The sequence below is a fragment of the Mucilaginibacter celer genome (assembly GCF_003576455.2).
GTDB lineage: Bacteria > Bacteroidota > Bacteroidia > Sphingobacteriales > Sphingobacteriaceae > Mucilaginibacter > Mucilaginibacter celer.
Genome location: NZ_CP032869.1, coordinates 749,049 through 864,391, shown reverse-complemented (window position 1 = coordinate 864,391; position 115,343 = coordinate 749,049). Strand labels below are relative to the sequence as shown.

84 protein-coding genes (2 of these 84 cut by a window edge) are annotated in these 115,343 nt (G+C 45.2%); 29 read left to right on the top strand and 55 right to left on the bottom strand.

Annotated elements, in window-relative coordinates; genetic code table 11:
* The 11 genes from HYN43_RS03490 to HYN43_RS03435 form a co-directional block, all read right to left on the bottom strand.
* A protein-coding gene (locus HYN43_RS03490) for a SusC/RagA family TonB-linked outer membrane protein (protein ID WP_119408137.1) crosses the window boundary here: on the bottom strand, positions 1-1,332 show its 5' portion. It extends 1,797 nt beyond the left edge of the window; the window shows 1,332 of its 3,129 coding nt (coding positions 1-1,332); the start codon lies at positions 1,330-1,332; the stop codon falls past the left edge of the window.
* A gap of 33 nt (positions 1,333-1,365) precedes the next feature.
* The gene (locus tag HYN43_RS03485; protein WP_119408136.1) at positions 1,366-3,135 is read right to left on the bottom strand and encodes a RagB/SusD family nutrient uptake outer membrane protein; all 1,770 of its coding nucleotides are present in this window, start codon (positions 3,133-3,135) and stop codon (positions 1,366-1,368) included.
* 24 nt (positions 3,136-3,159) lie between these two features.
* Positions 3,160-6,228 (bottom strand): SusC/RagA family TonB-linked outer membrane protein, encoded by a 3,069-nt coding sequence (locus HYN43_RS03480; RefSeq protein WP_162996299.1) that lies wholly within the window; start codon positions 6,226-6,228, stop codon positions 3,160-3,162.
* A gap of 177 nt (positions 6,229-6,405) precedes the next feature.
* Positions 6,406-7,446, bottom strand: a complete 1,041-nt coding sequence (locus tag HYN43_RS03475) for a DUF4961 domain-containing protein (protein WP_119408134.1) — start codon at positions 7,444-7,446, stop codon at positions 6,406-6,408.
* Positions 7,447-7,471: 25 nt separating this feature from the next.
* Positions 7,472-7,912: a DUF5004 domain-containing protein gene (locus HYN43_RS03470; RefSeq protein WP_119408133.1), complete on the bottom strand. Its 441-nt coding sequence runs from the start codon at positions 7,910-7,912 to the stop codon at positions 7,472-7,474.
* A 27-nt stretch (positions 7,913-7,939) separates the two neighbouring features.
* Positions 7,940-9,730 (bottom strand): RagB/SusD family nutrient uptake outer membrane protein, encoded by a 1,791-nt coding sequence (locus HYN43_RS03465; protein WP_119408132.1) that lies wholly within the window; start codon positions 9,728-9,730, stop codon positions 7,940-7,942.
* Between the two features lie 310 nt (positions 9,731-10,040).
* Complete coding sequence (locus tag HYN43_RS03460; RefSeq protein WP_119408131.1) at positions 10,041-10,868, bottom strand: alpha/beta hydrolase; 828 nt, start codon at positions 10,866-10,868, stop codon at positions 10,041-10,043.
* A 23-nt stretch (positions 10,869-10,891) separates the two neighbouring features.
* Positions 10,892-12,277 carry an SGNH/GDSL hydrolase family protein gene (locus HYN43_RS03455; protein WP_119408130.1) on the bottom strand — a complete coding sequence of 462 codons (1,386 nt, stop codon included), beginning with the start codon at positions 12,275-12,277 and terminating at the stop codon, positions 10,892-10,894.
* A gap of 601 nt (positions 12,278-12,878) precedes the next feature.
* Positions 12,879-15,230, bottom strand: coding sequence for a GH92 family glycosyl hydrolase (locus tag HYN43_RS03445; RefSeq protein ID WP_119408129.1), 2,352 nt, complete (start codon positions 15,228-15,230; stop codon positions 12,879-12,881).
* A 287-nt stretch (positions 15,231-15,517) separates the two neighbouring features.
* A complete protein-coding gene (locus tag HYN43_RS03440) occupies positions 15,518-18,079 on the bottom strand; it encodes a glycoside hydrolase family 38 C-terminal domain-containing protein (RefSeq protein WP_119408128.1) in 2,562 nt (853 codons plus the stop codon).
* 4 nt (positions 18,080-18,083) lie between these two features.
* Complete coding sequence (locus tag HYN43_RS03435; protein ID WP_119408127.1) at positions 18,084-19,475, bottom strand: SGNH/GDSL hydrolase family protein; 1,392 nt, start codon at positions 19,473-19,475, stop codon at positions 18,084-18,086.
* Between the two features lie 205 nt (positions 19,476-19,680).
* On the opposite strand from HYN43_RS03435, the gene HYN43_RS03430 reads away from it, so the two are divergent.
* Positions 19,681-20,466, top strand: coding sequence for a polysaccharide deacetylase family protein (locus HYN43_RS03430; protein ID WP_245447144.1), 786 nt, complete (start codon positions 19,681-19,683; stop codon positions 20,464-20,466).
* Positions 20,467-20,566: 100 nt separating this feature from the next.
* On the opposite strand, the gene HYN43_RS03425 is transcribed toward HYN43_RS03430, so the two are convergent.
* Together HYN43_RS03425 and HYN43_RS03420 are read right to left on the bottom strand one after the other, a co-directional pair.
* The gene (locus HYN43_RS03425) at positions 20,567-21,157 is read right to left on the bottom strand and encodes a cysteine hydrolase family protein (RefSeq protein ID WP_119408125.1); all 591 of its coding nucleotides are present in this window, start codon (positions 21,155-21,157) and stop codon (positions 20,567-20,569) included.
* A 62-nt stretch (positions 21,158-21,219) separates the two neighbouring features.
* Positions 21,220-22,071, bottom strand: a complete 852-nt coding sequence (locus HYN43_RS03420; protein WP_119408124.1) for a helix-turn-helix transcriptional regulator — start codon at positions 22,069-22,071, stop codon at positions 21,220-21,222.
* A 248-nt stretch (positions 22,072-22,319) separates the two neighbouring features.
* Here HYN43_RS03420 and HYN43_RS03415 point away from each other — a divergent pair, with 248 nt between their 5' ends.
* Complete coding sequence (locus HYN43_RS03415; RefSeq protein ID WP_119408123.1) at positions 22,320-24,488, top strand: S46 family peptidase; 2,169 nt, start codon at positions 22,320-22,322, stop codon at positions 24,486-24,488.
* 119 nt (positions 24,489-24,607) lie between these two features.
* Here the strand turns inward: HYN43_RS03415 and HYN43_RS03410 are convergent, their stop codons facing one another.
* From HYN43_RS03410 to HYN43_RS03385, 6 genes are all read right to left on the bottom strand, one after another.
* On the bottom strand, positions 24,608-25,534 hold the full coding sequence (locus HYN43_RS03410) for a glycerophosphodiester phosphodiesterase family protein (protein ID WP_162996298.1): 927 nt from the start codon (positions 25,532-25,534) through the stop codon (positions 24,608-24,610).
* Between the two features lies 1 nt (position 25,535).
* Positions 25,536-26,810: a ComEC/Rec2 family competence protein gene (locus HYN43_RS03405; RefSeq protein WP_119408122.1), complete on the bottom strand. Its 1,275-nt coding sequence runs from the start codon at positions 26,808-26,810 to the stop codon at positions 25,536-25,538.
* 49 nt (positions 26,811-26,859) lie between these two features.
* The gene (locus HYN43_RS03400; protein ID WP_119408121.1) at positions 26,860-28,266 is read right to left on the bottom strand and encodes a RagB/SusD family nutrient uptake outer membrane protein; all 1,407 of its coding nucleotides are present in this window, start codon (positions 28,264-28,266) and stop codon (positions 26,860-26,862) included.
* 11 nt (positions 28,267-28,277) lie between these two features.
* Positions 28,278-31,679: a TonB-dependent receptor gene (locus HYN43_RS03395; RefSeq protein ID WP_162996297.1), complete on the bottom strand. Its 3,402-nt coding sequence runs from the start codon at positions 31,677-31,679 to the stop codon at positions 28,278-28,280.
* Positions 31,680-31,964: 285 nt separating this feature from the next.
* Positions 31,965-33,098: a FecR family protein gene (locus HYN43_RS03390; RefSeq protein WP_119408119.1), complete on the bottom strand. Its 1,134-nt coding sequence runs from the start codon at positions 33,096-33,098 to the stop codon at positions 31,965-31,967.
* Between the two features lie 74 nt (positions 33,099-33,172).
* Positions 33,173-33,769, bottom strand: coding sequence for an RNA polymerase sigma factor (locus tag HYN43_RS03385; protein ID WP_119408118.1), 597 nt, complete (start codon positions 33,767-33,769; stop codon positions 33,173-33,175).
* A 692-nt stretch (positions 33,770-34,461) separates the two neighbouring features.
* On the opposite strand from HYN43_RS03385, the gene HYN43_RS03380 reads away from it, so the two are divergent.
* A complete protein-coding gene (locus tag HYN43_RS03380; protein WP_119408117.1) occupies positions 34,462-35,097 on the top strand; it encodes a P-loop NTPase fold protein in 636 nt (211 codons plus the stop codon).
* A 726-nt stretch (positions 35,098-35,823) separates the two neighbouring features.
* Here the strand turns inward: HYN43_RS03380 and HYN43_RS03375 are convergent.
* From HYN43_RS03375 to HYN43_RS03340, 8 genes are all read right to left on the bottom strand, one after another.
* Positions 35,824-37,719: an FG-GAP-like repeat-containing protein gene (locus HYN43_RS03375; protein ID WP_119408116.1), complete on the bottom strand. Its 1,896-nt coding sequence runs from the start codon at positions 37,717-37,719 to the stop codon at positions 35,824-35,826.
* A 45-nt stretch (positions 37,720-37,764) separates the two neighbouring features.
* Positions 37,765-39,117, bottom strand: a complete 1,353-nt coding sequence (locus HYN43_RS03370) for an alkaline phosphatase family protein (protein WP_119408115.1) — start codon at positions 39,115-39,117, stop codon at positions 37,765-37,767.
* Positions 39,118-39,146: 29 nt separating this feature from the next.
* Complete coding sequence (locus HYN43_RS03365; RefSeq protein WP_119408114.1) at positions 39,147-40,178, bottom strand: metallophosphoesterase; 1,032 nt, start codon at positions 40,176-40,178, stop codon at positions 39,147-39,149.
* Positions 40,179-40,231: 53 nt separating this feature from the next.
* Positions 40,232-41,773, bottom strand: coding sequence for a RagB/SusD family nutrient uptake outer membrane protein (locus HYN43_RS03360; RefSeq protein WP_245447142.1), 1,542 nt, complete (start codon positions 41,771-41,773; stop codon positions 40,232-40,234).
* 17 nt (positions 41,774-41,790) lie between these two features.
* Positions 41,791-45,144 carry a SusC/RagA family TonB-linked outer membrane protein gene (locus tag HYN43_RS03355; RefSeq protein ID WP_245447140.1) on the bottom strand — a complete coding sequence of 1,118 codons (3,354 nt, stop codon included), beginning with the start codon at positions 45,142-45,144 and terminating at the stop codon, positions 41,791-41,793.
* Between the two features lie 106 nt (positions 45,145-45,250).
* A complete protein-coding gene (locus tag HYN43_RS03350; RefSeq protein WP_119408112.1) occupies positions 45,251-46,186 on the bottom strand; it encodes a FecR family protein in 936 nt (311 codons plus the stop codon).
* A gap of 71 nt (positions 46,187-46,257) precedes the next feature.
* Positions 46,258-46,851, bottom strand: a complete 594-nt coding sequence (locus HYN43_RS03345; RefSeq protein WP_119408111.1) for an RNA polymerase sigma factor — start codon at positions 46,849-46,851, stop codon at positions 46,258-46,260.
* 496 nt (positions 46,852-47,347) lie between these two features.
* The gene (locus HYN43_RS03340; RefSeq protein ID WP_119408110.1) at positions 47,348-47,527 is read right to left on the bottom strand and encodes a hypothetical protein; all 180 of its coding nucleotides are present in this window, start codon (positions 47,525-47,527) and stop codon (positions 47,348-47,350) included.
* A 524-nt stretch (positions 47,528-48,051) separates the two neighbouring features.
* Here HYN43_RS03340 and HYN43_RS03335 point away from each other — a divergent pair.
* The 3 genes from HYN43_RS03335 to HYN43_RS30855 are packed head-to-tail and all read left to right on the top strand — an operon-like array spanning position 48,052 to position 50,001.
* The gene (locus HYN43_RS03335; protein ID WP_162996296.1) at positions 48,052-49,056 is read left to right on the top strand and encodes a type IV toxin-antitoxin system AbiEi family antitoxin; all 1,005 of its coding nucleotides are present in this window, start codon (positions 48,052-48,054) and stop codon (positions 49,054-49,056) included.
* Positions 49,049-49,834, top strand: coding sequence for a nucleotidyl transferase AbiEii/AbiGii toxin family protein (locus tag HYN43_RS03330; protein ID WP_119408108.1), 786 nt, complete (start codon positions 49,049-49,051; stop codon positions 49,832-49,834). The genes HYN43_RS03335 and HYN43_RS03330 overlap by 8 nt, the downstream gene beginning before the upstream one ends.
* A 41-nt stretch (positions 49,835-49,875) precedes the next feature.
* Positions 49,876-50,001: a hypothetical protein gene (locus HYN43_RS30855; RefSeq protein WP_281024313.1), complete on the top strand. Its 126-nt coding sequence runs from the start codon at positions 49,876-49,878 to the stop codon at positions 49,999-50,001.
* Between the two features lie 127 nt (positions 50,002-50,128).
* Here the strand turns inward: HYN43_RS30855 and HYN43_RS03325 are convergent, their stop codons facing one another.
* From HYN43_RS03325 to HYN43_RS03275, 12 genes are read right to left on the bottom strand one after another with little or no spacing between them, the layout of a single operon-like run.
* Complete coding sequence (locus HYN43_RS03325; RefSeq protein WP_119408107.1) at positions 50,129-50,587, bottom strand: macro domain-containing protein; 459 nt, start codon at positions 50,585-50,587, stop codon at positions 50,129-50,131.
* Positions 50,588-50,590: 3 nt separating this feature from the next.
* The gene (locus tag HYN43_RS03320) at positions 50,591-50,782 is read right to left on the bottom strand and encodes a hypothetical protein (protein ID WP_119408106.1); all 192 of its coding nucleotides are present in this window, start codon (positions 50,780-50,782) and stop codon (positions 50,591-50,593) included.
* Positions 50,779-51,612: a PRTRC system ThiF family protein gene (locus HYN43_RS03315; protein WP_119408105.1), complete on the bottom strand. Its 834-nt coding sequence runs from the start codon at positions 51,610-51,612 to the stop codon at positions 50,779-50,781. The genes HYN43_RS03320 and HYN43_RS03315 overlap by 4 nt, the downstream gene beginning before the upstream one ends.
* Positions 51,609-52,358: a PRTRC system protein B gene (locus HYN43_RS03310; RefSeq protein ID WP_162996295.1), complete on the bottom strand. Its 750-nt coding sequence runs from the start codon at positions 52,356-52,358 to the stop codon at positions 51,609-51,611. Before HYN43_RS03310 ends, HYN43_RS03315 begins: the two co-directional genes overlap by 4 nt.
* Positions 52,333-53,334: a hypothetical protein gene (locus HYN43_RS03305; RefSeq protein WP_119408103.1), complete on the bottom strand. Its 1,002-nt coding sequence runs from the start codon at positions 53,332-53,334 to the stop codon at positions 52,333-52,335. The genes HYN43_RS03310 and HYN43_RS03305 overlap by 26 nt, the downstream gene beginning before the upstream one ends.
* On the bottom strand, positions 53,331-53,507 hold the full coding sequence (locus HYN43_RS30145) for a hypothetical protein (protein WP_162996294.1): 177 nt from the start codon (positions 53,505-53,507) through the stop codon (positions 53,331-53,333). Before HYN43_RS30145 ends, HYN43_RS03305 begins: the two co-directional genes overlap by 4 nt.
* Positions 53,508-53,509: 2 nt before the next feature.
* A complete protein-coding gene (locus HYN43_RS03300; RefSeq protein WP_119408102.1) occupies positions 53,510-53,725 on the bottom strand; it encodes a PRTRC system protein C in 216 nt (71 codons plus the stop codon).
* Positions 53,726-53,736: 11 nt separating this feature from the next.
* A complete protein-coding gene (locus tag HYN43_RS03295; RefSeq protein ID WP_119408101.1) occupies positions 53,737-54,327 on the bottom strand; it encodes a PRTRC system protein E in 591 nt (196 codons plus the stop codon).
* 4 nt (positions 54,328-54,331) lie between these two features.
* Positions 54,332-54,583 (bottom strand): molybdenum ABC transporter permease, encoded by a 252-nt coding sequence (locus HYN43_RS03290; protein ID WP_119408100.1) that lies wholly within the window; start codon positions 54,581-54,583, stop codon positions 54,332-54,334.
* 2 nt (positions 54,584-54,585) lie between these two features.
* A complete protein-coding gene (locus HYN43_RS03285; RefSeq protein ID WP_119408099.1) occupies positions 54,586-54,984 on the bottom strand; it encodes a hypothetical protein in 399 nt (132 codons plus the stop codon).
* A gap of 31 nt (positions 54,985-55,015) precedes the next feature.
* The gene (locus tag HYN43_RS03280; RefSeq protein ID WP_119408098.1) at positions 55,016-55,888 is read right to left on the bottom strand and encodes a hypothetical protein; all 873 of its coding nucleotides are present in this window, start codon (positions 55,886-55,888) and stop codon (positions 55,016-55,018) included.
* A 47-nt stretch (positions 55,889-55,935) separates the two neighbouring features.
* Positions 55,936-56,307 carry a single-stranded DNA-binding protein gene (locus HYN43_RS03275; protein ID WP_119408097.1) on the bottom strand — a complete coding sequence of 124 codons (372 nt, stop codon included), beginning with the start codon at positions 56,305-56,307 and terminating at the stop codon, positions 55,936-55,938.
* Between the two features lie 229 nt (positions 56,308-56,536).
* Between HYN43_RS03275 and HYN43_RS03265 the strand changes: the two genes are divergently transcribed.
* From HYN43_RS03265 to HYN43_RS03230, 8 genes are all read left to right on the top strand, one after another.
* Positions 56,537-56,818 carry a hypothetical protein gene (locus HYN43_RS03265; protein WP_119408095.1) on the top strand — a complete coding sequence of 94 codons (282 nt, stop codon included), beginning with the start codon at positions 56,537-56,539 and terminating at the stop codon, positions 56,816-56,818.
* A 225-nt stretch (positions 56,819-57,043) separates the two neighbouring features.
* Entirely contained in the window at positions 57,044-57,625 is a 582-nt protein-coding gene (locus HYN43_RS03260) for an RNA polymerase sigma factor (RefSeq protein WP_119408094.1), read from the top strand.
* 116 nt (positions 57,626-57,741) lie between these two features.
* Entirely contained in the window at positions 57,742-58,671 is a 930-nt protein-coding gene (locus HYN43_RS03255) for an ABC transporter ATP-binding protein (protein WP_119408093.1), read from the top strand.
* Between the two features lie 5 nt (positions 58,672-58,676).
* The gene (locus tag HYN43_RS03250; protein WP_119408092.1) at positions 58,677-60,971 is read left to right on the top strand and encodes a Gldg family protein; all 2,295 of its coding nucleotides are present in this window, start codon (positions 58,677-58,679) and stop codon (positions 60,969-60,971) included.
* Between the two features lie 74 nt (positions 60,972-61,045).
* A complete protein-coding gene (locus HYN43_RS03245) occupies positions 61,046-62,155 on the top strand; it encodes a FecR family protein (RefSeq protein WP_119408091.1) in 1,110 nt (369 codons plus the stop codon).
* 193 nt (positions 62,156-62,348) lie between these two features.
* A complete protein-coding gene (locus tag HYN43_RS03240; RefSeq protein WP_245447138.1) occupies positions 62,349-65,984 on the top strand; it encodes a SusC/RagA family TonB-linked outer membrane protein in 3,636 nt (1,211 codons plus the stop codon).
* An 11-nt stretch (positions 65,985-65,995) separates the two neighbouring features.
* Positions 65,996-67,390, top strand: a complete 1,395-nt coding sequence (locus HYN43_RS03235) for a RagB/SusD family nutrient uptake outer membrane protein (protein ID WP_119408089.1) — start codon at positions 65,996-65,998, stop codon at positions 67,388-67,390.
* 91 nt (positions 67,391-67,481) lie between these two features.
* Positions 67,482-70,277 carry a M16 family metallopeptidase gene (locus HYN43_RS03230; protein ID WP_119408088.1) on the top strand — a complete coding sequence of 932 codons (2,796 nt, stop codon included), beginning with the start codon at positions 67,482-67,484 and terminating at the stop codon, positions 70,275-70,277.
* A 383-nt stretch (positions 70,278-70,660) separates the two neighbouring features.
* On the opposite strand, the gene HYN43_RS03225 is transcribed toward HYN43_RS03230, so the two are convergent.
* A complete protein-coding gene (locus HYN43_RS03225) occupies positions 70,661-73,189 on the bottom strand; it encodes a DUF5686 and carboxypeptidase-like regulatory domain-containing protein (protein ID WP_205589857.1) in 2,529 nt (842 codons plus the stop codon).
* Positions 73,190-73,404: 215 nt separating this feature from the next.
* Positions 73,405-73,536 carry a hypothetical protein gene (locus HYN43_RS30850; RefSeq protein ID WP_281024312.1) on the bottom strand — a complete coding sequence of 44 codons (132 nt, stop codon included), beginning with the start codon at positions 73,534-73,536 and terminating at the stop codon, positions 73,405-73,407.
* A gap of 510 nt (positions 73,537-74,046) precedes the next feature.
* Between HYN43_RS30850 and HYN43_RS03215 the strand changes: the two genes are divergently transcribed.
* Positions 74,047-77,088, top strand: a complete 3,042-nt coding sequence (locus HYN43_RS03215; RefSeq protein WP_119408085.1) for a lantibiotic dehydratase — start codon at positions 74,047-74,049, stop codon at positions 77,086-77,088.
* A 4-nt stretch (positions 77,089-77,092) separates the two neighbouring features.
* Here the strand turns inward: HYN43_RS03215 and HYN43_RS03210 are convergent, their stop codons facing one another.
* Both HYN43_RS03210 and HYN43_RS03205 read right to left on the bottom strand, forming a co-directional pair.
* Entirely contained in the window at positions 77,093-77,830 is a 738-nt protein-coding gene (locus HYN43_RS03210) for a LytR/AlgR family response regulator transcription factor (protein WP_119408084.1), read from the bottom strand.
* Positions 77,827-78,876 carry a sensor histidine kinase gene (locus HYN43_RS03205; protein WP_119408083.1) on the bottom strand — a complete coding sequence of 350 codons (1,050 nt, stop codon included), beginning with the start codon at positions 78,874-78,876 and terminating at the stop codon, positions 77,827-77,829. Before HYN43_RS03205 ends, HYN43_RS03210 begins: the two co-directional genes overlap by 4 nt.
* A 118-nt stretch (positions 78,877-78,994) precedes the next feature.
* Here HYN43_RS03205 and HYN43_RS30140 point away from each other — a divergent pair, with 118 nt between their 5' ends.
* The 4 genes from HYN43_RS30140 to HYN43_RS30135 all read left to right on the top strand — a co-directional run bounded on the left by HYN43_RS30140 (position 78,995) and on the right by HYN43_RS30135 (position 81,964).
* A complete protein-coding gene (locus tag HYN43_RS30140; protein ID WP_162996293.1) occupies positions 78,995-79,165 on the top strand; it encodes a hypothetical protein in 171 nt (56 codons plus the stop codon).
* A 102-nt stretch (positions 79,166-79,267) separates the two neighbouring features.
* On the top strand, positions 79,268-80,431 hold the full coding sequence (locus tag HYN43_RS03200; RefSeq protein WP_119408082.1) for a hypothetical protein: 1,164 nt from the start codon (positions 79,268-79,270) through the stop codon (positions 80,429-80,431).
* A gap of 26 nt (positions 80,432-80,457) precedes the next feature.
* The gene (locus tag HYN43_RS03195) at positions 80,458-81,366 is read left to right on the top strand and encodes an RteC domain-containing protein (RefSeq protein WP_119408081.1); all 909 of its coding nucleotides are present in this window, start codon (positions 80,458-80,460) and stop codon (positions 81,364-81,366) included.
* A 454-nt stretch (positions 81,367-81,820) separates the two neighbouring features.
* Entirely contained in the window at positions 81,821-81,964 is a 144-nt protein-coding gene (locus HYN43_RS30135; protein WP_162996292.1) for a hypothetical protein, read from the top strand.
* A gap of 18 nt (positions 81,965-81,982) precedes the next feature.
* Here HYN43_RS30135 and HYN43_RS03185 read toward each other — a convergent pair whose 3' ends face one another.
* Complete coding sequence (locus tag HYN43_RS03185) at positions 81,983-82,579, bottom strand: GIN domain-containing protein (RefSeq protein WP_121540009.1); 597 nt, start codon at positions 82,577-82,579, stop codon at positions 81,983-81,985.
* 412 nt (positions 82,580-82,991) lie between these two features.
* Positions 82,992-85,565: a BamA/TamA family outer membrane protein gene (locus HYN43_RS03180; protein WP_162996291.1), complete on the bottom strand. Its 2,574-nt coding sequence runs from the start codon at positions 85,563-85,565 to the stop codon at positions 82,992-82,994.
* A 1,291-nt stretch (positions 85,566-86,856) separates the two neighbouring features.
* Between HYN43_RS03180 and HYN43_RS03175 the strand changes: the two genes are divergently transcribed.
* Complete coding sequence (locus HYN43_RS03175) at positions 86,857-87,591, top strand: hypothetical protein (protein WP_162996290.1); 735 nt, start codon at positions 86,857-86,859, stop codon at positions 87,589-87,591.
* 336 nt (positions 87,592-87,927) lie between these two features.
* On the opposite strand, the gene HYN43_RS03170 is transcribed toward HYN43_RS03175, so the two are convergent.
* From HYN43_RS03170 to HYN43_RS03145, 6 genes are all read right to left on the bottom strand, one after another.
* Positions 87,928-90,735 (bottom strand): M16 family metallopeptidase, encoded by a 2,808-nt coding sequence (locus HYN43_RS03170; protein ID WP_119408076.1) that lies wholly within the window; start codon positions 90,733-90,735, stop codon positions 87,928-87,930.
* A gap of 17 nt (positions 90,736-90,752) precedes the next feature.
* Complete coding sequence (locus tag HYN43_RS03165; RefSeq protein ID WP_162996289.1) at positions 90,753-91,265, bottom strand: DUF1735 domain-containing protein; 513 nt, start codon at positions 91,263-91,265, stop codon at positions 90,753-90,755.
* 16 nt (positions 91,266-91,281) lie between these two features.
* A complete protein-coding gene (locus HYN43_RS03160; protein ID WP_119408074.1) occupies positions 91,282-92,892 on the bottom strand; it encodes a SusD/RagB family nutrient-binding outer membrane lipoprotein in 1,611 nt (536 codons plus the stop codon).
* An 8-nt stretch (positions 92,893-92,900) separates the two neighbouring features.
* A complete protein-coding gene (locus HYN43_RS03155; protein WP_162996288.1) occupies positions 92,901-96,335 on the bottom strand; it encodes a SusC/RagA family TonB-linked outer membrane protein in 3,435 nt (1,144 codons plus the stop codon).
* A gap of 222 nt (positions 96,336-96,557) precedes the next feature.
* Complete coding sequence (locus HYN43_RS03150) at positions 96,558-97,706, bottom strand: FecR domain-containing protein (RefSeq protein WP_119408072.1); 1,149 nt, start codon at positions 97,704-97,706, stop codon at positions 96,558-96,560.
* 106 nt (positions 97,707-97,812) lie between these two features.
* Positions 97,813-98,412 (bottom strand): RNA polymerase sigma factor, encoded by a 600-nt coding sequence (locus HYN43_RS03145; protein WP_119408071.1) that lies wholly within the window; start codon positions 98,410-98,412, stop codon positions 97,813-97,815.
* Positions 98,413-99,050: 638 nt separating this feature from the next.
* On the opposite strand from HYN43_RS03145, the gene HYN43_RS03140 reads away from it, so the two are divergent.
* The 5 genes from HYN43_RS03140 to HYN43_RS03120 all read left to right on the top strand — a co-directional run bounded on the left by HYN43_RS03140 (position 99,051) and on the right by HYN43_RS03120 (position 106,269).
* A complete protein-coding gene (locus HYN43_RS03140) occupies positions 99,051-99,530 on the top strand; it encodes a hypothetical protein (protein ID WP_119408070.1) in 480 nt (159 codons plus the stop codon).
* A 204-nt stretch (positions 99,531-99,734) separates the two neighbouring features.
* Positions 99,735-100,346 (top strand): TetR/AcrR family transcriptional regulator, encoded by a 612-nt coding sequence (locus HYN43_RS03135; RefSeq protein WP_162996287.1) that lies wholly within the window; start codon positions 99,735-99,737, stop codon positions 100,344-100,346.
* Between the two features lie 216 nt (positions 100,347-100,562).
* Positions 100,563-102,977, top strand: coding sequence for a tetratricopeptide repeat-containing sensor histidine kinase (locus tag HYN43_RS03130; protein WP_162996286.1), 2,415 nt, complete (start codon positions 100,563-100,565; stop codon positions 102,975-102,977).
* Between the two features lie 928 nt (positions 102,978-103,905).
* On the top strand, positions 103,906-104,763 hold the full coding sequence (locus HYN43_RS03125; RefSeq protein ID WP_119409235.1) for an oxidoreductase: 858 nt from the start codon (positions 103,906-103,908) through the stop codon (positions 104,761-104,763).
* Between the two features lie 126 nt (positions 104,764-104,889).
* Positions 104,890-106,269, top strand: a complete 1,380-nt coding sequence (locus tag HYN43_RS03120; RefSeq protein WP_119408067.1) for an aldehyde dehydrogenase family protein — start codon at positions 104,890-104,892, stop codon at positions 106,267-106,269.
* A gap of 213 nt (positions 106,270-106,482) precedes the next feature.
* On the opposite strand, the gene HYN43_RS03115 is transcribed toward HYN43_RS03120, so the two are convergent.
* Positions 106,483-107,889, bottom strand: coding sequence for a peptidylprolyl isomerase (locus HYN43_RS03115; RefSeq protein WP_119408066.1), 1,407 nt, complete (start codon positions 107,887-107,889; stop codon positions 106,483-106,485).
* A 296-nt stretch (positions 107,890-108,185) separates the two neighbouring features.
* Here HYN43_RS03115 and HYN43_RS03110 point away from each other — a divergent pair, with 296 nt between their 5' ends.
* The gene (locus HYN43_RS03110) at positions 108,186-108,770 is read left to right on the top strand and encodes a DJ-1/PfpI family protein (protein WP_119408065.1); all 585 of its coding nucleotides are present in this window, start codon (positions 108,186-108,188) and stop codon (positions 108,768-108,770) included.
* Positions 108,771-108,862: 92 nt separating this feature from the next.
* On the opposite strand, the gene HYN43_RS03105 is transcribed toward HYN43_RS03110, so the two are convergent.
* Complete coding sequence (locus tag HYN43_RS03105) at positions 108,863-109,465, bottom strand: hypothetical protein (protein ID WP_119408064.1); 603 nt, start codon at positions 109,463-109,465, stop codon at positions 108,863-108,865.
* A gap of 207 nt (positions 109,466-109,672) precedes the next feature.
* Positions 109,673-111,967: a tetratricopeptide repeat-containing sensor histidine kinase gene (locus HYN43_RS03100; protein WP_119408063.1), complete on the bottom strand. Its 2,295-nt coding sequence runs from the start codon at positions 111,965-111,967 to the stop codon at positions 109,673-109,675.
* A 298-nt stretch (positions 111,968-112,265) separates the two neighbouring features.
* Between HYN43_RS03100 and HYN43_RS03095 the strand changes: the two genes are divergently transcribed.
* From HYN43_RS03095 to HYN43_RS03085, 3 genes are all read left to right on the top strand, one after another.
* Positions 112,266-112,895, top strand: a complete 630-nt coding sequence (locus tag HYN43_RS03095; RefSeq protein ID WP_119408062.1) for a TetR/AcrR family transcriptional regulator — start codon at positions 112,266-112,268, stop codon at positions 112,893-112,895.
* A 137-nt stretch (positions 112,896-113,032) separates the two neighbouring features.
* Positions 113,033-113,836 carry an alpha/beta fold hydrolase gene (locus HYN43_RS03090; RefSeq protein WP_119408061.1) on the top strand — a complete coding sequence of 268 codons (804 nt, stop codon included), beginning with the start codon at positions 113,033-113,035 and terminating at the stop codon, positions 113,834-113,836.
* A gap of 91 nt (positions 113,837-113,927) precedes the next feature.
* A complete protein-coding gene (locus HYN43_RS03085) occupies positions 113,928-114,515 on the top strand; it encodes a Crp/Fnr family transcriptional regulator (RefSeq protein WP_119408060.1) in 588 nt (195 codons plus the stop codon).
* 159 nt (positions 114,516-114,674) lie between these two features.
* Here the strand turns inward: HYN43_RS03085 and HYN43_RS03080 are convergent, their stop codons facing one another.
* Positions 114,675-115,343, bottom strand: partial view of a lectin gene (locus tag HYN43_RS03080; protein WP_121540007.1) — the final stretch only. 960 nt of this gene lie beyond the right edge of the window; 669 of the gene's 1,629 nt are visible here — the last part of the coding sequence; its start codon lies off the right edge, out of view — the gene reads right to left on this strand; its stop codon occupies positions 114,675-114,677.

Genomic DNA, 115,343 nt, shown 5'->3' with positions numbered 1-115,343 from the left:
ACCGGTGGCTATACGCGCGTTTAAGGTTGGCAAATGTGCGGTATTAAACCTGGAGTAAGCGTAAGCGTAGCTTCCATCAGGGTTAAGGAATGGTGCCGTAAATGGAGTCTGCTTGGTAAAATCATAAATCTCAGATAATGCACTTGCCGCGCTTTCGTTTGGCGAGTTCAGGTTTGAGAAACGGGTAGTGATATCCAAACGCATGCTCAGGGTTTTATTAGCCTTCAAATCGAGGTTTGAGCGGAAGTTATAGCGGTTAAAATTGTAGCCGTTATTAACCTGTCCGCGCGGATCAGGAAACTCGCGCAGCAAACCATTCTGAATAAGTGCACCGCCCGATACAAAGTATTTCAACTGGTCGGTACCGCCCGAAATATCGAGGTTGGTATTTACCTGGCTGGTGAATTTTGAAAATATTTTGTTATACCAATCTACATTGGGGTGCCCGTAAGGATCGTTTCCGTTTTTAAACAGGTCAAGATCCTGCTGGGTAAACTCCTGCGTTAAACCATCATTAGCCTGGGCCTTGTTAATTAACAATGCAGAGTTATAAGCATCCAAAAATTTAGGTGTACGGGTAGGTGATTGCAAACCGGTTTCGCTGCGCAGGTTTACCTGTGGCTTACCGGCTTTACCACGGCGGGTAGTTACCACCAATACGCCGTTGGCACCCTTTATACCGTAAATAGCTGTGGTTGAAGCATCTTTAAGGATAGAAATGGTTTCAATCTCGTTTACGTTAATCTGTTGTAACTGATCATAAGTATACTCAATATCATCAACAATAATAAGCGGTTTGTTACCATCACTGTTTAATGAGCTTTTACCGCGGATAAAAAAGTCGGACGCGTCTTTACCCGGTTGCCCTGATGATTGCTGCGAGAAGAAGCCCGGCAACTTACCGCTCAACGCGTTTTGCACGTTGGCCGTAGGCACGGTACGGATATCTGCCGCCGAAACTGTACTTACCGAACCGGTACTGGTAATACGGGATGTTTTGCCGTAACCAATTACCACAATCTCATCCAAACCCTGGCTGTTTGAGGCAAGCGTAACATCCATATCGGTTTTATTGCCTATATGTACCTCCTGTGTTTGATAGCCCACAAATTTCACAATCACTATATTGGATGAGCCTTTAAGCGCCAGCCTGAATCTGCCCTTGGTATCAGCAATAGCCCCGTTGCCGGCAACTCCTTTTTCGGTAATTGTAGCACCCGGCAAAACGCCGCCTGCATCACGTACCGTACCTGTTATAAGCCTGCCCTGCCCATAAACTAAAACCGGGAGCATGGTAATGATAACCAGGAGGAAAAGTATTATTTTTCTCATAACTGTTTGTTTAATTAGTTAAAGTATAGGTTATTACCAACCCGGATTTTGTTTCATATTGGGGTTTTTAGCCACTTCGTTGTAAGGAATTGGGTACAGGTACTGCTTTTTAACAAAGGCGGTGCTTAAAACCGTTATAGGATTAAAAGTTAAAGTAGAGCTTGTTTTTACGATAGAGATACCGGTGCGCGGCTGGTTCATTACGGCTTCGGCAATTTTCCAGCGGCGGATATCAAAAAAGCGGTGCTCTTCGAAGGCGAACTCTATGCGCCATTCGTTTTGGATAACGGCACGCATTTCGTCTTTGGTCATGTTAGGTTTTAAACCATAATTATTGCCCGCTCCCGGCTCAATGCCTGCCCTTGCCCGGATATCGTACAATTGCTTGTAAACATCGGCCTGCGGGCTGCTTTCTACCTCGTTGCGGGCCTCAGCAAAACTTAACAATATATCGGCATAGCGAAAGGCCACCCAATCGGTAGGGTGCTGCACCAGCGAGGTACCACTTTCAGACAGGCCCATAAATTTGTGCATATAATAACCTGTAACGGTTTGCTGGATATTGGAATTAGGCTTGCTTTGGCCGCCCTCAAAAGTTTGCACGATGCTGTTTAACCACATAGAACCGTTGTAAAAAATATTGGCTGTTAAGCGCGGATCACGTTTTGGGGTGGTGAAAGTAGCGTACGGGTCATTTGTGTTATAGCCCGAAGCCGGATCGCTAATTGGCAAACCATTAATCATCGGGTACGAGTCAACCAGTTCCTGCGTAGGGCTGGTATTACCCGTGCCGCCTACCGGGAACCCTACAGGGCCGTTGGCCGCTTCAACACTTGTGGTGATCGATCCGGGGCGGATCCAGATCAGCTCGCTGTTATTTTGGCTTAAAAATATATCACGGTAGTTGTTATCCAGTTTGTAAGTGTTCAGGTTCATCACATCCTGCGCGGCATTTGCAGCAGCAGTCCACCTGTCGGCCTGGAAATCGGTATAGCCCGAAAGCGGGTTTGATGCATCAATATTACCACCGTTAAATAACGGACTCGCAGCATAAAGTAGCGCACGGGCTTTTAAGGCCATAGCCGCGCCTTTGGTAGGCCGGTAATTATCGGCATCGGGCAGTTGCAGCGGGTAGGTTAACAGGCTATCCTTAATAGCATCGCACTCGCTCACAATATATTTAATACAATCGCCAAACGAACTGCGGGGTATGGCTACGTTATCATTAAGCGAAAAAACCTTATCGCCCAATAACGGTACACCGCCATAACGTTTCACCAATTCGAAATAAAAATAAGCTCTTAAAAACCTGGCCTCACTTTGCCATACATAACGCATAGGCACACCCGATGGCGACTGGCCTTTTACCGGCACAACGCCTATATTGGTAATAAAAGTGTTTGCCGCGCGGATACCTGCCCAGTACGATGACGGCGTACCGCTATTGCTTGGGATCCCGGTGGCATTTTGTTCTTCCCAAAAATTTTCGCCTGATGGAAAATTGAACGAGTTAACCGCGTTGGTTGCAATCTGCTTAACCTGTACAGTTCCTGATTTTGACGATACGGCATCGTCTGAAGCTGCATCCAGGTAATCGCCTCCTACACGGTTGTGGCCATTTTTTACGATGGCATAAATCTGGTACAGGTAACCATGGGCCGCGGCGCCTGCCGAATCGAGCGGGTTAAAAACAAAGTAACTGGTAACTTTATCAACCGGAAATGTTTCAGATTTACGGCATCCGCAAAAAAGCGCGGTACCGGCAATCGTCATCAATAACATTTTGTTTATCTGATTTTTCATTGTCTTCATCTTTAATAATCCCCCTTAAAGTTTTACACTAACACCGGCATTAAATACCCTTTGAATTGGATAATTAAATGGCATCACCTCCGGATCCATTCCTTTAAAGCCTGCAACGGTAGCCAGGTTTTCGCCGTTCACAAATACCCTTAAGCCCGATAGGCGAAGCCTGTGCGTAAGGTTGTAAGGCAGCGTATAACCTATCTCGGCATTTTTTACACGGAAGTAATCGCCCGATTTAAGCCAGAAGGTGGAGAAAGCCGAGTTATTGGTGAATGCTGTTTGAGCCAATCGGGGTAAGGTTGCCGTGTTAGCTGTTTCCGGTGTCCAGCGGCCGGTTGCGTTTTCGTAAACCTGGTTGGTTGTTGAGGCAAATAAACCATCAATACCAAAGTGATCAACCACTGGGTTTTGGCTGTTGATCTGCCTGTTTTTTACACCTTGCAAAATCACGGTAAAGCTTAAGCCCTTATAATTAAAGCCGAAGTTTAAACCGTAAAATATTAGCGGTTTGGTGCCGCCGATGGTTGATTGGTCGAACTGGTCTATCACGCCATCGCTGTTAAGGTCTTTATACTTGATATCGCCGGGTTGTGGTGTATAACCGGCAATGTGCGGAGCTGTAGCGGCATCCTGCGCGTTTTGGTAAAAGCCCAGGGCGGTGTAACCATAAAAAGTACCGTTTACGGGCAAACCTGTACGCCTGTTCCATGAGTAAGGTGTCGCCAGCTCGTCCATGTACAGTATTTTTGATTTTTGCAGGTTGATATTGCCGGTAACAAAGTAATTGAAATTGCTGATGTTGTTTTTGTATGTTAACGACAGCTCAGCACCCTGGTACAGATTTTTCCGGATGTTTTCGAGCGTGTATGGAATACCCAACAACGCGATGGTATTACCGCGGGTGCCCAACTGGTTAAAGTATTTATCGTGATAATAATCGGCAGTTAACATCACATGGTTATTAAACATGCTGATGTCGGCACCTACATCAATTTTATCGGCCCCCTCCCAGGTAATGTATGGGTTAGCCAAAGTGTTATCAAACCAGTAATAGTTGGTGGTATAGTTTGTACCTACCGGGAAAAACCTGCCCTGCGCCGCGGCATTGGTACCATAAGTTTGCAGGTATGAATAGTACAATTGCGCCTGCGAACCAATGTTACCATTACCTGTGCGGGCATAAGTACCACGCCATTTCCACGAGTTTATCCACGAGATATTATCTTTAATGAACCCTTCATTACCCATTTGCCAGCCAAGGCCTCCGGCATAAAAAGTGCCCCATTGGTGGCCGGGCATGTAGCGGTTATCGCCGCTGCGGGTTACCGCAGCCTCAATAAAGTATTTATTATCGTAGTTGTATGATGCTTTGGCAGCCAGGTTGGTCACTACCTCGGCAAGGTCGTAATTGGTAATCAACGATTTGGTATCGTACATCAGCGTGGCGCTTACGTTATGTTTGCCAAACTGCCTGTCGTAATTTAACGATGCCTGGCCGTATGATTGCCTTGAAGTATAAACGGTGGCAAAGCTGTTGTTTTGCGCTGTAGCACCTCCAAATACGCTGTAAGTGCTATCGGCATTAAAACTATAAACGGCGTTGCCCAGGCTGCGGTTAAGCGCGGTGATTGACTGGTACGATAAATTACCTTTCAGTTTAGCGGTTAACCCTTTGGTTATGCTGTTCAGGTTATAATTTAAATCGAGATTGGCCAAAATGTCGTTGGCATTGTTTTGGGTATAGCCCGAATATTGCGCGGCCGCCAGCAGGTTGTTTTTATAAACCGAGTTACCGCCAAATGATCCGTCAGGATTACGCGCCGGATAGGCAAAGTTGGGCGTATTGAACAGATCAGACAGGATATTGTTATAACTTGAACCAGGCTCGGTAGTAGTTTGGATACGGCCGAACAATTGCAGATCGATATTCAGGTTTTTGGTAACCTGTACACCAACATCCGAGTTGATGATATAACGGCTCAGGTTGGTATTGGTATTGTAAGGTACCTCATCGGCCGTTTTGAAAATACCGCCCTGGTTAAAGTAGCCTAACGAAACTGAATACCTGGCCACCGTAGTACCGCCGTTAATGTTCAGCTTGTAGGTGCTCATCGGTGCGTGATCATTCAAAATAGTTTCAAACCAGTTTACATCCGGGTGGCGGTATGGGTCGGTATGGTTTTTAAATGCCGCGAAATCGTCGCCACTATACAGGGCGATCTTGCCATCCGATAAAAGGTTTTCATTCAGCAAAAAAGCGTACTCATAAGCCGGTAATGGCTTAGGCAGGCCTAATGATTTCTGGATACCGGTTGCCGCCGTAAACGTGATACGTGGCTTGCCAACCTCACCCCGTTTGGTAGTAACCAACACAACCGGTTTTGAGCTGTTCATACCCAGCAAAATGGTTGATAAACCATCTTTTAGTACCGAAATGGATTCGATGCTTTCAGGATCGAGGGATGAAATTTCGCGCTGTACCCCATCTATTACGGTAATTGGCGATTGCCCCCTAACCGAGATGGCAAACTCCGAGTTATCTGAACTGGCATTATTGTTTGAGGTGGTGTTCACCAACGTTTGCCCGATAACCGAACCGGATGATAGTGGGGTTAAGTTAAAGGAGGTGAAACCACTGTACTGCTGGGTATATAAACCTGCCAGCTGCGCGGGCAGGGCATAAACATATAAAGATGCCGGAGTGGTGGTTAACTGATTGGTGTAAATGCTCGATATCGAACCTAAAACATTGTTTCTGTTTGCTGTACCGTACAGCACATCAATTTTTTGAGGGATTTTGAGGTACGAGTCTTCCAGTTTCACCACGAGTTCTTTACCGGCATTTACCGGCACTTCTTTTACCAGGTGGTTAGGATAGGTAAAAACAAGCAGCGAACCCGGTGCGGCATCCACTTCAAATTTACCGCCTGGTTCGGAGGTAAAGCCGCCGGTTTTGCCTTTAACCGTGATGGTTACACCCGGTAAAGGTTGGCTATATTCGTCGAGCACCACGCCGCTTACCCAGCCGGGATGGGCGGGCTTTTTTACCGCTGTGGTATCCTGGGCGGCGGCAGGGCTTACTTTAGCCATCAACGACAGCATCAAGATAATTCCCGCCAGATATTTCTTTGAGTAGCAATAAATCATAAAATCAGATTTAAGTTGTTAACAGAATAAACGTAATAAGGGCCCGGGCATCCGTTTTTCAATCAGCAAAAAACGAATACAAAAACCTGTATTTTAGATATTTATAATTCTATAACTATATTAAGTACACCTGAACTTAAAAGTGAACGGATCAGACGTTCCACCATAGCCAACCTTAATGGTACCTGCCTGGTTGGTGATGTAGTAGCTCATGCTTACAATGGTTTGCGATGCCGTAGCGCCAAAAAACTGGTGCGGCCAAAACGTAAGTTTATATAAGCCGGTTTTAGCCCCCGTTTGGGTTAGCTTAGTTTTTTCCGTTTGCTCGCAAACTGTTAAGGTTTTGCCATCGCTGGTGGTGGCTGTGGCGCATAAATAAACTGCCTGCGGGTTATCTAAGCCGGTATTGGTAATGGTATTGTTATAAGTAAGGGTAATAAAATCATTATCCAATGATTTTGGTGGGTCGATACTGGTTAACTGCGGGTTACAGAAATCGATAAAATCACCGGTGCCGCCTGTTACTGTAAAGCAATCGCCTTTGTACAGGTTATAGTAAACCGCATCAGGGCCCCATGGCGCGCCATCTGCCAGGCCCGGATCATCTTTTAAACCGTCAAGCGTTTGTGCAACTACATAAGCGGGTTTAAAGCTGGTGGCGTTACCATCGGCAGCAACCTTCAATTTGATAGCACAATTACCAACAAACTTATCGCCGTTTTGCCATTTAAGCGGCTGATCGGTTTGCATAATCACCCACTCCATATCATCAATAAGGTTGCCTGCAATTTGAAACTTGTTTTTAAGCGCGGCCACCCAGGTTAAACCGTTGGTGTTTGGCGCGATAGCGCTGGCCGGGGTAAAAACCATGTTGCCGTTTCCTTTACCGCTGGTATAGGTGGCGGTCATGTTATCTTTACCTTTCCAGCCTTTAGGTAGCAGTACGGCAATAATTACGTTGCCGCTGTAGGTATCGCTGCCAAAATAATTGGTAGAAACATCTACATCAACACCAATGTTAATGGTTTGGCCAACGGTAGCAGTGGCCGGACCGGTAACGCCTGTTATTTTAGTATGACAAAAGCTAAATACCAATGCCAGTAAAATAAGCGCGCACGAGCTCCACAAGTATTTTCCTTTAATATGTAAACGTGTTCTCATTTATATGCTTTTAAGTATTTATCAGTTATTCTTTCACTAAGGTGTAAGTGTAGGTATTGAGGCTGCAGCCGGGGCTAAACGTAAGGTTAAGCTGCCTTGCCCCTCCTACAATGGGGTAGTTGAATACAATGCCCACCGCCTGGCCGCCGGTTGGCGTAAATGCTATTTTAAATGGATAGTTCGGGTCGTCCAGTTTATAATTGCCATCCTGGTTCACTACAAATGGCAGCGGGTTAACCAGTGTGTAATTGCCCTGCGCATCAAACTTTACCCTGAACTGGCCAAAATCAACCAAGGTGGTTAAATCGGTACCGTTCCGGCTGGCTTTTAACACTTTCCAGTTACCCGAAATATCTTTAACTGATTCGTTTACAGGAAGCACCTTATCTACCTTGCACGATGTCCAGATTAACGCGATAAGCGTTAACAACAGGAAATGCTGTTTCTGTTTAAAAATTCTTTTCATATTATCCTGAATAAAAATGACTTGTGATTAATAGCCGGGGTTTTGTACCAACGTGGGAGATTTGCCAGTTTCGCTAAGCGGGAAAGGCCATAAGTACATTGCCGCCCTGAAATTGTGCTTGGTTACGTTAAACTTGGTGAAGGTAGCCGTGGTATTGGTACGCTTAACCTCCATACCCTGCGATTGGATATTTTCGGTATCGCCGGCAATTTTCCAGCGTCTTACGTCCCAAAAGCGGTGTTCTTCAAAAGCAAGTTCAATACGCCTTTCATTCTGGATGTATTTACGCATCTCTTCTTTGCTTAAACCGGCAGGCAAGGCCGATGGGCTTAGGCCCGCCCGCTGCCTGATCATGTTCATAGAGGTATATACCTCATTTGTGGGGCCGTCAAATTCGTTAGCAGCCTCGGCATAATTTAGCAGCACTTCGGCATAACGGATAAGCGGCAACACGCGCTGGCTATTTGATTGCAGCGTGGCGGCAATAGCGTTGGGATCGAGCATTTTATTGCGATAATAGCCCGTTGGGGTACCCTGGCGCACGGCATCCTGGCCCGTAACATTACCGTTGTAACTGCCGAGAAATATATTAACGGGAGCCCTGCCGTCAACAGTACCATTTCCTAAACGTACCAACAGAACCGTTTGATCATGAATGATGCTGTAATCTAAACGCGGATCGCGGTTAGCGTAGGGGTTATTGGGGTCGTAGCCCGATGTTGGGTCGGTTATCAGCTTGCCATTTTTCATGGGGAAGGCATCAACCAGTCCCTGGTAAGGGAAAGCGCCATTTGCCCCTGCCCTTGATGGCGGCAGGAAAAGATTTTCCAGATCGGAGTTACCTGGCCTCATAAATTCAAAAATATACTCGGAGTTTACGCGCTGCGGAAACAAACCCTGGAAACCCGCGCCCGGCGTAGAGGCATCAACGTTAGCCGGAGGAACGGTATTTAATGTATAAGCATTTAAGCTGATAACCGAAGCGGCGGCATCTTTAGCCAGCTTCCAGCGATTAGCATCGGCCGTTGGGTAACCCACCAGTGCCGGATCTGTTTTACCACCGGCATCGGCAATTAATGTAGTACCATTAAAAAGCGGACTGGCAGCGTACAACAGCACACGAGCTTTCAAGGCCAGACAAGCGCCCCGCGACGCGCGACCATAGTCGGCCCCGGTTTGTGTTACGGGCAATACAGCACCGGCTGCGTCCAACTCGGATGTGATGTAATTTACACAATCAGCGTATGTACTGCGTTTTACATTGATGGGCGTTTCGTAGGTCATGATGCTATCACCAACCATTGGCACACCACCATAATGCTTAAGCAATATGGCATAGTACCAGGCACGCAAAAAACGGGCTTCGGCAATCATTAAAGCTTTATTTGAGGCTTTGATTGGAGTTATGGGCAGGTTTTTCAGAAACTGGTTAACCGAACGGATATTGTTGTAGCAGGTTCTGTACGGTCCGTCATCAACAATACCAGCGTTTACTGTGCCGGTTGCGAACGCGGAGGCCGTTGTTGAAAAAGCGTGCGAAGGTTCGGCCTCGTCGGTAGCAGCTTCCAAACCTCCGCAAATAACGCCTTTACCCAGGGGATCATAAACAAAACGCGTGGGACTGGCGCTGTAATTGATGTTTGAGTAAATATTTGCCAGGAAACCTGCTGTACGGGCGCTATCCTTAAACACAGTTGCCTGTGTAAGGTCGGTTGTGGAAGTTGCACCAAGGAAACCTCCTTTTTTACAGGAAGCTATGCCCAGCATCAACAACCCGCATACCCAAAAAGAAACATTTTGAAAGTAAAGTTTTCTCATATTATAGGTTTAATTACAATAGCATTGCTTACACAGTAACTCAATTTTTAAAAAATCTTAAAATCGATTTAGCAAAAAGAGGATAATCAATCGCTGATTTACTTCGAAAAACTGTGTTTGTATTAATTGGTTTATAACAGATATTGAATCTGATTGCTAATTTAAATTATAAAAACGATTTAGCAAAATTTTTCTTTACTTTTTCAAAATTTATTTTTCTTGCATTAAATCAGCCCGAAAATTGAAAAAGTATTTAAGAACAGGGCTTTATATTACAAGCGAGGTAAGGAATAGTTAAAAACACTATCCCCTACTTTGCGTTAGTGAAGAACCGGCTAAAAAACAACATCTGGTAAACAATCGAATTACTCCAGTATTCCCAGTTATGCGAACCCGGACGGATAGTAAAATCGTGAGGAATTTTGCGCATCAGCAGCTGATCATGAAAAGCCACGTTAACCTGGAACGTGAAATCATCATACCCGCAATCAAACGTAATAGCCAATGAATTAGGCTTTAACAGGTAGATCATATTGATCACGCTGTTTTTTTCCCAGGTTTCGGGGTGTTCGTTGTATTTGCCCAGCACCTGCTCAATGCCAAAAGCATCCGCAAAGGGCCTGATATCTACCACCCCACTCATGCTGCCCACAGCGCCAAAAGTATCCTGGTGCTTAAAGCCGATATACATGGCACCATGGCCGCCCATGCTAAGGCCGGTAATGGCCCGCCCTGTTCTGTTGGCTATGGTTGAATAGTGTTTATCCATGTAACCAACCAGCTCAGTACCTACGTAGGTTTCGTACTGCCAATCCTTGTTCATAGGGCTATCATAGTACCAGCCTGCAAAATTGCCATCGGCGCAGGCTATGATCACGTGGTATTGATCGGCCAGTTTGGTGATAGCTGGCACTTTCAGGATCCAATCGCTGTAGTTACCGCTAAAACCGTGCAGCAGGTATAAAACCGGGTATTTTTTTGTGGCAGAATAGTCGGCAGGTTTGATAACCACCGCTTTAATATCCTTGCGCATTGCCGCACTGTGAGTGAGCACGGTATCAACAGTAGCCGCGTTAACCTTTACCGCGGCGGCAAAAAATACAATGGTTATAAAAAGTAATTTTTTAAAGATATTCATAGCTTAAACAAATTCAGACTGCGTTATTTGGCGGCGATAACAGTAATACGGTGATTTTTGGGCTTGTTGATGGCATAGATCTCATCTATCAGCACATCCATTTCTTTTTGCCAGGCATCGCGCAGGCTTTTATAGCGCGCACGGCTGTAGTTATCCTTGTTGCCGTTAACAAACGGATTTGTACGGGAATATTTTTTCACGCTATCCATAGCGGCGTTGTTATCCTTGTGCAACAGGCCTTTCTCTTTTAAAAAGTCGAACTGGATCCAGTTGTAGTTTCTGAAACGGCGTTCAATCTCCCAACGCTCCTCGTTTAATTCACGGATCTGAATAGCCTGCTGATATTGCGGCGTGGTAGTGATCTCAGCCATGTTAACCCCATCTGCCAGTTGCTTAGCCGACCAGCGACCCATCTGCTCGCCATCTATCAAAACATCATAATCGCTGCCTTTCAATCCTTTAACTGATAATATCTCCTGGTTAAACTCTTTGGTAAAAGGGATCACCTTCAAAGCATCCGACTGCGGTTTCCGGTTACCCCATGCACGTGGAATGGTATCCAAAGGATAAGGCAGTGAATTGGCTAAATAATTAAAACTCACCGAATCGGCATTGGCTACAACATTGCTAACGAGGCAGTTAACCGATTTAGATACGGTTTTGCTTTGCGCATTTACCCCTATCTCGGCAACCGGCTGATTATCCAATCCCTGCGTTTTAAGGAAAAGGTAAGCCATCACCAGGTGACCATCATTATCCGGATGGATCCTGTCGTTAGGGGTTAGGCTATAGGTTGAATCTTTAGCCTGTTCTCGCTGATTGATCGCTGTCATCGGGTGAAAGAAATCAACATAACCGTAGCCATTCTTTTTTGCGGCCTGCTCCTGGAAATCAATCAGGTTTGAAAAAAAGGCACGTTTGCCGGGATACAGATTTTTGTTGTTGAACTTTGACGCGTCATCGTAAGGTGAACCTAAGATGTAGATCTTACGAATATCAGCGTGTTGTTTCAGCTTTTCTTCAACCAAAGCATAGTATTTGTAGCTGTTTTCCAGCTTTTTGGCCATTACATCTTTGGCATCGGCACGATACCATTCAAAATAGCCGCTATCGTTCATGCCCCAGGTTAGGGTGAGCACGTTGGGCTTTTTTGAAAATACATCATCGTCAAACCTGTCGTAGATCTGGTTAATAGCGTCACCGCCTATCCCTACGTTGTAGCAGGTGATGCGGGTGTTGGGCAAATGCGTCATGTAATACAGCCAGATATAAGAGTGGTAGTGGCCACCATCGGTAATGCTGTTGCCTACAAAGGCTATCCTATCGCCGGCTTTAAAGGGGGCTATTTTTTGGGCGCTGGCGAATAGGGTTGCGCAAGCGGCCAGGAGTAGTAAGTATAATTTTTTCATTATTTTATAAATCGTTTTAGCAATTTGGGTTTATAATTATGTCTTTTCAGATGTTGTTTAAAATTATTTGTGTCGATCCTGCTATTCAAACTTCATTGCCGTTGATTTTAACCAACGGTTGATAGAACTCGATGATAGGGCTTTAGCCCAAGTACCGCTTGCTATGTCTTCGTAGTTCGCTTGCATCCGGCATTTAGGTTCACAACGGCTTTATGCAATACTATAATCATTGGCCGCTCATTTGCCGCGGAGGCTGTTACTTTTGGCTTGGCCCAAAAGTAACCAAAAACCCAAGACAGAAAAAAGCTTCAGCCCGCAAGGCCATACGCCCGGCCCGCTTTTCTGTCGGGCCACCGCGCGTTTTTACAGCCGCGTTTTTTTCACCCATAACGCTTCGTTTTACCCATCACCTCATTGCGAAGCACGAAGCAATCGCGAACTGTACGAAGCGGTCGCGCATAGCGGCTCGGCTTCCGTGCGATTGCTTCGTGCCTCGCAATGACGTGGTGGTGAATGGCATGGCGGATCTACATACCCTCTCGGCTTTCTTACGGTTACTTGGTTCCCCGCAATGACGGGTTCTGGTTTTTGTTATCCTCTCTTAAATCCCCCAGCCCTCATTCGGTTTATCGCCCATCGTAAGCTCCAGGCTCCCCCCGGCTGCTATATCCTTATAATCCAAATAACATTTATTGTAAGCCTTACCATTCAGCTTAGCGCTTTGGATATACATATTACTCGCCGAGTTATTAAAAGCAGTAATAGTAAACGTTTTGCCCTTAGCATATTTAGGATCAAGCCTCAAAACCACTTTATTAAATACCGGACTGGTAATTTCCTGCCTGGTATCGCCCGGGCAAACAGGGTGCAAACCACTGGCAGCCAATACATACCAGGCCGACATTTGCCCTACATCTTCATTACCTACCAAACCTTCAACCGAGTTATGGTAAGCGCGACGGCAAATCTCCCTTGTCCATTTTTGGGTGAGCCATGGCGCACCCAGTCGGTTGTATAAAAACGGTACGTGGTGAACCGGCTCGTTGGCGTGGTTATAGAAATCGTTCCACATCATATTATCGGGTGCCTTTTCGAAAAAATTGTTCAGATCGGCAATGGTTTTATCCTTCCCGCCCATCATTTTGGCCATTCCGGCTACATCCTGCGGAACAAACCAGCCTTGCTGATATGGGTTACTTTCAATAGTGCCATACCATTGTTTTGTTTTGGCCGAATCAGGCCAGGCTTTCCATTGACCGTTATCATCTTTGGGGCGGTACCAGCCTTTTTCGGGATCGAATACATTTTTGTACGCTTCGCCGCGTTGGTTATATTTTTTAAAATCGGCGGTTTTGCCTAAGTTTTTGGCCAGTTGGCCAACGCACCAGTCGGTATAGGCATACTCTAAAGTATAGGAAAGGCTCAAATCGCCGCCGGTAAAGCCTTTATCGCCATTACCAAATTTTTCTACCGAGCCAACCGAGAGGCGGTATGCCTCAGGCACATTAAAATTCCTGATCCCCTTTGCATAAGCATCGGCAATAACCGATACCGCGGGGTTACCGATCATGCAGCCACTGTAAGCATTTAAGAGCTCCCAGCGTTCCAGGTAATCCTTCTTCTTCTCATCGGCAAGTGTTACCAGCGAGTTCACCATATCATTCACCAAAGCCGGGTTGATAATGGTTTGCAAAGGCATCTGGCTACGGAAAACATCCCAGCCGCTAAAAATTGTACGTTTTTGGAATGATGTGGTTTGATGAACCTTGCCATCGCCCCCCATATAATGCCCGTCAACATCGCTCACGATGCGCGGATCGATCATGGTGTGGTATAATGCGGTATAGAAAACAGTTTTTTCTTCGGTAGTGCCGCCTTGAACACTTGCTTTGGCCAGCGCGTTGTTCCAAAGGGCTACTGCTTTTTGATGTACACCGTCGAAATTCCAGTCTTTGATCTCGGTGTTAAGGTTATTTTTCGCTCCCGCGATACTTACGAAAGAGATGCCTGTTTTAAGCAATACCTGCTCGTTGGCTTTGGTATTAAATTCGGTGTAGAAGCCTAAATGTTTACCCTGCTTTTCTTTAACGCCTTTCAATATGGTTGATTGAGCAACCCTTTCGAGGTATTTGTCGCTGGCTACTTCGTCCAGTTTACGTTTCCAGTCGTCGGGGATATCGGCTGTCCAAACGCCGAAATCTTTGAGTGGTTTGCTGAATTCGGCATAGAAGTAAACGGTATAATCGGCCTTGCCATCGCCATTGCCCCAGCCGCCGCCGTCGGGCGTGCATTTCATCCAGCCTTCTATGGTATTGGCATTAACGACTTTTACGTATTGCAAGGTTGACGTTCCACCTACCCTGCGGGCGAGGTCTATCTGGATGCGTGAATCTTTTTGCTGCGGGAAAGTAAAACGTAGCATACCGCTGTGCGGGGCAGCAGTCATTTCAGCTTTGATATTATAATCTGTAAGCAAAGCGCTGTAGTACCCTGCGGATGCTTTTTCCGTTTTCTTATCGTAATTGCTGCGATAACCTTTTACCGACCCGTCCATTTTACCGGCAATGGTGTAAAGCTTACCCGCGGTGGGTATCACCAAAAAGTTGCCCAGATCGCCGTACCAGCCAATACCGCTCATTTGTGTCATGGCGAAACCTTCTATACTGGTTTGCTCATGGCTGTAGCCCGACCCGTTATCGCCACCGGTAATGGTATTCGGGCTAACCTGCACCATGCCGTAAGGCGTTGTTGCGCCAGGAAACGTTTTGCCGAGGCCATGATAGGTGCCCGCGTCTTTAGTACTGGTACTGGCACCAATAAATGGGTTTACGTATGACGCCGGGCTTTGCGCTTTCAACAAGGTTGAACCAAGTGACAGTGCAGCAGTAAACAACACAGCTAAATATTTTTTGCCCGGCAAGGCCGCGGAAACGGTCCGTTTAGTATAGGTCATTATTTTGATCCTGAATATGTTATAGGATGTGGTTATTTGTAATTGGTTACTACGGCCTAAAGTAAATACATAAAATCGTTTTAGCAAATTATGTTTAATAAATTTTACAATTGAGGTTGGTAAGGGATTAAATTATCGTAATTGTCAATAAATCCTCATAAGACAATAAAATTAGTCATGCTGAACTTGTTTCAGCACCCCACACGCTAAGCAACCATGCTAAGCAAAGCGTTTACCTATCCTGTGGGATGCCGAAACAAGTTCGGCATGACGAGCGTCTTTTTTTGCTAAATTTTCTTTACATTAATCAACCTCACCGTTCGGAAGCCAAACCTCGGAATACTAATATTCAACAAATTACCTCCTGATTTTTGTTTAGCAAAATGCAACAACTGCTTAACCTTGCCATCTAACTCAACTAAATCAACTGCATCCGCGTTTAAGTTTAGCAAAGCCTTAACATCAGCAGTAGTACCCGCGTTAAAAAACCTCACCAGCATATCGTTCCCATCAAACTCCACCGAAGTAATCTCAACATTGTTATTATTTGTACTGATGAGTGATTTGACACCACCATCCGCAGGTTTTCCCGGATACGCTAACAAAGGTTCGCTCCACTCCGTAGCATCGGCCCAGATGCCCGCTTTATCCCACTTCCCGGCATGCGGAATCAGGGCGTAATGTACCTGTGTTGGCCCGTTAATAGTATAATTACGCCCCCATAAGCCCATACCGGAGTATTGGATATCCAACCCTAAAGGAAAATTCTGCCCATGGGCGTAACTGGTGGTATGATCGGTAAACAGCGCCATACCGTATTTATCATTATCGCCGGTAACATCTACCCAGGTATGGATAACATTGTTTTTAATGCTATCCCAGCGGGTATAAAAAGTATTATTCAAATGGCTCTCGGTAACATCAAAAGGGGCATTTTTATAAACTTTTTGATGTTTCAGGTTGAGCGGGAATAGCGCCAGCAGCTTATTCCTGTCATCATAAAAAGGTTTAGCAGGTAGTTCCCATTTGTAGGTGCCTGGTTTAATGCCCTCCCCTATTCCCGGGTTGCCTTGCCAATCAATATTCAGGTTGATATCAATGCGTGGCTCGCCTTCTTTAAGGCTGATAATCTGCGTATAAGCACTGCCGTTGATAGTGCCATGTAAAGCTACTTTTATAGCAAGCGGGCCTTTCTCCAAAAGTTCGACTTTAACCGGGTTATCTTTGCTCGATTTAAAGCCGCCATCGTTATAAAAGTTGCCACGCAACTCATTAAATGCAAGCTTATTGGTTTTATCCACAAACTCACGACTGTTTAAACTTTTGACGATCAGAGTTTTAATAACGCCTCCGTGTTGAGGGTCGATAACAACACGATAAAGGTCTGTTTCCAATTGATAGCTACCATCTGCAAGCGTTTTAATATCGGCGCCTTTTGTAGTAGTTCCGTTTACTTTTTTAAGCTGATAAACGGCGTATCCCATAGACGGAACAGTTGCCTTAAATTCAACAAAAGCATGATTATCACCGGCTGCGGGGCTTAATTGAGCGGATATTTGCTTGCCGGCGCTATCAAAAACACCGGTATTTTCAGTAGTAAAACCCGCTGGCAGATCAAACTTTACAATCCCTATACGGGCAATGCCCAATGTGTTATAAACAGTGATAAAATCATCTTTTTCTTTAAACAACGCCGTTGAAACTGTGCTGATACTGTCGCTTTTACCATTTGTAAACCCCGTCCAACCTATCACCTTGTCAGCCCAGGTATCGCCGGGCTTACCGTTATAAGGTACTATCCAACAATCGTGGTGTTGAGATAGTAAAAGCGTGCGCCAGGCAGCATCAAAATCGACCTGCGGGTAGCTACCGCCACCGTAAACCTTTGCCATAGCAGCCAGTTTCTGGCTTTGGATGATCTTGTTCTCGGCAGCCCTTACCCGTTGGGCCAGCTGTTGCGTAACCTGCGATCCCCAAACCAAACTCACCTGGATATCTTCCTGCGATACTTTCCAATCCGGCCGAACATCTTTGGCCGCTACATTGGCGAAATAGTTCCGCCAGGTAGTATATTTGCTGTGGATGCCATTCTTATCGCCTTTACCAATAAAGGGGCCGCCTTTCCATCCGGCATCCTGCAAGGTCATCCCGATGGGATGTTTAATGCCATCAGCATAAGAGGCTTTAATATAATTTGCGCCGTTATCCCAGGCTATGGTTTGCCAGGTTGATTTGTCTGAAAGCTTTTCAACGGCATACCTTGGCGAGGTAATAATCCCCGTACCATCAGGCCCTATCCAGTTAACCAGCCCTCCGCCATGCGCTCGGGTATAGCCTCCAAAGCAGGTATTGGGATTTTTGAGCGAGGCGTACTTAAAACCAAATGAAGTTAATATCTGTGGCAAAGCGTTTGTAAAACAAGGCTCTTCGGATGAATAAGATGTAAACGTAGCACCTGGAAAATGCGCCCTGATCTTTTTAATGCCGTAGCTAAACTGATGGATGATACTCTCGCCCGAAATATTGTAATTATAGCTCTGGGCATAGGCCGGGTTTACGTATTCGATACGTCCGTTAAGGCTTTGATCGGCAAAGAGGGCTTTAAAATCGGCGTAGGCTGTGGGATCAACTACCTGTGCCCTGTCCCAGGTTTCGGGTTCCAGTTCGATGTTGATCTTCCAGTCGGGGTTCTTTTTGAGCATATCGGCCATGAAACGGGTGTTCCAGTCAGGATAATGCCCCCAAACTCCGCCGTGATAACCATCAATATACCAGGCAGTTTGCGCTGATGAGCGGGCGGATATACACGTGATAAGCGCGGTGCTTATCAAAAAAGTTTTGAGTTTCATAAGGTTATGGGGCAGGTATTATTTCAATGAGGTGATTAACCGGTTTATTGATACGATAGATCTCGTTGGTAAGCAGATCGATCTCTTTTTGCCAGACATCGCGCACGCTTTTAAACCTCGCTTTTTGATAAGTAGGCACCGTTACAGCCACAAAAAAGTCCTTTTTGGCGTAGCGCTGCAATGAATCGATGGTATGCGGGCCATCATTAAACAACAATCCTTTGGGTTTTAGGATAGAGTAGTGCATCCAGTAATACTCCCTCAAGCGGCGTTCAATCGTCCAGCGTTCTTCATTGAGGTGCATAATGGCCAGGGCCTGCTGATATTGGGGGGTATTATTGATCAGGGCGAGGTTGATGCCTTTGTTATAGTCCTCAGCAGCCCATGCCCCCATCGACTGGCCATCTATTTTAAGCTGATATTGTTTCCCGTTTGCTAAACCTTTAACCTGCAAAAGCTCCTCGTTAAACTCATCGATAAACGGAATTACCTTTAAAGCCAACGATTGCGCCTTAGCAGGCTGACCGAAACCGCCGGGGATAGTATCTAACGGATAAGGCAATGAATTAGCCAGATAGTTGAACTTAATATGCTCAGTACCAATAACCGGAGTTATGATTGTGCAGTTTTCGGCCTTCTCTACTTTTTTACTGCCGATATTGATCACTACATCAGCTACCTTTTTACCGGCCAATCCCTGCGCTTTTAAAAACAGGTAGGCCATCACCATTTGGCCATCGTTGGTTGGGTGGATCCGGTCGCTTCCCTGCAAAGTAAAGGCTGAATCGGTTTGCTGTAGCCTGGCGTTAATGGCAACCATAGGGTGGTTAAAATCCAAAAACTCCCAGTGGTTACGCGCGGCTGTATTTTGCTGATCGGAAGCAATTTGAAGCATGGCTGCGTTTTTACCTATCAATGGCGTTATTTTAATCTTCGCTTTTTCATCATAGGGTGATGAGGCTATCATCACTTTCCTCACTTCGGGATGCTGTTTCAGCTTATCCTCTATCAGCCTGAAACTTTTTAACGATTCGGCAATTTTCGCAGCATAGGTAGAATCGGCTTTGGCACCTTTCAGGTTTTGATAACCGGTATCATTCATCCCGAAGGTTAGCGTAACCACAGTAGGCTGGTGCGCAAATACATCGCCATCCAAACGCTCCAGTATCTGCCCCGATACGTCGCCGCCTATCCCAGCATTGTAAACCGTAATACGCCTGTTGGGGAACCGGGTAATATAATATAACCAAATGTACGAGTGGTAATGGCCCCCATCTGTAATGCTGTTTCCGGTAAATACCACCCTATCGCCCTGCTTAAAGGGCTGAACGGTTTGCGCGCTGCAAGGCAAAATAAAGGCACATAGCAGCAAAAAGCTATAGTAGATTTTTCTCATTTATAATTGGCTAAGCGACGACTAATTAATTCGCTAAATTGATTTAGCGAATTAAAGCAATAAAATCGATTTAGCAAATTTTTTTATGTAAAATTTATCGCGATGTTATTTAACCGGGAAACAGCTAACAAAACATAAATAAAATGAATGGTTTATTTGCAAAAGCCGGGTTGCATTTTTACATTCGACCCAAGATTTTTTTGTTGTGTTTAAGCCACTTATCACCCTCATTTCCATTAGTCTGCTATCGTTTTTACATGCAGAGCCAATTGTTAACAGCAAGGCCGTTTTGGCCCGTAAGCAGGTCCCCGTTTTATGTTATCACCAAATTCGTAACTGGCGTGCAAGCGATAAACAGAAGGATAAAGACTATATTATACCACCCGCAACATTTAAAGCGCACCTGAAAATGCTGGCCGACAGCGGTTACCATACCATTTTGCCCGACGAGCTTTATAACTATCTAACCACCGGCGCTCCCCTACCCTCAAAGCCAGTCATGCTCACTTTTGATGACAGCGACGGCGACCAGTTTACCGTTGCCCGCCCCGAATTGAATAAATACGGCTTTAAGGGCGTTTATTTTATAGTAACCAACAACCTGGGCAAAAACAAATACTATATGGACCGCAAGCAGGTAAAACAACTGGCCGACGAAGGCCACATTATTGCCTGCCACACCCGCGACCATATGAGCTTCAATAAACTAAAAGGCGCCGATTGGGAAGCACAGATTAATGTACCCACGCAAAAACTGGAACAAATTACCGGCAAACCTGTAAAATACTTTGCCTACCCCTATGGCATCTGGAATACCGCAGGCCTGCCCGAGCTACACCAGCGCGGTTTTAAAGCGGCTTTCCAGTTAGATATGCCGAGGGATAACAAAGACCCGATCATGACCATAAGGCGCGTTATAGACTGCGGTTACTGGAGCAACCAAACCCTCGATTATTATATTAAACATGGCTTTGGTAAGCCGGTAAAGTAGGCATTGGGGCAAGTTATTATTTACCAGGGACGTTCATTTCATTACCGCAATAACTTCTGACACCGACAAATAGGCTTTAGTCAACCTACCGAATATCGAGCTAAAGAAAATCATCGTTTTGCTTAAAAGCCCTGATAACCTCATCGGTATTCACCACTTCGGCAAACTCATTATTGATTTGAGCCAACGCTGACAGATGAACGGCCTCCGCGCTATAATGCTCGCCTTTGATGCCTGTTTTTGAAAAAGCGGCTGTAGCATCGGCCACTACAAAAGTATGGTAGCCATAGTTGCCAGCCATCCGGGTTGTGGTTGATACGCAATGCTCGGTAGTGAGGCCTGCAATTACTACGGTATCGATACCCGCTTCATCAAGCCGTTGCTGCAAATCAGTACCGATAAAAGAACTGTTTACCGATTTTTTGATAACCGGCTCACCAGGTAAAGGTTTTACAACATCCTTTATAGCATTGCCGGGATTATTTTCATGCAACAAAGAATCGGGATTGACAGAGCAATGCTGGATGTGGAATAAAGGCAGTTTATTGGCCCGCCAGTAATCAAGTAGTTTACGGGCGTTTAGCTCGGCATCGGGATTGTTACGCTCGCTGCCCCAATAGTTAATGTTATCAAAACCCTGCTGTATATCAATCAGTATCAATGCAGGGTTGGTATTTTGGAGTGTTTTCATGCCCCAAAACTGCGGCTTTGTAACAGCCCCGTTTTTGCTGTGAAGCTTTATTTGTTTGTTTTTTATACCGATTCGAAACGGGTGCTTTTAGGCGAAGTGCCAAACCGCTGTTTATACACTTTAGAGAAGTGCGAGATATTCTCGAACCCGCTGCTATAGGCAACCGCGGCCACCGGATCGTTGGAGTGTTTTAACTGGTACTCGGCATATTCCAGTCGCCGGTTCAATTGCCATTTTACGGGCGTGGTATTGAACCTGTCGGTAAACTCTTTTTTAAACGCGCTTACGCTGCGGCCGGTAAGCCTGGCCATATCATCGATAGAAAGCTGGCGGTTAAAGTTTGTTTCCATAAAATAGGCCAGGTCTACCTTTTTCTGGCTCACCAGATCTTTTAAAAATGATACAAAGGTTTTTGATTTATCGTTTGATAAAATTTGCAGCAATACCTGGTGCGCAGCAAATTTTACAATACACCTCGAATAATCCTGCGGATGGGTAATGTGCTGCATAATCTTCGCTACATTGGCATCTATAAAAGTTGAAGTTTTAAAAGTAAAGGGCGGCAAACCGGCGCTCTGCCTTTCATGCCTGAACTCGGGTACATGGCTATCCAGAAAGTAGTCAACAAATTCGTTCTCCATAAATATCAGCAGGCTGCTATACTCATCCGATGGAAAAATCTGGTAATTCCCCCTCCTTCTAAACTGGATATCTCCTGCCTCAAGGTGCTGTGTGTAGCTCCCATGCCTTACGTCGATATGTCCTTTCAGTATTATCTCCAAACAATGGGCAGTTTGCAGGGTATCATCGCACCTGAAGGGGCGCTTTTTATCAATGATAATACCATACATATCCGAAAGGCGCAGGCGGATATGCACATGATGATCGAGCAGGTCTTTGGGAATTTGTATCATTGCTGCAATTAGTTACACACTAAGCTACATTTTATGCCGCTATTTGCACAACCAACCGGGTAATTGTAACAATGGGATGATAAAGGCATCAATAAGCCCCCGTGCGCAGCTGTTGTTAATTTGATTATTGCACCAGCAAACGATACCACTTTTGGGGTAGACAAACTTTGAGGTTAAAACTTCATATTTACTAACTATTATTAAAAATTAGCTTTAATTTGTGCAAACTTAAACAATATTACTTTTTTATGAACCGACCTAAAATCTTATCTGTCCTGCTGTTGCTTTCATTGTTTATAGGCAACATAGCACGGGCAGACGAAGGCATGTGGATTCCGATGCTGATTGGTAAAAATTACGACCAAATGAAGAAACAGGGCTTCCGCCTAACTCCCGAAGACTTGTATAACATCAACAAAGCCAGCATTAAAGATGCCATCGTTTCGCTGGGTGGCGGCTTTTGCACCGGCGAGGTTGTATCAGGCAAGGGCCTGCTGTTCACCAATCATCACTGTGGTTTTGAGTCTATCTCGGCTAATTCAACACCACAAAATAACATCCTCGATAATGGCTTTTATGCAAAAAGCTACACCGAAGAAAAGCCCATCGCAGGCCTGTATGTTGAATTTTTGGTGAGCATAACTGATGTTACTCCGCAGGTAATGGCTGCCCTTAAAGGCGCCAGCGATGCAGAACGGGGCGAAAAGCTCGAAAAAATAAACAAAAAGCTTATTGAGGCTGCCACTAAAGGTAACCGCTACCGTGGCGCCGTAAGTTCGTTTTTTAAAGGCAACCAGTATTTTTTGTATTTGTATGACAAATTTAGCGATGTACGTTTGGTTGGTGCGCCGCCACAATCAATAGGTAAATTTGGCGGTGATACTGATAACTGGGAATGGCCACGTCATACAGGTGATTTTTCAATTTTCAGGATTTACGCTGATAAAGACGGTAACCCGGCCCCTTACTCGGCCGGTAATGTACCTTACACGCCAAAAAAATTCCTGCCAATCTCATTAAAAGGTGTTAAAAACGGCGACTTTGCCATGGTATATGGCTACCCCGGCAGTACAGATCGCTACCTTACATCAAACGGCGTACGTTTGGCTGCTGAGCAAACCAACCCTATTATAGTGAAACTGCGCGACATCCGCCTGAAGGCCTGGAAGGAAGAAATGAATAAAAGCGTTGATACCAGGCTTAAACTTTCGTCCGAATACAATAAAGTATCCAACTATTGGAAATACTTTATAGGGCAAACCGAGCAGTTAAAAAATCTGAACATTTACGGCCAAAAACAACAGGAAGAAGCCGAATTTACCAAATGGGCTGCAGATAAACCGCAATATGCCAGCCTGATGAGCGATTACCAGAAACTGTACGCCGCCTATAAGCCCTATGCCATTCATAAAACCTATATAAATGAGGGTTTGCTGGCACCCAGCTTTGTAGATGAAGCGCTTAACAATTGCTACGGACAGTTAGCGCTTGAAGATAAGGAACATACTGCCAAAGAAAAAGACGAGATAAGAGAGGAATTGAAAAAGGATAATGACGACTATATCAAAACCTATAACCTTACGGCAAATAAAAAGATCTTCACCCAGATCATGACCTCTTGGTATATCGATATACCTGCCGATCAGCACCCTGCATTTATTGAGAATATAGTTACCCAGATAGCCCCCGGTAACCCCTCGCAGGCTTTTACAAGGTTTGCCGATTATTTGTGGGAAAAGAGTAACCTGATAGATACAACAAAACTTAAAGAGCTTTTAACCGATCGCACAGTCGAAAAGCTTCGTGGCGATGCATTGGTGCCTTTTGTGATCAATCTTAGTCCGGGTAGTTATAAAAAAGCTGTTTTTGGCACTAAGCTGAGTGATTTTGATACGCAGAAAGAAAAACTGGATCGCATTTACCTACAGGCCCTGCTTGAAAAAAATAAGGACAAGCTGATGTCGCCCGATGCTAACTCAACTATGCGTATCACTTACGGCAAAGTGCAGGATTACACCTCGAAAGACGGCAAACATTTTGACATTCAAACCGATATTGACGGCGCGATGAAAAAATACAAACCCGGCGATGATGAGTTCGACCTACCGGCATCATGGCTGGAAGCCTACAAGAAAAAGAACTTTGGCCAATATGCCGATCATGGTACTTTACCTATCGATTTTATCACTAATAATGATATTACAGGCGGCAACTCCGGCTCGCCGGTCATTAATGGCGATGGCGAACTAATCGGTTTAGCTTTCGACAGTAACTGGGAAGCCATGAGCGGCGAAATTGCCTTTAACAAGGACTATAAACGTACCATTTGCGTTGACGTGCGCTACGTGCTTTGGTGCATGGATATTTTAGGACATGCCGATAATTTGATCAGCGAGCTGGAGATCCATAAAAATTAATAGCACTTTTTCTCCCAGATTTAACTTCGACTAAAGGCAGCACTATCACGGCTGCCTTTTTTCGTTGTTCAATTCTCTCTATAAATATCACCGCAAACCATCAGCAATTTCGTGCCAAATTAATTTAACAAATGCAGACCGCGTTTGCGCAGATATTCTAATAATTCCCGTGGCCTATCTGTTTGTATGATTGTAGCTCCGTGTGCGATGATCCAATCCCAGCTATCTTTGGTATTCCCTAAATCAACGGCTGTATCATCATCGTGCCCGGCATTCAAACTCGCCCATAATGAGTTGATCCAGATGCGGGAGCCGTTGCGGTTGATGAATTGGTTGTTTTTAAGGATAGCTGAGGTATCTGTACCAAAATTCAATTCAAAAGCTACCGGTTTAATATGGCGCTGGTAATTTTCGATGGATTGTTTTGCGCCCGGTTTATCCAGATCAATTACGGCCATAAAGGTGATGCTATCAATAATTGTCGGATATTGCTTCCTTACTGTTTCATAACTCTCTGTTGTTTTAAAAATAGCCTGGTTTAAAGTACCGGTAGCTTTTAAAACCTGGTAAGCCTCACTATAGTATGGATAGCTTTTATCAAGATTTACCAAAATTTTGCCTTTTATCAATTCCATTACTTCCTGTAGGGTGGGTATGGTATTCACGGTAAGCCGGCCCAATCCATTTTTCAAGTGAAATTTCTTTAGCTCGGCCAGGGTGTAGTCGCCGGGGCTTCCCTTGCCGTCGGTTGTACGATTGATGGTTTGATCGTGCATAATAACCACTACGCCATCTTTGGTTTTATTTAGGTCGAGCTCAATGATATCTACCCCAATGGCTATGGCATATTTAAATGCCAGCAACGAGTTTTCGGGAGCATCGCGCCAGTCGCCGCGGTGGGCAGCCACCATAATGTGCTTATCAAACGGCTGGTGTAATTGTTTAATCAGGCTGTTGGCCTTTGTGGTTTGGGCGTAGCCTGTTGAGCAATACATTAAACCAAGCGAAGCAATAACTGCGAGGATTTTTACTTTTTTTAAGTACATATTATTTTTGTTGATGGGTTAAATAAGGACCAAATACTTGTTTTACTTTAATTACGGGGCTTTTATCATCCAATATAAAAACCGAATAATTTTTACCGCCTTTTGCTACCCGGATGAGCACATGTCCTTCAAAACTTTTAAAACCTTTGGCAATCCAAAAGCCGAGGTAGGTTTTGGTTTCGGGCTGCATGTAGGTGTCAAATACATCGATATTATCGCCTGATAGCGTTTTCTCCGTTAATCTAAAAGCTGCTTCCTGCCCCGGCTGATCTGAGCACCAGCTTTGTTCAACAGCAACTTTCGGAGCAAGGGTTTTCAGGAAAGCATCGTTGCCGGCATCCCGGTTACCATGATGGTTTAGCGTAAGGGCATCTACACGGCCAATTACCTTTGCCATAGGGGTTTCAACATCACGCCTGCCGGGGTAATTGATGCCTTCATAGCCTGTGTTATCGCCGCCTGCATAGTAACTAAAAGCGCCATAGCTTATTTTAATGGCATTACTGAGGGGATTTTCGTTAAACTTTCCTTTTTCTAACAATTGTCCGGTTGTAAAACAGGTGTTTGTCCCCTCTCCTTTTCCCGTCCAGACTTCAGCGTTTGATTTGATGTTCCGAACTTCAAAATCGGGGTATAATTCAGGGCGAATCAATAAATTTATCTGGCTTTTACTTCCCGGTTTTTGCGCTGCATACTTCATGCCGTCATGGGTTGATTGGTATTTTACAAAGGCCAGGTAGTTATTGAAAGTAGCGTTATTGCGATAGTAAGTTACCAGATCTACAGGATAGGTTCGCCCCCTATCCAGCATGTTTTTAATAGGAATAACATCGCCTACATCTGTAAGTCCGGATAATTGGTAAGCGCCGTTAGCAGCCTGCGGGCTGTTCTTTTCGATATTACCGTAATGGTCGCCATGGAAATGGGTAATCAAAGCATAATCAATAACAGGCTGCCTGTTTGCGGGCATCACCTGTTTAATATAAGCGACAATCCATTGCCCCGGCCGTAATGAGCTATCCGGTAACGCGGTCGGAACTTTCAACGGAGCGTTGGTGCTTTCAAATTCGCCGGCATTCATATCGCCTGCATCGATAAGCATCGTTGTACCATCCGGAAAAATCAGGAAACTTGAATTTCCGCGGCCGGTATTGATAAAATGGATATCCAATTGCCCTTCCTGCCAGGTCGGTAAATGCTCATTCACCGTTTTTTCCTGGGCATAGCTCCCAACAATCAAAAACACAGAAACAAGCGCTAAAACTAACTTCTTCATATAGTTTTTTGTAAAGCGGGTTACCGGTTACGATAACCCGCTGATAAAATTAATAGCCGGGGTTTTGTTTAATAGCCGGATCGGTATTGATTTGCGATTGAGGTACCGGCATCAGCAAATTATGCTGATCTATAGTGATCAGGATATTATTATCCTTAAACCATTTGTTCATTACACTAATAGCCGTACCGGTGCGCAACAGATCGAACCAACGGTGGCCTTCGCCAATCAGCTCAAGCCTGCGCTCTAAAGCTATAGCATCGCGAAGATCGGCCTGGCTTGAGGCAGCCGTGTTATCTAAACCTGCCCTGCTGCGGATAGTGTTCAGGTACGTTGCAGCCTGGGAGCTATTGCCCAACTCGTTTTCAACCTCGGCCAGCATCAGCAATACATCCGCGTAGCGCAAAACAACAAAATCGCTCGGGCCGTCGGTAATAACGGTGGTTGGCGCAGTTAACTTATTATCAAAGGGTGCGCCCGTTGGTGCCAGGGTTACATACACGCCCTTCCGGAGATCGCCCGCGGTATAAAGATTATACAGGCTTAAAGTTGGTAGGTTATGCCCCTTTGCGCCGGTTACCGTAGCCGAAGGGCTAAACTGCTGAAACATAATGCTCCCTTCCGAATTACCGTTGAGGCCCGATGTAAACTGAACCGCAAAAATGATCTCTTTATTATTTTCATTACTTACAGCGAAAACGTCCTGCGGTTTGGCCATTAATACATGCCTGCCCGAATTAACTACTGCCTGTAACTGTGTTTCGGCATTGGTATAATCCTTCAGGGTAAGATAAACCTTGCCCAACAAACTTTCGGCAGCGGTTTTAATAACCCTTCCGGGCTGTCCGGCGACATCGGGCAACAGCGGAATAGCGGCGGTAAGATCGGCTTTGATCTGATCATAAACCTTAGCCGCCGGTTGACGGCCAAGGCCAAAATACTGGTTAGGATCGGTAGTTTCGGTGGTTACCAGCGGCACATCGCCATATAACCTCACCATATTAAAGTACAATAAAGCCCTGATAAACAACATTTCGCCTTTGCGGGCCTGTTTTACAGCAGGATCGGTATAGGTGATCTTATCTATCCGGTTCAATACTACATTGGCCTTCTGGATGCCCTGATATGAATCGCGCCAGGTTGTTTCAACAATATCGTTGGGTGGTATGGTAGTGAACTGATCGAGCTGGCCATAATTGCCGCTATCGTTTGACGGCACCTGGTCGAAGGTATTATCCGAAGGGATCTCGGCAAAGGCAGGCAGGTACAATCCATACAAACCTGTTGATTGGAGGGTACCGTAAACCGAGGTAACGTATTCTTCGGTCTCGGCCTGGTTGGTGATAAACTTGCCCAGATCTTTGGATGAAAGCGGGTTTTGATAAAGCTCTTTTTTGCAGGATGATGCCGCTGCCGACAGCATTGCCGCAATGATAACGATGTATTTAGTTTTCATGTTTGTAACAATTAAAATGTAACGTTGGCACCAAAAATAAACGAGCGGGCAACCGGGTAGTTGGCATTTGATAAGCCATCGGTAAGCACATTGCCACTGGTAGCATCAGGGTTATAGCCCCTGAATTTTGTCCAGGTAAAGAGGTTATTAGCTGTACAATACACGCGGATATGGCTTATTTTAACTTTTGAAGTTAAAGCCTCGGGCAGGTTATAGGCCAGTTGCGCGTTGCGTAAGCGCAAATAATCTCCTTTGTAATAAAAAATACTTGCTGCACGGGTTAACCTCCTGGCCGATGACAGGTTACCAAGGTTGGGTTGCGCGTAAGTGCCGCCGGGATTATCAACCGGGTGGTACCGGTTTTCAAAATAATAAACGCTCGGCATCGAAAAGCCCTCGCCCGAGTCATCAAGCGTAGCTAAGCCGTTATCGTATATTTTGCGGCCGTATACACCGTTAAAAGCAACGTTAAATTCAAAGCTTTTGTAAGCGATATTGGCACCAAAGCCATAACTGAATTTGGGGCTGTAAGTTCCGTACGATACCTGGTCGCGGCTGTCAATTACGCCATCGTTATTGGTATCTGCCACTTTATAGTCGCCTGTTAAGGTACCTGCAAGGTGGGGGCTGCTGTTAATTTCGTCCTGCGTTTTATAAATGCCGGTTATATTATAGCCATACATGGCAGCAACCGGGCCGCCTACTTTGGTAATAAAGTTGCTTGCAGGCCCCTGTATTATTTGAGTTTGACCGGGTGCTAACGCCAGTACCTTATTTACGTTTGTAGCCAGGTTGGCATTAAAACCTATCCTGAATGGCCCCGCATTAAGGTTATTACCCGAAAGCTCGAACTCGAAACCATGATTTTCTACCTTGCCAATGTTCTGGATAGAGTTGGTAAAACCAGATTGCTCGGGGATAGGCACATTAAGCAGCAGGTTTTTGGTAGTGCTTTTATAATAATCGGCAACGAGGTTAAATTTTTGGAAAAACGCAAGATCGATACCGATATCTGTTGAGTTTTTGGTTTCCCAGGTAAGGTTATTATTGGCCGTAGTAGTTGCCGCAAAACCAGGACTAAGCGTGCTGCCAAAAACGTAGTTATAGTTATAATCATTAGCACCATTTGCAGATGCCGAACCGATAAGCGCTTTTGAACTGTAAGAGCCTATCTGGTTATTACCCGCCGATCCCCGGCTTGCCCGGATCTTGGCAAAAGTAAGCACCTTGTTTTCGGGGAAAAAAGATTCTTTACTTAGAATATACCCGGCTGTTACCGAAGGGAAATTGCCCCATTTATTGTTATCGCCAAAGCGCGACGAGCCATCCCTCCTGATGGTTGCAGATAATAGATACTTATCGGCATAAGCATATTGCAAACGGGCCAGGTACGAGATCTGTGTCCACTGGTAACGGGCGGATGTTACGCTGTATGCGCTGGCACCGCCTATATTGGTGATCTTATCATCAGGGATCCCGGAACCGGTAACAACTGTATTAGCCCCGTTTTCGGACTGGAAAGTATAGCCGGCCAAAATATCAAAATCGTGCCTGCCGATGCTTTTGGTATAATCAATGGTATTTTCGGTGATGTAATTGTAGATATGCCCGTTGGTTTCGATAGCCGAAGCCGGTTGCGGGGCCGCGGCGCGGTATCCGCCTACATCCGACGGACGGTAATAATCATAAAAATTACTCCTGATATCGGTACCCAAAACCGTTTTAAACTTCAAACCGGTTATCGGTTCAAAAACAAGGTAAGTATTGCCGAAGAGACGGGTATCGTTCAGGTTATTTTTGATTTTGGTAGCCAAAGCTATCGGACTTTCGCCCAAAGCGCCATCTTCGGGTGTGTTACCTTTAATTTCCTGGCTGATGGCAACCGAACCATCGGCATTATAGGCCGGGAAAAAAGGATAGCTGATAGTTACATCGCTCACCACATCGTTGGAGTTATTGGCATTATTGTTAAAATACTTCTCTTTGTTAAACGACGGGTTTACCGAAACGCCATAGGTAAACGCTTTGGATATTTTTGATTCTACTTTAATTGTTCCGCTGTAACGCTCCAGGCCGTTATTAATCACAATACCATCCTGTTTAAAATAGTTGGATGAGATGTAATAATTGGTTTTGCCCGATGAGCCCGAAACCGAAAGGTTATAGCTGCTCATGGGCGCTTTACTGTAAACTTCATCAAGCCAGTTGGTGTTGGTTAAGCCCTGCGTACCATCAAGATAAGGCTGCAGATAATTTAAACGCAATTCCCTTAGGGACGCTCCTTTCGAAACCCTGGTAGCGCGGTCATCATTAATACTCCTGGTATTAGGCGATTTAGAAACATAACCCCAATCCCTCGCTTCGGTAAAATAGGTGGCGGCCTGGTAGGCATTAACATATTTCAGGTTATCATGCCTTTCCTGGAAACCGGAATACACATCTAAACTAACTTTTACCTTATCGCCGTTGCCTTTTTTTGTGGAGATCAGGATAACTCCATTAGCCGCCCTCGAACCATAAATAGCTGCTGAGGCCGGATCTTTCAGGATATCGAGGGTTTCAATATCCTGCGGATTAATGGAGTTAAAGCTGCTGCCTTCAGATAGCGGAAAACCATCTACCACAATAAGCGGTGCGCGGCCTGCGGTTAAAGTACCAATCCCCCTGATCACAACCTGCGGATCAGTTCCCGGCTGGGCCGAGGCATCATTAATTACCACACCTGCCGCCTTGCCGGCAAGCTGCTGTGCAAAACTTGCGCCCGAATAGCGGTTCAGTTCAGCTCCTTTTACAGTGGTGATGGCATCAGTAATTTTTTCGCGCGATTGCTTGCCGTAGCCTATAACCACTACCTGGTTTAGCTGGCTTACATCGTCATCAAGTATAATTGTAAGCGTGGTGCGGCCGTTTAAAGCTATTTCCTGCCGTTTATAACCTACCGAGGTTACCTGCAATATGGCCTGCTCATCAACAATAATTTTAAAGGCGCCGTTACCATCTGTTACCGCTGTCGATTTTCCGTCTTTAACGGTTATGGTAACGCCGGGCAGTGCTGCGCCCTTGCTGTCTTTTACGGTGCCGGTTAGAGTTATGGGTTTCAAACTTTGGCTGCTGCCTGCATCTTTTCCGTTAATAACAATAATGTTGTCAACTATTTTGTAGGTTACGGGCTGATTTTTCAGCACTTTATCAAGCACCTCGGTTAATGGAGCGTTTTTTACATCGATGCTGACCTTGTTCAGCGAACTGAGCAATTCAAGCTTGTAAAAGAAATTGTAAGTGGTTTGTTTTTCGATGTTTTTAAAAACACTTTCCAGGCTAACCTGCTTTTGTGAGAGGCTGATGTTTTGACTATAGCCGGCTGCGCTGATCTGCAAACAGGCGGCAAGCATTAACAGGGTAATCAGTTTCATGCGAATGAGCATTGATTGCACCCGGGTCATCCCCGGATTATTTTTTACAGGTGTTGCACCTGCGGGCATTGTTTGCACCGACCGATTATGCACAGGCCGGCCGCAAAAAGTATAAAATTGCATACCTTTGTATTAGTTAGGGTTACTTGTTGATTTAGTTGGCAAATTATTTGAATAAGCCTGCCCTGATCTCTGCCGGATTGTGCTCGAACACGCTCCGGCTTTTTTATGGGCAAACTTTAAAAGGCTACGGCCTTGCCGTGTTCTTTTTCCGTTTGTGTGTATCTATTTAACTATAATTTTTCCCCCTTCAATTGTAAAATGCATTCCACTTAGCTCCAGTACCTTCAATACCTTCGAGGCATTAACGTTCCTGGAAATTTTACCATAGTAGTGCCCCGGCTCAATCTGCCCTTCATATTTTACTTCCACATCATACCAGCGCGAAATCTGGTTCATGATGGTTTTGATATCGGCCTTGTTAAACTGGAAATAGCCGTTTTTCCAGGCTATCACCTCGTCGGGATCAACGTCGTTGCTAACAATCAGCTTATTTCCATTGTCAAGCTGCGCCTGCTGTCCCGGTTTAAGTAAAACCATATTGCCGCCGGTTGTTACCTTTACGCTCCCTTCAAGCAGGGTAGTTTTTACAACATTTTCATCCGGGTAGGCGTTGATGTCAAAATGGGTTCCGAGTACGGTTACTTTTTGGTTGCCGCTTGTTACTATAAATGGTTTTTCTTTGTTCTTGGCTACTTCAAAGTAAACTTCGCCGGTAATTTCTACCTGCCTCTCGGTACCGTTAAAGGCTGTAGGAAAACGGATAGATGACGCGGTATTGAGCCATACTTTGGTACCATCGGGCAGTGCCACCTGGTACTGGCCTCCTTTAGGTGTGGTAACGGTATTATACATTACACCTGCCGGTTTGGCGGCTGTCAAATCATCGGCAGCAGGGCGATATTCTACTTTGCCTTCTTCTTTTTTATTGATATTGGTTATACCCTGGCGGGCAAGTAAACCTTTGTTACCACCTGTTAAACTCAGCGTTGAACCATTGGCCAGCGTAAGTATCGCTTTATTCCCTCCCGGCAGGAAATCATTTTTTACGATATTATTTTTTACCGGATTTTGCTGCTTAGGCTGCCGATAGAGATAAAGCCCTGCAGAAAGAAATACTAAAATGCTTGCCGCTGCGGCGTAGCTAAACCAGGACCTCTTTTTCCTGATCCGGGGCAGCTGAACCTGGTTATCTGAAGGTAAAGGTTCGGATAAAACATTCTCGTTATCCATAGTTTCGGCCAGGTATTTGTCAAGCTTCCCTTCACTAAGCAAATGCGCAAATATTTCTAACTCATCATCACTTACCCGCTTTTCGAGATACCTTTTTACCAGTTGCCTGTAATACGCTTCGTCCATTTATTCGTGGCTTTTAATACCATGACTTTAAAAGGCAAAAACAGGGTAGCAGGAAAATGTTCTTTTTTTGAAATTTAATGTTTGAAAACAACGGCGAGCAAAACACTAAGCGAAACACCAAGCTCGGTTTCAACTTTAGCGCTCAAAACCTTCATGGTAAATACCATATGGTTTTTGATGGCATTGCGTGAAACGCCCAACTGTTTGGCAGCTTCATCGTAAGTTTTACCCTGTTCGCGGCAAAGCGCAAAAACTTCCCTCGAACGCTCGGGCAGGGCAGCCAGCGCGTTCTCAACAAATAAAAGATATTCTTTAGTAAGGCGCTCCTCTTCTATGGTATTACGATATCCTGTAATGGTAGCCGAGATCTGGCTTATGGCAGTTTCTGTACGAAAGGCTAATTTCAGATGATCAAGCGCCAGGTTCCGCGCTATGGTAAACAGGTACGATTTAAATGATTGTACGTTACCAAGCTGCTCGCGCTTATTCCATATTTTAATAAAAACATCGTGGGTAGCATCTTCGCTTAACGTGTCGGCATGCAAATATTTTTGCATGAACCTGTTTATCGGAGCTGCATAGCGACTGTACAATTCATTATATGCAGCTTCATTTCCGCAAACAAGTAATTGCTGCAATTCAAAATCAGATAATGATTGTACAGAAGCCATTTTTCAACAATACTTATTGCTTTGGCAAAGTAAGGCTTGTATTGTTACCTTATTGTTAAGCAATTTATAATACTACTCTTGCATCGCTGTTTTGCTATCAAAACGTCTCCCAATTATAAGGGATTTCGGCCAAGCAGAAAGAATATAAGTTATTAACAACAACTATTTAAGTTCGGTTTTTTATCGGGCTATACTCCTTGATGTTTAAGGGTCATTTTCCGATACAGAAAGTATTTAGTAACTAATTATCAGCGAGTTAAGAGACTTTAGATACAAATCAGTCACAAATGTCTTACATTTTTTCGAGCCTCTGATTTTATACTTTCTCTCTATTGATGGTATTACAAAAATAAACACTTATTTCTTGGATTTATATTATTCTAACATTCAATGAAGCAGCGTAAGCCAGCAACCATTCCTCATTCCGTTTCCAGTATAGGATTGGAGATTTAACTTCAGTTGTTCAAATTTTCGGACGTGAGCTCATAGTTATAAGCCTTACGTTTATAGACAAAGGTCCACAGCACACGGTTTACTTTCCGGCATGCACCACTCCCCTATTATTCTGTCGGGATTATGGCAGTACAGTTAACACCAAAGCAAAACGTTCTAATAGTTCCTCCGGAGAAGGCAATTTGTGATAAGATACTTTAACGCCTTCCTACATCCGTTTTTGTGATAAGTCACGGATCTTGTCGTTCAACCAACCAGATGGCGCGCTTCCTTTTTTCCAGCAATCTAAACCCACTACCAAGGGCCCGAAAAAGCGGACTTCCTCCGCTGCAACCGGCCGCAAAGCGTTTCGTTTAGTGAGCGATACGCCCAACCGCAGCAATCGCGGCCTGAAATTCGATCATAGCCAGCTGGTAGCAGCCCTGGGCGAACTAATCAAAACCGAGACTGATCCGCTGAGCATCGGCCTGTTCGATAACTGCGGCTCCGGCAAAAGCACGATCATTGAGCAGTTGCGCGCCGACTTGGTCAAAGACAGTCTCCCAGTCATCATTTTCGACGTATGGAAACATGAGTATGACGCGATGCGCCGCACTTTTTTGAAAGGAATGGACGAGCATCTTTCCCAGGCCTTCTACGGCTGGCCTATTGTCCGCAACCCTAAGGCGATCGATGTTCGAGTCTACAGCGCCGTCAACGTTGGTTCGGAAAAGATCAAGATCAAATGGAGCGGCCTGCTGCTCAACCTGGGCGTGCTGCTGGTGCTCTCCCTCCTCATCCTCGGCCCTTTCTTCGAAGGCTTGGTACTGATCGATGCCCTTTTCCATCACCAAAATCTCGACCGGTTCCGGGAAACCAAATGGGGCCAGGCATGAGCGACGCGGCGGCAAAAAATGCACTCCGGCAAAAGGAGACAAGGCTCGCCTCAATAAATTTCATAAACAATAAGAATATATTGCGAGACAAACAGTCAAATTGAAATGCTGGAATACCTTACGGACCGGCTTTTTCACACCCCGCATGCATTGGAAAAGATAAAGGGATAAAGCTTCACGTTAATATCGATGATATAATGCACAAAATAAACAAGGCGGCTACTATCTTACTGATTACAATCAAGTTAACAAGCAGTTCTTTCAATTATACTTTCGGCAAAATTGGCGAAGAAATATATCCGAGCCTGCAAAAATTGAAAAGTCAAAATTGTTACTCCGGCTGCCCGATAATGGCGAGGGAACGAAATATACGTCGCCATAAACTAAAGCGTCTTTTGGACTAAAGCAGGTCAGCTTGACGGGCCGCCAACTACATACCCAACTAATAACAGAAACGACAACTCCTGTCGCTTACCGAATGGACATCGATGTTTAGGAAATGGTGCCATAATTGCATTTGGGTAGGCAGAAAACCGAATCATTTAGTCTCATCCGGACAGGGGTTTAGATGTTGGATAACGCGTACAACAGATCATAATTAAGTGAGATGCGGTATTCGTTCAGGTAACGCTTCGCATCCAGCAGCAACCGTTCGGAGTTTATATGAAAAAGGTAGCTGGAAATTACTCTCCAAACTACCTCATTTCTTTAGTATGTGATACAATTTCACTTCCCGAAATAATTTCTCAACTCACCGCTATTCTCAGCAAAATTCCACCTGATTTGATCTGCTTTGCCATCTCCGTTGATATCGGCGAAAAAGAAATCAGTATCACTACTTTGTGATGTTCCGCGAAGCGAGTAGATAGGACCATTGAATTTATTACCACTTTCCGAGTAATAGAATTTTAATTTACCAAGATAATTTCCGGGGTTCCAATATACCTTATCCGCACGGCCGTCCCCATTGACGTCGGCAAAATAGAACTGTGTATCTGCAGCGCCGCTGGAAGCACCTGAATCTGTAAACGTAGACGAGGCTGTAAACGTACCATCCCCATCCGAAAGGAATACAGCAGGTTTACCTGAATTAAGGGAGGTGTGCCACAAAATTTTATCGGCCCTGCCATCATCGTTTACATCAGCGTAGTAAAACGTAGTTCCCGCAGTTGTGCTGGCCCCCTCGGCTCCGGATACAACGGTTCCGTTAAAGCTGCCACCTGAGGTTGCGAGGTAAACGCGGGTATGACCGTTATCGAAGGTTGAGTTCCAGTAAATCTTATCTGCCTTACCATCGCCATTAACATCAGCAAAGCTATAAACGGTGGTAGTTCCGGCGCTGGTACCTTCCGGATTATCAACCACCGTCGAACTGAAGTTTCCTCCCGAGGTAGCCAGATAAACACGGGTATGACCCGAATTTAAAGTAGGGTCCCAACGGATCTCATCAGCTTTGCCATCACCATTGACATCGGCATAATAAAACCTCGTAGTTGATACTGTGGATGCAGCTGCCGAATGCGGGATACCGGATACTGCAAACGTGCCATCGCCGTTTGAAAGGAAGATCTGCGGGCGGCCGCTATCATACGTAGGGTTCCAGTATACTTTATCGGCCTTCCCGTCGCCGTTAATATCGGCAAAATAAAACCGGGTAGCCGCGTTGGCGCTTTTGCCATTGGCATCAGCATGGGCACCACCGAATATGGCAGGTAAAAATGTGGCGGTTACCGGCCAGTGATCTGAAGGCCAGTTGCCGCTATAGCTGGTAGTGATCACGTCCCAGGTGGTATAGGCCATGTTACGGTCGCTCATCATCCAGTCAATTTTACCGGTTCCGGTTGCTGTCCAGCCGTGAAAGGTTAAGTCGCCATCACTGTCGCCGAGGGCATCCACAACGTCAAGACCGCTTTTCAGGTTATTGATCTCATCAGTTCCCGGTTTGGCGTTAAAATCGCCGAAGATAATCTCAGGCAAATTTTCGGTATTGTATTGATTAACGGCGGCAACCAGGTTTTGCGAGTTTTGCATGCGTACCGGCTGCGAATCGTATTGCCAATGACTGTTGCTTAAAAAGTATCGCTGACCGGTAGTGTTGTCTAAAATTTTCGCCCACGTACCTGTATTTACATCGCCAAGCACGACGGTACCGCTGCTTTGCAGGGTAAACCTGTTGGTTTTATAAAAGATAACTTTCGGAGTGCCCTTACCTGCGGTTTCGTCATAATAAACGCCGTACCCCAATGTTGCCATTTGCGGGATAAACCAGGTTTCGAACGAATTATCTGAAAACTCCTGCAGGCCGAAGATATCCGGGTTATTGTCTACAATGATCTGTCGGATAAGCGGCTGCCTTTCGGTAATGGTTTGCGGATCCGCAGCATCGTTGTGTTTAATATTGAACGATAGCACCTTCAGTTTGGGCACATCGGCTAAAACCGCCATTGTTTTTACTTTAATGGTTGATGTTTTAGGCAGATCAGCAGCGGGCTGGGCGAGTTCCAGGTTCTTTTTACAACCTGCTAAGGAAATGGCTAACAAAGCAGCCGCGAACAGCTGATTTTTACGCGAATTTAGGGCAAGGCACAGCCTGCCTACGTTTTTGAGGCTTACGGTTTTCATGATGTTTAAATAGGATTTTGTTTGTTTTTTAGATGTTATTGAAGGTTATTTAGCTTTTAATAAACCGGGATATACCACACCATCAACACCCTCCATCTTCAATCCCAACAATTCCGCAACAAGCGGTGCGATATCTTCCTGGCCGATAAGCGGCAATACAGCACCTTGTTTAATACGCCTGCCAAAGGCCAGAAATCCGGTTTGGATCTCTTTAAAATCTGTTGGCATATAGCCGTGGGTGCCGCCTTTGGCCGCAGTTAATAATTCGCCTTTGGCTGTTGCGCCGAAGCAAATACCCTGGTATGCGGCCAAAGCTAAAAACGCGTTCGGATCACCCTGGGCGGCAGCTATTTCCTGTTTGTTAAGCACGTGGAATAGTTTTTTTATACCCTGCGGAAGATCGGCAAGGGCTTTGTTCACTTTCTCTAATGAGGCTTTATCCTTCGGATCGTGGAGGTGCAGGAATGCCGAGCCGCCGCTCTGCTGGAAGTAGGCTTTCCAGCTTTCCTTACCGGCATCATTATATAAGCCAATTTTGGCCAGCATTACATTAGGGTTAAACTGGGTATGGATATCAACAAAACCATGATCGCCGGTGATAATAAAAGTGGTGCTATCTTTTAAGCCAGCCATTTCAATGGCATCCATCATAGTTTTCACAGCAACGTCCACTCCAACCACAGCCGAGCGTACTTTATCCCCGTCGCGGCCCTGCTCGTGCTGGTAATGGTCTGTGAGCCCAATGTGGATAGCCAGGAAACCGGGTTTGTATTTGCGTAAAATGTAGGCCGCCATGCGGGCTTTGTTCTGGTCATTAGTGTAATCGTTCAATACTGCACCATATTCACCTAATTTGCCTATCGCGTTTTCCTGTACTTCGTCAAACAGTGTTTTAGGGTTCGATTCCTGGTAAAGAGCTTTAACCTCGTCTTTCTTTTCGCCTTTGTCTTTAGGCAGGATCACATACTCAGGCAGGTTATAATCAATTGGTGCACCAACGGTTACCGGCCAGCTTACACCTGCGGTAATAATACCTGCGGCTTTGGCGGCTGTCCACACGGTGGGTACTTTAATATCTTTATAGTACCAGAACCATTTTCCGGTTATGCCCAGTGGTTCAACTGGTGTGTTATAGTAAATACCATGCTTAGCAGGCAATACGCCGCTGATGATGGTGGTATGTGAAGGATAAGTAACCGTTGGAAAACTTCCCCTTACCCCTTCAGCATATGAACCCTTAGCCATAGCCTGGCGGATGTTCACCATCCCCCACGATGGATCAAGGTAAAATTCAGGGCGGAACCCATCTATACTGATCAAAACGACATGTTTGTCCTGCGCTTTGGCAGTTGTGGCAGCCAGTAAAAGCAATATGATGCCTTTCAAAATCTTCTTCATTGTTGTATTAAATAGATCGATGTATTGTATTAAAATAATTGTACGGTAAAGCGGCTGTCGGCATCGGTTTCCTCAAGTTTGGCATAAGGAGAAAGGGTGCGCACGCTCAACGTATTGTCCTCTACCGAAAATTTGTACAGGCGCATTAAGCCGTTGCCTCCATTCGGGCGGCTCTGGTAATCGCTCAAAAATGATTTGATGGTATGCCCGTTGTAGGTATCAACCCTATATCCCTCGCCATTATCACCTACGTGGCCGCAAAGCATCATGAAAATATTGGCGTTGCCTTTCAGGGCTTCGTAAATGGCTTTGCCCTCGGCATTGAATGGGGCAGGTTGTGAGTTGTTGCCGGTAACCGGGTTGAAATATAAGATGGAGTGGCTAATGATAATGGCCTTGCGCGACGAGTTTTCCTTCAGCACTTCATTTGCCCAACCATAAAGCTGAACCTGATCTTCATTATGCGAATCAAACTCCAAAAAAACGGCAATAAAATCCATACCTCCCGCACTAAACAGATCGTAATGACTATCGTTATTTCTACCGTAATGTCCTCCGTAATATGGCCTGCCTTCAAAATGCTTTACCCCAAAGAATTTGTTGTAATTGGTCGTTGTACCCCTTACCGCATATTGGGCAGGGTACTGATCATGGTTACCTACGCTAAGTCCATACGGAATGCTTACCGGGTTTTCCAAACCATACAGGGCTGTTTTGGCCAAGTACCATTCCGAGCGTTCGGTTATCGGGTTATCGCCGTGATCGGTAATGTCGCCCATATGGGCTACATAGGCTATATTTTCCTTCTGTTGATTTTGCTGGATCCAATCGATCTGGGCTTTGAACATATCAAAGGTTCCGCCCAATTGGGCCTGGGCCAGGTAGTACTGCGTATCGGGTAAAACAGCAATAGCGAAATCACCTTTTTTTACCATTGCTGGTCGACCTGGAGTATTTAAGACTGTTTCAGGCTCTTTTTGCTGGGCAAGCGTATTACTTACTGCAGCAAACTGCAAGGCAAATACACCTGCAAATGCAGATATTTTATATTTTGAAAGCATATTTATTCGGTTTAAAAAAGGCAGACGGACATCTGTCCATCTGCCTCGAAAAATTAATAACCAGGGTTTTGGGTCATCACACCCGGATTCAGGTCGATCTCGGTTTGCGGGATGGGGTAAAGCAACTTACTGGTGGTAACATTATAAGTATCGGGTGTAAGGTATGATACCTGTGTTTTCAGTGCCGCTCCAAAAGCATTCATTACGTCAACAGCCCTGCCTGTACGTACCAGATCGTGCCAGCGATGGTTTTCAAAAGCCAGTTCCACGCGGCTTTCGTGCAGGATGATATCCCTTAACTGTGCCTGATCAGCAGTGGTGACAGGATCCAACCCGGCACGTGCACGTACGGCGTTAAGCGGCGTTAATGGCGATTTACCTTGTTCGTTTTGCGCCTCGGCCAACAATAGTAAAGCACCCGAATAACGATAGATCGGAAAATTATCACTCGAACCGGTTATGGCTGCAATAGGCGTATGCACGTATTTTTTGATGTAAGGCACGCCAGTTTTACCCGCGGCCGGTGTATAACCTATGATACTTTTGTTGGCCGAGTAAGCGAACAGATCGCTGGCGTTGTAGGTACCTTCGGCAATACCGATAGATGCATCTAAACGTTTATCATTAGGCTCGTACGAATTGATGAGATCCTGCGTTGGGGTATTCCAGCCACCGGTCGAGCTGTTGTTGATGGCAATGCCGGTTATAACCGATGTATTGGTACTACGCGGCAAAAAGTGAAAGGTGAGCGGGTTTGGCGAAGTGCCTACCAAAGTCCCCTCTAAAAACTGGATATCAAAAACCGACTCCTTGCTGTTTTTATTAGTTGGCGTAAAAGCATCGGCATAGTTGGCATTCAATCCATAACCCATACCTGCCATGGTGTTAAGCAACGTTTCGGCATCAGCCCATTTCTTTTGGGTTACATAAACATCGGCCAGTAACATGGTTGCCGAGCCTTTGGTAGCCTCGCCGGTTTGCGGAAATTTGGCCGGGGAAGGTAACTCGCTGATGGCATCTTTAGCATCGGCGATAATCTGCGTATAGACCTGATCAGCTGTTGAACGTGGCAGAAATGCTTCATCCGCGCTGGTAACCTCTTTTAAAAACAAAGGCACTCCACCAAATAAACGCACCAGTTTAAAGTAATACAAAGCACGTAAAAACTTAGCTTGTCCATCTAATGGTTGTTTTACCGAAGCATCAAAAGTTGTTGTTTTCAATCGCTCAATAACAATATTGGTACGCGAAATTCCGGTATAACAATGCTGCCAAACCGCGTTAACGTACGAATTGGTTGAGGTATTGGTAAAATTAGGAATAGCCTCGCGGTACAGATAGGCTGTACCCCTATCACTTGGTTTTGGCTGATAAATAGTATTATCAGAGCGCATCTCTGAAGTGAAGTAGTCATTCACCAGCACATCGCGCAAAGGGGCGTAGGCAGCGATAACGGCTTGCTTAAACTGATCGGGAGTTTTATAAAAGGTAACGTCGGTATAGGAATCTTCCGGCGACAGGTCAATATAACTTTTTTTACAGGCGGTAGCACCAATCGCAATCAGGGCTAATAGTAAATATATTTTTTTCATCATATTATGATTAGTATCCATTATTTAAAACTTGCTGAAACACCAAATGAAACCGTACGTGGAATAGGATAAGCGTTTTCATCAACACCGATACCTAATGTAGGATCGAGACCGGCAAAGTTGATCTCCGGGTTCATGCCCGAGTACTTGGTCCAAACAAAGGCTTGCTGAATAGAGGTGTACACGCGGATGCTGCGGATCAGCGCTTGATCATTCATATTGAAACGGTAACCTAACGAGATATTTTTAGCGGTGAGGTACGAGCCGTTCTCGACCCATTGGCTGTTAACCGAACGACCAAGCGCTGTCGTACCCGTTTTGGTACGTGGATAAATGCCTGAGCCGGGATTTTCGGGCGATCGCCAACGATCGGCTGCCGCGGCCAGCATCACACGCGAGCCATCGAGGTTGGTTTGGTAGGCCCATTTGGCTGCGTTTAATATTTTACCACCTACCGAGAAGGCCATGTGGATATTCAGGTCCCAGTTTTTATAAACAAAATTATTGGTTAAGCCACCGGTGAATGACGGGGTGGGATCGCCGATGAACGTACGGTCGTTAACATCATCTATCACACCATCGCCGTTAATGTCTTTCATTTTAAGCGTGCCCACATCAGATGCACTGCCGTATTTGGCCGAGTTTGCCAGATCGTTAGCATCCTTGTATAATCCTAACCAAACGAAGCCGTAAAACTCGCCTAAGTGATGTCCTTCCTGCTGGCGGAAGTAATCAGAAGTTACGGTATTGTTACGGCGGATATAGCCCGGACTAACCAGGTCTTTAATGCGGTTACGATCGATGGAAATGTTTAGGTTGGTGCTCCATTTCAGTTTACCGTTAAGGTTTACAGTATTCAAGGTAAACTCATGGCCCCAAAGGTTAATCGCGCCAACGTTATCCAAAAGGCTGCCAAAGCCCGATGCTACCGGAATAGGACGGCTCATGATCAAGCCATCGGATGTTTTATGGTAATAATCGTAAGTAAAGTTGATTCGGTTGTTCAGGAGTGATATGTCAAAACCAAAATCCAGCTGCTTGTTACGCTCCCAACGCAGGTTTCTGTTAGCCAAACGGTTAATGGTTTGCCCTACTACAGATTGACCATTCAGTTCATAAAAATACTGACCTATGGTAGCCTGAGCCTCATAATTATTGGCAAAGAAGTTATTACCGGTAACACCATAGCTGGCACGCAACTTTAACAAGCTAAGCACACGGAAACGCTCCATAAACTTTTCATCACTAACAACCCAGCCTGCCGAAACCGATGGAAAGTTACCATAGCGTTCGTTGGTACCAAAACGTGACGACCCGTCACGACGGATAGCACCTTGCAGCAGGTAGCGGCCTTTGTAGTTATAGTTTACACGGGCAATGCTTGACAATAACGAATAAGCGCCATACCCGCCACCGCCATTTGATAAAATTGTTGCCGCGTTTACATATGGGATATCATCGCCCGGGAACCCTAAGCCCGTAACGCTGCCATTGGTACCGCTGTATTTTTGCGCCGAGTAGCCTGCCAATGCTTCGATATGATGATCGCCAAATGATTTGTTGTAAACCAGATTTGCCTCGGCGGTGTACGATCCGTTATCGGTAAAGCCGGCGGTGCCTGTAGTTTGACCAGCTGTTGAGGTTACTACACCCGACTGGAAATATTTGCGCGACTCGTTGCCTTTATCAATAGCGACATTGGTACGCACACTTAATCCCTTTAAAAACTCATAGTTTAAATAACCGTTGGCCAGGATACGGGTTGTTTTATAATCATCATTGGTTAAAGTAAACTGTGCTAACGGATTAATATAAGCCACCATGCCCGGCGAGTAAGTATCGCGGTTAAATGTACCATCGGCATTATAAGGTGATTTCAACGGGCTCGCCTCAAAAATGCGTTCGAACAAGCCACCAACACCATCGGTGCTTAAGCGGTTGTTATGATCTAAACGATAGCTTGGTGCCAGGTTGAAACCTATCTTTAATCTGCTATTAGCCGAAGTAAAATCCTGGTTAATGCGGGCCGAAAACAGCTGCGTGCCGGTATTGATCAATACACCATCCTGTTTCTGGTAACCCACCATAACGGTAGAGGTTGACCTTTCACGGGCAGTTTGCACAGTAATATCATAGTTTTGAATTGGCGCTGTGCGGGTTAATAGTTTATACCAATTAGTCCCTTCGCCGTATTGCTCCGGGTTTAAATATTCGGCCGGGGTGGCTGTGGTATAGTTTGTTTCGTATTTGCGGGCATCGGCAAATTTATCATTCATGTACTGGGCAAAACCGCGGGCATCCATCATTTTAGGCACAAGCCCATCGGGGATTTTTTGCACACCATAATTGGCGTTAAACTCAACTTTGGCGTCGCCCGGTTTGGCGTGGCGGGTGGTGATCAATATAACACCGTTAGCCGCGCGCGAACCATATAATGCGGTAGCCGAAGCATCTTTTAAAATGCTGAAGCTTTCAATTTCGGCAGGATTGATGTTGTTGATGCTGCCGGTTATCGGACTGCCATCAATGACAAAAAGAGGGTGGTTACTGGCATAAAACGATGCAGCCCCACGGATACGGAACTCCACACCACGCCCCGGCTGCCCGCTGCTTTGCGCTACCTGCACACCCGCTGCTTTACCCTGCAATTGCTGGGCGAATTGCATAACGGGCATATCCTGTAGTTTTGAGGCGCTCAACTCAGTAATTGAGCCGGTAATTTCTTTCGATCGTTGTTTACCGTAACTTACCGTTACCTCTTTAAGCTGATTACCACCAACCAAGGTAAAACTGATAGATGTGTTTTTATCGCCGGTAACTTTAACATCTTTAATGGTAGATTTTTGGTAGCCCAAAAATGTGGCTTCAACAGTATAAATACCTTCGGGCAGGCTTAGTGAAAAAGTACCATCGGCACCGGCAATAGCGCCGTAATTGGTGCCAACAACTTTAATGGTAGCACTTGGCAAAAGCCCGCCGCTCTCATCAGCAACGCGCCCGGATAGCTTACCGATGGCATATTTATAAAGGATAATGGTACCGGCCTGCTCTTTAAACCCAACACGGGTATCTTTAAAAAGCTGGGTTAATACATACCCCAGCGATTGGTTAACGTAACTGACATACGAAACCGGTTTGTCCCTGAGTTGCAGATAATCTTCATCATAAGCAAAAACAACATTGGTTTGCTGTTGTAATTGCCTGATAACAGTTGCCAGATTTTGTTTTTTAGCGCTAATGCTAACGCTGGTATTCAGCCCCTGGGCTTTGGTAACGGTTGCTTTAACAGTTACCAGCCCTATTGTAAGCGTAATGCAAATTAATAAAATGGTAATGCGCATAAATTGCCTCCATAACTGTGTACAGAAATTCATATTTTTATTGGCTTTGTAGTTTTTGAAACGATTGCTTAGCTCGGCAGGCGTGGGTGGCAGCCCATTGCCTGCCTTTTTTATATATTGTATAAAGTGTGTTGGTTGCTTAGTAAATAATTATCTGGTTGTCCTCCTTTCTGTAGTGCGTACTATGTATTTGATTTATCATGAGCAAGGTTTGATCTACAGGTAAATTTTGTTTTATGCGGATGGTGAAACGGTAGCCGCTAACTTTATCGTTGCCTGCTTCTAGCTGAATGCCTAACTGATTTTTAACTACAGTGGCCAGTTCGGCGAAGGTGGCTTGTTTCAGATCAACATAGCCGCTTTTCCAGCTTTGAATATCGTTGATATCAACAACATGAGTATCTGAAGTACCGGCTTTCCTGTCGAAGCTTAATTCCTGGCCTGGTGTTAGCAAAGCGAGAGTTTTGCTCCCCTGAGTAACCCCTACCTTACCGGTAGCAACTACAACTTTGATAGCCGGGAGATTTTTATAGGCGCTGATATTGAATGAAGTTCCCAATACCTGTACATTCACTTTCTGGGCATGTACAACAAAAGGCTGTTTTGCATGGTGCACCACTTCAAAAAAGGCCTCACCGTTATCCAGGTATATTTCACGGCGCTTTTTATCAAACCGCTGCGGGTAACGCACAATGGTTGAAGCGTTAACCCAAAGCACTGAACTATCCGCCAGTACCAGGCGTTTTATCTGGCCGGCATGGGTTTGCAATGTTGTGTAAACGAATTCTTGTTTTTTGCTTAGGCGGAGGTAACTTATCAACCCAATGGCCGATACCAATAAAACAGAAGCGGCTACGCGCAAATAAGGCAGCCAAAGTTTTTTAGGCTCAATAACCGGCGGCTGAATAACTGAGCCAATACGCGATAAAAGATTGTTTTTGATATTATCAGATAAATTGAACCGGTTTTGTTGCGGGTACGATTCGTACCAGGCTTCTACCAGGGCCCGCTCGGTTTCGTTGGCGGTACCTTCCTGGTACCTTTTTAGTAATTCCCTGAATTTATATTTATCCATTTTGTCGTTTTCAGCATTAAGTCGCTGTAAACGGCCGGAAGTACTTATAAATTAAGTTATGCTTATGTTAATTATTTGTGAAGTATCGCCAGAACGATGCTAAAGTAAGCGGCGTATTTTTCAGGATGTTTTTCTTTGATGGCGATTCGTAAACGACGTAGAACCTCCGAAATGTAGTTTTTTACGGTTTGCTCGGCCAGGCCCAGTTCGGTGGCTATATCCTTGATGCTATAGTTTTCGGTACGGAGATGGTAAATTTTTTGCAGCGTTTCCGTCATGTGGCTTACCTCATATTCGAGGGTTTTCTCCATCTCGTAATAATCGGTATGATCGGCGATCGCGCTTTCCAGGATGTTGATGCGCTGCAGTGCATCCTGAAGCCGGAGTTCGTTTGTTTTTTCAGACCGGAAGTGGCTCATCACACTAAACCTTACGGCGCTTAACAAATAAGCTTCGAGCTGGGTATGTATGGTTATCGTTTCACGACGCTGCCACAGGCTTATAAAGACTTCCTGAACGATATCCTGTGCTGCATCCTCATCATACAGGCGTGACATGGCCGCTTTAAAAAGCTTTTCCCAGTAACGGTTAAAAAGCTCGTTAAAAGCATCATGGTTATGCTGTTGAATACCTGAGAGTAAAAGCTCGTCCGAAAGTTTTTCCATAATCCCGATACAAACGTAATGATCCCATGTTAAGAAATCTTTAAGAATGCTTTCTGGCGATTGATCAAACGTTCGTCGTCACCAGCAACCTGGTATCACCGTAAGCTTTACTTGCTATTGATTTTCGGCAAGATCATCATTGATGGCCCGCAATGTTCACTCGTTGCAGTTTGCCGGGTTTTATTTAGCAACGGTTCTTTCTCTTACAGACACTGTAAAAATATGGTATTTCGAGGTTTATAGGATCAAAGAGTTGATACTCGTTTAAACAACGCCGATAGAAACTCAGCAGTAGTTATCGATTTTAATTTAGGAACTTTTTTCTCTTTATACCGTTTTCCCATTTATTATGAAGTGTTTTCATCCAATCCGGTTTAGGCCGTGATTTCACCAAGCCTTTATTTCGCATTAATTCAAATTGGAATGCTCGATTCAAGTGTTTTGCTATCATATGTAGCAGCTTAATCTGGTCGCGAAAAAGATGTTGATTACCTTGCTAGGTATTTTCATCATCCGCATGTCCAATATATATGGGATCAATATTAACTGATGAGCCTTTACGGTAAAAGTAAATAGATCCAATAGCGTCAAACGCAAATCTATTTTCCACTCCAGTGACCGATTCGAAATCATCATTAGTGATAAAGGTGTTTAGCGCCTGTTCTTGAATGATCATTTACACTGAGAGAATATTCAAGTTACCGTGAAGAGATAATTACGTGAAGAGATAACTAATGGTGTTAAACCGTCTTGCTAAGCATGACGGTTAATTTCAAATTCAAGGCTCAGATATCAAAGTATGCGGATATTTTCTACTTTATCCAATAGCTTCGGCAACTATCGAATAGTTAGATCATATACTTTCAGATACTTTGACCAATCTCCACCTGTATACTGTCGAGACCGTTTCACTCCGGCAGCACCGTCTTCTTCCTCAATTTATAGTCCTCCATCTCATTTTTTTGAATAGCCTGGAGTATTGTTTTTGTTTGCGGATCATTTTCAAAATCCATGAAGTAAAGTCGTCTTGTATATATTTATTCTTAATATCTATATAAAACCAAGCGCTTGTTCGATTTAAAAAATACGTTCATGATCCATGAACATTTAAGTAAAAAGAACATTTTCTATCCGATATTTGCGTTTAAACATTTTGTTCATTAAATTTGAACGTTCATGACTCATGAACATTCAAATTTAATGAACACCAAAGAACAGGAAATACTTGATCAGGCAACTGAAAAACTGGCGCTGCTGACAGGGGTAACGATTAAAACCCTGAGAGCGGGTGTCGCACAGCCGGACAAGGAATCTGATGCAGAGATAGAAATCTGCAGCGCCAAAAACAAGGTACATTTTGCCGTAGAGATTAAAAACGAGCTGCGAAATAAAAAACTCCTTCCTGTTCAGCGTCAAACGGGGGCAGCAAATCTTCTGGTTGCACAGTATATACCCAAGCCGCTCAAACAGGAATTGAAAAGCATCAACTATAACTATCTCGACGCTGCGGGAAACTGTTTCATACAGACCCCGGAATTATTTATATATATCAATGATCAGCAGGTAACCGAGACCCGGGTGCCGGCGGAGGGAAAATTATGGAAGACAGCGGGTTTGAAATTCCTGTTTGCGATATTGACGCAACCGGAACTCCTGAACTATCCCTACCGGCAAATCGCTGAAGAGGCTGATATTGCTTTGGGTAATGTGGGCGGTTTGCTGGGAGAGTTAAAAAAAGAAGGCTATGTACTGGATGGCGGTCAAAACAAGGGGCTTTTCATCGGGCACAAGGGAAGACTGATCAACCGTTGGGCAGAAGCATATCGGGCAACCCTGAGGCCGAAAATACTGGCCGGCAATTTCCGCTTTATTGACAAAGATCAGGTCCATCACTGGGATCAGCTCGACACGAACCAGTTCAAATGGGGCGGTGAAAATGCCGGTGCGCTGCTGACCAATTTTCTGCATCCTGAAAAGTTCACCATTTACACCAGGGAGCCGAAGACTGTACTGATGAAAAAATTGCGCCTGGTACCCGACCTTAATGGCAATATCGAGATCCTGGAACAATTCTGGAAAGATAAGGAGCCAGGCATTCACACACCTACCGTACCGGCCCTGTTGGCCTACGCGGAATTAATCACCAGCTTCGACAGCCGTAACCAGGAAACCGCGGAGCGCATCAAAATGGAATACATTGACTGAACTGATCTTATATCCCGGCATAACCGAAATGCTGAAAGAAATGGAACCGGTGTTTACCCTATTCGGAATAGATTACTACGTAGTAGGCGCAGTGGCCCGTGACATCCACCTCTCGGCTGATCCGGGCGCCGCAGCGATCCGCAAAACAAAAGATGTAGATCTCGCCATCCTGATCAATAATGAAGGGCAGTTCAACCAGCTCAAAGCCGCGTTGATCGCAACAGGAAATTTCAGCGCAGATGCCCAGGAAACCATCAAATTGTTTTACCGTCATTCCATCGAAGTAGATCTTTTACCTTTTGGGGCTATTGAAGAACCCAGCCGTCATGTAAAGCTCACAGATCCTTCCTTCGTCCTGAATATGCCCGGCTTCCTGGAAATCTACCCCTTCGTTGAGGTTATACAGGTTACGGATACGATGACCATCAAGGTTTGCACGATGGAGGGTATTATCCTGCTGAAGCTGATATCCAATAACGACAGACCGCAGAGAACAAAGGATATCACCGATATTGAACATATTATCCGTGTTTACTTCGACCTTTATTCCGGGCATATTTACGAGGAACACTTTGACATTATGGACAGGTATGAGACTGATCAGAGCGATTATTTGCAACTCGTTTGTTCGAGGGTTATCGGAAGAAAAATAAATCATCTGCTGGCGGGATCAGATGACCTGCGGGAAAGGATCAAGCAAATTATAAAAAACAGGCCAACGACCTGGTGGCAGGCCATGCTTGATGGGTTAAACGACGGAGCGGCACCGGCCAATTGAAATGATCACTGCAACCAGCCTTTTAATTATCAGCTGCAAAAATGACTATGACAGTTATCCGCAATGATCCTGTTAATCAGTATGCGCCAGATCAGCAGCATGAAACTATCCTGAAGGATCAACATCAGCAAGTTCCATTGATAAACCTGGAAGCAGTTAAAGCATAATGACCGGAGCATTCCTGAACCATGGAGCGCCCCGTATTTTCTCCCAAAATTAGTTCATTCGAAAATACGGGGCGAAACGGGGCGGGCGAATGCCCGCCCGCCGGACAATTTTAACTATTCGTATCGTTTAATTTATTTTAGGTTCATAAACCCAAATGTCAGTATCCAGTTCGCCCAGGTAGTGCCCGATCATTGGCCTGACGAGTTTCCAGTCCAACCCTCCGTTACCGCAGCCTAAAGCAGGCATGGCTAAACTTTGAACAGGGTTAGCCTGTAAATATTCCGCTAATGCGATCAAACCGCTTTCTATGTACTCGTAGGCAGATGGCAGTTTCCAATGCCGTTTGGTCGGCAGGTTGATAATGAGCCTTTCCCCTAACAGCAGGTTGCTGTCTTTGACGACCAGCACCTGTCCCGTTTGTAAGTTACCATTCAGGCAAGCCTGACGGTAAACCTCAAAATTATGCGGAAAGGCCAGTTTGAATTGCAGCGCGATGCCCTTGCCCATCACACCGACCGTGTTGACCGTATTAACCAATGCTTGCGCACTTGAGTCCAGTAAATTACCTATTGTGAACCGTAACATCGCTTATTTTTGCTGTCTGATTTCCGTCTCCAATAATACCAGTTTTTGGTAAAAGTCTTCCCAATATTTATATAAATACAATTGATGTTCCGTTGGGTCATTTACCCTGTAATGCCGGTAATCATCCGCCTGTAAGATGGCTAAAGGCAGATCGGTTACTTTAACCTCCCTCCCGTCCAGATCAATAATTTTCATGGTGTTTTTATTGAAGCCACTTTGATGGGCTGTGTCCTGAAATCTTTGAGGTTTAAAAAGAAACCCCGGTTAAACAGTATGCCCTCCCTGAATAACTGCCACAACAACGATGCGCCGACATTGGCCAAAGCGGAATTGATAAACAAATCCTGTTTGGTCAGCGCTTCGGCAAGCGAACAGCTTGGCGTGTTATCCCCCTGTTCGGAGAAATAAAGCAGTTCCCTGAATTCGACCGTAACCAAAGGCAGGCACTCTACGGGGGTATATAATTCCGATGCGGGTTGTTTTATTTTTTCTAAAGTTGAAAGTATAACCTGCCCGCTTGTCCGGCTGTTGCCAAAGTCCATCCAATATTGGACATGGTTACGGCCAGTATGATTTTTGGACAGGTATTTCAATACTTCTTCAATATCATACCGGGCCTGGACCGTATCCACGCAGGATATGGTGATCAGGGCGCTTGCCCGATTTCTGTCCTCTAACAACTGTTGATCGTAGCGCAGGGTTTCGGCTTTCCAGTTTGTGCCGAAAAAACGGTTGATGCGGTTGATCAGCGCAACGGATTTGTGCAGGCCGACTTCAGCGGTCGTAAACAATTGCCTGCCGAGATTGGCGGGTTCAACGGTATCATCATCAAATACCCTGACGAATAGCCCCGCATGACCCAAAGCGATCAGCGCATGGTTCATCCTTGCCAGTGCGGTCAAGACCTGACCTCCGGTACCTCCTGCCCCGATCAGGTTGACGGTAACCGGGTTATAAGGCTGTAATAATTCCTTTTGAACGATATGTACAGCGGGTTTGGGTGTCTTTTTACTCCGGGCTTTCATACGATGATTTGTTTAAGCGTGTAACCTGTTTTGATCAATTCCTCCTGCGGAAAATCCCTGCCTGTTCCCGCCAGTGTGCGCCACAGGTCAGTCGTATTTGTCCTGCTACTGTGGTTGCCGCTGATGGAATGGCTGAACTGGCTGTTAAAGAAATACTGCTCCCAAAGGCTCATAAAATCTTCGAGGCATTCGGTTTTGCTGATCGCGATATTCACCGTCCCCATACACACCTGTCCGCTGTTATAAATATTCAGGTAGGGAGCGTGTTGCAATGCGGTGTTTCCGGCGGGTCGCTGCTTCCCCTTTAGCGCATAAACGCTTAAATGTTCCGCATCGGCTTTCCATACCATGGCCGGTATTTTAAACTTACCGGACGGGATATTCAGGTCAGCTGTAAAGAATAACGTCACTTCCCGTGGCGGGGAATGCCAGACCGCATAACCATTGCCCTGCTGATTGACATACAAAACGTTCAGGGGCAGCAGTCCCCTGCTTTTCAGGTAACCACCTTTCAAGTCCTGTGAAGTTTGCAGCAATTCGGCCAATGCGCCCATTTCTTTAACAGATAAAGGATGTGCGTTAACGGGTTTGCCGTTCGTGCCGATGTCATAACTTTCCACATAGATTTGGGTTTGCGGTTCATTGCTTTGGAACCGGCTGATTTCTCCGGCTTCGTCGTGCCGGTAAATGAGCAGGGCTTTGAATGGTTCAAACCTGCTGTTAAACTGTTGGCTGATGTTCTTCATGGTCATAAGCATTTAATAAATCCCGCAAACGTTCGATCAGGTCAAACAGGCGGTTTTCAAAATCAAAATCGGTTCGTTCCGTTTCAGGCATTTGGTCGAAATAGTAAATGGCTGCCGGTTCATCCATCACGGGCGTTTCCTGAAAACTGCAATTGATCATTTCCATTAACTCATGCTCAAAACAATCGTCGTCACTCCAGTAAAAACCGGTGTATTCCTCCACCCTGATGCGTTCTTCTTCGTCGGGATAAACCAAATCCGGGTGGACACTGCCGGGTAATGAGCGTTTAGGGTATTGTTGGTATAGCTGTAAAAAACCGATGGCCAGTAATTCCCATTCCTTTTCATGGCTGTCCCTGTGGTGGTAACCGGTGACCACCTGTTCCATCTTTAAAAGCCAGTCCGGGTTTTTAATGACGGGCATGATGTGGCCACCTGCGCGCCTCAGTTCGTACAGGGTATCCTCCTGTCGCCTGCGCCATTCCTTATCTTCCTCATCATTCATACCCTCATCCTCCACCTCGCTGATCCATTGTTCCAGCGTCTCGTACTGGTAATCCATAAAGCTGCCGTTCTCCGCGTAGAACGGGATACCGACCACCTGATGCAGGTAAGCGAAAATGACGGTCACCAGTTCAGTGATGCGCCGCTGTTCGGCACATTGCGCCCATAGCCAATACGGCCTGACCGGGATATAAAACAGGCAATGGTTCAAACCGAGGGTTTTGACTACCGACAAAACGGCCTTTTTGCCTTTATCCTCCAGGATGATGCAATGGTGGTCGCTGTCTTTAGCACTCACCTGTTTTTCTACCTCCTGCCATGTCGCATAGATGTTTTGCGGAAACGGCAGCCCGGTAACGGGCAAAGGGATTTGATAGTAATTACAGAGATTGGCAAGGGAGCCAAAATACTCCCCTGCTATCCTTTCCCTGTTCCCGCTGAACGACCAGAACGGGCGGAAACGGTGGTTCAAAAAACCATTACTGTTAATCCGGCGGGTGCGCTCCTTAGCGGGTTGCGCCTTACTTCGTTTGCATCGGGCAGGCGGTCTAATCCCGCCGCCAGTCCCCCGAACAATTGCTGAATTTTCCATTGGTTTCCTTTCTGATCAATTTTCACGATCCTGTTTACTGCTTTATTTTTCATGGCTATCCTTTCGTTCCCATCGTGCTTTCAAAACGGTACTGCATTTCGTCGTCCTTAATGTCAGGGCCTATAATTTTGGCATTGGTCAGCACCGGGTAAGTACCCGCATAAAAATGCTGCACATCGGTAATGGTGAACGCTTCGTTCGGGTCGGTCAGCCGGATGTCCTGCCCGTTCTCTTTATGCAGGAACACCCGCTTTAAAATATTGACTTTCATGGCGTGTCTGATTAGTCGTTGAATGATGCGGTTAATTTATCATAGGCCTCTTTGCCTGCCTGCAGGTTTTTGCGTTTGGCTTCGATGGCTTCGGCCTTGTCGGGATAGTCGGCCACATCGGGCAGGTTGGCGAGGGCTTCGGCGTATTTGGTATGCTGTGCCAGTTCTTTCACCTTTTCCATCGTTTCATCGTACAGCCTTTTCTTTTCCGCTTTGGCCTGTTTATCATCTTCGGGAGGGGTGAACAAATCATTTTCGTCGTCTTTGTCGTCCTCTTCCTGTTCGGCCGGATTGGCCTTTGCGGTTTTATCCTTGTCGGGTTTGGCGTTCTTTTTCGCTTTTTCCAGTTCTTTTTGATAGGACTCGATATTCGTGATCAGTCCCGCCGTTTGTTTGACAGGCTTCGCCAGTTCCTCAAAAAAACGCTCGTCCAGTTCTTCCGCTGTCGCTTTGAAGATCATGGGTGGCAAACCGTTCACCGCCTTTTCCTTTTTGAGTACCACCGATACGGTTTGCACCCCTGTTTCATCCTGATGGATATTGAGCAGGTAGTTGCCGTTAAAGCCCAAACCTGCGATCTGCTGAAAAAAATTCGTTTTCATAAGCTTAAAATTTAATGGATTGAATACCTGCGAGGGCGAGTAAAAACAAGCCTGCCCACAGGAAAAGCGTAGCAATAAAATAAATAACCCGTTCAATGGTCATGATAAAAATAAACCTGCTGTAGGTGGAGAACTGTTGCAGTCCCCCGATTCCCCGGCGGTTAAACCTGCGCCTGCCGATCTGGTAGCGGATGGTAAACCCAACGGCAAGCAACAGCAAGCCGATGGGAATGATATTATTATGGTACGTTCTCATTATTATCTTTCTAAAATTTCGTTACCGTACTTTTGAATATTTGCCGCTTTGGTTTCGGCGATAAATGGCAATACGAATATTTTTATATATTCTTCGGTGGGCGTGCCTTTCTCCCTTTCCCGCCTTAACAGTTCATAGTCATCGGCGTTGATCTCGAACCACCGCAGGGGGCTTGTCCACGGATGGGCGAAGATTTCGGATCGGTAACGTTCATCCCAATCCCGTGCATCGGCGACTTTCATCGCTACCACATCCCGGTCATTAAACAGTTCCCGGATGGCTGCTTTTACCATTTCGGGCGTATGTTCAGCGGTCGGGTACAGCACGAAACCTGCACCGTCACTGCTTACTATTTCATCGGTATATTCTATACCGTTGCGTGTTTTTTCGTAGCGTCTCATTTGAATTGAATTTTGATGTTAAGGGATGGCGTTACCACCCCTGTTTTTTGGTGAATGACCGGATTTCTTTGAGGCTGATCTTATGGCAACCGACCTGTATAAATTTTGCGTTGATGGCCTTGACCTCGTAACTGTCCATCAGGCGCAGATTGCAATCGGTACAACCGCCTGCGGCAAGGGTGTCCAATACCACGGTATAGAATTGCCTGCCGATGGCTTCCGGCACTTCTACCCGTTGGCTCGTTTCGATACGCTTGGTATGGGTATTGAACCGCAGGTAATCGTAGCCGTCTGCGGTGATCAGGTAATTGGTTTCAAAGTTGCGCCAGCGTTTCAGGTTGATCTTTTGGATACGCAGGGCCTCGATCCTTTTCCTTTTTAGCTGCGCATCCTTTAATTCGGTTTCCTGACGAACCATTTCCCGGTACTGTTCACTGTCCCCGATCGTACCGGCCTGCCTTAAGGCCACAGGTATCTCAATGGCAAAAAAGGCAGCGTACGATTCGGCGGCAGCGTAAACCCGTCCGATCTCCAAAACCAGTTTTTCAGGTTTACGGGCATGCTCTAACCTGCCTGCGATCAGTTTGATTTGGTTATACCATTCTTCAAACATCATTTCCGCATCAAATTCCGGATCGGGCACGCCGATCTGCTGCATATGGCGGGATGCCTGTCTGACCAGTGTAGTATGTGCAGAGGTCGATTTACTGTAGGTCTTTTGGGTGACCAGTACCGCGCGGCCGCCCCGGCTGTTATGCACGTGTCTGGCAATCAAAAAGTGATAGCCGTAGGAATAAATATTTTCCCCTTCAAAAAACAGGTTACTTGCCTGCCCGCTTTCCCCTATACCGTTCGCCCAACGGTGGGCGACTGTTGCGATATCCTTTACTCTTTCCCTTTTCATTACGCTTGTGGTTAAATCCGGTTAATACTTGTCGGTTGCCGATGCTGTTAATTGAACTGTTTGCCCGGTTTCGGCCCTTGTTTTTGATCGCCTGTAGGTTTATCGTCCTGCCTGCCCGATCTCGTCAGCATATTGATCTGCTCGGTGCGAAACCTTAAGCCGGCCATCGGTTCGCCGTCACGGCTTACCCAGGGTTCAGCGGTCATAAAGCCCGATAACTGCACCAGCATACCTTTGGTCAGGTAAGGAGCGATACCCTCACCTCTCCAGTAAGTGCAATCGATAAAGGCGGTTTCCTGCTTTTGCTCCCCCTGCGATCTGTAATTGCGGTTCACGGCCACCCTGAACCCGGTTACTTTTTTGTCAGCGTTTACTGCTCTCACGGTAGCGTCTGCTACCAATCTTCCTGTGATTTCCATTTCGTTTAAAATTTTAAATAGTTAAAAAATCTGTTCTATCAAGTCCATTTCGGCAAAACCCTCATTTGGCCTTTGATAGAGGCAGAATACTTGCGCGGGGGGCGAGCGGAACAAGGCTGTCGCAAAAAATACGACCCGGAGCGCAGCGCAGGTGTGGAGATTTTTTATAGCGGCACTTGCCTGGCCTTGGCCGCTGAAGAGGTGTAAATTCGCCTCCAGCAAAGGCTAAATGAAACAGCATATCAAAGCTGGGAGCAGTCCGGGAAAGGGCATGGAAAAGAAACGTGGAGGTGTTCCGGCAAGGATTTTAACCGGGCGAAAGAACGGCTGCCCATCCGGCTACCGTTGCCGGACGAGGCACCCGGAGGGCCTGGTGGTAATTTCGCCCGGATCATTCGCAGGAGCGGGGGCCGCATTTGAAAGATCTCAAGTTCAGGGCAGGAATGAAAAACGAGCGCAGCTTTACCCGGCGGAAGCAAAGGAGCCCGGTGAACCAGTGAGGCAGGAATGATGCGCTGAACGCGGGCCTGAGGTTCAGGTTTTTGCAGCGCAAATGCCTGAACATTTAAACAAACCGCTCAGGGATTGCAGTAAGAGGTATCGTAACATTTAGCAAAGACAACAAGGAGGACTCTTTTTATCCGGTTCAAATACCTCCTTTAAGAAAAGGAACGATTGCTATCGATTCTGTCGTTGCATTTTTTAATAATTTCTTAACTTGGACACACTAATTAAGATGGCGGATTATAGTGCTTATTCAGATGCTGAATTGACCGGCTTTTTAAAGTCAGGCGACCGCTCTGCTTTTGCCGAAATTTATAACCGCTATAAATTCATCCTTCATAACCATGCCTGGAATAAAACCAGGAACACAGCCGAAGCGCAGGATGCCTTGCAGGAAGTTTTCAGCACACTATGGGCTAAACGCGAAACAATAAATATCGGCACTAACCTTTCCGGCTATTTATATAGCGCCGTACGTAACCATATCCTTAATAACATTGCGCATAAAGAGGTGCAATCCAAATACGTATCTTCTATCCAACAGTTTTCAAATAATAACTCCACGCTAACAGACCACCGCGTTCGCGAAAATTTGTTTAAAGCCCTGATAGAAAAAGAGATCGCGGCCCTCCCGCCAAGAATGAGGGAAGTATTTGAGCTGAGCCGTAAACAGCATTTAAGCCATAAACAAATTGCCGAAATTATGGGAACCAGTGAACAGACCGTAAAAAAGCAGATGACCAATGTGCTAAAGGTATTGCGTGGTAAACTGGGGCTGTTAACCTATCTTTATATGCTCATATGGCTTAGATAAACCTTTATCCATATTTATTGCACCTGCCAATACCTCTAAGGTATATCTCCTCTTGTCTTACCTGCAATGCCCCAACCTATGGTAAAGTAACCGCAGGCTATGGGGTAATTACATCAGTGAATAAAAATATTGTACGGGTAGAACACCTTTCGCACAGGTATAGTGAAAGCTGGGCGATCAGGGACATTAATTTTGAGATAGACCAACAAGGGGTACTTGGCCTGCTCGGTTCGAACGGGGCGGGCAAATCAACGACTATGAACATTCTTTGCGGGGTGCTTAACCAAACCGAAGGAAATGTTTTTATAGATGGTATCAACTTGCGCGATGCTCCCGAACAGGCAAAAAGGCTGCTGGGATTCCTGCCGCAGAATGCCCCCTTGCACCTCGACCTTACTGTAAACGAATACCTTACTTATTGCGCCTATTTGCGTGATATTGAAAAAAAGCAGGTAAAAGCGGCAGTTGAAGCTGCAAAAGCCAGATGTGGCATAGCCCATTTCAGCCACAGGCTTATCGCCAATTTATCGGGCGGCTACAGGCAACGTGTAGGCATTGCGCAGGCCATTATTCACAACCCTAAACTGGTTGTACTTGATGAACCAACCAACGGCCTGGACCCTATCCAGATATTGGAGGTACGCAAACTGATCAAAGAAATAGCCGAAGAACGGGCAGTTATATTCTCTACCCATATTCTTTCGGAAGTGCAGGCCACCTGTAACGATATCCGGATGATAGAAGGCGGAAAAATGGTTTTTGCCGATACCATGGATGCATTTAACAATTACATCATGCCCAACTCGCTGCTGGTGTTTTTGGATAATCCGCCGCCTTTAGCACAACTGAAGGCTATTCCCGGTGTAACAAGTGCGGAATTATTGAACGACCATAGCATAAGGCTTAGGTTTGAAGCATCAGACACCATATCAAAAAAAATTGTCGAATTAAGTGTACACAACGGCTGGCAGCTTACCGAGATCCTCCTCGAAAAAAGTTCGCTCGATGAAATATTTGCACAACTATCCAACCGTCCCTTAAAATAATATCCATGTTAAAAATTATAAAGATCGCCAAACTGGAGATCAGCACCCTATTTTATTCGCCGGTGGCCTGGCTTGTGCTTGTTATTTTTATGGTACAAACCGGCATGGGCTTTTTCGGTATGTTGCAGGGTTTGCAGGAAGCGCTGATGATGGGTTCGCACATGGATAACCTTACCTTTGCGGCCTTTCCAGGCGTAAGCGGCCTTTTTGCTAAAGTTACAGAAACGCTTTATTTATATATCCCATTATTAAGCATGGGGCTTATCAGCCGGGAAACCAGTAGCGGCTCAATCAAATTATTATTATCGTCGCCGGTGCGCATCAGGGAGATAGTTTTGGGTAAATACCTCGCTATAGTTACCTATGGTTTTCTGCTCATCCTGGTGCTTACGGCATACTCGGTGGTAGGAGTCATCGCCATTAAACATGCCGATGTCACGCTCATCCTATCAGGCCTTACAGGGCTTTTCCTGTTAACCTGTACATATGCCGCCATTGGCCTGTTCATGTCCAGCCTTACCAGCTACCAGGTTGTAGCAGCTATTAGTACGCTTGCTGTTTTCACCCTGCTTCATTTTGTAGGCGGTGTTGGTCAGAGTGTTAATTTTTTGAGGGACCTTACCTACTTCCTCTCTATCTCCGGCCGGGCTGACGACATGCTGAAAGGATTGATCACCACCAGGGATGTGGCTTATTTTATCATCATTATAGCACTGTTCATTTCATTTTGTATACTCAGGCTACGTGCCGGCAGGGAATCAAAACCATGGGCTGTGCAGGCTTTAAGATACGTTATGCTATCGGTATTAGCCTTGCTTTTAGGTTACCTCAGTTCGAGGCCTTCGTTTACCGGCTATCTGGATATGACAGCGACCAAAGCCCGCACTTTAACTCCCAATAGCCGCGAGATATCAGAAAAGATAAAAGGTCTTTTAGCCATAACAACCTATGTAAACCTGCTTGACCAGGACGTGTATTCGGGCTTGCCCGCGGCGCGTAACAGCGATCTGGAAATGTTTGCGGCATACCGCCGGTTCATTCCCGGTTTAACCATGAAGTATGTTTACTATTATGATGCAACCGACCTACAGAATAACCCAAACATGATCTATCAGGGCGATATCAGAGGTCTCAATATAAAACAGGTAGCAGAAAAAGTAGCAGACAATATGGAGGTTGATATTGACGATTTTATGCCGCCCGATCAAATCCGGAAACTCATAGATCTTAGCCCCGAAAACAACTCCTTTGTACGTGTGCTTGAATATCAGGGCAAAACCAGCAAACTGCGTTTATATAACGAGATGAAGCGCTTCCCGGAAGAAGCGGAGATCAGTGCTGCTATAAAACGGCTTGTAGTTCCTGCCCCTAAAATTGCCTTTGTAACCGGGAACAACGAAAGGAGCATTGACAAAACCGGCGACAGGAATTATCAAACATTCAGTAGCGACAGAACCGCGCGTCAGTCACTCATTAACCAGGGGTTCGACGTGGAAAATATAGATATCAACCAGCGGGAGATCCCCGGCGATATTTCAGTATTGGTACTCGCCGATCCTGCTCTTTCATTTAACAACACAGGATTAGATAGAATAAAGAACTACATTAACCGTGGCGGCAACATGCTCATTACCGGCGAACCCGGTAGACAGCGGATCATTAACCCGGTGTTAAACCTGCTTGGTGTGAAACTGCTTGATGGCATGCTGGTATCACCAAGCAAAAACGAAACCCCGGATATGGTATATGCCCTGTTTGCAGCCACGTCGGGAAAAATAGCCCCTATTTTTACTGAGCTACAGCAAAGCAGAAGTTTTGTTGCTATGCAGGGAGCGGCAGCCATCGCTTTTGAACCACAAACTCAATTTGCTGTTGATACATTGCTGGAAAGTTCGCCTTACGGTTGGAATAAAACTGAAAAAATAGATATTACCGCTCCCGATATTCAATTTGATGGCAGCGCAGGCGATAAAAAGGGTGTTTTTCCGGTTGCAGCTGCGTTATCCAGAAACATTAATGGGCACAATCAAAAAATCATTGTAACAAGCGATGCCGATTTTATAAGTAACCTCGCTATTAAAACGCCTAAAGGATATAATTTAAAATTCGGCCAATCGCTGTTTAAATGGTTTAGCAATGGAGAGTTTCCGGTTGATGTAAGAAGGATTGCTACAACAGATGATAGTTTGCAGGTAAAACGGAAGCAGTTATCCACTTTTAAGCTGGTTATTATGGTTATTGTACCCGGCTTAACTGTAGTTTTAGGGGCATTACTGTTAATTAGCCGAAAAAGAAAATAAATTTGATAACCCGATACCTCTTGCACGGCTATCAAATTGTCTTACAGTATTAAAGGAGCATTCAATAGCTTAAAATGAACGAAAACGAAGTAAAGGAACTGCTAAACAGATACAGATCAGGAATTGCTACCGATGAGGACAAGGCATTACTGGAAAGCTGGTACCTGAATTTCGAAGAGGCCGGTGCTGAAGGGTTGAGCATGGAAGAACGGCTGCGGGCTGTTGATGCTGCCTGGCAGTTTTTAGACAAGGAGAATACCCTAGTAAGCAAAATCAAAACATGGCAACGTGTGGCAGCAGCGGCTTCTGTTCTGGTGTTCCTTTCTATTGGGACCTATTTCCTCATCAACAATAAAGCCACATCCATAGTAGATACAGCTCATTTGGCAAATACCAAATTTGATATAGCACCGGGCAACAACAAAGCTTCACTTACTATGGCAAATGGCCGGGTACTTAACCTCAGCAAAAGCCAATCAGGAGTTGTGATCAGCGCCGCTAAAATTGCATATAATGACGGCAGCAAGGTTGATACTGCCGAAAACCATAACACAACCGCCGCCGAGCAGCTTACATTAGCTACCCCGAAAGGCGGAACTTATCAGCTTTTATTGCCCGACGGCACCAAAGTTTGGCTCAACGCCGCTTCATCTATTACTTTCCCTTCAACTTTTGCCGGGCTAAGCCAGCGCAGGGTTGAGCTTAAAGGCGAAGCTTATTTTGAGGTTGCTAAAAACAAAGCCCTCCCCTTCCGGGTGTCGTCGCCGGGGCAGGTGGTTGAAGTATTGGGTACTCACTTCGATATCAATACTTATGCAGACGAACCTGCTGCCAAAACCACCTTGCTTGAAGGTAGTATCAACCTTAACAACACCATCCTTAAACCAGGCCAACAGGCCAAGGTTACTGCTAATGGAATAAGCGTAACCAATGCAGATATAGACGAAACCATGGGCTGGAAAAATAACTATATCGTTTTTGAAGATGAAAAAATAGAATCGGTAATGCGCAAAATAGCGCGCTGGTATAATGTGGAGGTAGTTTACGAGGGCGAGAAACCTACTGATGATTTTGGAGGCCGGTTAAGCCGGGCAGCCTATGTATCGCAAGTGTTAAAGAAACTGGAGTTAACCAATAAAGTGCACTTTAAAGTAGCGGGAAGGAGGATTATCGTAACAAAATAACTAAGCTACTCTTGGTGATCCTGAATTAAACAAAAATGCCAGAAGTGCTTGCAACACAACTGGCTGATGTCTGGATCGCGTCAATAAAACTTCGAATCGTATTAACTTCTTAAAACAGACTAAACAAATGTATAAAAATTATACAAGCAAATTTGGTGTGCCTTATCGGCGCGTCCGCAAACTCTTGCTTATTATGCGATTAACCACCATAATTATTCTGATAACCTTTATGCAGGTAAGCGCCAGCAGCTTTGCCCAGCAAATAACGTTATCGGCAAAAAAAGCAAGCTTGAAGGAAATTTTCCAAAAAATACAGCAGCAAAGCAGTTACGATTTTGTTTACACATCCCAGTTGCTGAAAGACGCAAAAACAGTCAGCATTGATGTTAAGGGCATCGAATTAAAAACTGTTTTAGAACAGATCTTTAAAGATCAGCCACTAACATATACTATTGATGAGCATACCATCGTCATCAAGCAAAAAGAGGCTTCGTTTTTGGATAACCTTAAAACCTTCCTCACCTCCATTAATATTACCGGCATAGTTAGCAATGAAAAAGGCGAACCTCTCCCCGGCGCTTCGGTGCGGATTGAAGGAACGCAAAAAACTGCCATTGCAGATGCCAACGGACGGTATTTTCTTCAAAACGTACCTAACGAAGGCAACCTGATCACTTCCTATATCGGCTACCAGACGGATACGCTCGGTATCAGGGGCTTTACGGAGATCAATATAAAATTGAAACCCCAGTCGCAGGTAATGCGTGCGGTTAATATCGTTTCAACAGGTTATCAGGATTTGCCAAAAGAACGGGCGACAGGTTCATTTGAATTGATAACAAAACAACAGCTGGCCCACCGTACTGATCCAAATCTGATCCGCAGGCTGGAAGGTATAACCACCAGTCTTGATTTCAGGAATGACCTGCGCCCCGTAAATTCCAGTAACCCTAATGCAAAAAGATCGCCTTTGGCTTTGCTTACCATTCGTGGTAAGAACACTTTAAATGATGCCGTAAGTGCCGACCTGAACGGAAATACCAGCGGGCAGGTTTTGGTGGTAATTGACGGGATAGCAAGCCCCTACTCTATCGATAAAGTAAATCCTAACGATGTGGAAAGCGTAACCGTATTGAAAGATGCAGCGGCCGCCTCCATATGGGGATCAAGGGCTGCGAATGGCGTAATTGTTATTAAAACCAAAAGGGGCGCATATAACCGTCCTACCCAGATCTCTTTTAACAGCAATATAAACATCACCAAAAAGGTAGATCTGTTTTATAACAAAACCATGAGCACATCTGATTTTATTGATGCGCAAATGACACAGTTTACTCAAACTAACAGGGTATTGCCAGATATCAGCATATCCGATCTGTACGGGCAGGAACCTGTTTCGCCGGTTGCTGAGATCATGGACGCCTGGAAAAATAAAAACACGCTAGCCGAGGCGCAGGCAAAACAACAGATAGACGCTTTGCGGGGTAATGATATCAGGCGTGATTATACCAAGTATTTCCTGCGGAACGCGGTGACCCAAAGCTATTCATTAGCTGTAGATGGCGGATCGACCCTCGTAAATTACCGTTTATCCGGTGGGTACGATAAAGGGATCAATAATACCCGTGCATCAGGATCTGATCGTATTGTTATTGCATCCAACTTTTCGGCCAGGCCGGTGAAGAACCTGGAATTACAAGCCAATATCAGCTACAACGTACAGCATACCAATGATCAGGCCCCCGAAAACGCCATAACAGGAGCAACAAATTCGGTTTTTCAGCCTTATACCCGCCTCACAGACAATAACGGCAACCCGGCGCTTGTTATTAAAACCTATCGCCCGGGCCTGGTTGATTTGTTGGCCAGTACTTATGGTGATAAAATTGAGAGTTTGCAATACCGCCCCCTGGATGATATTAACGAAGGCTATAACAAGGTAAAATCGCAAAATATCAACTTAAATTTCCAGGCCAACTATAAGCTGATTGACGGGCTTTCGGCACAACTTGCCTACAACTATAACTCGGGCCGGAATGATGATAATACCCTGTACAGGCAGAACTCCTTTTTTATGCGGAACCTGTATGATTATCATACTACTTCGCCTTATTCGTTTGATGAGCAAACCGGCGAATCAGTTCCTGCTTTTGTGCACCACCTGCCGCTGGGTGGGCAGTACACCACCAACCTGGTTAAAACCAGTAACCAAACGTTACGCGGCCAGTTAAACTATGATAAAACCTGGCACGAAAAACACCAGCTATCGGCTATTGCCGGCATAGATGCCGCCCAAAACTACAGCATTACCAAAGTGGATGGTTATTATGGGTATAACGAAACCACGCTGCAAAGCGCCAATAACATTAACTATCATGATTTGTTGCCAATTTTATTTGCCTCGGATTTTAGCGGTTATGCCAGCGAGTACATCCCCAAAATAACAACCGGGTTCGTTGATACCAAGGTGCGTACCTACAGTTATTATGCTAATGCGGCTTATACCTACAACCGAAAATATACATTATCTACCAGTTTCCGTCGCGATCTCTCGAGCGAATTTGGGCAGGGTACCAACAATAGCGGTACTCCTTTTTATTCTTTCGGCGGCAGCTGGACCATTAATGAAGAGAAGTTTTATCATTGGGCGTTATTCCCGATGTTACGCCTTAGGGCAACATTCGGTTACAATGGTAACGTAAACCCGGCCGTACTTGCCAGGCCGCTTATCAATTACTCTACTTTTAACGGAACCAATAACCTGCCATACGCCTACACCGATCCGAGTTCGGGGGTATCTAACAGTCTGTTGCGCCCGGAAAAGACAGGTATTTTTAACGTTGGATTGGATTTCGCAGCAAAAGGCAACCGCGTTTCGGGAAGCGTGGAATACTATAATAAAAAAACAAAAGACCTGCTGGCCAACGGCGCGCTCGACCCAAGCACAGGTTATACCAACACCACATTCAACACCGGTGACCTGAAAGGTTATGGCGTGGATATCACTATCAACTCGGTAAACGTAAAAGCCGGCGATTTTAGATGGACAAGCAATTTGCTATTCAGCTACAACAAAGTAAAGGTAACCAAACTATATGGCACAGCCGCCAGTTTAGCTGGCCAGGTGGTATCAAACAGCACGGGGTCCTACAATGAGGGCTTTGACCTCTCGAGGGTGTTTGGCTATAAATGGGCCGGCCTTGATCCGCAAACCGGCGACCCGAGGGGCTATGTAAACGATGTGGCTACCGCCATTTCCAATACATCGGCTGGTACGGCAGCTTATAATGCTATTCAAAATGCTCCTTTATCAAGCCTGCATTACTTTGGTTCGGCGGTACCTGTTTATTACGGCTCATTCCGCAATACGTTTAGCTATGGGGCGTTTTCGGCATCGGCTAATATCCTTTATAAATTAGGTTATTATTTCAGAAGGGCAACATCGCAAATTGTAAAGTATAGCTCATTATACAGCCCAACGCCAACCTTGCAGGGTATCGAATACGCAAACAGGTGGCAAAAACCCGGCGATGAAGCCCATACCAATGTACCATCGGCTGTATTCTCATCAACCAATCAAAACCGTGATTTCTTTTACCAATATTCAGAAATCAATGTTTTAAAAGGTGATCATATCAGGTTACAGGAAATCAATTTATCATACGCGGTGCGCACTCCCAAATCATGGTTTATTAAAAACCCACGGGTGTATGCCAATGTAACCAACCTGGGTATCATCTGGCGATCCAACAAGCTGGGGATTGATCCGGATGTGTTTGATTATCCTATTCCCAAAACGTACAGTCTTGGATTATCTGCAAACTTTTAATTTGAATCATCATGAAATTATTTAAATATATATTGGTACTGATGATATTGAGCATGGTATCCTCATCCTGCCAAAAATATGTAGACATCAAAAAAAGCAGTTTACAATCATTTGTAACAACAGCTAACGATTGCCAGCTTTTACTGGATAACTATACCCTGTTTAACACCGGATACCCTTATGATGGGGAAGCATCATCAGATGATTATTACCTTACTGATGATATCTACAACAATCAGGATTTTATCAGTGTAGAAGATCTTGGTGTTTATACCTGGCTGCCTGTTTCCATCCGTGCAAATTCAGATCAATGGGTTGGGCCATACAATAAGGTTTACCATGCCAATCTGATCATTGAAGCATTGGATAAATTAGCAGGCAAGGAAAGCCAACCGGTGATTGACAACCTGAGAGGATCGGCCTTGTTTATGCGCGCTTATGCTTTTTGGAATGTTGCCCAGCTTTATGCTAAACCTTACGGAGCAACTTCATCCTCTGATCCCGGTATCCCCATCCATTTGGTATCGGATGTTAACGATATACCGGGCCGCGGAACGGTGAAAGAAACTTACGATCGTATGATCAAGGATCTGACCGAGGCTGTCGGGTTGTTAAATGCCACATCTACCATATCGTCACGTCCTAATAAAGCGGCAGCTTATGCCATGCTGGCAAGGGTTTATCTATCTATGGAAGATTATCCCAATGCGCTTACTAACGCCAGTGCAGCATTAGCATTGAATAATAAGCTACTGGATTTTAACACGCTCGATCCCGAAAATCCAGCACCCTTCAGAAGGTTTACTAATCCGGAGGTCATTTTTCACTCTATACTGGCTAATAATGATTTCCTGGCAGGCGGATCGGAAAATTTCACCACGGCCAAGATAAAAGCAAGCTTTGTAGAAAGCTACAACAGTAACGATTTGCGGAGAACGTTTTTCTTTCAGCCCAACACAGATGGCAGTTATCGTTTTGGCGGTAATTACGAACCAACAACAGGCTCCAACCTGTTTAATGGCTTAACTACCGATGAACTCTATATTACCCGTGCCGAATGTTACGCCCGCGCCGGCAATACTGCGGCTGCCCTTACCGATCTGAATACTTTATTAAAATCAAGATGGGTAAGCGGCACATATGTAAACGTAACGGCTACTGTTGCCGATGATGCTTTATCCAAGATCATAACCGAACGACGCAAGGAACTCGTTATGCGTGCCCAGCGATGGACAGACCTACGCAGGTTGAATAAAGACAGTCGCTTTGCAACAAGTCAGTCAAGGGAAATAATCACCGGTACTTCAACCCAAACATTTACTTTACCAGCCAACGATCCGCGTTATACCCTACTGATACCACAAGAGGTTATTACCGGATCAAAACTACCTCAAAACCAACGCTAATACCCCTGTTACTATTCATCGCTATGCACAACCGGCTTATCCGGTTGTGCCCGCGATGTTATTTCATTTCTACACAACAGTGTTCAAAACCATGAGCAAAAAAACAACCTTGATAGCACTTTGTACGCTAATGTGCTTAGCCGGCTACGCCCAGATAAAACCGTTACCATTTGATTCGCAGGTACGCACGGGGAAACTTAAAAACGGTTTTACTTACTATATCCGCCACAATATCGAGCCTAAAAACCGCGTAACCCTTTACCTGGTTAACAAGGTGGGATCGGTACTTGAAAATGACGATCAGCGTGGGCTGGCGCATTTTATGGAGCATATGACCTTTAACGGCTCTAAACACTTCCCCAAAAACACGCTCATGAATTACCTGCAAAACGCGGGAGTCCGTTTTGGGGCAGATATTAATGCTTACACCGGGTACGACGAAACGGTGTATCAACTCCCCATCCCTACAGATCAGCCAGGTTCGGTAGAGAAAGGATTACAAATTATCAGGGACTGGGCGCAGGATGCAACGCTCGACCCAAAAGAGATTGACAAAGAGCGGGGTGTGGTACTGGAAGAAAAAAGATTAGGCAAAGGTGCCGCCGAAAGGTTGCAACGCCAATATTACCCCATGATCATGAACCACTCGCGTTACGCCGATCGTAGCCCTATCGGAACTGATGAGGTATTGACTAATTTTAAACCCGAAACGATTAAAAGTTTTTATCATGATTGGTACCGGCCGGATCTTCAGGCTTTGGTGGTAGTTGGCGATGTTGATATAAACGCTATCGAAACAAGTATCAAGGCCCGTTTTGCAGATCTAAAAAACCCGCCCAATGAAAAAAAGCGAACCGCTTATAGTATTCCGCTTACAGGAAAAAGCCAATTTATAGCATTAACTGATAAGGAATACACCGCAACGGTTGCGGAGGTAATGATCAAGCATCCGGCAATACCACTACGTACCGCTGCCGATTACAGATCAGTCATCATCCGCAATTTGTTTAATGGTATGATGGGTGAGCGTTTTGCCGAGCTGATGCAACAGGCCGATGCGCCTTTTATTCAAGGTAATGCCGCCGTTAAAAACTTTATGAGTAATGTAAGCACATACAGCACTACAGTTGTAGCCAAACCCGGCGAACTGGAAAAAGGCTTTAAGGCACTCTGGCGGGAAACCGAACGGATCAAAAAATTTGGCTTTAATCAAACAGAGCTTAACAGGGCAAAAGCTAATTATTTAGCGCAGATAACATCCGCTGTAAAAGAAAAAAGCAAAACCAGTTCTGACGCTTATGTACAGGAATATGTTGATCATTTCTTAAAAGGCACAGCCTCGCCGGGGATCGATTATGAGTATCAACTGGTTAAAACATATTTACCAGCCATCAGCCTTACCGATATCGATCTGTTATCTAAAACATACATCGGCGATAACAACCGCGATATTATTTTATTGGCTCCGGATAAAGAGAAAGAAAATTTACCCGATGAGAAAACTTTTATAGGCTGGATGAAATCGGTTAATATTGAACAACTTCAACCTTATACCGATCATACCAGTTCATTACCTTTATTGACCCAGGAACCGATAGCGGGTAAGATCATCTCGGAGGAAAAGAACACAGCTTTAGGTTTAACCACCCTGAAACTGAGCAACGGCGTAACTGTAATTTTAAAGCCAACCGATTTTAAGAATGATGAGATCCTGTTTAGGGGAAATGCTCCCGGTGGCACTTCTTTATACAGCGATCAGGATTCGCCTTCGGCAGCAAACGCTGCGGGGATCATCGGGGCATCCGGTGCCGGTAATTATAATGCAGCTGCGCTGGATAAGTTTTTGGCAGGTAAACAACTCGATGCCAAACCATACATTGGCGAGCGTTACCAGGGAATTGAGGGCGGTGCATCCCCCACCGATCTGGCAACGGCATTACAGCTTACCTATGCGTATTTAACAGAACCCCGAAAAGATACGTCAGTATTCCAGGCCATTATCGGCCGAACAAAAGCCAGGTTAGCTAACCGGTCAAATGACCCTAACAGCGCATTTGCCGATACGGTAACGAGTGTTTTAGGTAATCATAACATCAGGCGGACAGGACCATCTATAGAAAAGCTTAAACGGATCAGTTTAAACAGATCGTTTGACATTTACCGGGACCGCTTTGCAGATGCCTCGCAAATGACATTCATTTTTACAGGCTCCTTTAATGCTGATACTATAAAACCGTTAATTGAAAAGTATTTAGGCTCCTTACCCAATATGGGCAGGAAAGAAAAAGCCAAAGACCTTGGCATCCATATTCCCGATGGCCGCATCACCAAAACAGTTTACAAAGGCACCGAACCCAAAGCCACAGTAACGTTAGTATACTCTGGTTTGTTTGATGATAGCCCGGCAAACCGGATCAAATTCGATGCCATACAGGAGTGCCTTAACATTCGACTGATAGAAAGGTTACGGGAGGATGAAAGTGGTGTTTACAGTCCATCGGTATCTATCAATACTACCAAATTCCCTGAATCGCGGTTTAGTTTGATCATCCGTTTTGGTTGTGCGCCTCAAAATGCCGACAAACTGGTTGCATCGGCTATGGATGAGGTGAATAAGTTAAAAACAGAGGGTCCGCTGAATACCAATATCAACAAATGGAAAGCAGAGTATAGCAGGCAAAAGGAATTACAGCTAAAAGAAAATGGCTGGTGGCTCGATTATCTAAGCAATCAACTTCAAAACCAGGATGCGCTCGATCAGTTTAAAACTGACGGAAAATTAAGCGGAGAATTAAGCCAGCAAGCGCTAAAAACATTTGCGAAAAAATATCTGCCGGATAATAATTTTATCCGTTTGCAATTGCTGCCTGAAAATCTCCGCCCGTAATTGAACAGCTTAAGAAACTCAATTGTTCTTTATCGTTATAACCTTTATTAGATCAGTTTATTAATCAGAAACGCCTCTTTGAGTTGGGGGCGTTTTCTCATTAGTTTCAAACATACAATTGCAGCTCTTTCTTATGAACATTCACTAAAACATTCAATCGTCTTACAGTTTTTGTTATTAAATTCACGGCCCTTGCCTTGAACATAACGGCTAACTTAGCAACAGTTAATTATCAAAAGTTTAAGACGGTAGCACAGTCAATGAATATTGGAATAAATGGGTTAACGGGTGGCCAGTGAATTTTATAATACAAAGTCTCTCAATTTATGCCTTCGCGTGCTATAAACTAAACTCTCCAAGGTCAAAGTGGTACAAGCGCAAAATTAAAATTGAAGAATAATAAACACTCTAATACCATTTTTAGGGGCATAAGGATGATTTAAATAAGTAAAACGTTCAACATAATCCAAACGCAGCACTTTGAAGATATTAGCGATCCCAATGCTACCCTCCTGATAAGGCCCATGATTTAACGTGTAGGTAAAAGGAACACCATCCCTTTCCGGGAACTGCAGCAAACGAGGATCTTTCGCCGGGTCATTAACGCCTCTTAATCCTCCCCAAAGTACCTTGTAAGAAATAACTTCCCGCCATTTTAACTTTTGCAAAAGCGGGATCTTGTTGAAGAAAAAACCATTAAAATTTTGATCTATGTTTAAAGCGGCGTAATGGTCACTCACAAATTCCTGAAAGTTCATCAGGTTGTAGGATTGCAGCTGGAGCGCGTAGCTTTGATTGGCATGATGGATATCCAGCAAAGGAAAGGGCACTTTTCCGCCAATGAAACCTCCCTCAGTACTCACATCGGCATATCCGAGCTGCGACAAGTAGAAACGCTTAGCAATATTTGCAGTGAAATTTTCGTACCGGTAATCCGCTCCGAGCGCTCCCTTGATACCCTGCTGGTACCGCAGCGTAAAAATGGGATATTTATCGGGGATGGGGGTACGGTAAAGCTTGCCCTGGTAAAATTTCTCATGCGGTGCATAACGTACCTCGCCCGAAACCTCCATTGATTGTACACGGTCAACATTATTACCAAAGCCATCCCTGAAATACAGTGCACCGCCAACATCCGGGCCTGCCGCACGCTGGTTCCATTTTTTGAAACCTATTTTATAAGAAAAGTGTCCCAGAAACTCCTGAACATAATCGAAACGGAATACATCATTATAAGTTAAGATGTCGTTTTTCCCGCGTTTAAATGACAGCAGGAAATTATCTTCCTGTACGAACTGCAGTTCCTGGCCAGGTATCTTTGTATCATGCTGAAAACTTAACCGTACATAGCTCTGAGGAAATGAATAAATGGATTTATTATTCAGGGAGTAGGTGCCGCTTACAAAGTACTTGAACTTCTGATCTTTAAACCCGTAAGCGCCATAAACTTCAGAATAATAACGTTTGCTTAACGTGGTGGTGGTACGTCCGCCAAGCCGCAGCCTGAACCCTTCTATCGGATTGAAATTGTAAAAAGTGTTTACAGGTCCAACTTCAAACGGACCGTAACTTTTGTAACCCGCGAGTACCAGGGTCACAAGATCCATTGTGCGCCGAAAGGACGGAATCTTTTGCAGGCTGTCAATGTTTTTATAGATATTAGCTTCAGATGCTTTCAAACTATCCGGCCGGTTCTTACTCCAGTAATCTTCATCTTTGTCGGTTGCATCGGGCATTGTAATCTCTGCCGCCCCCTGGTAAGTTTGTAAAGGCCTTGGAACATTAATAATAAAATTACTTAACATCACTACCCTTTCGCCCAGGATTCCTCCACCTTTTTTCTTGTTAAGGCCAAATTCAATTTTGAGATCGCTTTGGCTCAAATGGTATTTCGCATCGGTCGCCTTTTCAAAGGCGAGTGTCGCCTGCATCTGCCGCACAAAATTCAGATTGATATTTTTATTAACCCCTAAAACCGCTTTCTCAACCGCGTAATTACCGTCCATGGTGACGTAAATCCGGCCTTCAAAAAGCAGGTCGGTTGTGGTACGCGGGGTAAAACTTAACTCAATCAGGTTTGGACTAACATCTTTGAGCGTATCTGTAATAAAAAACTTGTAAAAAGTAGGAGCACCGTCAGCAATAGGGCTTAATAACTGGTTACCCAGCATGGAAACATTATTGTCATAAATATTGATATCCTGGTACATCCGGTTGAAATAACTGCTTAATCCGCGGTTGTCAACAAAATTGGGGTCATATTTTACCTGCTTATTGGCTTCAATGAATTGCTTTTTGACATATGGATCTTTTCGGAAAAAATTATGAGAAAGCTTTTCTTCCATGTAGACAGGCAGTAAGTTCTTCCCGCCTATTTCTGTAGAATCCTGCTGCTGGAAAAGAAACTGATAGTTCCTGAACATGCGTTTATCCAGAAATTTATCTGACAGGTTACTCAAAGCAAAAACCATCTTTTCATATTGGTGGTACTCTGCGTAATTGTAATTCTCAACGCGGTTTTGGTTTTTGTGGGCAATCACCTGGCGGATCAGCTCCACCGCCGGGTTTCCCTTGTTCCTGTACCTGGTTTTCTTGCCGGCATTGATCACTACTTCCTTTAATAAAGTATTATCTTCCGACAGTGCTACATTAAGCTCTTGTTCGGTTCCGGGTGTTATTGTTTTCACAACTGATTGATAGCCAATGAATGAAAATTTAACCGACGTTGGCGTGCCATTGCTTCTTAAAACGTAAGTTCCCCGGCTATTCGCACTTGTCCCAATTGTTGTACCAACAAAGCTGACACTTACGGCTGGCAGTGGTTCTTTTGATTTTTTATCTGTTACTGTACCTCTGATTATAGTAGGCGTCTGTGCATTAACCTCAGAGGAAATAACTATACCTGAAAACATGATAATATGTATCAAGATAACCTGACAATAACTTAATGATCCTCGTAAAAATTTATCCATCGGTAAAAGCTTTGCTAATAAGATACCAAAGCACAGGCCAAAATTCAAAAAACTGATAAACAGATACTTATATCGAATAACAGAAAATAAGCAAACGATATATCGTATTTAATCCGTAAAGTCACCGTCCAGCAACCGTCTTTAACCCGTGATCATTAAAACGACGCGCAGCCTTCTTCATCGGCAGATTTGGTATAATAGCTTGCTATTAAAGGCACCATTGGAAAAATGCAAGGCATCAGTAAAGCAGCAAAACCCCGGGCCAGCCCGGCTAAAAGCTCACCCAATGTGTTTTTTTTGTTGTTTTGTTTGTTTATTATATAACCATTGGACTACCTAATCTTGGAATTTAAAGCAAGTGTTAAAATTTTCAGCACCTACCAGCACCTGGTCATCCTTGATGACCAATATGGGCGAAGACCTGCAGGAAACTTACATCTATGATTTGCTCAATGCACAGCAAATCAGCGGTGATACATGCATCAGCTGTGTACTTCGGCAGGCCCCTCTGATTAAGTTGTTCGGGAACTATAAATGTCTGACTAAAGATCAACTGGACGAGGTTACTGATCTATCCTTAGACTTGGAAAACTTTGGAAATATACTCTCAAGAAGTTTTACCAGCTGAAGGCCTCTATCACCGGGATTAAAATGGCGCAAAAATTGGGGCTACTGAATAAAACATTGGCTACCGGCACCTACGGAGATACTGAAAATTCACGTAATAGTGATGCGGACTAAATAAATTCATAAGGAATGGTCATATTGTGTTCACTTGTAAATGATCTTTCCCGCCTATGAATTATTATTTCTCCGATACCCTGTTACTGCGTATGCCGGCTGTGGCAGAAGAAGCTTATCACAACACCAGTTTACAGCAGATGCTGGAAGACCCGCTTTTCCGTGCCGCCCTGTATATTGCAAGCCCGGCATTCTGGGATAATTTAAACCGGAGCGGGTTTGACGCAACCAAACTGAAGGAAAAAGAATGTTTGACGATCCTTAAATACTTCAACCGCTTTTGCTTCCGAACCACTCCTTTCGGTCTTTTTTCGAGCGTATCGCTGATCCGCTGGACAGGCGAAACCTCGCTCAGGTTTAACAGGTTCAAAGATTTCAGTGTCGCCCTAAGCCCGGACCAGGCATATGCCGCACGCGTTGGACCCGCGTTGTTAGCCGGGGTGCGGGAACAAGAAAACCTATTCGTGGCCAATCCGACCATTTACAGGGCAATGGAAGAATACCGTTTTATAAGAACAACACCCGACCAGGATTTTATTCAGCGGGAATACCAGTTACAGTCGACTGACTTCAGCCGTTTACTGAAGGACATCCTCGCGTTTTGCCGGGCAGAAAAAACAAACTCGTCAATAGTTACGATGATCAGGGATAACGCCGGCTGTTCCGTCGAAGAAGCGACAGATTACGTCGGGTTCCTGAAAGACTCGCAATTACTGCTTCCCGTTTTAAGGCCCAATATCGCTGGGAGCGATTACCTGCAAAACCTCCTGGCCGGCCAGGAAACCTCCGGGGACCGGCCCGCTTATCCGTCAGTATTGACCGGCAGAATAAAAATTACCGGTAACCTGCGGGATGTTAGCGACAAACGCTTTCGGGGGATGAACCAGGAACTGGCTGCATTCTTGCCGGAAAATGCAGGCCCTGAAACCAGGCAGCATCTCAATGTTATATTGACCCGGCCTATGGAGGAAGGCGGGCTGACAAAGGATTTCCAGGAAAAGATCGCCGACGGCCTTTTCGCGCTTAATGCCTTGTGCCCGGCTGAAAAGCTCCCGGAAATGGAACGTTTCATCAAGGGTTTTCAGCAGCATTTCGAGGGTAGATCTGTTCCGCTGATGACGGCCCTCGACCCGGAGCTGGGCATCGGGTACCAGCATCAGGAGCCTGAAACAGACAATCCCCTGCTGGAGACGCTTCATGTCCATCTCAAATCCGATACCGGACAACTCATCGCCTGGTCCCCTGCCCATGAATACCTGCTTGACCGCTGGCACAGCGGGCAAACCGGCAAACAAACAGTTATCGAACTGGAGGAAGATGAACTGCGGCGTATAGGAGGAATTTCCACCGGGAGCCAACCGCTGGGCTTATCGGTCCTTTTCAGGATAAGCGAAAAAATGCTTTACCTCGAAAGCGCCGGCGGTGTGAACGCACCTGCGCTGGCTGGACGTTTTACCACCGCCGATGCCGGAATCCATCGTGCAGCGCGGGCAATGGCCGCTGAACAGGAGGCCGCCAATCCGCATATCCTGTTTGCGGAAATACTTCACCTTTCCAATCCGCATACCGATAACGTCAACCGCCGTGAGAATATCTGGTCCTGGGACCTGCCGCTGACCGCCGCATCCACCCAGGCGCCGGAGAGACAACTCCCGCTTTCGGACATTATGGTTGCCGTTGAAAACAATAAAGTCGTTTTACGATCCGCATCCGGGGGTAAAGTGATCATGCCCCGGCTGACCTCCGCCTATAACCATGCGCTGAACAGGCTGCCGCTGTTCCGCTTCCTTGCCGATATACCTTACCAGTTCGGCCGTTCGGACCTGTCGGTCGACCTCCAGCGTTTTTTCCCCGGCCTGAGTTTTTATCCGGCGGTAAAATACAAGGGTACCCTGTTGTTCCCGGCTACCTGGATCATATCGGGGCCGGATCTGGCGAAAATCCAAAACGTTGTAAAAGCTGAGCTTTATGACAGGTTCGAAGCAATGCGTTTAAAAACAGGCCTTCCGGATATCTTCGCCCTGACAGAAGGAGACCAGCAACTGCTTATTCACACCAGGAAAAGAGAAGACGTCGATCTTTTCCTGGGCAGTATAAGACAAAAGGAAAAGTTGATCATCAAAGACTATTTCACGGGGCGGGGACCAGCGGTGGATGCTGAAGGATACGGTTACACCAGCCAGTTCAACGCCTTTGTGCTGCCCGCTGAGCGCCTCAATTTGCCGGAACTCAAAAAAGGAACCGGCAAGGTACTGAAACAAACCAGGAAATATATACCGGGTTCTGAATGGTTGTACCTGAAGATCTACTCCCCGAGGATCAGTGCAAGCCGGCTGTTGCTGAAGATCCTCCCCTTATTGCGGAAGCGCTATACCCATGGTCCGGTCCGGAAATGGTTTTTCATCCGTTACGAGGACCATGCACCGCATATCCGTCTCCGGATGCAGATCGATCCGCTAAATATCAATGAGCTCCTGTTTGCTTTCAAGACGCAGCTGGAAGACAGTATCCACCACCACGTTTTGAGAGAATACCAGATCGATGTGTATACCAGGGAACTGGAGCGGTACAGCGCGGGCGGTATTGAAAATACGGAAACGCATTTCTGGGCGAGCAGCGAACTGGTGGCCGGATTTCTGAAAAAGCAGGCCCGGCAACCGGCTTTAAGCAGCTACCTGCTCGGACTGGTGTCGGTCATGGACCTGGTCAGTTATTTTGTATCCGGTGCAGAAGCGCAGGCTTATTTTTGCCATAGCTCCTATCAGGGGCTCTCTGCAGAATTCACTGGGGATAACATCCGAGTGGAACTGGACAGGAAATACCGCGAACTGGGCCCGGCCATCCATTCCGCCTTTTCCGGTCGGGAATTTTACAGCGGGGCGGGGATCCGGGCCGCTGCAAGGCAGTTTGTAAAAAGCCTGTCACCCCTTCTGCAAACATTAACAGGCGGCGTAACGCAGCAAGCGGACTTTCTACGGAGCATCATCCATATGCACGTCAATCGGTTATTCCCAAACAATCAGCGCAAACAGGAAATGGTCATTTATTACCTGTTATATAAATACCTGCGGTCCGAACTGAAGCGAAAGCGAAGTTAAGGGATCAGGGCTTACGGTCGGTTTTGATCAGTCTCCCGTCCATGATGTCCAGGAAGCGTTTTTTATAATAATCGCCCATCACCAGTTCCTGGTCATTGACCAGTTTGATCCGATTCCTTTCAATGATTTCAACATGGTTCATGTTCACAATGAAAGAGCGGTGCACCCTGGCGAATAATTGTCTCGGCAAGTGATGTTCAATTTCCTTCATTTTGAGGTAAGTCATGTGTTTTTCATTACGCTCCGTATGGATAATGATATAATTTCCCGCCCCCTCAACATAGATCACCTCTGCGGTTTTTACTTTCACCATCCGCTCCTTCAGCTCACTCTTGATATTAAAAAACTCATCCGGTGCCAGCGAATTTCCCCGCCAGGCCTTTTTCATTTTATGCCTGATGTTCTGTATAGAGCGGTAGAACCGTTCATAATTGATCGGTTTTAAAATGTAATCATAGGCAGCTTTTTCGAAGGCCTGCAACGCGTACTCCGGAAAAGCGGTCGTGAACACTACGTTGGTGTACAGGTTGACGAGGCCGGCAAGTTCTATGCCGTTCATGACGCGCATGTCGACGTCGATAAATGTGATGTCCGGTGCATCTTCCCGCGTGATCTCCTGCAGCGCGGTTACCGGGCTCAGCGATGAACCGACCAGGTCGAGCCCTTCAGTCTGACCGATATACTCCTGCAGCAGGTCAACTGCATCCGGATCATCATCAACGATATAACAGGTAAAATTCATAAAGTTATTTTTAGACTAACGATAAACAAGCCCTCTCTTTTGCCGAATTTAAAGGCAAACCTGCCAGGGTAAGCATTGGCCAGCCGCTTCTGCAGGTTATCCAGCCCAAGGCCGCCCTTTTTGTAAGGAGAGCTCTCCCTGATCTTATTGGAGGTCAGAAATAACAGCTGGTCCCCTTCTACAGAAAGGGAAATTCTGACAGGCACTTTACGATCATCAAGTTCGCCATGCTTTATGGCATTCTCCACGAGCGTGATCAGCAGCAAGGGAATTATCTTTTTGCCTGCCAGCCTTCCCTTCCGTTTGAACTGAAGGTAAAAGTGTTCCTCCATGCGCAGGCGGCTCAGGCTGATCAGGTTCCAGATCTGTTCCACTTCCCTGCTTAATAAAACCGATTCAGCATCTTTTCCCGTGACCAGCGAATAGCGCATCAGGTCCGATAACAGCAGCACTCCGTTTCCTGCCTGATCAGAAAGCCTGCGCACAGAAGTGTATATAAAACTTAAGGAATTAAACAGCAGGTGCGGACTGATCTGGGTCTGAAGGAAGGCGTTCTCGACAGATACATACCTGTTCTTTAACTCCAGCGTACTGGCCATATTTTTCAATTGCTCCCGCTCCATCTGATGATTACGTTCTTTGAACCGCACCATTCCGAGCATCGACCAATAGGCGATACTGAAACCGATAAAAAACACTTCCCTGAACAGGTTGGAAAGCAGATAGGGCTTAGCCAGCAGCGCCTCAGGGCTTTTTGTAACCCCGGGCATTACCAAGTCCAACCCGGCTTTGATAATAAAGAACAAAAGGATCTCCGCTGCGATCAGTCCGCCCGAAACCATATATGGCCTGCCCGTCTTAAAAAAGGCGAAGTCGAGGACCACGTGCGCATTGAAATAGAACAGGCCGATATAACAGCAATAATAAACGGGAAAATGATATAAGGGCCCGTGCAGGCCGGCTGTAAGGGCCACGGACGAGACTTCATAAAGAATATAAACCAACCAGGCGATGACATGCCCGAAAACAATATCCCTGTTCTTCATTTACCGGTTCAGATTGGAAATTCAAAAATTTCATTTTCTACATAGCGCAATTGCCTCTCCGCGTAATAAACTTTACCGTCTTATTCCAGCCCGGTAGTTTAGGTAAAAATCAAATTTTATGAAAAACGCCAGGTCAAAAAAACTCAGGAAAAAGATCAGTACGATTTGCGATTACAACAGCACCGGCTTGCCCGGTACCGGGGATGATACCACCTCGGGAACGGACACGACAGCTACCTTAACCATCATCACTACAACCATCAATACGGGGATATCACCAAAAAGGTAACAACTTTTGGGAATATTATTAAATATAAATTAAAAAATAATACTAAAAACCTAACCTATAAGCAATTAAAAAATAATGGTTTGAACCTAAATTTTTAAAATCTTGCTTAAGTCTGAATTACATATACTTGATCAACAGGTCAGCGAAATAATAAATAATGATAAGCTGGCGGCGGGTGAGACCTCAACGGACCACCTTTCCGGGCAGGTGAAAACCGTGCAGGGAACCTGTTCCCAGCTGAAAAAACAGTGGATACAGGAGTTGTACAGCCCGGCGAAAGATGATGTAATCAGCCGGTATGTTCAGTACCACCAGTCCGGGATCACCCGTCTGTCAGATCAGCTCAGCGAAGCGCTTGCCGTTCACCAAAACCCGGCCGGTCCGCATCCGTATGACGAACTTTTCGGAGCCCTGCTGACCGGCCTTGAGGATCTGCTGCTTTTTCTCCAAACCGGCTGTTACCGGTTCTTTGACCAGGATTTCAGGGTTACCTTATTTAACAGCCGCCGGCGATGCGACGAAATCGCCGGGCTTGAAAAAAAGCTCAGGCTGCACCCGGTCGCTGTAAACGAATCGGCGCTGAGAACGGCTATCGCCGATTCTGTCGCTGATAAACTGGAAGAAGCCCGTTATGCGGGCATTTCCTACCGGGACCTGGACCAGACCATCACCATACTGCGGATTGCCGAGCGGCATATATATGCCGCGGAAAAGCCAGCAGCCCAAAACCTGCAGGATACCCTTTATCGCGGAAACCTGAATACCCTTCATTTCTTTAACTGGTACAGGGACAACTTTTTTAAAAAGATAACCGGACCTGTCAGTAAAAAAGAAAAAGAGCGGGTGGTCCTGGCCGAGCTGGAAAGAATATCGGGGCTCTTTGTAGCACAGCGTAAGGTTTTCGAACCCGACCTGCCGTCCATTGACCAGCAGGTACTGCCTTTTTTAAAATCCCAGATGGGGCATTCTTCCAAAGCCGCCGTACCAGGCCAGTCAAACGGCAACAGCCGCCTGCCGCTCGACCTGTCCGTGCCCCAGTTTGCCGTATTCATCAGAGTACTCTATAAGTGCGGGTGTTTTCCGGTTAATAACGTCGCTAAAATCATCCGGTTCTTCACCGGGCACTTTACGACTAAAAAGCAATCCAACATTTCGGTCAAGAGCTTTGCCAGGGCATTTTATGGCTTGGACCAGTCGGCGGCCGCCGTCGTCCGGGATATCCTGCAGCGGATGATCAATTACATTAATAAGACATACTTTCATTAACCGTTTAAAAAAATACGCTATGAAAAATGAATACGAAGGTTTTGTTAGTTACACCATCCGCTATTCGGATGATGGCAATCCCGATCATTAAAACAGCCATTATGATGACGAAATTTTATGACCGACTTTTTGCAGATTTAAATAAAGATTTAAACGCGGTCATGCTGGAAGAGCATGAGAACATCAGGCGATTGGAAAGATCTGTCAGCCTGTGTCTGAAGTACCTTCAGAAACTTAAAGATTTCTGGAAAGCGCACGACCCGGGGACACCCACGGAGGATATCAACTTCTTTAAACAGGTCAAGCCCAGATTCAAGGCGCAGCTCATCTTTTACCAATCCCTGCTCAATATCGAGAGCCGTAAACCACTCGGAAACGGAACCGCCGTTGCTAAATTTTACACCGGCGAGATCAGGGTCCTCAAACACTTTTTTGAAAGCAACCTGTCCTTTTACCAGTATGTCCGTATACAGGCCTGCCACCTCGACGAATACTATTTTTTACGGGGCACTTACGATATCCATCTCGACCCCGATCAATGCATGATCGATTTTGACCCTGCATTCAGCACGAGTCATGACCATAAACTGGCACTGGTCATCGCCCATGAATTGCTACAGCATCACCTGGAAGAAGCCATTCAGAAAGCGGGTCAGCGGGAATCTCTGGTACACGCAGGTCATGAATTTCAGGACTTCGACTGGAAGCAAACGAAATGCGCGCTGATCGAGCTCATTTACAGCTGGCATGCCACAGAGGCTTTTGGAAAACGCAGCCTGAAAAGCATCGCCAAATTCATTGAAAGGTCTTTTAATATTTCCCTGGGTAACTTTTATGATACCTACGACTGGCTGTGCGGACGGCCCTGTCCCACCCTGTACATCGATGAAATGAAAACGGCCTTTTTAATGCGGGTGCAAAAAAAATTAAAATAACTACCGGCAACCCGAACCGCAAGGATTATAGGCGATTACAGCCGGCGCGATTGCAAGCGGCTATGATCCGTAACGCGGAGGCACGCCCTCCATGTTACGGATCATCCTATTTTGAACTATTGTTTGCGGTGAGCCGGGAATGCCAACTTCTCATTGAAATATAAATTACTGTTGATTTCTTTCTCCATATTTAGATATCCCAAAAAGTTAGTCATTTGGGGTTAAAACGATCTACCTATCTCTTTTCTATATTTTATAGAGCCCTTTTCAAAAATGGGGCTTAGAATGCCCATCATTCCAAAATGCGTGTTTGACCTTTATTAAAATTGAGTTCAATTGCAAGAATCTTCATGTTCCGGGTGACTGGACTGGTTCAAGTGTGTTTTATATGGACAACCAATGGTTCAGGCATTGCCCTGGTAAACATACGGTTGCTTTTAAACATACGGTAATAATGTACAGATGGCTTTGTGTTGGCAAGATGATGGAAAAATTTCACAACGATGTGTATCGAAACTACCGCCTGGGTGCTCGTCGTAAAGCTGGCAGGCATAATCATCAAAAAAGCCACCTGTACGCAGGCAGCTTCTTCACGTAAATTCTTTGCGTGCTGGCATTACATACCAAAAACTTCATCACTGAGTTTCGCGGTCACAACCGGTCTGATTTCATTGAAATGCGCCACAGCAAATCCGGTTCCCAAACTTGACCTTTCGCTGCCATCCATCGTAAGTTCATCAGCAGCTCCGCTCAGTTCGACTTTAGCATGATCTTTTACAGTTAACTCAGCAGCATATACATCCAGATCTAGCTTTGCGGAAGCTGCGTCATGTAGGTCAATGCTGAATTCAACCCTGAAAAGCTTTCCAAACGATTGGATTGAAGAATTGTCAAATGCGGAAACAGAACGGAGGTCACTGGCGCTGACCCAAATGACCAGTTTTTCTGCTTTATAGTTTGAAATTCTCAATACCCCGTTCCTGCTTTGAACCAGGGCGTTCTCTGCGTAGTACTTGTTATAAACCTTGACGCGATCCATATTGCCATCGGATATAAATAATTCGACGTTACCGCGAACTTCGATTTTGTTGATCGCACTGATATCGTTCAATACAGTAAAATTATCGTCTTTAAAGGTATTTGCAGAAGCGTTTTGAGTTAATCCTGACACCATGATCATCATGGCGATAAAGGATAAAATTTGAGTTTTCATTTTTTTTAGTAATTATAGTGATCGTCCATTGGTCGTATTGTTTATCTTTTAATACGATCAAAAATCGGGGCAATTAAACCCGGGCCGGACTGGTTGAGGCTCTGTATTGACTTCCAATTTTATAGCGCAAAGGTGAGACGAATAAGCGAATTATTTTTCATCTTAGTGTAATTATTACACTAAGACTTTTTTATTTGACAAGCATTGGAAAGCGCAGCATGTTCAGGCTTGCGTTGGTAGCTCCATTTCAGGCGAGTTGGCAACTCCTTTTAGAAAATTCGTTCATTTTTTTCTGAAACGCCATATCTTGTATCCGGACTGCTGCGCGGGAATGAATAGCAAGGATCGCATCGTCTTATGAGGACAATTTTATTAACAAAAGCATTAAAAAGGATTGAAGCACAAGCCCGGTTTAAATTCTGAAATTTAATGCAACATATGGATACCAACCTTCAGTCGAGTGACCTGCCATAACCTGCAATACTGTTAAGCTTGCCGGCGCAAAAAACAAACCTCCACCAGTGCCGGTATGCCATTTATCCGAATGTTCGCCGTTTATCCAAACCCTTCCCGCATCGTAAAAGCCGGTTAGACCTAACTGCCCCGGCAAAATATAGCTGGCAATATCCGCCAGCTTTACGCGGGCCTGGAAATTGTTAAATACCATGTGCTGGCCTGCAAAACGGTTTTGAAGATATCCCAGTAAATTACCCTGTCCTCCCAGGAACATGGACTGATAAAAAGCTGATTTACCGATTGTAACGCCGCCGCCGACGCGATCTGAGAGTACGATGCTTCCGCTTTTATTCAGCTTTTGGTAATAGGTAAATTCAGTCCTTATTTGACTAAAAGATTTGGAATAACTGTTAATCCCTTCAGAGGCCAGCAGGTTTACCTGTAAATAATAACCGCTTGTTGGCAGGATCCGGTTATCCTTATGATCACTTATCAGGTTGACCAGGACCCCAGCGTGGGCTTTGTCTTTATTAACCGATGAACTGTCATAGCTATTGATAAGGCTTTTTTGATTAATAAAACGACCAGCATTGCCGTTCAGACTCAGGTGATAAAACTGGAATGACGGACCGGCGCTGATTGTTGTCCCTTTGCCCGGTTTCCAGCGAAGCGCCGGGTCTAACTGATAAATATCAAACCGGGTGCGGTAATAACGCCTGTATTCGCCGGTCTTATCCAAAACCGTCTCATTACCCCTACCGAAGAAATTCATCGTATTGTCCGGTGCCTGTGCGTACGCTTCTAAAGTAAAATCAGCCTTTCCAACCGCCTGCATCCATTCTCCGTTGTATTTGATCCGGAATGCGTCCGTGGCAAATGCATGGGTGATCAATAATTGCTGTACTGTGGAATAAGGCAATTTTCTGAAGCCGTCGTACCCTGTATATTTGAAACCAAGACCGAGCAGAAATCCGTCATCCTTATTTAAGGCAGCGGTGGCCAGCGGCATCCATACATTGTAGAGATTGGTTGGCAGAAACCTGATATTGGCCGTGTCATCAGACAGATGTTCCCTGATGCGGCCGGTATTGCCCCTCATTAAGGGAGCAACAGCGGGCCCGTAAACATTCAGCGTTGTAGCAGTCCGCAGTATATCAAAAGTTTTGTGACCGATGCTATCTACTATGCGCAGCCTGATCGGGGTTTTCTGTGTATTGACCGTAATATGATCATCACCGGCAGATGTATAAATCCGTACTTCCCTGGTAGTATCCGGGTGGTAAAACATGTCCATGACGGCCCGATCTTCCATGCCTCTCTTATCAGATTTTCCAAGCACAATATGCATGGAATTATCCGGTCCGTCCGTAATGGTTATCTGCTCATCCTTGTCAGTAGCGCGGATATCAACGATCCGGTTGATGAACTTGTAATATTGTCCCATCGCAGCGGGAATGTTATCCCTTCGTTTTCTGAGTTTGGCAAACAGTTCGTCATGTCTCAAACGATAGTTCTCCACAGGCAACCTTCTGAGGGCCGTCTCCAGAACCTCATCCGTTTCAGCTTTTACAAATCCGTCTACGATCCTGGTGTATTCGGCATAAGTCATTTGCATATCCGGGTAAGCTCTTGCAAAACGCGTTTTAAACAGGGAATATCTGACCCGTGGAATATTGCCGTCAAAGTTCTCCAATGTCGGGTCGAGCCAGGGAAGAGCGGCTACAGAAGGAAATAGCCCTTGTGTGATATGAAAAACCTGGTCCCGGTCCCGGGGTACACTGGTATATATTTTATCATTTACGCTTTTTGACGGCTTCCAGCGCCACTGGTCTTCATGCCTGTCCCAATCCCCCATAAGCAGGTCAAGCATTTTAGCCCTTAAAAAAGTTTCCGCGTCCAGGCGGGTATCATAACTTTTGATCAGCTCACGATCCATCTTAAAAGTGTTATCGGAAGGTCCGGTCGGTTCGCGCTCCTCCAGCAGGCATACCATACCCTCAAAGATCTTAGCATATTCGCCAAGAGCCGGATCTTCAGCAACCAAACCGATAACGGGATTAGCGTGCGGAACACGCGCCGCTTCTGCCAGGGGCGGAACAACGAGCGCCGAATAAGGATGCTGCCCGCTGAATTCGTCACCCACCCAATCGATGGCAAAAGTACCCTGCAGGTTGGCAGGCAGCAGTTTGTCCGGCATCTTTTCAACACTTCGCAATACCCATTCCCGCGCTGTTTTATCCTCCAGCCGTAAAGATTTGGACTCCATACCTCCGCCCTGCCGTACCGGCTTAAGCCCGCCGTTGATCAGCGACAATTTAAGGACGGGCAATTTTACCCGCATTGCCCACTCTTTCCGGTAATTTTCACCAAATAACCAGCGGTGTATGCCGGATACATCATTATAAGAAGGGTGAACTTTGACAACAGCACTATCGGGGAATATCTGCCATGCGGACGGTTCAATTTTTTGAGCCTGGGTGCTTGTCGCTGCGAGGACAGGCAATAATGGGATAAGTAATTTTCGTAACATAATGAGTCTCGGCTGTTTTGAAACCCCAGGAGGTTGCATCAAAATAAGGCAAAGCTCATGCCGAGCGTTAATACATTGAAAATGTGAAAAATACATTTCCATTCTAAATCCAGATCCACGATATATCGTTAATCCGCCGACAAAAACAAATGCAGCCATAAAGATAGCGGCAAGTAGCTGCCGTTATCAATAGCAGAGCTCCTGCGGAGCGCCTGCTGCGTTAACCCGCGTGCGGAAAATACGATCCATATGATCCGCGCGAGAGACACCAGCGTTGCCTTAATACTCCGCTACGCATGCCAATTATATACTTTGAATGATTGTTTTGTAATACAGTTAAAGCGGTATTCCGACAGATTTTCGCAACCCGTATTTTTACCTGCAACCTGACTGTAAGTGATTTAATTCCTCGTCTGCAGAGGTTGGTACTGGCGTGTTAAATAGCCCAGCCAGAATCGGTTGTCCTCCACGCTGTTCTCGATAACTGATGGTTCTTCGCTCCCGAATTTTCGCAGTTCATCCGCGTTTGGCCCTTTTTTCTTTTATATTTTAGATTCAGCCCAGTTCGCATTGACCGGCTTATCTGCATTCACCAGTGTGGAGGTACATGAAATCGTAAAAAAGCACCGCTGCAAATGTTTGGCGTTTCCCCCTTGGCTAGTAAACGTCGTTTCCTGCTTGCACAGGCAACACAGCATGTAAGCTAAGGCAGGTAAATAATTGACGAGGTAAATGAAGCAGTTTTAAATCATATCCTGGAAACGCTTTAAGTTTAATTATGTAAGCCATAACTATTTTTATCTCTTACTGAATACTGTCAAGCACCTTAGCTCGGCTAAAGACAATACCCAGCCAGCAACTAAAACCGAAGTTGGTGGCTTAGTTATACCACGTAACTACTACTACTACTTAATGCAATTGCAGTTTATTCCGTTGAAATAAGGTATTGAAAGCTGTATATTCTCGAAATAAAGTAGCAATAATTTATCCATCCCATTATAAACTCCTTTTAATCAGACATATATATTCCGGCATCAAAAATGCAACGATAGCTTTGATTGTGATCAATCATTTAAACAGGCACTTATGGGAGCATTAATTTTTAGGAATACCAAACTTATTTCGATAGCCGGAATAGTGTCGATTATTTACGTAATTATAATTCCTGAATAATATTGATCGAGCGTCAACTTCAAATATCTCAAGATTTAATCTTTTAATTTCCTGCGATTTGGCAAGTTCAGTAAAGGTTTTTAAACTTCTATCTATAACTAAATTTAATCAATGCGACATGTCACATTATATTTCAAGTATGCCTTTATGGGCAATCGTTTCGTTTATTATCGGTTTTTTCATTACTCATGTTTTTTTTGCCAGGCGTTTCAGGCAAGCTGCCATTGACGGAGGTATGTCATTGGGTAGATCCAATCGCATTCAGCAGGTAATCATCGTGTTTTTTACTGCCTTTTTTATTTACGCTTCTGCACTTGCCCTGGTTGGTATTATGGATAAAGATACGATACCCCCTATGGGTATAATATGTGCCGGCCTTCCCTTAGCGATTCTTTTGTTCGGAGTAGTAGGAAAAACCGAACTTTACAAAGATTTATTAAGGGCGATAACCATGGAATCCCTGATCACTTTACATGTGTTCCGTATAATTGGGATATTTTTCATTCTATTGTATATTTATGACCTTCTTCCCGCCGGATTTGCTTTTTCCGCCGGATTGGGAGATATCATTACCGCAGTGCTTGCATATCCCGTTGCTGTGATATATGCTAAAGGAAAATCCTGGAGAATTCCCGTGGTTTATGCATGGAACATAATAGGAATTTTTGACGTTGTGAATTTACTTATTATTGCCGTCATTATCTTAAAAAGCAAACTTAGTCCAGGAGAGGTTGGTTTACGGGAAATAGATCTATTCCCATTCTCCTATTTCGCGGCTTTCGCTCCGGCTGTTTTAATATTCCTCCATGTCGCGGTTTTCAATAAATTAAATCAGCGGAAAATAAATAATTGACCAGCACCAACAATCTATCGTATTAATTACTCATAGTTGCGTTGCGCTTTAACTAAAAAAGGTCATAATTTCAATGGTGCAGTTTCGAGCGTAAGCCCACAATACCTGCCTTAATGTTAATTAACTGATAATCAATCACCTTACTCTTTTCATCAATTTAAAAGATCAGATCATCGGTAAAATACTTGAACTGGCTCTCGACGGGATATACATAGACAGGCAGGCAAAAATATGTAAGGGGTTGATTGGAAGGCCGGTTCATTGCCTTCAAAAAAAAGCCCGTGACAGCAGTCACGGGCTTCAGTCCGTTTAAACACCGAATCTCTCCGGTGGCACCTATCGGTCTTTTGGCAGTTTTACTAGCCGGATATAATTCCGATCTGTCAAATAACGTTGGGCGGCATCCCGGTAGACTTCGCTGTTGAATGACTTCAATAGTTCGCGTTGCCTTTGAACAGCTGTGATATCTTCCTGATTTTGATATTGATTTGTCAAATAGCTTAACCAGAATCGATTGGTTTCCAAGCTGCTTTCGATGGCTGAACTTTGTTCGCTCTGGAATTTTTTCAGGTCGTCCGCTGTGGGTCCAAGGTCTTTTATAGATTTGATTTCTTGCCAAGTCGCATCAATTAATTTATCTACGTTCGATGGCGCACAGGTAAAAGATATGCTAAAAGCGTACTGTTTTAAATATTTGGATAGATCCAAATTTACCTTCGGCGAGTAAACTCCGCTTTCTTTTTCGCGGAGACGCTCTATTAAATGAATCTCCAACATTTGTTTTATTCCTTCTAATTTCAAATTTTCTTCTATACTAAAAAGATAGTCACCACTGATTACCATAGATACGGTTGCCTTTACCTCATCACCGGCCTTTACCGTTTTCGTTAGCTTTCCGCTGGGGATTCTGATATTTAAATCGTGCCAGTTATAGTGGCTGTTCGAAGTCGGCAGCGCGCCAAGATATTTTTCAAATAAAGGTTTTGCAGTTTCAAGATTTACATTTCCAACGAAGACAAAGGTAAAATTTGACGCGTCACTAAATTGCTCACGGTAAAATTTTAATATTTTATCGAGATCTATTTCCTTAACCTCATCGAGGCTGATCGGTTTCCTTCGGTAAGAGTTATTGGTCAGAACGGCGTTAACAGTATCCGCAAACTGATTGTCAGGAACATCAATCTTGTTTTGAAGAGAGGCGGTCAGTCTACCTATTTCGCTTTGAAATATGGTCGTGTCTTTCCTTGGACTGGTGAAATATAAATAGGTCAGCTGGAGTGCAGTCTCTAAATCTGAAATGTTCGTAGCTCCATACAATCCAGCAAAGCGTTCGTTGATAAAAGGACTAACACCAGCAATTTTACCTGTCAACTTCAATCTTAGCGTTTCACTGCCAAACGACCCGATACCGCTTTGCGAAACGATCGCAGCGGCAAGAGAGGCCGACCGGAAGTCCGCATCCTTAGTGACAGAAGTTCCGCCGGGACTAAATGCAGAGAAAGCAATTTCATTATTTTGAAAGGTCGTTGGCTTTACAATAATCCGCAGGCCATTGCTCAGCACGAGTTCGTGACCATCAAATGCTTTTATTTCCTTACTCGACACAATTTTGCCAGGGGAAGAAATTGCTTCGATTAATGGTTTTCGCTCTACATCAAATTGCCCGGAATTTGCGATGCCTGTCGGTGCAGAGCTGGCATCGGCTTCATCAAGCCAACCGGCCAGTGCTGCTTCAATTGGTAGTTTGTCTTTTGCAGATTCAGGGCCAGAAGCGATTACATCACGATCCGGCATGGCCAGATACCGCTTCATCAATTGCTTTAAGTGATTGGGGCTGATCGTTGGAAGATAGGCGGTAGTTAATTCGGCCTCTTTTAGTACTCCGGGACTGGCCTCTCCTTGGAGGAACAACCTGGTGTATTCGCCTGCCAACTGGCCACTGGGTGCTTTATCCACCTCGTCGGCCTGCGCCTGAACACGAGAAAGATAAAAAGTTTTCGCAGTCTCTAACTCTACATCCGTAAATCCGTTATCTCTGATTTTTGTCATTTCGCGCCAAAGCGCTTGAAAACCGGGCTTCAATAGCCCGTTCTTCGTTGATACGGTTATTGTAAAGGCGTCAACATTCGATAAAATGGGCTGCACTGAGGCTCCGGCGCCCAAATAAAAAGCAGCATTATTCTGGTAAACAGATTGAAGCCTGTTCGCCAGCACGAGGTTGAACAGATTGCGTTTCAGGTATTCGAGATAATCGGCATTTGTTCTGAGTTTCCGGTGCGGAAATTTATAGATTACCTGTAATGACGATCCTTGCATTTCCTTGTCAGTAATTACGGCATACTGTCTAGCTCCGTTCAACTGAATTTGAAAATCCGGCCTGAGTTTGGGGACGGCAGGCACTTTCAGATCATCAAACAGAGCCTTAACCTTTTGTTCGATGCCTTTTGGATCAATATCCCCAACTACAATAATGCCTTCCAGGTCGGGGCGGTACCAATCTCTATAAAAAGAAAGAATGGTTTCCCGATCGAAATTTTTAAGAACACTATCTACGCCTATCGGTAAACGGGAAGCATATTTCGATCGGTTGTAAATGATGGGCATAAGGCGCTCACTCATCCTCGACTGTATGCCGGAACGCATACGCTCTTCCTCCAAAACTACACCTCTTTCTTTATCGAGCTCCGCCTGATCAAGTGTAGCGTCCTGCGCCCAGTCACGTATCACCTGCAGCGCCTGATCGACCAAGGTCACATCATCTGCTGCGATAGGGAGCTGATAAACTGTCTCGTCAAATGATGTGTATGCGTTTAGATCGGCTCCAAAACGTACACCAGCTTTTTGCAAAAATTCGACCAAGCTGTTGGCGGGGAAATGTTTTGTCCCATTAAAACTCATATGTTCCATAAAATGTGCAAGACCTCGCTGGTTGTCATTTTCCAGCACTGACCCGGCCTTGATTACCAGATATACGGTTAGTTTTTTTTTCGGTACAGTATTTTTGCGAATAATATATGTAAAGCCGTTTTTTAATTGACCTTTTAGGATGGCAGGGTCCTGTGGCAATTCTTGTGAAGAAGCCCGGTTAGTAAATATAGGGCTGGTTAATAACAGCGCGATTTGGAGTATTCTATATAGTTTCATCGAATGTTTTTAGTTTCTTATCGGCCCTTTAATGTGTACACCATATCCCGGTAGTTTGAAGCGACCTTTATTCCATCGGCGTTCACAATTGTAAAAGCGATGATATAATCATTTGAGCCAGCTATTTTCGTTGGATCCACAATAATCTGTAGCTGGGCCTGATCCGCCCCCTTGGCAATAGTTACACGCAAATCACCAACCGAATAGGCGCTAGCCGGCAGTTTGATATAGTTTTTTCCAAAGGCGTTGTTATAAGCTATCGAAAGAGAATCGTTTACCTTTAAAGTCACAGTAATGTTCTTTGGTGCCGTCTCTATAAATGAGTAGTTCACCCTGAGATTCAGCTTCTTTGTTCCAAGTGCGCTATCTGTCAACATTATCGGAAAAAAGGATCTGCCTGGATAATTCGACAATGGGTTGATAATGATCGGTTCTATGCCTGAGTAGTCAGGCTTGATATCATCTTTCAAACAACCCGAGAATATTGTAAGCGAGCAAAGGATAATGATATATATTGATATTTTTTTCATGTTGATAAATTTAAAATTAGGGCATCCACCATATTTTGCTACTAAAAACATTGACGCTACCATAGGCGTTCAGGTTAGCTGCATTTGTTAAATATTCATTGAATCCATAATCGAACCGGATGGGCAGTCTATCACTCACCCTACCCGGATCGACAGAGAGCGCAATAGCAGGAAAATTTCCATTACGCCTGTAATCCGTCCACGATTCAATAGGATCGATACCATTGAGGGCGGTGTATTTTTGACTCATCAGCAGCTTGTACTTATCTGGCGCCGCGGTCCAGCTCACTCTGGCATTTGCTCCCGTCACCTGGTTATTGTACCATGTCGAAAAAATAGCATCCGATAATGCAGGAAGTGACCGTGACTTACCTACGTTCAGCCAGCGGAACGATTCCTTAACAGCATCAATGTAGGCTTGTTGCGGATCGCCCGGTAGCCAGCCTCTTTGTATGGCCTCAGCCTGCAGAAATTTGCTTTCAATGCTGGTAATCGCCCATCCATCCATATTGTTTCCTTTGATAATTCCGGCAGAGGCATCATTGACAACATCCGTATTACTATTGCCGCCTACGGCCGAAATGTAGGAGCGCGTTTGGAAAGGATAGCTAAATGCATTAACTTCAAGACCAAATTGCGCTCCCCTAAATTCAGCAGATCCTGGTTGGGGAAATGGCTCGGCACCACCCGCGGGAAAGGGTACATCAATCGGCGAATAGATGAAAGCCAGGCGAGGATCATCATCAGCTTTTAAAAGGTTCATGCCAAAAACATTGGCGTGTGCGTAATCGAGCGAAAGTCCGAACTCATCAGCACGGCCACCGAATACCCGGTTCTTATTGGAATATAAGCCATAATATTTCGATACACCTTTAACCAGGCTATAACCGGGGTTGACGGCAGCATCCGTTCCGCTTGGCAAGAAACCCGACCCTTGATTTATAATTTTGGTCATCTCTGCTTTTATATAACTCTCCCGGCCGGGGAGATTTGCCTGATGGATCAACAGTCTTAACTTAAGCGTATTTATAAACTGCTGCCATTTTTGTTTATCTCCGTGAAACATAATGTCTGAGGCGGCGATCTTGGGATTCTTTGCCATATCCGCATTTTTAATCAGGGAAGATGCCAGCGTCAGCTCGTTCATCACATTTTCATAGATCGATTGACCACTGTCATATTTAGGACGAAGGATGTCCGGGTTGTAAGCTTCCGTGTAAGGAGCATTATTTACCTCGTCAACTACACGGGCCCACATTAATGATTTGACCGTTTTTGCCACGCCAACATAAAAATCTTCGTGGAGCGAGGACGCTTTTTGTTCCATCAGAATGATGTCCGCCGTTGGATAGCTCATCTGCGCTGGTTGATTGTAGGTAGTAATTGGCGTACCATTTCGGAAAGCAGGCGGACACCAGTAGCCCATCCACATCGCCATTAAGTCGAAATCTTGCTTAAAACCAGCCGCTTGTTCTAAAACTGTTGCGATAACTAAATCCGGTGTAACTTGGGTGTCCGTAAGTTCTCTGGGGTTGTAATTGACGTCCAGCCAGTTTTTTCTGCAGGAGCCGAGTAATATAAGTGCGCTGGTCATGCAGGCGCATAATAATATCGATGACTTTTTCATATTCGTAATTAAAAGGTAAGTCCAAGTGTAAATCCATACATAAATGTTCCTGGGAGTGCATTGGGTGTGCTGGAACTGCCAACTAAATTGTTGGTTTGGCTTTGGGTGCGCTGCCCGAGTGACTGAATAAAACCGTTATTGAGCCCTGGACCGTAAGAACCTACGGGGTCACCAAAAATGTTCGACTTGGGATAAAAAGCAAAAAGGTCTCTGACATATAAACCAGCTGTCATCGATTTTATGAACCTTTTATTGAGGGCCGCGTCATATTGCAAAGCAATTTCCCGTATTTTCCAGAAGCTGGCGCTGCGTATCGAATTGATATTTGCATAGGAAGCCTGTGAGAAAAAGCTCTGTCCAGCATCCGACATGGCAATGTCAGTGTTTTTGATATAGTGACCTGGGACATCTTCTATCACTGAGTTCGGATATATAAAAGGTTGCCTGTTGGTGAGCAGTGTAAAAGAAGTCGTTCCATTCAGAATTGAACGTGAATTAAATTGGTGGTCATTACCTGCCGAATAATCAGCTTGGGTACTTAGCGTAAAATGCTTATAAGCAATATTTAAAGTTAGCCCCCCCTGATAAACCGGCAGTGTTTTTCCTTTGATCTGTGGATTTAGATAATCGTAAGCAGGCAAGCCTGAAACTTTATCAACAATTACCGAACCTCCGGGAGAACGTTTGAAATCGTAGACGCCATATTGAAAAGCCGTCTCGCCTTCTTTAGCGTAAAAGACCAATCCGGTGGCTGGATCTTGCGCAATAAAAACGCCGTTGTAAACGTCTGAAACCTTTAAAACCTTGTTGTTATTATAAGAAAGCCTGCCGGAAAGTGAGATCCTTGGTCCACCTGAAAAATCAACTAACGGATCGAGTGTCAGATCGAACTCTAACCCCTTGTTTCTTAATTTCCCCGCATTGTCATAATCCGGGAAACCAGAATATGGCGGCACGCGTACCTTCAATATAACACCGTCGTTAACTTGTGTATAATAAGTTGCATCAAATCTGATCCGATTTTTCAAAATTCCGATCTCGATGCCGTATTCCTGCGACCAGATCTTTTCCGGCTTGATCTTCGGATTGGGATTAGCCTGTATGCCATAGGCCAGTGTCGACACGCCGGTGGAGGTGGTATAAGGATAAGGATACAAGACATAAAAACGCCGCTCACTTTGCTGGGGCTCGATATTCAGATTGGCTGTCCTGACCAGAGAAACGCGTAATCTCAATGCTGACAACCACTCCTGTTTCTTCAAAAATGGAACTGCTTCTTTTAACACGATCGATGAATTGCCGCCGAAATAGAAGTCTTTTCCCCTGGCTACTTTTGCCTCTTTGGAATCCCACTCATTCCTTGCGGTCAGCTCCAGAAAAAAGCGGTCCTTATAGCCGACCGAAGCTGTTCCAAAAGCTGAAATAGTGCGTTGCTGCACAGTGTTTTCATCTGCTCCTATACCATAATCGGAGCGGGCATAAATGTCATTATAGATAGGAATGACCAAGGTGGCGTTCGTTTTCAGTATTTTACTGTAAATATCCTTGATCGAATTTCCAACGCTGCTACGGAAAACGAAATCATGCGTTTGCGCCAGGGCCGACATAATGAAATCGTTATTCAAGTTGAGCCCGGTTCCTACATAATCCGCGGTGGTTGGGTCTGTGTCCGATCGTTTTGCAGGATCCGCCCTTGCGTAATCTGAGAAAATGAAAGGCTCTGAATTGATTTTTTGCCGTCGGGAATTATATATAACGCCAAGCTGATCTCTTACTGATAACCACGGCAGAATTTTGACGTTTGCAAACATATTGCCGTTAAATACATTATCGGTTTGTTTTTGACGGGCAGATGCAATCTTCGCATAGGGATTTATGCCGTTCCAATAATTGTCATTACTTCCCCAGTACGAGTTGCGATAATCTTTATAATTCAGCAGGGGAATGAAACTGGGCGTTTCTAGTACATCCTGTGTAGCATCCGGCCCTTTGTCTGAATTAGTTTGAGCGAAATTTATGGTAAGACCTAAGTCTAATGCCTGTCCAACTTTATTGGAAGCATTGTATAATACGGACGTTTGGTTTTGTTTATCTCCAGGCAACAGTCCTTTTTGATCTAAATGACCTATACCGAGGTATAGATTGGAGTTTGCACCGCCATTGGCTAAAGATACATTGGTTCGATTTGTAGAAGCAATATTGAAAAACTTATGCCGGTCATTGTTATAGGAATACGGCACCATTTGATACTTTCCATTGGCATCGGGATAGCCAATTGGTACAAGCTGGCCATTATATGCAGGCCCCCAGCTGGATATATCCTGTCCTCCCAAAATATTCGTGGCATTTCCCTTGCCGTATTGCTTTTGTTCGTCCAGGTAGCGCCAGTCAATCCGGTTAAAGCTTTGGTTGGTTTTGACATTTACTGCGATCACGCCGTTTTTCACCTTCTTTGTGGTGATAATAATCACGCCGTTGACTCCCTCGGGACCATATAACGCCGTACCATTTGCTCCTTTTAAAACCGTTACATCTTCGATGTCTGCGGGGTTAAGATTATTGATAAAGTCAACGGCTTGCTGTCCTGAATCACCATCCGAGCCAAAAGATAAAGGCGAGCCATTGAAAATAAAAAGTGGCTGATTGTTACTGGACTCGCCAAACGAGCGGATTCCCCGTATGAGAATATGCATCTGCGGTGACATGGAAGAACTCTCTGACATGATATTCAAGCCGGAAACCTTACCAGTTAGTCCCATTAGAAGCGAGCCGCTATTAGCCTTGGTTAAGTCATTACCGCTTACTTTTGCGACCGAATAACCTAATTCGCGTTTATTGCGTTCGATACCGTAAGCCGTGGTTACCTTGACCTCTTCCAGGCTTTTAATCTCAGGGATCATAATTATTTTACCGTTGAATTTTCCAGCTACGATTTCATTTTTTTCATAACCTAAGTAGCTGAACACCAATAAAGCATCTTGCCCCACGTCATTTAGGATGAATTTTCCGTTTGCGTCAGTATGGGTAGATTTATCTGTTCCCTTGACCTTTACAGTGGCTCCTGGCATGGGAACGCCTTTTTCATTGACAACAATTCCCGACACATTTATGGAAGTTAGATAATCAACAATGCTCCTGATGAGCCTGCTTCGACTCCGAGTGATCAAAATTGTTTTGTCTTTGATTTCGTAACTGAGCCCTGAGCCAGCCAGGCAGCTTTTTAAAACATCGTCGAGTTCCGCTTTATCAAAGCTGACATCGATCGTTTGACTGGGATCCAGATCGTTTTCGTTCCAAAGAACGTTATATCCTGTTTGGATACGGATTTGTCTTAATACGGTTGAAACAGGAATTGATTTACCGGAGACGCTGACCTTCTGTGCGAAAGTCGAGGCACTGACCTGAAGAATCGCCACAACGAGCAAGACCGTCGTTAACTTCATTACTTGAATGATTTTGTAGGCACAGGGATGTCCTGTGCACCGTACTCTTGTAGAAATTCGATACATTTGAATGTTTGGGTTTAATCTAATAGGAATGAATGAACTGTGGGAGGAACCCGAACGTTTACCCGGAAATGTTCGCTGCATTTCCGGGTCTTTTATCCAGGATACTCCAGGCTAAGGGCTGGAATTAGTTGCAATGGTCATGTGGAGTTGAATGGATTAATTATTTGAAATGACTTTTACCTCGTTTTCCCGGACTTCAAAACGGACATGCCCGACGGCACTGACTTTTTCCAATACCTTGCCGATACTGGCGGAACGTGATACAGAGCCCCCGATCCGGATCCGTGCATCTGCCGTGTTTTCAAAAATGATCCGGCATCCGTACCAGCGTGAAAGTTTACGCATTACCTCACCCAGCTCGGCGCTGTCAAATACAAAAAGTCCTCTTTGCCAGTCTATGGCATCATCGGCCTCCACCTTCTTTACGCTGACCGTTCCGGAATAAAGTGCAGCCTGCATGCCCGGTTTAAGCAGCGCGTCCGCGCGCGTGACTGTATCAGTGATCATTACGGAACCCGAAAGCAGGGTGCTTTTGATTATTTTGTCTTCAGGGTAGGCGCTGATATTAAAATGGGTTCCTAATACCCGAAGGCGCTGGGTCCCGGAAGTGACGATGAACGGTCTCTTTTCATCACGGGAAACTTCGAAATAAGCTTCACCGTCAAGCTTAACCTGTCGTTCTTTAGCGTTAAAGACAGTGGGGTAGCTGATCTTCGTTCGTGAATTAAGCCACACTCTGGTCCCGTCCTGTAATATCAGTTGCCATTGTCCGCCTGCGGCGGTCTCTACACTGTTGACTAAAACCTCCGTTACGCCCGTTTTCGGTGATCGGTAAGTCAGGAGGCCGGCTGGAGTAACGGTGAGCAAAGTGCCGGGCTGCCGGATGGTGTCCGCTTCGGACTTCCCGGAGAGCATTACACGTTTGCCGTTCGCCAGTGTCAGTACAGCCTGATTGCTTCCTGCCTTAATCGTTTGACTGCCGGCAAAAACAACGGCTGAAGGAGTCTTCTCACGGAATACGAGGATGACAAGGGAGCTTATGAGAATAACTGATGCAGCGGCGGCGAATGAAAGACGGTGTATCTGCCATAAACGTTTGAATGTATTCACTTCCAAAGCGACGCCGGTAACCTGCTGCACGCGATCGCGGATCCGGCGATCAAGGCTCCATCTCGCGCTTCTGCTCAATGTGGGGCCAGAAGTAGCGGCATGGTCCAGTAAAAACCGTTCGACAACAACACGCTCATCTGCAGTACAACGGCCGTCACGGTATCGGGTCAGCAGGGTTTCGATATCTAGTTCCATCAGTATGAAAAGTTTTGGTCCTTTTCCTACTATCTGTCAGAAATGCTTCCCTGGTAGTAGATTTATTTTAAAATAATTTAACAATAAATTGACATGAATAAATCTTTCAATGAAACAAAAAGACTTTTTTGATCAACGCGGCAAGGATCATGATCGTTAGCCTGGTATTTAATTTCAGCGCGATAATCTTCAGGGCGTTATTTATCTGTTTTTTTACCGTTGTTTCCGCAATACCAAGTGCTCTGGCAATCTCTTTATGAGATAACTGCTCGTCCCGGCTCATCAGGTAGATCCGCTGCATTTTGGCGGGAAGCGAAGAAACGGCTTTATCAATACATTCGGCAAGCCTTCTGACGTCGATATGCTCCGGATCGACGTGAAACTGTTCTATTCGCCGTGACAGGCGTTCGATAAACGCTGTCCTGTTAGCATCCCTGGTGAGGGTGCGCAGGGAACTATATCTGGCGCTCTTGACCAGGTATGCAGATAACGCGCCATCAAGCGAAAAGCTTAGTCTCCTGTTCCACACCGATACAAAAAGCTCCTGTACGATATCGACGGCGTCATCCTCAGACCGGGTCAGTCCATATACATAGTTAACCAGCATACTCCAGTAGCGATCATAAATGGTCGCAAAAGCCCGCTGGTCTTCAAGATTCAAAAGCGAAATTAATTCATGATCGCTGTAATTGTAATAATCCCGCATCTGTATCAAGAGTTCATTGATTGCATAGTTCTTTGCCTTGTGTTTTCAACCCGCCACCAGTCACAAAACTGGACCGGGAACGACCGTCTTATCAATCGCCGGAACCTTGAATCCGGCTAGTCCGACCTGACAAGCCTTACAACCTTTTTACAAGTAAAAAATAGTTCACTCCGTTAAATATAAGTTATTCCCGAACTATTAGTGCGAGAGTGACGTCAAAATACAGGTAACAATCTGTTTTTCAACAAATAAAAAATACCGAACGTTATTTTTTTTTAACGAACAAGAATTTGTCGTCTTTTCTAAAAAAGTGTAATGACTGTGACGGCCATTCGTATTTTGTAATATTCGTTTATGAAAATAAATAAGAGGAGGAGGGGCTGAATCACTGCCGGACAACTTTATAAATTCTGATGATTTACGATTTAAAATAAGAAAAAAATGCCATATACCCTCTAAAATACTGTTTTGTAACCTTTTACAGAATGGCATTAATTTTGAAACTTAGATAAGAGATCAAGTGTTTCATCGCCGAACATAAACCTGGCATCAGGAGTATATCATGATCATCAGGACGGCAACGATCAGTAACCGCAAAGGCATCGGAAAATACCGGGACTACATTTAAAAAACAGCATATGGGCATAGAGGTCACCTTCAATCGCATCACCAGGATACTTGATTCCGGATTCGATAATTTCACCAAACGTTTCGAAGAAACCGCGGATCATTTTATGGAATCGGTCTCACCCGAAAATGAAGAAGAACGTGCGGCACGTGAAAATCAAGAGGACAGGGTTGGCCGGATTAAGCTTTCGGTTCACAAATATGTGGATACCGGACTCCGTTTAAAATTATATGGCATGCAGATCAAAATCAGGGACGCAACAGACAACCCGATTTTAACAGGTATGGAATCCCTTAAAAACCCCGGGGCTGCGTTATATGCCCCCATGGAGTTTCTGATCTATGAGAACGAGCTAAAGCAGTCCATTATCGAATATAATCAACCCTCGGTTTACTTTGACACGTTTGTTGACCCTTCAGGAACAACTGGAAAGTTATTTGATATGAAATTTCAAAGCCTGGTTGATTTTTCAGACCTGCTTTTAAATTAATCCTACGGACCGAAGGGCCTTATGTCTATTCCCGATCAGAACCGCCAACTAAATAATCCATTCAATATATTTCAATCAGCCCGAACTGGCAACTGTAAGCGACGTTAGTCCACTGAGTTTGAGCGGCTCCTTAAGCGGCCGTTCAGCTATGATTTATAAAGCTGACAGTTTCGGTCCAATATATCCGACCAATTTTAAATGATCATGGGAGTCGCAGAAAGAAAAGAGCGTGAGAAACTGCAAATGAAGGTACTGATCAAAAACGCCGCTTTGAAACTATTTTTAAGGGACGGGATTGCCGGAACTTCCATTCGGAGTATCGCCGGTGAAATTAAATACAGCCCCGCGACGATCTACCTGTATTATCGTGATAAAGATGAGCTTTTATACGAAGTTCAGGCCGATGCATATCTCCGATTGCTGGAAGCCTTCCGGCAGCACGCCGACAGCACGCTCCCTTTGGAGCGATTGCGGCAGATCTGTGTAACTTATATCAGTTTCGGCTTGGCTAATCCGGAGTTGTACGACCTCATGTTCATTATGCGAAGCCCCATGAACGTTGACGAAAAGATACACCGAACGAATGGAGGCGATAGCCTCGCCTATCTTGCCGATTGTCTTTCCGACTGCATCCTCGAAAATTTACTGACCATTGATGACCTGCAAACCGCTGTATTGCAGGTATGGTCTACCGCCCACGGATTGGTATCGCTGGATTTGCGCCGCCGTCTGAATCACATGTCAATAACTCATGAAGAAATTCCCGGGATGTTATTATCTTCCATCGAAAACTATGTCAGGTCGATTACGAGGTAGCGCGGAACCAAACGGCAATTTTCGTATTTATTTAAACGGGAGAAAACCCATAAGTGAACCCAACGTGTTTTTATACAAATGCAGTTTTTGGATCCCCCCGTTCACTGCCTGAAACCTGTTAACGCAATTGCTTTATTTCGCAACCGGTCTGCACATTTACGACATAAAGTATACCCAAACAAAGTATTCCTTTACAATCAACTGTACAGCAGACCCTTGAAAAACGGAACAATATTGGTTAGAGCATGTAACTGTAAAAATGCAACTGAACTTTTTCTCACGCTGCCACTGATCATGAAGCCAAGGGTACTCTACATCTTTTTCTCATTTCTTTTTATTTTCTCTTTTCCTGATTTTGCCAGGTCGCAATCTTTTCCCGCACTAAATAATGCAGGACGGGACGCCGGAACCCAGAAACAGGACACCAACCGGGTTTTGGCGCTACTGAAACACAGCAGGACCCTCATCATGAAAACAGCGGTAACCCGCCCGGAAGCCGACAGCGCCGGTATGTTATGCAGCCGTGCAAGGCAGCTCGCCTTCAAACTTCACTACCTGCGGGGTACCGGCAATGAACTGCTGATCCGCGCGCTGATCTTAAGATGGCAAAAGGACGGGGAGGGCTCACGGAAGACCGCCCTGCAGGCCCTTGAAATCTTTAAAAAAATAAATGATCCGGCAGGCCAGGCGGATGCATACAACATCTGCGGAGATGGCCTTTCAAACGCAGATAACCAGATTGTACAGAAGATCGGTTATTTTAAACAGGCTATAAGGATGTTGCTTATATCCGATCAAAAAGAACGTGCAGCCGCACTCCTGACTTACCTGGGTGATCTGGAGATCTGTAATTCCAGCTACAACCAAGCCCTGAAAGATTTGCAGCACTCGCTCAGTCTGTATCGGTCTGTGAACTCTAAAAACCTGCAGGCCACCTACGATCTCATCGGCTACGATTATATCCAATTACACAACATCAACGAAGCGCTCAAATATAACTTGCTTGCAGTACAAACAGCGGAACAAAACGGTGAGTCAGGGTCCCTGCTCGCCACCATTTATAACAGGATTGCATTAACTTATGCATTCGCGGAAGACTGGCCAAAATGCACCTCATATCTTAAGAAAGCACTTCATCAGGCTTACAAAATGAATGATTCGCTGTCCATCGTCCAGATTTCATTTAACGTTGCGGCAGCAATGAGCCATAGTCATCAGGTCGCTGCCTCCATTCCTGTCATTACCCGAATACAATCATTCAAGCTGTTTCAGCAGGATATCACCTGGCGGGCACGGGCTGCGACCCTTTTGCTGGAAGCATATATACAAAAGAAGGATTACAAAGTAGCCAGGCATTATTTTAACGAGTGCGTTAATTTTTTGAATTCAAAGAAAATTGAGCAGCATGTTTACGAGGGTATATTCTCCGGCATTATCGCTTACTATCAGGCCACTAACCAGTTTGACAAAACCTATCCCTACATCACTGCACACGTCCGGTATTGTAATGCCGCAAAAATCGCGTTATCGGTAGACAATGATGATGACTTCCGCCTGTTCAAAGCCGATTCAGCTTCAGGAAAAATGCTTTCCGCCGTTCGCCATTTACAACGCTATATGTTGTTCAGCGATTCCGTAAAAAGTGAAAAAAATAGAAAACAAACAGCGTTACTTGAAGTGCAGTTTGAAGCGGAGAAAAAAGACAGGGATATCCGGTTCAAAGAGAAAAACATCAAATTACTTACCAGGCAGGCGCAACTGCAGGATATCGGATTCCGGCAGGAACGGATGATCCGGAACTGGACGATCGCGGCCTCCGTACTGTTATTATTGGTGATTGCTATACTTTATAACCGCTTCAGGTTGAAACAACGCAGCAGCCGCTTCCTGGAAACCCAGCATCTTGCGTTAAAAGCCCAGCAGCAGGAAATCAACTGCAAAAACAAGGAGCTGGTCCATCTCAATGAAAAACAGTTTGATTTACTGAAAGAAAAAGAGTGGCTGCTGCGGGAAATTCACCACCGGGTAAAAAACAACCTCCAGATTACCATGAGTCTGCTCAATATCCAGTCATCCTATATGGATAATGGTTTTGCACTCGATGCCATTGTGAACAGTCAGCGCAGAATGCAGGCCATGTCATTAATTCATACGAAGCTGTATCAGTCCGATAACCTCGCCTACATCGATATGTCCAGCTATATTCCCGAATTAGTGGGCTATATCAAGGACAGTTTCAACGAGGGGGAGTTCATCAGGTTTGAACTGCAGACGCCTCCTTTTCAGTTAGATATCTCGCAGGCGGTTCCGATCGGCCTCATCCTTAACGAGGCGATCACCAATTGTATTAAATACGCCTTTCGGGGCCGGTCTGCAGGACGCATTAGGATTATTATGGAAAAGGATGACCACGATCTTTACACATTAACTATTGCCGATGACGGAGTTGGTATACCAGAAGAAAAAGATGGAGCAATACGCAATTCTTTAGGGATGAACCTGATGCGCGGACTTACCGTGCAACTGCAGGGGGAGTTTTCTGTTAAAAACACAAACGGGACGACAATAACCGTCCAATTCAAAGATTTTAAATTAATGGCGGAAGAGTTAAATACAGATCAGACAAAATGAAACGCAGGACTCAGTGCGATTAAATCACTTAACGGCGACAACCAGGCCCAACCGGGCAGACGGTTTTTCCTTTAAAATGTGTCTCTAACTAATCCTCCGTCCGAAAATAGGTTGATCAACGAAATAAAGTAGCAATCAATCCGGACTAAAAAATATAAGTAATTCATTTACAAATAGTTAAATCAAGGATTAATAATTGATTTCTATCGAAAGTTAAAGACTGAGATATGGAAACGATAGTAATGATCGCATTGAGACTTATACAACTTACCTGCGTGATATTGATTTTTTACGCGGCAATCATCTCTGGCCGGCATGGAGAAGATAATTTTAAGTCTGGCGCCGGACCACTAAGCGCTAACTTTCGGGCAATCCTGAAGAACTTATGGCATTGAAAACAGAAGGTTTTCGAATCAAAGTTTTTGTGCCGGGTAGGCCAAGCGATGAAACAGCGCAAAAGTTAGCTTAAAAACAGTACAACTAACTCATTCAAAAATATTACATATAATGTGTGCGGTTTGAAACGATATCGCTGCTAAGAGGCTGACATCATGGAAACCAGGTATCTGATCTCAATGAGAAAAGTAGAAATTAACCGTCTAGTGACAATTTCTTATATCATTATGCACTTCTACCGGCTATATAGCTAATGAAGGTAGATTTGAAGTGGCAAGCTAAGGGTAACGCCTCGGTGCGCCGCACCATAATCAATACACGGCTTTTGTAAATCTCTTAGCTCAAATCGAAGTTAACCAAGGAAATTGTGCACCGGTACGAAATCCGGCATTCCAAATAGTTGTATAACGAAATAAAGTAAGGAATTCCCCTCAAACTTCCACGCAAGTAACAGATTAGTAAAGAAATAGCCTATGGTCTTAATTTAGCAGGTAGTGATATCGGAAACATGATAATCAAATCTGATAAAACTATGAAAATTCAAAAAGTACTGTTTATTACCGGAGCATCGAGTGGCTTCGGATTAGAGATCGCCAGAGCGGCCTTGGAAAACGGGGATAAAGTAATTGCAACGGTCAGGAGCAAGCCGGAAGTACTGGCGGCCTTACTCAATAAAAATCACAATCTCTTGATCACTATCATGGATGTGACCAATGAAGGGCAGATCCGGGAAGCTGTTGCCGAGGGCTTACTGGCATTCGGCAGGATCGATGTATTGATCAACAATGCTGGATTCGGGATCATTACAGCGATTGAGGAGGCAACAGATGCAGAAGTCAAACAACAATACGAAACCAATGTATTCGGATTGCTGAATGTTATCCGTGCGGTTCTTCCGCATATGCGGAAGAACCGGTCCGGACATATCATTAACTTTTCCTCACTTTTTGGGTTTGATGCTATTCCTGGCTGGGCGCTATACGGCTCCACTAAGTTTGCGGTAGAGGGCTTGTCGAAAGGACTTGCGGCAGAACTGGAACCATTGGGCATAAAAGTTACTGCGGTCGAACCCGGGCTTTTCCGTACTTCTTTCCTGAGTCCCGGTTCATTTAGCCTTTCCCGAAATGTGATCGACGACTACGAATCTACAGTGGGCCCTATGCGCAGCGCCGGAGATACTCTGCATGGCAGGCAACCGGGTGATCCTTTAAAACTTGCCCGTATAGTGGCAGACCTGGCACATGCCGGAAACCCTCCTGTTCAATTGCCTATAGGTAAGGATTCGATCAGTATGTTCCGCAAAAGCACTGAAAAAACCGCGGCGGTTATAGCCGAATGGGAAAGTATATCCGGTGATACCGACGTTGCAGATGGACATCATATTTTGTAATTCCAATATCAGAGCGACAGCATTACCGGGCTAAACATCTTATTATTATCAATATTCACTGGGATCAAGGCTTTGAAGCGCCCGGCCTTGGGTCCTGAAACCAAAATCCAACATTTAGTTTAAATTATGAATCAGTTTCAAGAATTATTTGACAAACAAAAAGCCTATTTCAACACGGACATTACTAAAAGCTATGAATGGCGTATTGAACAGCTGGACCGGCTGGAACGCCTGTTGATAGAAAAACAAGATGACATCAGGGAGGCCCTGGGAAAAGACTTTAAGACAGCCTCGAATGAACAGGCCTTTGAGATCATGGCTCCTTTAGGTACCATTGCCTTTACCAGGTCGCAACTAAAGGAATGGATGAAACCGGTACCTGCCCCTATGCCGAAAGCGCTGGCAAAAACAGGTCATACTGCAGTAACGTACCGGGAGCCTTTTGGCGTTTCTCTTGTTATCGGGCCATTTAACGGCCCTGTTATTTTATTATTGCTGCCTGCGATAGCGGCCCTTTCCGCCGGCAACACGGTTATTTTAAAGACAAGTGAAGCCGTACCAGCTTCCGCCGAGGTTTTCGCAAGATGTGTTGCTGAATATTTTGAACCCGAGGCCGTAACGATGGTCAGGGGCGATAAAGAGGTGGTAACGCAATTACTGGCACTACCTTTCGATTTTATTTTTTTTACGGGCAGCGTAAAAGTTGGCAAAATAGTCATGCGGGCCGCTGCTGAAAATTTAACACCGGTATTGCTGGAACTTGGGGGACAAAATCCAGGTATCGTTGATGAAACCGCTAACGTTAAGGACGCAGCGAAAAAACTCGCCTGGGGAGCTACCGCCTGGGGTGGACAGTGGTGCACATCTCCGGGATATGCCTATGTACACGAATCCGTAGCCGGAGAATTTGTTGAGGAAGCGAGAAAAGCGCTGCTGGATATGTTTGGTCCCGACCCCAAGAACAACCCCGACTATGACCGGATCATCAGCCCTAAAGAAGTTAAAAGGCTCGCGGCGCTGATCGATCAGGATAAGGTTATTGCGGGAGGCGATTTCGACGACGAAGCAAAATATCTCGCGCCCACCATCCTTTATCCGGTAATGTGGTCTGACCCGATTATGGACGATGAAATTTTCGGCCCGATATTACCGGTCATCATCTATTCAGATCTTAAGGAAGTAGTAAAGAACATCAAAAGTAAAGCGAAACCTCTGGCCGCTTTCATTTTCAGCCGCAACCAAACCAATATCGACTTCATTTTGAACTCCGTGTCTTTCGGCGGAGGCGCCATCAATCAGAGCAATGTGAATTTATATGTAGAATCTATGCCTTACGGCGGGGTCGGTAATTCCGGTCTCGGTAATTACTATGGCAAATACGGTTATGAAGCGCTGACACATCCGAAATCAATATTGGTTTCCCCTGCGGATGTGGCCATTGATCACCTGTTTCCACCGTTCACTAAAGAAACAGCTGAAGCCCAGCAATTGTGGTTTGAATATTAACCTGGTTTCCGGGATATAGACCAGGACATTAAATCTGATCAGGTACTCATACCTAAAAGGGTAAGTTCCGCCTGCAAAGCGGAACTTACCCAATTTTCCTTTTATCCTCTTTTATCCTGTTAAATGGCTCAGATCCCGGACAAATGAGCAAATCCGTATTGTCGCTTCATACAAAGCAGCGTCCACACCGGTTGCCGGAACATGAAGACTGTATCACCTGCGCACCGGGTTCTCCCCGGAGGCGTTCGTCCATTTTTGAAGAACCGCGAATCCCTGGTATTCCGGAGCCAGTTTTATAAATGTTTCTTTCCGTCTTTTATCAAACCACTTACTGACCGTTTTATTCGTTTTGTCGGCAAGGGCATATTCCTTTAGTTTGGCAAAATCCTGATCCAGGCTGGCCTTGTGGGCATTGATCACCGATTTCAGGTAAAGTATCTTGTAGCTTTTTTTCCCGTCCGCCCCTGTGAATAGTTCAGGCCTCGCGATTTCCCCGGTTTTCATGGTATCCACCATCAACGCGACCTTCGGATCCAGCTTGTCGGTTGGTATGTAGGTGGAGCGTGACTGGACATCTTCAGAATTCAACAACATTCCGCCATTATACTTCGTATCCTTTTCATCAGAATAATAGCTTGCCGCTGCTGAAAAATCGAGGTCCTTTCTATGGGCCGTCATCAGTTGATAAATGCTGTCCGCTTTAACCCTTGCCCGGTCCAGGCTGGCTTGGGTGATCACCGGAGAGATCAATATATGCCGCACATGCACCTGCTCTCCCCGTCTTTCTATCACCTGTAAGAAATGAAACCCGAAGTCTGTTTCAAACACGGGGGATAACTCACCCGCTTTCAGTCTGAATGCCGTAGCTGTAAACTCCTTCACAAAGATGGTACGGTCGGCAAACCCCAGGTCACCGCCTTCAGGAGCAGATCCCGGATCCTGGGAGTATAGCCTGGCTAGGGTTGCGAAATCCTCCCCTTTTTTAACGCGTTGTCTCAGGTCTTCCGCTTTTGCCCTGTAGACACCCTTCTCTTCTTTATTCAGCTTGGGCTGGAAAACGATCTCGCCGACTTCGACTTCTTTATTAAATGACGGCAGGCTGTCTTTGGGGATTGCATTAAAATAGTTTCTCACCTCCTGGGGCGTCACGTTCAGCTTTTCGGTGATTTTCTGCTGCATCTTCTGGGCCACCATCTGTTCTCTCAGGTCCGGGCGGATCTCGTCCTTATACTGGATGACCGTACGGCCTAAAAAAGCTTCCAGTTTATCCTGCCCCCCGGCGCGCTGCATCATTTCACGCATGCGGCGGTCCACGTTCGCGTCGACCTCGTCGTCTTTGACGTCAATACTGTCGATCGCAGCCTGCTGGGCGAGCAGCTTCTGTGTAAGCAGCGTCTGTAATATCCTTGATTTAACAGCGGGATCAGGCTGATTACCCTGCACCAGAAAATTTGCATAAGATAATTCGATGTCAGAAAGTAAAATGGGGCTGTTCCCGACGACAGCCACGATCTTGTCAAGTGTTTTTCCCGTTTTAACTGCTTTCGTTGTATCTTCCTGCGCATACGACGCCGCTGATAAAGTAATTGAAGCAATAAGTGATAAAAATAGTTTATTCATGGATAAAAGTATGCATCCGAAGGTCTATTCCCGCCCGGATTCAAATAGCCCCTTTATTCAATTTCAATGCCATCACGTAATTATTTGGCAGTAAACATCTTTTAAATTCAAGTCGCTTAATTCTTTACTATATATCATAAATCAACATAAAAAAAACGTCAGTTCGTATTGAGCCGACATCCCTGATGCTTCAATTCTCTAATTTCAGGTCAAAAGGAAAAATCAATCCTGCGAAAAAAAACAAAAGCAGGTTTAATGGAAACCAGATGCGATCTTTGTTTAAAACAGGGATCGCCATGAAAAAAGTATTGTTGTTGCTTATCGAGGGCTTTGAATTTTATGAAGCAAGCGTCTTTATCGATGTGATCGGCTGGAACATGATGGAAGGCGATCAAAACACCAGGCTTTATACCTGCGGACTGTCAAAAGAGGTTAACAGCGCTTTCGGCCAGAAAGCTGTGACTGATTACCTGCTCAGTGACATCGTTATAGCGGAATACGCAGCGCTGGCCGTGCCGGGAGGTTTTGGCGAATACCGTTTTTACGAGCAGGCCTATGATGATGCCGTCACGAAACTGATCCTGGCATTTCACCAGGAAGATAAATGGATCGCCTCTGTCTGTGCAGGCGCTTTCCCGGTGGCACAATCAGGTATTTTATCCGGTCGGAGCGGTACCACCTATAACCTGGAACCCGGTATGCAGGATCAACTGCACCAGATGGGCGTACAGATCCGGCAGGAACCGATCGTAACCGACAGCAAGATCATAACATCCTGGAATCCTTCGACTGCCGTGGAGGTGGCATTTCAATTACTCGGACACCTTACCTCCCCAGAAAACGCGGCAACCGTAAAGGCCTTGATGGGCTTTACAGCATAATCCGGAACCGCTTCGCATCACTGCGCTATCCAAAAAGCCGGAGCCTTGTCGTGGTTCCCCTGATCAGGCGTTTTCAGCAGAGCCGACACCTTTCATTTATCGAACTGACTAAGCTGATGCTCGAGCAGGGTGATGTTCAATGTTTTAACACGATCCCAGGCATCCAAGCCCTGAACGGTAAAATAACGGTGTCTTTTCATTTGACTAAGCGTTTCGATGATGCTTTCCTTCTCATTCACGAGAACTCCGCCGAGTGTCTCTTTTTCCATTACCAGCAATTTATGCCTGACGGGAAAAGCTGGATCCCCGTAATCAGAGGAAATGGCATCATAAGTCAGTTCCTCCAGGAAGCCGCGCTTATATTTCTTGTCCATGGCCAGTATCAGCTCGCAGATTTCATGTCTGATGTCCTGCTGTACGTTATGTTCTTTAAGAAGATCCTCCGCAAGCAGTACCGCGGTAAACAAGCCGTTTTCCATTTCCAGCAGGAAACCCGTACTGTAAAAAGACACGGCCGTTTCGACTATAAAGGTGCCCAGTTCATTTAACTTACTTTGCGCAGTCAGCATTTTAACTGCCTCGATGGTACGGTTGACGTGTTTGAGGTCATGATAAAGAAATTTATCAGATTGCTGCAGTTTAAATAAAGAACTGATGTGGGAGGTTACATTTTTCTGTAATACTGAAAATTCCATTGCTTAACACGGATGCTTATCTGTCCTTCCTTATCCTGTTCAATAAAAAGGCCTTTAGTTAACCTGCTGATAATTTGCATACTATAGAAAACCCGGGGAAGCCGATGTTCCGATATATCGTAAATCAGCAAAAGCAAAAACGAAAAGAAGCAATAGGTAATGCAGCATAACCGGCTCCTCCGTTGATTTCAATCGCCACCGGCAGGTTTAGAGACTTTCGGTGTCATCATTATCCTCCATTGCGAAATTCCGGAGCTGAATTCTTTTAAAGCTGACAGCTATGGTGGTACCATGATCTTCGGAAATTGACAACTTTCCGTTCAGTTCTTCAGCCAGGCCTTTCATGAGCTTGATACCGAATGAGTTCGTTTGATCACTGTCAAACCCGACAGGCAAGCCTTTGCCGTTGTCGTTGATGATCAGCAACAGTTCATCGGCCTGTATGTGCTCCAGGCTGACCGTCAGTTTATCCTGACCCTGATGCGGAAAAGCATGTTTGAAGGCATTGGTGACCGCTTCATTTAAAAGCAACCCGACCGGGATAGCCTGGACGACATCCAGTTCAATAGGGTCAACACGTACAATGAAACCAACGGCGTGTTTCGCTTTATAAAACTCTTTCAGATAATCGATGAGTTCATTGATATAGCCACGCATGGGGACCGTTGACATATTATCCGCGCGGTAAAGTTTCTGGTGGATCAGCGACATGGTCTGGATACGGTGCCTGCTGTCCGCCACCGCATCGTAGGCCGCTCCATCTTTTAAATAGAGGGACTGTGAGGAGAGAAGGCTCACGATCATCTGCATATTATTCTTAACCCGGTGATGGGCCTCCCTCGTCAGCCACTCATTGTCGCGGAGCAATTTCTCCAGGGCGGTATTCTTTTCAGATATGATCCGCTGCTTTTCCTGCATCTGCAGGTTACTGCGTTGCTTCAGCCGATAACGGTTATAAACCAGGGCCAGCAAAACTGACACCATTACAAATCCGGCGAGTACAACGTTTTTGATTGCCTTCGCCTTGTCCACCTGATTTTGTTCCAGCTGGCTTTGCTTTTGTAAAAGCTGGATATTTTTGGATTGCAGTTCGAGATTCCGGTCTTTCCGCTCCGATTCATTCCTGATCGCCACTTCTTCCAAAAGCTTTTTATTGGTGGCATTGTAAAGTGAATCATTTATTTTTTTGTGCAGCTGGTAATGCCGGATAGCGGCCACCCATTTTCCTGATGCGGAATCAACTTTAAACTGCAGCAGCTGTATCTGCCGCATCGCGGAAGGTCTGATCAGCGTCACCGGTATCCCCAGCAATTTGTCAAGGTATAAACCTGCGTCTTTATAGCGGCCGATACCTACATAAAAATTACTGACGGTATTATAATTTCGCAGATAATCTTCAAAATCCTGATTTTTAAGATCGACATCCGAAAGCCGGATGAGGTCCCGGTAATAAAATTCTGCTTTGGTTATATCCCCCATCTTTTCGTAACAATTTCCGAAAGCTGTATCCATCCACTGTCGCTGGGTATCGTTTGCAGGCGGCATGAATTGGGTCTTATCCGTCAAAAATGTCAGTGCATCGGTATTTTCTCCTTCTGCAAGCAGGGTTTTAACGACGCTTGCCAGGGCTTCAAAATACCTGTTGTAGTTTTTTTCTTTCAGGCTGAATGCTAACGCTTTATTAAAAAAAACCCGACTTTTGGCATAAAGGCCAAGGTCAAAATAGGTCATTGCAATATTGAAATAAAAATAAGAAGCATAAGAATAGTCTCCCGTAGCTTCCATGCTGCTGATCACTTCGGTTTTGTAAAAAAGTTCCTTATGAAAATTACCTTTGAGTTTACTCAGAGAGGCGAGCAGGTCATAAGTAAAATGCAGGTTTTTAAAGCCCACGGATCTGAGCTGACGGACAACGGTTTTCAATTCACTTTCGGCCAGGTCGTAATTGCCCTGTACCATATGCATGTCTGCAATCTTTTTGAAAACCAGAATCGCTTTCAAGCGTTCATGCGCCCGTTCATAGACCATCCGGGCGTGCTGGTAGTTCTCGATTTTTTTATCAATGGTTTTAGGTCCGCGGTTTAAGGCATCACCCAGTCTTTCCCAGGTCCGCGCCTCAAGATCCGGATTGTGCGTGTCCTGATAATACCCAATCACCATGAGATAAAACCGGGAACCCTGCTCCACATCGTCGACATGGAGGTGACAATTCCCGATCCGCAGCAAAGTTTCATTTTCCAATGAAACGGAATGAAGGGCCCTGCTCAGGGCAAGCGCCTGGTTGAGGACGGCAATAGAGCTATCTCTGTCTATTTGGAAATAACCCTTTTTATCGATGAAGTAATCGGCAATTTTATATTGCAGCTTAATTCGGTCAGTGTCCGGCTTACTTCGACTGATTTCGTCGCGCAGACGGGCGACGTTTTCACCGGCATGATTTTGCGGATAAGCCGAAGCTGAACATATAATAAAGATAAACGAGATCAACCAAACCCTAACCATAAAATCCAAATTAAGCCATGAGCAGGAAATTCAATAATCTTCATCGGATAGTCCTAGCCGGTTCATAGCCAATAACCACTTAACCATGGAAGATGTTTGGTACAAGAGCCGCAACCATGATTGCCGGCTTTTTAAAAATAGGTATTTAATCCCTGAAAATAAAATCACAAATGCAGGAACCTGAAGGGAGGACCACTACCTGCTACGTTATCTCGTAATCCATCTGTTTATTTTTGATATTTCGTAATCAAAAATCACAAAAAGCCATTTAAACAACTGATATTCAACAAAAAACCACATGGCATCAATATGGCAATCCGCGTTCAGAATACCCATGGGCAAATCAGAAAAAACCAGGAAAAGATATATTGAAAAAGCTGCTGTTACTTTTAATACCAGAGGTATCGGCGGCACCACGGTTGATGAGATCATTCAGGCTGCTGAAGGTTCCAAAGGATCGCTTTACAGCCATTTTATAAATAAGGAGGCCCTGTCTTACGAAGTGGTCGATTTCCTGCTGGATAAGTATAATCAAAAATTGCGGGCCATATTCGATTCGGCGCTCCCCGTGACGGACAGGTTCTATACTTTACTGCGATACAATGTCAATCCTTTGGATTTTTTTATCGCGGGAGGCAGTCCGATGATCAATTTCTCCACTGAATGCGATGACGGCAATGAAATTGTCCGGTTAAAGGTCAAGGCAGCTTTTGAACAAAACATCCGGCTGTTTTGCAGGCTGCTCCAGGAGGGGGTCGACGGGGGCCTGCTTACACCGGCAACGCCGGTGGAAATATTCGCTTACAAGGTTTTTTGCCTGATCGAAGGAACGGGCGCTTTTTGCAGGGTCACAGGTGACAACGCGCCGATGCGTAACCTGATCGACGACCTGCAACAGGAATTCGACAACTACCGGATCCGCTCATGAACAGCAATACCAACCGTTCCGTCCCGAAAAATAAAATTCAGCTACCGCCATACGATATTAACCCGGGTTAATATTATCCGGGCAAAGAGGCTGTAGGTTTGCAGTGTCAAAATCAATTGACGCAAAAATTTAAAAAAATGAAAACTTTCATCTTAACATTGGCCATAGCCCTGATGGGCATCACCACCTTCGCACAAAATAAAAACAAAACCGGCATTAAAAAGCAACAAACCATTGTGATTGTTCCGGGCGCATGGACCGACCCTTCCGCATGGGCTTACGTTATACCTTCTTTAAAAGCAAAAGGCTTTGATGTGATCGCCGTTACTTTGCCGGGACACGGATCAGATACCACTTCTTTTGCCCATATCAATTTGCAATCTTACGTGGACGCTGTAAAAAATGCGATCGGCGATAAAACGAATATCGTACTGGTAGGCCATAGCATGGCAGGCATTGTGATCAGCCAGGTAGCCGAGGACATCCCGGCACAGATCAAAAAACTGGTTTATGTGGCAGCCTACCTTCCTGCTGACGGCGAAAGCCTGCTTGCACTCGCCCAGACCGATGCCGACGCTCACGTAGGTAAATACCTGCAGATCGACCAGGCAACCGGTTCGGCCAATATCGCAAAAGAAGATATTGTAGACGCATTCGTTGCCGATTCACCAAAACCAGTTCAGGAACAGGTGGTTGCCGGTTTCAAAGCCGATCCACTTGCTCCGCTCGCAGGTACTGTTAAACTGACCGCGGCTAACTTCGGTTCAATTACAAAAACCTATATCCATACACTGAATGACCATACCGTAAGCTACAAATTACAGCTGGCCATGGTTGCCAAAGCCCATGTAAAAAAAGAATATGAACTGCCCAGCAGCCATACGCCATTCCTTTCCATGCCTGATAAACTCGCAGCGATCATTATCAATGAAGCCAAATAAGGATTGCCATCCCTGTCCATATAAAGCTCACCGGCGTTTTCGCCGGTGGGCTTTTCCTGTTAAATTTAACTATTAACCTATTACCCCAATAATGACCGAATCAGACCATTTACAACAAGCTTTATCTGCTATCGCCGGACTTGACCGCGAGGCATTTGAATTATCCCGTCCTCTATGGAAACTAAAGACCTATAAAAAAGGGGAATTCTACAATGAATACCAGAATGTATGCAGGCATCTCGGTTTTGTAATAAGCGGTGTGTTCAGGATCTACCGTGCGGACGAAAAAACAGGGGAAGAGAAAAATATGCTCTTTTATTCCAATGGCCAGTTCGTCGCATCCTTTAAAAGCTTTCTTAACCAGGCCGCCTGTGATTACTATACCTCCGCGGTGAGCGACTCGCTCATCCTTTATATCCATATCGACAACCTGAACCAGCTTTACCAGCAATCACACAGCTGGGAACGCTTCGGAAGAATGATCGCTGAACAGGCTTACAACCAGGTCATGAACAATACCGAAGGATTTCTGTTCAAAACCCCGGAAGAGCGGTATCTGGAAATGCTGAAACTGCACCCGGATATTTTCAATGCGGTGCCGCTGTACCACATCGCATCCTACCTGGGTATCCAGGCGCCTTCCCTGAGCCGTATCAGGAAACGGATGGTAGGCCGGTAAACCAATAGTTGCTGTGCGAAGGCGACGAACAATTTTAAGCGCGGGAAAGAACCCGGACACCTTACCGGTGCCCGGGTTTAAATAGCTTCGATATTTCCGGAGATATTGGCGGTTTTCGTTGCCTTGCTCAGGACCGCCAAAGGATACAAACTGCTTAAATCAATTGACGGCAAACCGTTCCCAGGGCCCGATAAGCGTCCGGTCGCAGATCATCGGCTTGATACCGTCCTCGGCGGTCACATATTTTCCGTTATTACCACGGAGGGAAACAGACCCGTCATCATTGATCAGATAATCAAAGCGTTCCCACTCCCCGACGGCAGTCCGGTTACAGGTCATTGGCCCGCTGCCATTTTCGGAAGACACGAACTTACCCATGCTCTGCAGGGCGACTTTCCCGTTCCCGGCATCGGTTACAGTGAATGTCTCCCAGATATCCCCATGGGGTACGTTACAGTACATTGGCCCGTTACCATTGTTGCCGCCGACCCATAAATTGTTGTAGCCGATAAATTTAACGGGCTTATTGTAAGGGGGCAAATGCATCGGTCCGCTCCCGACAACCGGTTCGGTGGGCCTGAGCAATGTCAGCGGAATAAGCCCCTTGAACATTTTAGTACCGTCGTTCGTCAGCCTCATATAATAATCGGCAGAACATTTTACGCCGTCTTCATTTAGCGCCAGAAGGCCAAGTCCGGAGGGCTGCATGGTATCATCCTCGGCGGTCTTCGCGATCTGATTAGCCTCGTTATACTCATCGAACATGGATATATAAAGCCCCTGTGCGCCCAGCCGGGTCATATTGTAAAACTGGTGCCACATGAAATC

Coding starts and splice junctions, on each gene's coding strand:
- HYN43_RS03485 (WP_119408136.1), bottom strand. CDS start 3,135: ATGAAAAATCAGATAAACAAAATGTTATTGATGACGATTGCCGGTACC.
- HYN43_RS03480 (WP_162996299.1), bottom strand. CDS start 6,228: ATGGCTAAAGTAAGCCCTGCCGCCGCCCAGGATACCACAGCGGTAAAA.
- HYN43_RS03475 (WP_119408134.1), bottom strand. CDS start 7,446: ATGAGAACACGTTTACATATTAAAGGAAAATACTTGTGGAGCTCGTGC.
- HYN43_RS03470 (WP_119408133.1), bottom strand. CDS start 7,912: ATGAAAAGAATTTTTAAACAGAAACAGCATTTCCTGTTGTTAACGCTT.
- HYN43_RS03465 (WP_119408132.1), bottom strand. CDS start 9,730: ATGAGAAAACTTTACTTTCAAAATGTTTCTTTTTGGGTATGCGGGTTG.
- HYN43_RS03460 (WP_119408131.1), bottom strand. CDS start 10,868: ATGAATATCTTTAAAAAATTACTTTTTATAACCATTGTATTTTTTGCC.
- HYN43_RS03455 (WP_119408130.1), bottom strand. CDS start 12,277: ATGAAAAAATTATACTTACTACTCCTGGCCGCTTGCGCAACCCTATTC.
- HYN43_RS03445 (WP_119408129.1), bottom strand. CDS start 15,230: ATGACCTATACTAAACGGACCGTTTCCGCGGCCTTGCCGGGCAAAAAA.
- HYN43_RS03440 (WP_119408128.1), bottom strand. CDS start 18,079: ATGAAACTCAAAACTTTTTTGATAAGCACCGCGCTTATCACGTGTATA.
- HYN43_RS03435 (WP_119408127.1), bottom strand. CDS start 19,475: ATGAGAAAAATCTACTATAGCTTTTTGCTGCTATGTGCCTTTATTTTG.
- HYN43_RS03425 (WP_119408125.1), bottom strand. CDS start 21,157: ATGAAAACACTCCAAAATACCAACCCTGCATTGATACTGATTGATATA.
- HYN43_RS03420 (WP_119408124.1), bottom strand. CDS start 22,071: ATGATACAAATTCCCAAAGACCTGCTCGATCATCATGTGCATATCCGC.
- HYN43_RS03415 (WP_119408123.1), top strand. CDS start 22,320: ATGAACCGACCTAAAATCTTATCTGTCCTGCTGTTGCTTTCATTGTTT.
- HYN43_RS03410 (WP_162996298.1), bottom strand. CDS start 25,534: ATGTACTTAAAAAAAGTAAAAATCCTCGCAGTTATTGCTTCGCTTGGT.
- HYN43_RS03405 (WP_119408122.1), bottom strand. CDS start 26,810: ATGAAGAAGTTAGTTTTAGCGCTTGTTTCTGTGTTTTTGATTGTTGGG.
- HYN43_RS03400 (WP_119408121.1), bottom strand. CDS start 28,266: ATGAAAACTAAATACATCGTTATCATTGCGGCAATGCTGTCGGCAGCG.
- HYN43_RS03395 (WP_162996297.1), bottom strand. CDS start 31,679: ATGAAACTGATTACCCTGTTAATGCTTGCCGCCTGTTTGCAGATCAGC.
- HYN43_RS03390 (WP_119408119.1), bottom strand. CDS start 33,098: ATGGACGAAGCGTATTACAGGCAACTGGTAAAAAGGTATCTCGAAAAG.
- HYN43_RS03385 (WP_119408118.1), bottom strand. CDS start 33,769: ATGGCTTCTGTACAATCATTATCTGATTTTGAATTGCAGCAATTACTT.
- HYN43_RS03375 (WP_119408116.1), bottom strand. CDS start 37,719: ATGAAAACCGTAAGCCTCAAAAACGTAGGCAGGCTGTGCCTTGCCCTA.
- HYN43_RS03370 (WP_119408115.1), bottom strand. CDS start 39,117: ATGAAGAAGATTTTGAAAGGCATCATATTGCTTTTACTGGCTGCCACA.
- HYN43_RS03365 (WP_119408114.1), bottom strand. CDS start 40,178: ATGCTTTCAAAATATAAAATATCTGCATTTGCAGGTGTATTTGCCTTG.
- HYN43_RS03360 (WP_245447142.1), bottom strand. CDS start 41,773: ATGATGAAAAAAATATATTTACTATTAGCCCTGATTGCGATTGGTGCT.
- HYN43_RS03355 (WP_245447140.1), bottom strand. CDS start 45,144: ATGAATTTCTGTACACAGTTATGGAGGCAATTTATGCGCATTACCATT.
- HYN43_RS03350 (WP_119408112.1), bottom strand. CDS start 46,186: ATGGATAAATATAAATTCAGGGAATTACTAAAAAGGTACCAGGAAGGT.
- HYN43_RS03345 (WP_119408111.1), bottom strand. CDS start 46,851: ATGGAAAAACTTTCGGACGAGCTTTTACTCTCAGGTATTCAACAGCAT.
- HYN43_RS03340 (WP_119408110.1), bottom strand. CDS start 47,527: ATGATCATTCAAGAACAGGCGCTAAACACCTTTATCACTAATGATGAT.
- HYN43_RS03335 (WP_162996296.1), top strand. CDS start 48,052: ATGAACACCAAAGAACAGGAAATACTTGATCAGGCAACTGAAAAACTG.
- HYN43_RS30855 (WP_281024313.1), top strand. CDS start 49,876: ATGACTATGACAGTTATCCGCAATGATCCTGTTAATCAGTATGCGCCA.
- HYN43_RS03325 (WP_119408107.1), bottom strand. CDS start 50,587: ATGTTACGGTTCACAATAGGTAATTTACTGGACTCAAGTGCGCAAGCA.
- HYN43_RS03320 (WP_119408106.1), bottom strand. CDS start 50,782: ATGAAAATTATTGATCTGGACGGGAGGGAGGTTAAAGTAACCGATCTG.
- HYN43_RS03315 (WP_119408105.1), bottom strand. CDS start 51,612: ATGAAAGCCCGGAGTAAAAAGACACCCAAACCCGCTGTACATATCGTT.
- HYN43_RS03310 (WP_162996295.1), bottom strand. CDS start 52,358: ATGAAGAACATCAGCCAACAGTTTAACAGCAGGTTTGAACCATTCAAA.
- HYN43_RS30145 (WP_162996294.1), bottom strand. CDS start 53,507: ATGAAAAATAAAGCAGTAAACAGGATCGTGAAAATTGATCAGAAAGGA.
- HYN43_RS03300 (WP_119408102.1), bottom strand. CDS start 53,725: ATGAAAGTCAATATTTTAAAGCGGGTGTTCCTGCATAAAGAGAACGGG.
- HYN43_RS03295 (WP_119408101.1), bottom strand. CDS start 54,327: ATGAAAACGAATTTTTTTCAGCAGATCGCAGGTTTGGGCTTTAACGGC.
- HYN43_RS03290 (WP_119408100.1), bottom strand. CDS start 54,583: ATGAGAACGTACCATAATAATATCATTCCCATCGGCTTGCTGTTGCTT.
- HYN43_RS03285 (WP_119408099.1), bottom strand. CDS start 54,984: ATGAGACGCTACGAAAAAACACGCAACGGTATAGAATATACCGATGAA.
- HYN43_RS03280 (WP_119408098.1), bottom strand. CDS start 55,888: ATGAAAAGGGAAAGAGTAAAGGATATCGCAACAGTCGCCCACCGTTGG.
- HYN43_RS03275 (WP_119408097.1), bottom strand. CDS start 56,307: ATGGAAATCACAGGAAGATTGGTAGCAGACGCTACCGTGAGAGCAGTA.
- HYN43_RS03265 (WP_119408095.1), top strand. CDS start 56,537: ATGAAACAGCATATCAAAGCTGGGAGCAGTCCGGGAAAGGGCATGGAA.
- HYN43_RS03260 (WP_119408094.1), top strand. CDS start 57,044: ATGGCGGATTATAGTGCTTATTCAGATGCTGAATTGACCGGCTTTTTA.
- HYN43_RS03250 (WP_119408092.1), top strand. CDS start 58,677: ATGTTAAAAATTATAAAGATCGCCAAACTGGAGATCAGCACCCTATTT.
- HYN43_RS03245 (WP_119408091.1), top strand. CDS start 61,046: ATGAACGAAAACGAAGTAAAGGAACTGCTAAACAGATACAGATCAGGA.
- HYN43_RS03240 (WP_245447138.1), top strand. CDS start 62,349: ATGCGATTAACCACCATAATTATTCTGATAACCTTTATGCAGGTAAGC.
- HYN43_RS03235 (WP_119408089.1), top strand. CDS start 65,996: ATGAAATTATTTAAATATATATTGGTACTGATGATATTGAGCATGGTA.
- HYN43_RS03230 (WP_119408088.1), top strand. CDS start 67,482: ATGAGCAAAAAAACAACCTTGATAGCACTTTGTACGCTAATGTGCTTA.
- HYN43_RS03225 (WP_205589857.1), bottom strand. CDS start 73,189: ATGTTTTCAGGTATAGTTATTTCCTCTGAGGTTAATGCACAGACGCCT.
- HYN43_RS03215 (WP_119408085.1), top strand. CDS start 74,047: ATGAATTATTATTTCTCCGATACCCTGTTACTGCGTATGCCGGCTGTG.
- HYN43_RS03210 (WP_119408084.1), bottom strand. CDS start 77,830: ATGAATTTTACCTGTTATATCGTTGATGATGATCCGGATGCAGTTGAC.
- HYN43_RS03205 (WP_119408083.1), bottom strand. CDS start 78,876: ATGAAGAACAGGGATATTGTTTTCGGGCATGTCATCGCCTGGTTGGTT.
- HYN43_RS30140 (WP_162996293.1), top strand. CDS start 78,995: ATGAAAAACGCCAGGTCAAAAAAACTCAGGAAAAAGATCAGTACGATT.
- HYN43_RS03195 (WP_119408081.1), top strand. CDS start 80,458: ATGAATACGAAGGTTTTGTTAGTTACACCATCCGCTATTCGGATGATG.
- HYN43_RS30135 (WP_162996292.1), top strand. CDS start 81,821: ATGTACAGATGGCTTTGTGTTGGCAAGATGATGGAAAAATTTCACAAC.
- HYN43_RS03185 (WP_121540009.1), bottom strand. CDS start 82,579: ATGAAAACTCAAATTTTATCCTTTATCGCCATGATGATCATGGTGTCA.
- HYN43_RS03180 (WP_162996291.1), bottom strand. CDS start 85,565: ATGTTACGAAAATTACTTATCCCATTATTGCCTGTCCTCGCAGCGACA.
- HYN43_RS03175 (WP_162996290.1), top strand. CDS start 86,857: ATGTCACATTATATTTCAAGTATGCCTTTATGGGCAATCGTTTCGTTT.
- HYN43_RS03170 (WP_119408076.1), bottom strand. CDS start 90,735: ATGAAACTATATAGAATACTCCAAATCGCGCTGTTATTAACCAGCCCT.
- HYN43_RS03165 (WP_162996289.1), bottom strand. CDS start 91,265: ATGAAAAAAATATCAATATATATCATTATCCTTTGCTCGCTTACAATA.
- HYN43_RS03160 (WP_119408074.1), bottom strand. CDS start 92,892: ATGAAAAAGTCATCGATATTATTATGCGCCTGCATGACCAGCGCACTT.
- HYN43_RS03155 (WP_162996288.1), bottom strand. CDS start 96,335: ATGAAGTTAACGACGGTCTTGCTCGTTGTGGCGATTCTTCAGGTCAGT.
- HYN43_RS03150 (WP_119408072.1), bottom strand. CDS start 97,706: ATGGAACTAGATATCGAAACCCTGCTGACCCGATACCGTGACGGCCGT.
- HYN43_RS03145 (WP_119408071.1), bottom strand. CDS start 98,412: ATGCGGGATTATTACAATTACAGCGATCATGAATTAATTTCGCTTTTG.
- HYN43_RS03140 (WP_119408070.1), top strand. CDS start 99,051: ATGGGCATAGAGGTCACCTTCAATCGCATCACCAGGATACTTGATTCC.
- HYN43_RS03135 (WP_162996287.1), top strand. CDS start 99,735: ATGGGAGTCGCAGAAAGAAAAGAGCGTGAGAAACTGCAAATGAAGGTA.
- HYN43_RS03125 (WP_119409235.1), top strand. CDS start 103,906: ATGAAAATTCAAAAAGTACTGTTTATTACCGGAGCATCGAGTGGCTTC.
- HYN43_RS03120 (WP_119408067.1), top strand. CDS start 104,890: ATGAATCAGTTTCAAGAATTATTTGACAAACAAAAAGCCTATTTCAAC.
- HYN43_RS03115 (WP_119408066.1), bottom strand. CDS start 107,889: ATGAATAAACTATTTTTATCACTTATTGCTTCAATTACTTTATCAGCG.
- HYN43_RS03110 (WP_119408065.1), top strand. CDS start 108,186: ATGAAAAAAGTATTGTTGTTGCTTATCGAGGGCTTTGAATTTTATGAA.
- HYN43_RS03105 (WP_119408064.1), bottom strand. CDS start 109,465: ATGGAATTTTCAGTATTACAGAAAAATGTAACCTCCCACATCAGTTCT.
- HYN43_RS03100 (WP_119408063.1), bottom strand. CDS start 111,967: ATGGTTAGGGTTTGGTTGATCTCGTTTATCTTTATTATATGTTCAGCT.
- HYN43_RS03095 (WP_119408062.1), top strand. CDS start 112,266: ATGGCATCAATATGGCAATCCGCGTTCAGAATACCCATGGGCAAATCA.
- HYN43_RS03090 (WP_119408061.1), top strand. CDS start 113,033: ATGAAAACTTTCATCTTAACATTGGCCATAGCCCTGATGGGCATCACC.
- HYN43_RS03085 (WP_119408060.1), top strand. CDS start 113,928: ATGACCGAATCAGACCATTTACAACAAGCTTTATCTGCTATCGCCGGA.